Origin of the sequence: Pseudobutyrivibrio ruminis CF1b (genome assembly GCF_000424005.1) — a bacterium.
Classification (GTDB): Bacteria; Bacillota; Clostridia; order Lachnospirales; family Lachnospiraceae; genus Pseudobutyrivibrio; species Pseudobutyrivibrio ruminis_C.
The window spans coordinates 57,672-173,014 of sequence record NZ_AUJB01000008.1; the positions used below are offsets into that span (position 1 = coordinate 57,672).

Annotated in this window: 108 protein-coding genes and 1 tRNA gene (2 of these 109 cut by a window edge); 99 read left to right on the forward strand and 10 right to left on the reverse strand. The window is 39.3% G+C overall.

The features are described from left to right. A protein-coding gene (locus G592_RS0102555; protein ID WP_028246427.1) for a 5-methyltetrahydropteroyltriglutamate--homocysteine S-methyltransferase crosses the window boundary here: on the reverse strand, positions 1-74 show its start. It extends 1,042 nt beyond the left edge of the window; the window shows 74 of its 1,116 coding nt (coding positions 1-74); the start codon lies at positions 72-74; the stop codon falls past the left edge of the window. 160 nt (positions 75-234) lie between these two features. Here G592_RS0102555 and G592_RS0102560 point away from each other — a divergent pair, with 160 nt between their 5' ends. The 3 genes from G592_RS0102560 (at position 235) to G592_RS15430 (ending at position 6,413) form a co-directional block, all read left to right on the forward strand. Then, positions 235-1,134, forward strand: a complete 900-nt coding sequence (locus G592_RS0102560; RefSeq protein WP_028246428.1) for a LysR family transcriptional regulator — start codon at positions 235-237, stop codon at positions 1,132-1,134. A gap of 112 nt (positions 1,135-1,246) precedes the next feature. Beyond that, positions 1,247-2,413: an ATP-binding protein gene (locus G592_RS0102565; RefSeq protein ID WP_028246429.1), complete on the forward strand. Its 1,167-nt coding sequence runs from the start codon at positions 1,247-1,249 to the stop codon at positions 2,411-2,413. Between the two features lie 268 nt (positions 2,414-2,681). After that, positions 2,682-6,413, forward strand: a complete 3,732-nt coding sequence (locus tag G592_RS15430) for a lipocalin-like domain-containing protein (RefSeq protein ID WP_051194723.1) — start codon at positions 2,682-2,684, stop codon at positions 6,411-6,413. Positions 6,414-6,461: 48 nt separating this feature from the next. Here the strand turns inward: G592_RS15430 and G592_RS0102575 are convergent, their stop codons facing one another. Then, positions 6,462-7,058, reverse strand: a complete 597-nt coding sequence (locus tag G592_RS0102575; protein ID WP_028246430.1) for a 5' nucleotidase, NT5C type — start codon at positions 7,056-7,058, stop codon at positions 6,462-6,464. 421 nt (positions 7,059-7,479) lie between these two features. Between G592_RS0102575 and G592_RS0102580 the strand changes: the two genes are divergently transcribed. From G592_RS0102580 to G592_RS0102860, 57 genes are all read left to right on the forward strand, one after another. Next, a tRNA-OTHER gene (locus G592_RS0102580) sits at positions 7,480-7,550 on the forward strand. A gap of 21 nt (positions 7,551-7,571) precedes the next feature. Further along, on the forward strand, positions 7,572-7,715 hold the full coding sequence (locus tag G592_RS15435; RefSeq protein WP_036951617.1) for a YezD family protein: 144 nt from the start codon (positions 7,572-7,574) through the stop codon (positions 7,713-7,715). Positions 7,716-7,836: 121 nt separating this feature from the next. Next, positions 7,837-9,081: a methionine adenosyltransferase gene (gene metK, locus G592_RS15440; RefSeq protein WP_051194724.1), complete on the forward strand. Its 1,245-nt coding sequence runs from the start codon at positions 7,837-7,839 to the stop codon at positions 9,079-9,081. A gap of 17 nt (positions 9,082-9,098) precedes the next feature. Then, the gene (locus G592_RS0102595; protein ID WP_028246431.1) at positions 9,099-9,974 is read left to right on the forward strand and encodes an AAA family ATPase; all 876 of its coding nucleotides are present in this window, start codon (positions 9,099-9,101) and stop codon (positions 9,972-9,974) included. Positions 9,975-9,999: 25 nt separating this feature from the next. Further along, positions 10,000-11,394 (forward strand): nitrogenase component 1, encoded by a 1,395-nt coding sequence (locus tag G592_RS0102600; protein ID WP_028246432.1) that lies wholly within the window; start codon positions 10,000-10,002, stop codon positions 11,392-11,394. Beyond that, complete coding sequence (locus G592_RS15445) at positions 11,395-12,831, forward strand: nitrogenase component 1 (RefSeq protein ID WP_081660288.1); 1,437 nt, start codon at positions 11,395-11,397, stop codon at positions 12,829-12,831. It begins immediately after the preceding gene. Between the two features lie 28 nt (positions 12,832-12,859). After that, the gene (locus tag G592_RS0102610) at positions 12,860-14,128 is read left to right on the forward strand and encodes a radical SAM protein (protein ID WP_028246433.1); all 1,269 of its coding nucleotides are present in this window, start codon (positions 12,860-12,862) and stop codon (positions 14,126-14,128) included. 65 nt (positions 14,129-14,193) lie between these two features. Continuing rightward, the gene (locus tag G592_RS0102615) at positions 14,194-15,282 is read left to right on the forward strand and encodes an ABC transporter substrate-binding protein (RefSeq protein ID WP_028246434.1); all 1,089 of its coding nucleotides are present in this window, start codon (positions 14,194-14,196) and stop codon (positions 15,280-15,282) included. 9 nt (positions 15,283-15,291) lie between these two features. Beyond that, positions 15,292-16,053 (forward strand): ABC transporter permease, encoded by a 762-nt coding sequence (locus G592_RS0102620; RefSeq protein WP_028246435.1) that lies wholly within the window; start codon positions 15,292-15,294, stop codon positions 16,051-16,053. 9 nt (positions 16,054-16,062) lie between these two features. Then, a complete protein-coding gene (locus G592_RS15450; protein ID WP_081660289.1) occupies positions 16,063-16,980 on the forward strand; it encodes an ABC transporter ATP-binding protein in 918 nt (305 codons plus the stop codon). A 24-nt stretch (positions 16,981-17,004) separates the two neighbouring features. Beyond that, positions 17,005-17,436: a pyridoxamine 5'-phosphate oxidase family protein gene (locus G592_RS15455; protein WP_051194725.1), complete on the forward strand. Its 432-nt coding sequence runs from the start codon at positions 17,005-17,007 to the stop codon at positions 17,434-17,436. A 9-nt stretch (positions 17,437-17,445) separates the two neighbouring features. After that, entirely contained in the window at positions 17,446-18,159 is a 714-nt protein-coding gene (locus G592_RS0102635) for a 5'-methylthioadenosine/S-adenosylhomocysteine nucleosidase (RefSeq protein WP_028246436.1), read from the forward strand. After that, a complete protein-coding gene (locus G592_RS0102640; protein WP_028246437.1) occupies positions 18,156-19,508 on the forward strand; it encodes an MATE family efflux transporter in 1,353 nt (450 codons plus the stop codon). The genes G592_RS0102635 and G592_RS0102640 overlap by 4 nt, the downstream gene beginning before the upstream one ends. Before the next feature lie 152 nt (positions 19,509-19,660). Beyond that, positions 19,661-20,929 (forward strand): radical SAM protein, encoded by a 1,269-nt coding sequence (locus tag G592_RS15460; RefSeq protein WP_036951621.1) that lies wholly within the window; start codon positions 19,661-19,663, stop codon positions 20,927-20,929. 68 nt (positions 20,930-20,997) lie between these two features. Next, complete coding sequence (locus tag G592_RS0102650; protein WP_028246438.1) at positions 20,998-22,086, forward strand: ABC transporter substrate-binding protein; 1,089 nt, start codon at positions 20,998-21,000, stop codon at positions 22,084-22,086. 300 nt (positions 22,087-22,386) lie between these two features. Beyond that, positions 22,387-22,995, forward strand: a complete 609-nt coding sequence (locus G592_RS16880; protein WP_051194726.1) for a helix-turn-helix domain-containing protein — start codon at positions 22,387-22,389, stop codon at positions 22,993-22,995. Then, positions 22,985-23,386 carry a HEPN domain-containing protein gene (locus G592_RS0102660; RefSeq protein ID WP_028246440.1) on the forward strand — a complete coding sequence of 134 codons (402 nt, stop codon included), beginning with the start codon at positions 22,985-22,987 and terminating at the stop codon, positions 23,384-23,386. The genes G592_RS16880 and G592_RS0102660 overlap by 11 nt, the downstream gene beginning before the upstream one ends. A 146-nt stretch (positions 23,387-23,532) precedes the next feature. Then, positions 23,533-24,624 (forward strand): sulfate ABC transporter substrate-binding protein, encoded by a 1,092-nt coding sequence (locus tag G592_RS0102665; RefSeq protein WP_028246441.1) that lies wholly within the window; start codon positions 23,533-23,535, stop codon positions 24,622-24,624. A 57-nt stretch (positions 24,625-24,681) separates the two neighbouring features. After that, entirely contained in the window at positions 24,682-25,515 is an 834-nt protein-coding gene (gene cysT / locus G592_RS0102670; RefSeq protein ID WP_196801817.1) for a sulfate ABC transporter permease subunit CysT, read from the forward strand. An 11-nt stretch (positions 25,516-25,526) separates the two neighbouring features. After that, positions 25,527-26,357 (forward strand): sulfate ABC transporter permease subunit CysW, encoded by an 831-nt coding sequence (gene cysW, locus G592_RS0102675; RefSeq protein WP_028246443.1) that lies wholly within the window; start codon positions 25,527-25,529, stop codon positions 26,355-26,357. 14 nt (positions 26,358-26,371) lie between these two features. Continuing rightward, on the forward strand, positions 26,372-27,433 hold the full coding sequence (locus G592_RS0102680) for a sulfate/molybdate ABC transporter ATP-binding protein (RefSeq protein WP_028246444.1): 1,062 nt from the start codon (positions 26,372-26,374) through the stop codon (positions 27,431-27,433). Between the two features lie 10 nt (positions 27,434-27,443). Continuing rightward, entirely contained in the window at positions 27,444-29,168 is a 1,725-nt protein-coding gene (locus G592_RS0102685; RefSeq protein WP_028246445.1) for an adenylyl-sulfate reductase subunit alpha, read from the forward strand. Continuing rightward, positions 29,168-29,479, forward strand: a complete 312-nt coding sequence (locus G592_RS0102690; protein WP_028246446.1) for a 4Fe-4S dicluster domain-containing protein — start codon at positions 29,168-29,170, stop codon at positions 29,477-29,479. Before G592_RS0102685 ends, G592_RS0102690 begins: the two co-directional genes overlap by 1 nt. A gap of 11 nt (positions 29,480-29,490) precedes the next feature. Further along, a complete protein-coding gene (gene cysD / locus G592_RS0102695; protein ID WP_028246447.1) occupies positions 29,491-30,396 on the forward strand; it encodes a sulfate adenylyltransferase subunit CysD in 906 nt (301 codons plus the stop codon). Beyond that, positions 30,396-32,033 carry a sulfate adenylyltransferase subunit 1 gene (locus G592_RS15470; protein ID WP_081660292.1) on the forward strand — a complete coding sequence of 546 codons (1,638 nt, stop codon included), beginning with the start codon at positions 30,396-30,398 and terminating at the stop codon, positions 32,031-32,033. The genes cysD and G592_RS15470 overlap by 1 nt, the downstream gene beginning before the upstream one ends. A 174-nt stretch (positions 32,034-32,207) precedes the next feature. Next, entirely contained in the window at positions 32,208-32,624 is a 417-nt protein-coding gene (locus G592_RS15475; protein WP_051194727.1) for a Mov34/MPN/PAD-1 family protein, read from the forward strand. A gap of 18 nt (positions 32,625-32,642) precedes the next feature. After that, positions 32,643-34,100: a molybdopterin-synthase adenylyltransferase MoeB gene (moeB, locus tag G592_RS0102710; protein ID WP_028246448.1), complete on the forward strand. Its 1,458-nt coding sequence runs from the start codon at positions 32,643-32,645 to the stop codon at positions 34,098-34,100. A gap of 67 nt (positions 34,101-34,167) precedes the next feature. After that, on the forward strand, positions 34,168-35,127 hold the full coding sequence (locus tag G592_RS0102715; protein ID WP_028246449.1) for a family 2A encapsulin nanocompartment shell protein: 960 nt from the start codon (positions 34,168-34,170) through the stop codon (positions 35,125-35,127). Beyond that, on the forward strand, positions 35,114-36,712 hold the full coding sequence (locus G592_RS0102720; RefSeq protein WP_028246450.1) for a cysteine desulfurase: 1,599 nt from the start codon (positions 35,114-35,116) through the stop codon (positions 36,710-36,712). Before G592_RS0102715 ends, G592_RS0102720 begins: the two co-directional genes overlap by 14 nt. Positions 36,713-36,734: 22 nt before the next feature. Further along, a complete protein-coding gene (gene epsC / locus G592_RS0102725) occupies positions 36,735-37,697 on the forward strand; it encodes a serine O-acetyltransferase EpsC (protein ID WP_036951625.1) in 963 nt (320 codons plus the stop codon). Positions 37,698-37,783: 86 nt separating this feature from the next. Next, a complete protein-coding gene (gene hemA, locus G592_RS0102730) occupies positions 37,784-38,893 on the forward strand; it encodes a glutamyl-tRNA reductase (protein ID WP_028246452.1) in 1,110 nt (369 codons plus the stop codon). Positions 38,894-38,916: 23 nt separating this feature from the next. Further along, on the forward strand, positions 38,917-39,888 hold the full coding sequence (gene hemB, locus G592_RS0102735; protein WP_028246453.1) for a porphobilinogen synthase: 972 nt from the start codon (positions 38,917-38,919) through the stop codon (positions 39,886-39,888). 2 nt (positions 39,889-39,890) lie between these two features. Beyond that, positions 39,891-41,144, forward strand: a complete 1,254-nt coding sequence (gene hemL, locus G592_RS0102740; protein ID WP_028246454.1) for a glutamate-1-semialdehyde 2,1-aminomutase — start codon at positions 39,891-39,893, stop codon at positions 41,142-41,144. A gap of 87 nt (positions 41,145-41,231) precedes the next feature. Further along, positions 41,232-42,002: a tRNA threonylcarbamoyladenosine dehydratase gene (locus G592_RS0102745; protein ID WP_028246455.1), complete on the forward strand. Its 771-nt coding sequence runs from the start codon at positions 41,232-41,234 to the stop codon at positions 42,000-42,002. Between the two features lie 24 nt (positions 42,003-42,026). Continuing rightward, on the forward strand, positions 42,027-42,968 hold the full coding sequence (locus G592_RS0102750; protein ID WP_028246456.1) for a LysR family transcriptional regulator: 942 nt from the start codon (positions 42,027-42,029) through the stop codon (positions 42,966-42,968). 151 nt (positions 42,969-43,119) lie between these two features. Continuing rightward, entirely contained in the window at positions 43,120-44,346 is a 1,227-nt protein-coding gene (locus tag G592_RS0102755) for an O-acetylhomoserine aminocarboxypropyltransferase/cysteine synthase family protein (RefSeq protein ID WP_028246457.1), read from the forward strand. Between the two features lie 2 nt (positions 44,347-44,348). Further along, positions 44,349-45,221 carry a 4Fe-4S binding protein gene (locus tag G592_RS0102760; RefSeq protein ID WP_028246458.1) on the forward strand — a complete coding sequence of 291 codons (873 nt, stop codon included), beginning with the start codon at positions 44,349-44,351 and terminating at the stop codon, positions 45,219-45,221. 1 nt (position 45,222) lies between these two features. Beyond that, a complete protein-coding gene (locus G592_RS0102765) occupies positions 45,223-45,471 on the forward strand; it encodes a sulfurtransferase TusA family protein (RefSeq protein ID WP_028246459.1) in 249 nt (82 codons plus the stop codon). Then, positions 45,471-45,788, forward strand: coding sequence for a thioredoxin family protein (locus tag G592_RS0102770; protein ID WP_028246460.1), 318 nt, complete (start codon positions 45,471-45,473; stop codon positions 45,786-45,788). The genes G592_RS0102765 and G592_RS0102770 overlap by 1 nt, the downstream gene beginning before the upstream one ends. A gap of 20 nt (positions 45,789-45,808) precedes the next feature. Beyond that, the gene (thiS, locus tag G592_RS0102775; protein WP_028246461.1) at positions 45,809-46,015 is read left to right on the forward strand and encodes a sulfur carrier protein ThiS; all 207 of its coding nucleotides are present in this window, start codon (positions 45,809-45,811) and stop codon (positions 46,013-46,015) included. After that, on the forward strand, positions 46,015-46,845 hold the full coding sequence (gene thiF, locus G592_RS0102780; protein WP_028246462.1) for a thiazole biosynthesis adenylyltransferase ThiF: 831 nt from the start codon (positions 46,015-46,017) through the stop codon (positions 46,843-46,845). The genes thiS and thiF overlap by 1 nt, the downstream gene beginning before the upstream one ends. After that, positions 46,842-47,270, forward strand: a complete 429-nt coding sequence (locus tag G592_RS0102785; RefSeq protein WP_036951630.1) for a M67 family metallopeptidase — start codon at positions 46,842-46,844, stop codon at positions 47,268-47,270. Before thiF ends, G592_RS0102785 begins: the two co-directional genes overlap by 4 nt. Positions 47,271-47,287: 17 nt before the next feature. After that, positions 47,288-48,193, forward strand: coding sequence for a hydroxymethylbilane synthase (gene hemC, locus G592_RS0102790; RefSeq protein ID WP_028246464.1), 906 nt, complete (start codon positions 47,288-47,290; stop codon positions 48,191-48,193). A 4-nt stretch (positions 48,194-48,197) separates the two neighbouring features. Further along, positions 48,198-49,703, forward strand: coding sequence for a uroporphyrinogen-III C-methyltransferase (cobA, locus tag G592_RS0102795; protein WP_036951633.1), 1,506 nt, complete (start codon positions 48,198-48,200; stop codon positions 49,701-49,703). Position 49,704: 1 nt separating this feature from the next. Beyond that, complete coding sequence (locus G592_RS0102800) at positions 49,705-50,328, forward strand: precorrin-2 dehydrogenase/sirohydrochlorin ferrochelatase family protein (protein ID WP_028246466.1); 624 nt, start codon at positions 49,705-49,707, stop codon at positions 50,326-50,328. A gap of 99 nt (positions 50,329-50,427) precedes the next feature. After that, complete coding sequence (locus G592_RS0102805; protein ID WP_028246467.1) at positions 50,428-50,778, forward strand: type II toxin-antitoxin system Phd/YefM family antitoxin; 351 nt, start codon at positions 50,428-50,430, stop codon at positions 50,776-50,778. After that, positions 50,778-51,140 (forward strand): type II toxin-antitoxin system RelE family toxin, encoded by a 363-nt coding sequence (locus G592_RS0102810; protein ID WP_028246468.1) that lies wholly within the window; start codon positions 50,778-50,780, stop codon positions 51,138-51,140. Before G592_RS0102805 ends, G592_RS0102810 begins: the two co-directional genes overlap by 1 nt. 161 nt (positions 51,141-51,301) lie before the next feature. Then, the gene (locus tag G592_RS0102815) at positions 51,302-52,231 is read left to right on the forward strand and encodes an ABC transporter substrate-binding protein (protein ID WP_036951636.1); all 930 of its coding nucleotides are present in this window, start codon (positions 51,302-51,304) and stop codon (positions 52,229-52,231) included. A gap of 23 nt (positions 52,232-52,254) precedes the next feature. Then, a complete protein-coding gene (locus tag G592_RS0102820) occupies positions 52,255-53,016 on the forward strand; it encodes an ABC transporter permease (RefSeq protein WP_028246470.1) in 762 nt (253 codons plus the stop codon). Beyond that, entirely contained in the window at positions 53,016-53,789 is a 774-nt protein-coding gene (locus G592_RS0102825; RefSeq protein ID WP_028246471.1) for an ABC transporter ATP-binding protein, read from the forward strand. Before G592_RS0102820 ends, G592_RS0102825 begins: the two co-directional genes overlap by 1 nt. A 31-nt stretch (positions 53,790-53,820) precedes the next feature. Next, complete coding sequence (gene cooS / locus G592_RS15480) at positions 53,821-55,923, forward strand: anaerobic carbon-monoxide dehydrogenase catalytic subunit (protein WP_036951907.1); 2,103 nt, start codon at positions 53,821-53,823, stop codon at positions 55,921-55,923. A gap of 139 nt (positions 55,924-56,062) precedes the next feature. Next, on the forward strand, positions 56,063-56,446 hold the full coding sequence (locus G592_RS0102835) for a hypothetical protein (protein WP_028246472.1): 384 nt from the start codon (positions 56,063-56,065) through the stop codon (positions 56,444-56,446). A gap of 10 nt (positions 56,447-56,456) precedes the next feature. After that, positions 56,457-56,759, forward strand: coding sequence for a hypothetical protein (locus tag G592_RS0102840; RefSeq protein ID WP_028246473.1), 303 nt, complete (start codon positions 56,457-56,459; stop codon positions 56,757-56,759). 327 nt (positions 56,760-57,086) lie between these two features. After that, positions 57,087-57,920 (forward strand): BglG family transcription antiterminator LicT, encoded by an 834-nt coding sequence (licT, locus tag G592_RS0102845; RefSeq protein ID WP_028246474.1) that lies wholly within the window; start codon positions 57,087-57,089, stop codon positions 57,918-57,920. Between the two features lie 169 nt (positions 57,921-58,089). Further along, entirely contained in the window at positions 58,090-60,018 is a 1,929-nt protein-coding gene (locus tag G592_RS0102850) for a beta-glucoside-specific PTS transporter subunit IIABC (RefSeq protein WP_028246475.1), read from the forward strand. Positions 60,019-60,093: 75 nt separating this feature from the next. Continuing rightward, complete coding sequence (locus tag G592_RS0102855) at positions 60,094-61,530, forward strand: glycoside hydrolase family 1 protein (protein WP_028246476.1); 1,437 nt, start codon at positions 60,094-60,096, stop codon at positions 61,528-61,530. Positions 61,531-61,635: 105 nt separating this feature from the next. Further along, entirely contained in the window at positions 61,636-62,145 is a 510-nt protein-coding gene (locus G592_RS0102860) for a hypothetical protein (protein ID WP_028246477.1), read from the forward strand. Between the two features lie 38 nt (positions 62,146-62,183). Here the strand turns inward: G592_RS0102860 and G592_RS0102865 are convergent, their stop codons facing one another. Then, a complete protein-coding gene (locus G592_RS0102865; protein ID WP_028246478.1) occupies positions 62,184-62,582 on the reverse strand; it encodes an RrF2 family transcriptional regulator in 399 nt (132 codons plus the stop codon). 240 nt (positions 62,583-62,822) lie between these two features. On the opposite strand from G592_RS0102865, the gene G592_RS0102870 reads away from it, so the two are divergent. The 6 genes from G592_RS0102870 (at position 62,823) to G592_RS0102895 (ending at position 67,293) form a co-directional block, all read left to right on the forward strand. Then, positions 62,823-63,440: a GDSL-type esterase/lipase family protein gene (locus G592_RS0102870; protein WP_028246479.1), complete on the forward strand. Its 618-nt coding sequence runs from the start codon at positions 62,823-62,825 to the stop codon at positions 63,438-63,440. Positions 63,441-63,465: 25 nt separating this feature from the next. After that, positions 63,466-64,359, forward strand: coding sequence for a transporter substrate-binding domain-containing protein (locus G592_RS0102875; RefSeq protein WP_028246480.1), 894 nt, complete (start codon positions 63,466-63,468; stop codon positions 64,357-64,359). Between the two features lie 41 nt (positions 64,360-64,400). After that, positions 64,401-65,060 carry an amino acid ABC transporter permease gene (locus G592_RS0102880; RefSeq protein WP_028246481.1) on the forward strand — a complete coding sequence of 220 codons (660 nt, stop codon included), beginning with the start codon at positions 64,401-64,403 and terminating at the stop codon, positions 65,058-65,060. After that, complete coding sequence (locus G592_RS0102885) at positions 65,041-65,715, forward strand: amino acid ABC transporter permease (protein ID WP_028246482.1); 675 nt, start codon at positions 65,041-65,043, stop codon at positions 65,713-65,715. The genes G592_RS0102880 and G592_RS0102885 overlap by 20 nt, the downstream gene beginning before the upstream one ends. After that, complete coding sequence (locus tag G592_RS0102890; protein WP_028246483.1) at positions 65,715-66,455, forward strand: amino acid ABC transporter ATP-binding protein; 741 nt, start codon at positions 65,715-65,717, stop codon at positions 66,453-66,455. Before G592_RS0102885 ends, G592_RS0102890 begins: the two co-directional genes overlap by 1 nt. 64 nt (positions 66,456-66,519) lie before the next feature. Further along, on the forward strand, positions 66,520-67,293 hold the full coding sequence (locus tag G592_RS0102895) for a ZIP family metal transporter (protein WP_028246484.1): 774 nt from the start codon (positions 66,520-66,522) through the stop codon (positions 67,291-67,293). Positions 67,294-67,331: 38 nt separating this feature from the next. Here G592_RS0102895 and G592_RS0102900 read toward each other — a convergent pair whose 3' ends face one another. The 4 genes from G592_RS0102900 to G592_RS0102915 form a co-directional block, all read right to left on the reverse strand. Continuing rightward, positions 67,332-67,982, reverse strand: coding sequence for a potassium channel family protein (locus G592_RS0102900; RefSeq protein WP_242830138.1), 651 nt, complete (start codon positions 67,980-67,982; stop codon positions 67,332-67,334). A gap of 10 nt (positions 67,983-67,992) precedes the next feature. Next, entirely contained in the window at positions 67,993-69,276 is a 1,284-nt protein-coding gene (locus G592_RS0102905) for a TrkH family potassium uptake protein (RefSeq protein ID WP_242830139.1), read from the reverse strand. A gap of 190 nt (positions 69,277-69,466) precedes the next feature. After that, on the reverse strand, positions 69,467-70,831 hold the full coding sequence (locus G592_RS0102910; RefSeq protein ID WP_028246487.1) for a HAMP domain-containing sensor histidine kinase: 1,365 nt from the start codon (positions 70,829-70,831) through the stop codon (positions 69,467-69,469). Beyond that, positions 70,828-71,538 carry a response regulator transcription factor gene (locus G592_RS0102915; RefSeq protein WP_028246488.1) on the reverse strand — a complete coding sequence of 237 codons (711 nt, stop codon included), beginning with the start codon at positions 71,536-71,538 and terminating at the stop codon, positions 70,828-70,830. The genes G592_RS0102910 and G592_RS0102915 overlap by 4 nt, the downstream gene beginning before the upstream one ends. Before the next feature lie 180 nt (positions 71,539-71,718). Between G592_RS0102915 and G592_RS0102920 the strand changes: the two genes are divergently transcribed. From G592_RS0102920 to G592_RS0102930, 3 genes are read left to right on the forward strand one after another with little or no spacing between them, the layout of a single operon-like run. After that, positions 71,719-73,392: an efflux RND transporter periplasmic adaptor subunit gene (locus G592_RS0102920; RefSeq protein WP_028246489.1), complete on the forward strand. Its 1,674-nt coding sequence runs from the start codon at positions 71,719-71,721 to the stop codon at positions 73,390-73,392. Continuing rightward, positions 73,370-74,134, forward strand: a complete 765-nt coding sequence (locus G592_RS0102925; protein WP_155942143.1) for an ABC transporter ATP-binding protein — start codon at positions 73,370-73,372, stop codon at positions 74,132-74,134. The genes G592_RS0102920 and G592_RS0102925 overlap by 23 nt, the downstream gene beginning before the upstream one ends. Beyond that, the gene (locus tag G592_RS0102930; RefSeq protein WP_028246491.1) at positions 74,128-75,369 is read left to right on the forward strand and encodes an ABC transporter permease; all 1,242 of its coding nucleotides are present in this window, start codon (positions 74,128-74,130) and stop codon (positions 75,367-75,369) included. The genes G592_RS0102925 and G592_RS0102930 overlap by 7 nt, the downstream gene beginning before the upstream one ends. 37 nt (positions 75,370-75,406) lie before the next feature. On the opposite strand, the gene G592_RS17780 is transcribed toward G592_RS0102930, so the two are convergent. Then, a complete protein-coding gene (locus tag G592_RS17780; RefSeq protein ID WP_028246492.1) occupies positions 75,407-76,207 on the reverse strand; it encodes a LacI family DNA-binding transcriptional regulator in 801 nt (266 codons plus the stop codon). A 155-nt stretch (positions 76,208-76,362) separates the two neighbouring features. Here G592_RS17780 and G592_RS0102940 point away from each other — a divergent pair, with 155 nt between their 5' ends. Genes G592_RS0102940 through G592_RS0102965 form a run of 6 tightly spaced genes read left to right on the forward strand, consistent with a single transcriptional unit; the run spans position 76,363 to position 83,237 of the window. Beyond that, entirely contained in the window at positions 76,363-77,157 is a 795-nt protein-coding gene (locus G592_RS0102940; protein WP_028246493.1) for an InlB B-repeat-containing protein, read from the forward strand. Between the two features lie 11 nt (positions 77,158-77,168). After that, positions 77,169-78,800, forward strand: coding sequence for a glycoside hydrolase family 13 protein (locus tag G592_RS15485; RefSeq protein ID WP_155942144.1), 1,632 nt, complete (start codon positions 77,169-77,171; stop codon positions 78,798-78,800). An 11-nt stretch (positions 78,801-78,811) separates the two neighbouring features. Next, positions 78,812-80,269, forward strand: coding sequence for a sugar ABC transporter substrate-binding protein (locus G592_RS17475; RefSeq protein ID WP_155942145.1), 1,458 nt, complete (start codon positions 78,812-78,814; stop codon positions 80,267-80,269). 11 nt (positions 80,270-80,280) lie between these two features. Then, a complete protein-coding gene (locus G592_RS0102955; protein ID WP_028246495.1) occupies positions 80,281-81,600 on the forward strand; it encodes a carbohydrate ABC transporter permease in 1,320 nt (439 codons plus the stop codon). Further along, on the forward strand, positions 81,597-82,436 hold the full coding sequence (locus G592_RS0102960; RefSeq protein WP_028246496.1) for a sugar ABC transporter permease: 840 nt from the start codon (positions 81,597-81,599) through the stop codon (positions 82,434-82,436). The genes G592_RS0102955 and G592_RS0102960 overlap by 4 nt, the downstream gene beginning before the upstream one ends. A gap of 18 nt (positions 82,437-82,454) precedes the next feature. After that, on the forward strand, positions 82,455-83,237 hold the full coding sequence (locus G592_RS0102965; protein ID WP_028246497.1) for an aminoglycoside N(3)-acetyltransferase: 783 nt from the start codon (positions 82,455-82,457) through the stop codon (positions 83,235-83,237). 2 nt (positions 83,238-83,239) lie between these two features. On the opposite strand, the gene G592_RS16890 is transcribed toward G592_RS0102965, so the two are convergent. Further along, positions 83,240-84,400 (reverse strand): glycoside hydrolase family 25 protein, encoded by a 1,161-nt coding sequence (locus G592_RS16890; protein WP_051194728.1) that lies wholly within the window; start codon positions 84,398-84,400, stop codon positions 83,240-83,242. Positions 84,401-84,594: 194 nt separating this feature from the next. Here G592_RS16890 and G592_RS15495 point away from each other — a divergent pair, with 194 nt between their 5' ends. The 22 genes from G592_RS15495 (at position 84,595) to G592_RS0103090 (ending at position 112,081) form a co-directional block, all read left to right on the forward strand. Continuing rightward, the gene (locus G592_RS15495) at positions 84,595-85,668 is read left to right on the forward strand and encodes a LacI family DNA-binding transcriptional regulator (protein ID WP_051194729.1); all 1,074 of its coding nucleotides are present in this window, start codon (positions 84,595-84,597) and stop codon (positions 85,666-85,668) included. Positions 85,669-85,941: 273 nt separating this feature from the next. After that, positions 85,942-87,555 (forward strand): ABC transporter substrate-binding protein, encoded by a 1,614-nt coding sequence (locus G592_RS0102980; RefSeq protein ID WP_028246498.1) that lies wholly within the window; start codon positions 85,942-85,944, stop codon positions 87,553-87,555. A 61-nt stretch (positions 87,556-87,616) separates the two neighbouring features. Beyond that, complete coding sequence (locus G592_RS0102985) at positions 87,617-88,561, forward strand: ABC transporter permease (RefSeq protein ID WP_051194730.1); 945 nt, start codon at positions 87,617-87,619, stop codon at positions 88,559-88,561. 15 nt (positions 88,562-88,576) lie between these two features. Further along, a complete protein-coding gene (locus G592_RS0102990; RefSeq protein ID WP_028246500.1) occupies positions 88,577-89,467 on the forward strand; it encodes a carbohydrate ABC transporter permease in 891 nt (296 codons plus the stop codon). Positions 89,468-89,556: 89 nt separating this feature from the next. Beyond that, positions 89,557-90,759, forward strand: a complete 1,203-nt coding sequence (locus tag G592_RS0102995) for a GGDEF domain-containing protein (RefSeq protein ID WP_028246501.1) — start codon at positions 89,557-89,559, stop codon at positions 90,757-90,759. A gap of 107 nt (positions 90,760-90,866) precedes the next feature. Then, on the forward strand, positions 90,867-91,025 hold the full coding sequence (locus G592_RS0103000) for a hypothetical protein (RefSeq protein WP_155942146.1): 159 nt from the start codon (positions 90,867-90,869) through the stop codon (positions 91,023-91,025). Between the two features lie 129 nt (positions 91,026-91,154). Continuing rightward, positions 91,155-91,916 carry a DUF3990 domain-containing protein gene (locus G592_RS0103010; RefSeq protein WP_242830140.1) on the forward strand — a complete coding sequence of 254 codons (762 nt, stop codon included), beginning with the start codon at positions 91,155-91,157 and terminating at the stop codon, positions 91,914-91,916. Continuing rightward, positions 91,900-92,637 carry a helix-turn-helix domain-containing protein gene (locus G592_RS15500; RefSeq protein WP_051194731.1) on the forward strand — a complete coding sequence of 246 codons (738 nt, stop codon included), beginning with the start codon at positions 91,900-91,902 and terminating at the stop codon, positions 92,635-92,637. The genes G592_RS0103010 and G592_RS15500 overlap by 17 nt, the downstream gene beginning before the upstream one ends. Positions 92,638-92,729: 92 nt before the next feature. Beyond that, positions 92,730-93,626, forward strand: a complete 897-nt coding sequence (locus G592_RS0103020) for an alpha/beta hydrolase (RefSeq protein WP_028246504.1) — start codon at positions 92,730-92,732, stop codon at positions 93,624-93,626. A gap of 139 nt (positions 93,627-93,765) precedes the next feature. Then, the gene (locus tag G592_RS0103025) at positions 93,766-95,814 is read left to right on the forward strand and encodes a methyl-accepting chemotaxis protein (protein WP_028246505.1); all 2,049 of its coding nucleotides are present in this window, start codon (positions 93,766-93,768) and stop codon (positions 95,812-95,814) included. 71 nt (positions 95,815-95,885) lie between these two features. Beyond that, positions 95,886-97,946, forward strand: coding sequence for a methyl-accepting chemotaxis protein (locus G592_RS0103030; protein WP_028246506.1), 2,061 nt, complete (start codon positions 95,886-95,888; stop codon positions 97,944-97,946). 30 nt (positions 97,947-97,976) lie between these two features. Continuing rightward, positions 97,977-100,028 (forward strand): methyl-accepting chemotaxis protein, encoded by a 2,052-nt coding sequence (locus G592_RS0103035; RefSeq protein WP_028246507.1) that lies wholly within the window; start codon positions 97,977-97,979, stop codon positions 100,026-100,028. A gap of 160 nt (positions 100,029-100,188) precedes the next feature. Then, on the forward strand, positions 100,189-101,394 hold the full coding sequence (gene nifS / locus G592_RS0103040; protein WP_028246508.1) for a cysteine desulfurase NifS: 1,206 nt from the start codon (positions 100,189-100,191) through the stop codon (positions 101,392-101,394). A 35-nt stretch (positions 101,395-101,429) separates the two neighbouring features. After that, positions 101,430-101,864: a Fe-S cluster assembly scaffold protein NifU gene (gene nifU / locus G592_RS0103045; protein ID WP_028246509.1), complete on the forward strand. Its 435-nt coding sequence runs from the start codon at positions 101,430-101,432 to the stop codon at positions 101,862-101,864. A gap of 915 nt (positions 101,865-102,779) precedes the next feature. Next, a complete protein-coding gene (locus tag G592_RS15505; protein WP_036951647.1) occupies positions 102,780-104,111 on the forward strand; it encodes an O-acetylhomoserine aminocarboxypropyltransferase/cysteine synthase family protein in 1,332 nt (443 codons plus the stop codon). A gap of 41 nt (positions 104,112-104,152) precedes the next feature. Beyond that, the gene (gene cysK, locus G592_RS0103060) at positions 104,153-105,085 is read left to right on the forward strand and encodes a cysteine synthase A (RefSeq protein WP_028246510.1); all 933 of its coding nucleotides are present in this window, start codon (positions 104,153-104,155) and stop codon (positions 105,083-105,085) included. Between the two features lie 306 nt (positions 105,086-105,391). Beyond that, entirely contained in the window at positions 105,392-106,684 is a 1,293-nt protein-coding gene (locus G592_RS0103065; RefSeq protein ID WP_028246511.1) for an ABC transporter substrate-binding protein, read from the forward strand. 115 nt (positions 106,685-106,799) lie between these two features. Beyond that, positions 106,800-107,678 carry a carbohydrate ABC transporter permease gene (locus tag G592_RS0103070; protein ID WP_015549127.1) on the forward strand — a complete coding sequence of 293 codons (879 nt, stop codon included), beginning with the start codon at positions 106,800-106,802 and terminating at the stop codon, positions 107,676-107,678. After that, positions 107,678-108,532, forward strand: coding sequence for a carbohydrate ABC transporter permease (locus G592_RS0103075; RefSeq protein ID WP_028246512.1), 855 nt, complete (start codon positions 107,678-107,680; stop codon positions 108,530-108,532). Before G592_RS0103070 ends, G592_RS0103075 begins: the two co-directional genes overlap by 1 nt. 104 nt (positions 108,533-108,636) lie before the next feature. Then, positions 108,637-110,052 carry a sucrose phosphorylase gene (gene gtfA / locus G592_RS0103080; protein WP_028246513.1) on the forward strand — a complete coding sequence of 472 codons (1,416 nt, stop codon included), beginning with the start codon at positions 108,637-108,639 and terminating at the stop codon, positions 110,050-110,052. 119 nt (positions 110,053-110,171) lie between these two features. Next, positions 110,172-111,152 (forward strand): LacI family DNA-binding transcriptional regulator, encoded by a 981-nt coding sequence (locus G592_RS0103085; protein WP_028246514.1) that lies wholly within the window; start codon positions 110,172-110,174, stop codon positions 111,150-111,152. Beyond that, on the forward strand, positions 111,152-112,081 hold the full coding sequence (locus G592_RS0103090) for a carbohydrate kinase family protein (RefSeq protein WP_028246515.1): 930 nt from the start codon (positions 111,152-111,154) through the stop codon (positions 112,079-112,081). Before G592_RS0103085 ends, G592_RS0103090 begins: the two co-directional genes overlap by 1 nt. A 47-nt stretch (positions 112,082-112,128) precedes the next feature. On the opposite strand, the gene G592_RS15510 is transcribed toward G592_RS0103090, so the two are convergent. Further along, on the reverse strand, positions 112,129-113,490 hold the full coding sequence (locus G592_RS15510; protein WP_051194732.1) for an MATE family efflux transporter: 1,362 nt from the start codon (positions 113,488-113,490) through the stop codon (positions 112,129-112,131). A gap of 177 nt (positions 113,491-113,667) precedes the next feature. On the opposite strand from G592_RS15510, the gene G592_RS0103100 reads away from it, so the two are divergent. Together G592_RS0103100 and G592_RS0103105 are read left to right on the forward strand one after the other, a co-directional pair. Continuing rightward, positions 113,668-114,432: a zinc ribbon domain-containing protein gene (locus tag G592_RS0103100; RefSeq protein WP_028246516.1), complete on the forward strand. Its 765-nt coding sequence runs from the start codon at positions 113,668-113,670 to the stop codon at positions 114,430-114,432. Between the two features lie 563 nt (positions 114,433-114,995). Then, on the forward strand, positions 114,996-115,343 hold the 5' portion of the coding sequence (locus tag G592_RS0103105) for an alpha/beta hydrolase (RefSeq protein WP_028246517.1). 336 nt of this gene lie beyond the right edge of the window; only the first 348 of its 684 coding nucleotides appear in the window; the start codon lies at positions 114,996-114,998; its stop codon lies off the right edge, out of view.

Below are 115,343 nucleotides of genomic sequence, written 5' to 3' on the forward strand. Positions count from 1 at the left end.
GCCTCCTTTAATGCCTGTGGTCTTAAGAAGCTTCCTACGAAGTCATATCTGTAAGGTGTCTGTATTGTACTCATTATTATGTCTCCCTTCGCTGTAATTGTCGCGTGTTTGTTGAAATGGATTATATGCCTAGTGAGTAAATAGGTAAAATATGAAAAATTGGCATATAACCATAGATAAAATCTATGATAATGATTATAATTAGGAAAAATCTATGTTAACAGGAGAAGGATAATGACTCTAAAACAGCTTAGATATGCGGTTACTGTGGCAGATACAGGAAATATTACGGAGGCGGCAAGGAAGCTTTTTATAGCTCAGCCCAGTCTTACATCTGCCATAAGAGAACTGGAAAATGAATATAATATTACCATTTTCACCCGTTCTAATAAGGGGATAGAAGTGACTCCTGAGGGGGATGAGTTCTTAGGATATGCCCGCCAGGTATTGGAGCAGACTAATCTTATAGATGAAAGATACACTGGGAAAAGCACAGGTAAACAGCGTTTTTGTGTTTCAGCCCAGCATTATTCCTTTGCAGTGGAGGCTTTTGTTGAGCTTTTGAAAAGATATGGTGGGGATAAGTACGAATTTCACATGAGAGAGACACAGACATACGACATTATCGATGACGTGGCTCACCTCAGAAGTGAGATAGGAATCCTGTATCTTAATAAGTTTAACGAGACTGTAATCAGAAAGACACTTAGGGATAATGGACTGACTTTCCACAGCCTCTTTAAGGCAAAGCCACATGTGTTTATTGGAAAAGACAGCCCACTGGCTAAGAAGAAGTCACTTACGCTCGATGATTTGAAGGATTATCCACGCCTTTCCTATGAGCAGGGCAGCCACAATTCCTTTTATTTTTCTGAGGAGATTCTCAGCACTGTGGATTGCGACAAGGAGATTATTGTAAGGGACCGTGCTACACTTTTCAACATGCTAATTGGTCTCAATGGATATACAATCTGTAGCGGTGTTATCAGTGAGGAGCTAAACGGCCCAAGCATCATAGCCAAACCTTTGAAGGTGGATGACTATATGGAAATTGGATATATCCTGCCTTCTGGAATAACTCATTCAAAGCTGACAGGTAATTATATTGAGATGCTTAAGGCCAGCTGTAGGTGATGTTATTTGACAAAAGGAAGGAAAGCAAATATTATATAGCTACCTAGTTAGTCGATAGGAGAATAAAGCAGATGCTAGCCATCTGCTTTTGCTATGTATAAGAGGAACGTTAATGAAAGAAATAACATATAAAGAATTAACAGAGCTTCAGGAAGGTAGCTACATTCTAGTAGATATCCGCAATGAAGGTAGTCTAAAATATGGCATGATTCCTGGTGCTGTAAGCATTACACATGAGTTATTTGATACTGATTTGGATGGTGTTGTGTCTCGCCTAGATAAATCAAAGCAGATTGTTTTATATTGCACCAGAGGACAGGTTTCAATAGAGGATGCGGAGCTTCTTTGCGACAATGGTTTTGATGCAGTAAGTCTCAAGGGTGGCTATAACAGCTATCTTTCCGCACTTATGGAGCAGCAGGATGCAGAAGGCGAAGCTGAGCTTCACGCTCAGACTGCTGAAATAGAGAAGAGTATTAGAAAGAAATTTCATAAGACATTGTTTTCTCCTTTTGCCAGAGCTTGTAAGGAATATGAACTTATCAAAGAGGGAGATCACATCTGTGTTTGTATTTCAGGTGGTAAGGATTCCATGCTTATGGCAAAGCTCTTCCAGGAGATAAAACGTCATCAAAAGGTAAATTTTGAGCTTACCTTCCTTGTGATGGATCCAGGCTATAGCGCAGTCAATCGTCAGCTTATCGAAAGCAACGCGAAGCTTATGGGAATCCCTATTGTCATTTACGAGAGTGATATTTTTGATGCTGTAGACACAGTAGAAAAGAATCCTTGCTATCTCTGTGCAAGAATGAGACGTGGTCATTTGTATTCAAAGGCAAAGGAGCTTGGATGTAACAAGATTGCATTGGGACACCACTATGATGATGTTATAGAGACTATCCTCATGGGCATGCTTTATGGTGCACAGGTTCAGACTATGATGCCGAAACTTCATTCAACAAACTTCGAAGGTATGGAATTGATTCGTCCACTTTATCTTGTGCGCCAGGATGATATCATCGCTTGGCAGCGTTACAATGGACTTCACTTCTTACAGTGTGCATGTCACTTTACAGAGACCTGTGACAGCTGTTCGGTGGATGGCACCAGCGCTTCAAAGCGTCTTGAGACAAGAAATCTCATTGCTGAGCTTAAAAAGACTAATCCGTATGTGGAGTCAAATATCTTCCGCAGCGTGGAAAATGTAAATCTGGCTACAGTAATAGCATACAAGCAGGATGGCGTGAAGCATCATTTCCTTGATACCTATGATGAGTAAAAAAATAAATATCTAAGAAAAAGATTAATTAAGGTCTGGCTTTTTGGCTAGGCCTTTATTTTTTCATAACCTTTTGAAAAAAGAATAGAGCAAAATAGATAAAAATTAGCAATAAAAATTAAAATATTTTAACAAATATCGTATAACAAGGCATATTTTTAACAAGCAATGTTGAAAAATTGTATAAAATGGGTTATAAAATTGACTTAGGAAATATAATATTAAAATAGTTTAGTATATGCTAAACTAAAAGGAGAAGGGGGAACAAATGAAGAAAATGAAAAAAGCCGTGGCATTGGGATTATCCATTGTTATGGCTACTTCAGGCGCGCAGCTAACTGGCCTAGGGGCAATGAAGGCAGAGGCTGCTTCAAACATTTCAAGAGTGTCAGTACATGATCCATCTATTTTTGCAGAAGATGGCAAATACTATGTATTTGGCTCACATATTGCTACAGCGTCTTCGGATGATTTAGTCAACTGGACACAGGTTTCGAGAGATTATCAGGATGTTAGCGGCAATGTAATTTATGGAAATTTAAGAGAAAATCTTGCAGAGTCATTTAAGTGGGCAGGATATGACGACGGCGACTGTGCTGGTGGAAATTATGCAGTTTGGGCTCCAGATGTAATCTACAATCCAGATTATGTTTGGGAAGATGGAAGCAAGGGAGCGTACATGCTTTATTACAGTGCTTCATCTACATGGCGCCGTTCTTGCATTGGCTATATGGTATCGAAGAGCTATGATGGTGGATACCAGTATGGTGGAACAGTAGTATATTCAGGCTTCACAAACACAGGAAGCGTAAATTACGATGGCAATAGCAAGAGAGATACAACCTATACTAATGACTATTTACCTTTTAATGATTTAATTGCAGATGGTGTAATTGATGGGGATGTATCCACATGGAAATGCTTTAATAAGGACGGTAGCTGGAACAATAATTATGCTCCAAATGCTATTGACCCAACTCTTTTCTTCGATGCCACAGGTGAGCATTTATATATGGTATATGGCTCATGGTCAGGTGGATTATTTATTTTAGAGCTTGATAAGACAACAGGTGAAGCAATCTATCCTGGAACAGATGGAGTAGAGGAAACAAGTGGTAATTATGTGGATAGATATTTTGGTGTTCATATTGCAGGTGGAAATCACCAGTCTGGCGAGGGTCCATACATTGAATACGATAAGAATACCGGCTATTACTACATGTACGAAACATATGGTGGACTTACAACAACTGGCGGATATAACATGCGTCTCTTCCGCTCTAAAAATGTTTTTGGTCCATATGTTGATCCAGCTGGAAATGAGGCCGGTGGAAGTGGTGTAAATTGCTATAAATATGGCGTAAAGCTGATTGGTAATTATCAGTTCTATGGACAGCCTGGATATAGAGCAGCTGGTCATAACTCAGCAATGATTACCGACGATGGAAAGTATTATCTTTTCTATCATCAGAGATTTTTGGATTCTTCTCGTGGTGAAGGCCATGAGGTTAGAGTTAGACAGCAGTTTTTAAATGAAGATGACTGGCTTGTAACAGCAGTATACGAAAATCGTAATGAGCAGATTCAGAAGTATACAAAGGACGATGTAGTTGGAAGCTATGAGTTTGTAAATCATGGAAATGCTGAAAAGGATGGCAGCATGATTTCTACTGAATCAGTTACTTTGAATGAAGATGGTACTATTTCAGGTGACAAAACAGGCTCTTGGACAATGGCAGATGCTGCTGATTATACCTATGTAACATTAAATATAGGTGATGCTACTTATAAGGGTGTTTTCTTTGAACAGACAAACGATAATGATGAAAAGACAATGACCTTTACAGCTATTGGAAATAATAATCTGGCTGTGTGGGGAAGCAAATATGAAGAGTCAGAAGACCTGGTGGTTGGCAAGGTTATCGATCAGCTGGCAGGGGTGCTTCCAGATACAACAAGAGAGAACATTTCTCTTCCAAAGACTCTTTCAGGTGCAACTATCACCTGGAGCTCGGATACACCAGCTGTACTATCAAACGAGGGTGTAGTATCAGTTCCATCAGTAGATACAAAGGTAAAGCTTACAGCAACAATTACCTGCGGTGCCGAGTCTAGGACTGCAGAGTATGAGATAATGGTATACGATGGCCCACATATTATTGCAGGATATGATTTTGAAAATGTAGATGGGACAAGTGTTTCAGCTACTGGTGCCTCAGTAGTAGGTGGAAATGCAACATTAATGGGAACAGCTTCTGTAATCAATGATGAGACTAGAGGGGAGGTCCTGAAAGTTGAGAATAGTGAAGGGAATAAGCAGGTTAATTATTTATCTTTGCCAAACGACCTATTCAAGGACATTGATAAGTCTGGCTACACTGTAAGCATGTGGGTAAATATTGATGCTTCTACCTGGGAGCACAGTGCTCTTTTTGAAGCAGATATGGTTTCAGGTGGTGCAGTTACAGGCAATTATCCTATGACAAGAATCGGTGCTAATCTGATAGGAAGAATCAATGCAAATGATTATTCTGACGCGGTTCCAGGAATTGCCTATGGAGAATTAACAGGTAAATGGCAGCTGGTAACATATACAGTGGATACAAAGGGTATCAAGGTTTATTTAAATGGTAACCAGATTGTATACGACAAGAAGGATATCTCTAATTGCTTCAGTGGCAAAAATGCAGCAATTCAGAATGCTAATCATATAATGGTTGGTGCAGGTGATATTTGGTCAGATGAGGATTGTAGAAATGCTTTATTTGATGATGTTCGTATATACGATACTGCACTGACAGCATCTGAGATAAGTAGTCTTTATGATGCAACATATATGGATAATAAAGAAGATGAGCCAAAAGAGCCAGAGCATAAGGTTAAGCCTATAGCAGAGGAGGAGCCTGATGCAGAGGGAATGACAAAGGTTTACATTAGACTAGAGGACGATGAGTTCTATGAGGAAGCAAATGTATATGCTGTAGACGCTGATGGAAATCCAGTAGGTTTTGGTGAGGAACCAGGAAAAGCAATGGCTCACATAGGAAATGGCTGGTATTCAGTAAACGTTCCAAATGAACTTTTAGCTGCAGAGAATGAGGAAGATTTAAAGGAGGAAATCAAAGAAGAAATCAAAGTAGAAAGCAAGGAAGAAAATAAGGAAGATTCTGAAGATGCTGAGCAGGAAATATTAGATGCTGAGAGTGAGGAAACAAAGTCTGAGGAAATTCCAACAGAGGAAACAATTCTTGATAAAGTGGAAGAGGTTCTTGAGGAATTAGTAGATGAAATAAAATCAGCATTTTCTCCAATGGAGGTAAAAGCAGCTGAGTCTAATATTTTTGCAGATGGAGTGATATTAAGTGTCAATAATGGTAAGGGCTACAGTATAGTAGGTGCAAATTCATTATTTACTATGGTAAGACCAAGTGCTGAAGAGCTTATGCAGGAGGAGTCAGAGGAACCTGCACATTCTGAGCCAGCTCCAGTACCACAGCCTGCAGCCGGCAATCAGACTGCTCAGCCAGCGCCATCTAATCAGAACAGCTCATCTAATCAGAGCAGCTCATCAAGCTCAAATAGCGCATCTACCGCAGTGTCAGCTCAGCCTGCAGCTAATAATACAGTTACAACAGTTGCAGAAGCTCAGGTGCCATTAGCAGGTGACACTAAGATTGCTAGTAACAAGGCAAACAAGGTAACTAAGACTAAAGCAACAAAGTCAACAACAGATACAACCGAAGAAAAACTCTCAGAAGAAGCAAACACAGAAGAGACAGAAGAAAATGATACTGCTGAAAACACAGAGGAAGCTTCAGTGGCTTCCGGGGAGTCAGAAAAGTCAGTAACAGAGGAAGCTATTGAGGATGAGGAGGTAGCAAAAGCTGCCCTTGAAGAGGAGATAAACTCAAATGGTTTTGGAATTGTCCCTATAGTAATAATAATCTTAATAGCCTTCGGTGGTGCTACAACAGCTTACTTACTTAGAAAAAATAAATAATCCCTCATGGAAAAAGGCACAGGTCGTTTGACCTGTGCCATTCCTGCTTTATTTCACTAATTCTCTAATAGTTTTCCAGTCTATACATCTGTGATAGTTATCATTTGGAAGTTCTGTATTGCGATTCCATGGGCGGTCAAAGACCATTACCTTTAGATCTGGTAAATGATCAAAAAATTTGAACGCAAGAGGTGAATCCTCTATAGCATAATCAAAGTGCATCTTATAATACTCTTCCAGCTTTAAGCTAAATTCACTGTCCTTGATAAAGCTGTCACGTCCATATTTATCGAGACAGTAGAGCTTTACTCGTTGAAGGTTATGTTCGTCAAGCCACTGACGTGAAGCCTCATAGGCGCTGTATGGCCTGCCTGTGATTATAGATACATTATGGCCTTCATCCAGCCACCTATTAATTGTTTCAGAAGCACCAGGTGTCTCCTCATAAGTTAAAAGCACTTCAGGAGTATGGGCCTTTATCATCATTTCCTGATACTGCTCCTCAGTCAATGAAAAGGACTTCTGTAAGTTGAAAAACTGTATATTCTCGTAAGGTACATCCGTATCAAACATTTCCTTCACAAGCCCTGAAAAGTGAAGGGCAGTCTCACAAAGACAATCGTCAAAATCTACGTAAATATTCATGTGCGTTCTCCATTTGTCAGTTTAATAGCATCACAATGATACCATAACATTCCATAGCTATAAACTCATTTTATAGCCGGCTCTAATTTTCTTTAGTAACTAGGAGTATTGACTTATATAGGGGGCGTCGCATATAATCCTATCAACCTAGTAAGTGAGTAGGAAATAAAAATACTTACAAAAATTATTTGAAAGGAACAGACTAAATGAGAACAACAATTTCTACAGCTATGATGAATACTTGTATGTGTAAGGCCTGCTGTCAGACTTCTATTTGTTGTACTTGTAAAACAGTCTGTATGAATAAAACTAAAAAAGATATAGGCAAAAGCAATAGGTTTTAAAATATCGTATATACGAATTGATTCTTTTAAGAAGACTTAAGACCAAAGCTTTTAGCTAAGGACCTTAAGTCTTTTTTGGTGTCATAGCCGCTGGAAAGGCATAGGCGAGGCATCGCTGAAGTTGGTGGTTCGAATCCATCTGGCACCAGTGAGGGTGAAAGGAGAGAAAATGGCAGAAGTAAAAGAAGTAACTGAAAATCAACTGGCAAAAATCAAAGATTACATCGAGTCCATAAAATATGGCTCCGTAAACATCATCATTCAGGATGGCAAAATCATCCAGATAGACAAAAGTGAAAAAATAAGGCTATAAAGAAAAGATTTAGAACTGACTAGACAACTAGAGGTTCAGGAACACGGTTTCATTCGCTGTGCTCTTGAGCCTCTTTTTTTCTATAAAAAACAAAAAAGAAACAAAAGGAGAAAAAAAGAACATGGGAAAGTTATTCACATCAGAATCAGTAACAGAAGGACATCCAGACAAAATTGCAGACCAAATTTCTGATGCAATCCTTGATGAGCTACTTGCTCAGGATCCATATTCTAGAGTCGCTGCTGAGACAACAGTGGCAACAGGACTAGCTCTTGTTGTAGGAGAGATTACAACAAAGGCTTATGTGGACATTGCAAAGGTTGCTAAGGAAACAATCAGAGAGATTGGTTATGTAAATAACGTTGATGGATATAATGCAGATTCAATTGCAGTACTTACATCAATTGATGAGCAGTCAGCAGATATTGCACTTGGAGTTGATAAGGCATTTGAATCAAAACAGGAAGGAGTGACGGAAGATTTTGGAACAGGAGCAGGTGACCAGGGAATCATTTTTGGATACGCGACCGATGAGACACCAGAATATTTACCACCAGCTATTTCGTTTGCTCATCGTCTTACTAGACAACTTACAAAGGTTCGAAAGGATGGAACACTTCCATACCTTAGACCAGATGGAAAATCACAGGTAACTGTGGAATTTGCAGAGGATGGACAGACTGTAAAGAGAGTACATACCATCGTAATTTCAACACAGCATGCAGAGGATGTAACTCTTGAGCAGATTCGTAAAGACGTAATTGAATACGTCATAAAGCCGGTAATTCCAGAAGAACTCCTAGACGAAAACACCATATATTATGTAAATCCAACTGGAAGATTTGTTATCGGTGGTCCACAGGGAGATGCAGGACTGACAGGACGTAAGATCATCGTGGATACCTATGGTGGCACAGGTCGTCACGGCGGCGGTGCTTTCTCAGGAAAGGATCCAACAAAGGTTGACCGTTCTGCAGCCTACGCAGCTCGCTGGGTGGCAAAGAATCTTGTGGCTGCAGGATTAGCTAAGAGACTTGAAGTAGAGCTTGCATACGCAATCGGCGTAGCAAAGCCAGTATCAATTGCCGTAGACACATTTGGAACAGGAGTGATTGATGATGAAAAAATTGTTGAAATTATTGAAAGAGTATTTGATCTCAGACCAGCAGCAATCATCGATGCCCTTAATCTTCGTAGGCCAATCTACAAGCAGACTGCTGCTTATGGACATTTCGGCAGGACCGATGTGGACTTACCTTGGGAGCATTTAGATAAGGTGGAGGAGATAAAGAGCTACCTTAATGAGATAAAAGTTGATTTGGCTGTTCAGTATATTTCTGAGGCAAAGGAAGCAGTACAAGCATAAGGAAGGTATAAGGAAAAATGGCAGAGAAAATCGGAAAACATATCGCTATCTATGGCAAGGGTGGAATTGGAAAATCTACAACAACATCAAATATTAGTGCAGCACTTGCAGAGGCTGGATATAGAGTAATTCAGATTGGATGTGATCCAAAGAGTGATTCAACAAACACACTTCGTGGAAATAACTACCTTCCAACTGTTCTTGATAGCTTAAGAGAAGGTAATAAAATCCATCTTGATGATATTTCTGTAAAGGGATTTGGCGGAGTACTCTGTATTGAATCAGGCGGACCAGTTCCAGGTGTTGGCTGTGCAGGACGAGGAATCAATGCAGCTGTAAATCTTCTTCAGGAGCTCAATCTTTTTGAAGAGTTCAAGCCAGACTACGTTCTTTATGATGTACTTGGCGACGTTGTATGTGGTGGTTTTGCAGTTCCAATCAGAGATGGAATTACGGACAGAGCTTACGTTGTATCATCTTCAGATTTCATGGCTTTATATGCTGCTAACAATCTTTTCAAGGCCATTAATAAATATGCCCCTACAGGTGGTGCAAAGCTTGGTGGTGTTATTGCAAATAGTATGAAGCCTGGATACCATCGTGAAATCGTAGAGGATTTTGTAGCAAAGACTGGTACAAGCATTGCAGGATACGTAAATCGTTCTATCGATGTACAGCAGTCAGAGCTTTATGGTAAGACTGTTATTGAGGCTAAGCCTAATAGTGCGCAGGCTGATATTTATAGAAATCTTGCCAAGTACATTGCGGAAAATGAGAATCTTGTGGTTCCTAATCCGCTTGGTTCTGCAGAGCTTAGAGACTGGGCAAGAAACTGGGGAGATCGTATTTACGATATTGAAAGCGGAGTGGTAGGCGTCGCAGAAGCAATTTAGTACCCCAGAAAGGAGAACGAGAAGTATGAGTTCTATAGATGATAGAAAAGCATTAACAAGAGAAAAACGTCTTAGCTCTCTTAGTCATTTTCATGGAACACTGGAAGGACTGATTGATGAAACCTCTGGAGAAGAGATAAAGCAGAGAATCAGAACCTTCTCACAAATACATGATGATGAAACTATCTATGCATTTGATGTTCTTTCAAAGATTGAGGATGCTGCGATTATAGTAAATGGCTCAGTGGGATGTGGTGCTCTTGGAATATCTCAGTCTAATGTAAAGGACTTTAGCTGGTACTCTACAAATCTTGTTGAGAGGGACACAATACTTGGCGGTGATGATAAGCTTAGAGAAGCTATTTTAAGAGCCTACGAAGAGAAGCATCCAAAGGTGATATTAATTATTGGTACACCGGTTGTAGCCATAAATAATGATGATATTAATTCGGTTATTTTGGAGCTTGAGGATGAGATAGGTATTCCTATTATAAGCATTTATACAGATGGTTTTAAGACCAAGACTCCAGTCACAGGCTACGATATCGTGACACACAGCTTGTTAAAATATCTGATTTCTAAAAATGTTGAGCTTAAGGATAACTTCATTAATATAATTTCATTTTCGGAAGACATCGAAGACGTGGCAGCTATAGCCGAAATTTTCCATGAGCTTGATATTAAATTCCAGGTGATTCCTAGATTCTCAAGCGTAGAGGAAATCAGAAGAGCATCAAGAGCGAGAGCCTCAGTTGTTCTTAATCCAGAAGAGGGAGACTATCTGGCAAGAGAGCTTGAGGAGCTTTACGAGATACCTTATATAGAGACAGAAGCGCCAATAGGATTTAGAGGAACAAAGAATTTTCTACTCAAGATTGCAGCATTCTTAAATATAGAACAGGAAGTTGTTGATTATATCGAGAAGGTAGAGTCTGAGCTTGCTCAGGCAGTTGTAAAGGATGTGCTTGGAGATAGAAAAATCTTCATAGACGCATCACTTAGCAGGGTGCCGGCATATGCAAGATTATTCACTAATTTAGGTGGAGAAGTGGTAGGTTTTTCATCACCATTTGTGGATTTAGAGAATAGAAAGCAGCTTAAAAGACTGGATTTTCTACAGAAAAACACAGTTGCAATCATTGGAAATGGCCAGCAGTTTGAAAAGGCAAATGAATTATCAAAAAATCAGATAGATATTTTCTTCAGTGAAAATTCAGGAAGTTCATTTGCTACGGATGAGGGCGCTGTAGTTATTTCTACAAAGAATAAGGTAACTTACGGCTTTAAGGGAGTTGAAGTTATTGTTAATTCAATCAGGAAGGTAATTGGTTTCCAAAATAAATACAGACAGAATAGCAGTTATAAGGATAGCTGGAAGAAACGAAGTGGAAACTGGTATGTAAAGCAGGAGGTAAGTTAGATGGCAAATATTATTAAGAATCCCAGAAATGGATGTGCCCTTCATGGAGCTTTACAGACAGTTCAGGAAATTCAGGGAGTAGTTCCTGTGGTTCATGCCAATGCAAGCTGTGGAGTAATCAATTATTTGGCCAATTCCAAAACATCAGGTGGAAATCCAAGATTTTCCGGCTATTCAACACCAGGAACAGCAGCTCAGGAACGTCATGTTATTTTCGGTGGAGCGTCACGACTTAGAGAGCAGATTAAAAACACAGTAAAGGTTGTTGATGGTTCTCTTTATATAATCCTCAATAGCTGTGAGTCAGCTATGGTAGGTGATGACGTAGATGCCATGACAAGAGAGATCGTTGAACAAGGCGAGCCAGTTGTAGATACATTGATAGCTGGATTCAACGGTAGTGCTTATTACGGATATGAACATGTGTTAGCTGACATTTTCAAATCAGTTTATGAGCTTAAAAAGAATGAAGGTGAAAAGAATCCACGTCTTGTAAATATATTCGGAATTATTCCCCAGAAGGATCCCTATTGGCAGGGGAATCTTGAGGAGATAACAAGAATTCTAAATGGTGTTGGATTGGAAACAAATATCTTCTTTGGTGCTGATGGGGGCACTGAGGATATAGAAAATGCAAGGAACGCTGCTCTTTCAATTACATTTGGAAGATGGGGGGAACTACCTGCAAAGGTATTGAATGAAAAATTTGAGATTCCAGTAATTCAAAGAGCAGCATTACCTATAAATGCTGATGATGAGAGAGCACTTATTGAAGGAATTGAAGAATATATCACTATCGATCAGGAGACAAAAGAGCACTTTTTAGAGAAGGAACAGAAATACGAGCTAAATTACTGGTCGAGAGTCAGAGATGAAATTATTGAGAATGATCTTGGAAGAACTGTAGCTATTGTTGGCGAAGAGGAGCATGTAATCAGATTAGGGAAGCTGGTTCAGGAGGTTTTTGGCGCAGAGGTAGTTGCAGCGGTATTAACAGATGCATTGAAAAAGGATGAAGAACATACTTTGGATAATGAAGAAGTTCTTAATTCTATAGCAAAGAACATTTATAAGACATCTGACCAGAAGGACATCAACGATATTATCAGACAGTCAAAGGCAGAATTGGTTATTGGAAGTTCTTTAGAACAGCATGTTGCTGATAAACATGGTATTCCACTTGTGGAAGCATCATATCCTGTTTATCACAAAACAATTCTTAATCATTCATCCATAGGTGTGCGAGGTATAGTTGGGGTTATTGCTGAATATATAACAGCAGTTAAGCAGGCTGATAAAGAAAAAGAAGAAAAACTTCAGAACAAGCTGAAGGAGTTAAAGGGACAAAATGTCTGGCTGGAGCATTCTTATAAGAAGAGTCACAACGTGAAGCAGGTCGGTCTGGTTTCACAGGGTACAGTTAGAGAATCTATTTAAACACGGTTAATTTAAAAGGAGGATTATTATGTCTAGGGCTATTACTAGAGAGGAATTATTTAAAGAGATTGAGTTGAGCAACATTATTGCAAATGAAGGTATATATATTTCACCAGAAGTAATCAGCACACTTGATTTTGAAAATCATGTTCAGGAGCAGATGAGAACATGCTTTGATATGAATCATGAGACTTACACAAAAACAAAGCTTCCTACTTCTATTCGTCTATCAAGTAACTTTAGATTAGGACTTCCTTATAGACATAATTCAAGATTTTCTGTTCAGCATGAAAATGGAAAGTATTATCTTTTAGAGGGAAACAATCAGATTGATGAAGTTACTTTTGTGGAAAAGCCAAAATTCTACAATCATAAAACTTCTGATGGTGTAGATATGAAGACCATCGCTAACGAGGTTGGTAAGACAAAGGTAACAGTTGCCTACAGTAACGAATGTGCTCTCAAGGATAAGGGACTTGACTGCAAATTCTGTAACATCAACGCAACTAAGAGCAGATTTGCGGATTTACAGGGAATCTCTTGGAAGACACCTTACCAGATTGCTGAGACATATGCTAAGGCCAGAGAGGAAGGCTATGAATCTATCACTATCACAGGTGGATTTGTTCCAGAGCGTCGTGAAGTAGAATACTATATTGATGTGGCTGAGACAATTCAGGATTTAACAGGTCTTCAGGACTTTGGTGGAACAGCCTGCGTAGGTGCACCTAGTGATCTTTCAGTAATCGAAAAATATAAGGAAGCAGGCTATAGGGCTATTTCTACTAACCTTGAGGTATGGGACGAGAACTTCTTCAAGACAATCTGCCCTGGTAAGGAACAGATTTGTGGTGGAAGACAGAATTGGATTAACGCGCTTAAGCATGAGGTTGAAGTATTCGGTAAAGGAAATGTTCGCTCATTTTTTGTTGCAGGTATTGAACCAAAATCTACACTTCTTGAAGGTATTGAATATCTTACAGAGCTTGGTGTAGTGGCAATTCCTCTTCATTGGATTCCAAATCCAGGTTCAGCACTTGAAGGACACAGAGCTCCAACTCCAGAGTGGTATTTGGATTTATATCAGAAGACATATACATTGCTCAAGAAGAATGGTCTTACTCATAGAGATTTGTATCATTCAGCAAACGTTGAGAATTCAATCTTTGATTACTTCTATGATTTAGATGGTGATCATCTTGATATTCCAAAGCACGAGGCTGACAGAGTTCACTTTGTTGGAGAAGATAGCACAGTAGATAATAGAGAAGAAGAATTAATAGAGAAAACAGCATAAGGCTGACCAGAAAACTGGAGGCTTCCTCAAAAAGAGGGAGCCTCTTTGCTTTACAGGAGGAAAATATGAAAAAGAATTACTTAAAGAAATTTTTGGCTATAACAGCAGCATTATCTATGACCGTAGGATTTGTAGGTTGTGGAAATGAAGGGGCTGATACTATAGAGGCTGGTTCAAAATTAAAGTCGGATGAGGAAACGAAAGTAGAAATCGATCCTGAAAATTTCAATATTGATGATGTAGGAGAATTTACTATCAGAGTAGGTGTGAATTCTGGTGACGGAAATCAATATCTAAAGATTTTAGATAATCACACAGGCTATCTGAAGGATAGAGGTATTAATCTTGAAACTACAGAGTTTGCAGCTGGTATTAATACAATTGATGCCATTACTACAGATCAATTAGATGTAGGTCTTTTTGCAGATTATGCAGGTGTAAATAGAATTGGAAATACTTTAGCAGATACACAGCTTAGAGCTTTTGCCACTATCAGAAAATCTAATGCATATAATCTTTATGTAAATCCAGATACTATTAAGGAGCCAAAGGATTTGGAAGGGCATACAGCAATCTCAATGGCAGGTGTTGTATTTGAATATGATTATGGAAAATTATTCGAAACCTATGATATTGATAAGTCAAAGGTAGAATTAGTAAACGTATCAAGTACACAGGAGGCAATTGCATTAGCTGCTACAAACGGAGCAGACAGTTTTTGGGTAAATGATCAGATTGCTCCTAAGTTTGAAGAGGTTGGTTGGAAGCCTCTTGTAAATATTTCTGATGTTGACGCAACTATGTATACATTCTTAGTAGCAAACAATTCATATTTGGAGGAGCACAAGGCAGAGGTTGCAAAGTTTTTAAAGGTTAGTGATGAAGCCTTTGATTATATTGATGAGAACCTTGATGAGTTTGCAGGCTGGGTTCAGGCTGATATAGGTCTTGATAAAGATTTGGTTATAAGAGGCTGGAAGGAAGCTACACATAATTACACATTCCCACAGGATGCTTATGAAGATCTGCTCAAGGTTGAAGACTGGTGTTATAAGAATGGTAATTTCCCAACAGAATACGATTTTACTGATTACATTAACACAGATGCCTTGGCTTTGGTTTCACCAGACGAGGTAACCTGGCAGGCAAAATAGGAGGTCCCTATGAAGAATATTACGAGAAAAATTATTAAAAGCGGAATCATTTCCTGGGCTGTACTATTTGTGATTTGGGGAATAGTGTCACTGTTTTACGCAGAATCATTTTTTCCAAGTCCAGTAGAGACTTTTGTAGGTTTTAAAGAAATCGTGCTAAATGGAAAGCTTTGGGAGGATATAAGTATTAGTGTTCAGCGTGTGCTTTTAGGCTGGAGTAGAGCACTACTAATTGGAATTCCTGTGGGACTGCTGATTGGTAGATTCAGAATTGTGAACTGGTTTATAGAGCCATTTATAAATTTCTTCAGATTTGTACCAGCTATTGGTTTTTTGACTCTCTTTCTGATGTGGTTTGGTGTAGGTGAAGAATCAAAACTGATTTTGATTACTTATGCATCTATTTTTCCAATCATTATAAACACAATAGCTGGTGTAAATACTATCAATCCAGTGAAGTATCAGGCAGCAGAGTCTCTCGGAGCAAATAGATTTCAGTCCTTTATCACTGTAACTGTTCCAGGAGCAGTACCTAGTATTTTGACAGGCGCAAGACTTGGTCTTAGTACAGCCATTATTTCCATTGTAGGAGCTGAAATGCTGGCAGCTAATAGTGGACTTGGTTACCTGGTTTATACATCACGACTTTATTACAGAACTGATTGGATTTTTGTAGGAATCGTAACTCTTGGTGTTTTAGGATTTTTTGCTGATAAATTTCTTAGATTTGTAGCAAAAAAATCACTTAAGCATTATGGCGTTACAGGATAGGAGGAGCTTATGTCTAATAATACTAAAATTAAAATTGAACATATCAGCAAAAAATATGATGTAGAGAACAAAGCTCTTTTATTCACAAAGGGTAACAGTGCGCATGATAATTTCGTGGGACATGAAACTGACTATGTGTTGAAGGATGTAAATCTGGAAATCCAGGAGGGAGAATTTCATATTTTCCTTGGAGCAAGTGGATGCGGTAAAACTACACTCTTAAATATTGTAGCAGGCTTTTTAAATAAGACAGAGGGTTCTGTAAAGCTTGATGGCAAAGAGATTTCTGGACCTGGCTCTGAGAGAGGTGTTGTTTTCCAAAATGCAGACTCAGCTATTTTCCCATGGCTTACAGTCCAGAAAAATGTAGAGTATGGACTGAGAATGCGTGGTGTGAAAAAGGACGAGAGAAAAAAGATTGCTTCAGATGCTATTGAGCTGGTAGGTCTTAAGGGACATGAGCACAAGTATCCGGATGAACTTTCAGGTGGTATGAAGCAAAGAGTCCAGATCGCCAGAAGTATTGCTGCAAACCCAGAGGTTCTTATTATGGATGAGCCATTTGGAGCTCTTGATGCACAGACAAGACGAACACTTCAGGACGAGCTTATTAACATTTGGAAAAAGACTGGAAAGACAATTCTTTTTGTTACTCACGATATAGCAGAAGCAGTTTATTTAGGTGAGAATATCAGTATTTTCTCGGTGGCTCCAGATGCAAGTATCGTTGATAAAATTACCGTTCCTTATAAGTATCCAAGAGATGTTAATGATCAAAGAGTAGGGGAGTTTATAAAATACACTACTGAGCAGCTTGAGAATGCTATAAGAGCATCAAAGGCAAAGCACGAAGGCTTACAGAAGGCAGAAAATGAGGAAGAAGCTGTTGAAAATGAAGTAGCAGAGGCTAATTCTGTAGCCGTATAAGGGAAGAGACAGGAGGATAATATTATGGCAAATTTTAAAGATATAAAGGATTATATTTATGAGAATAAGAGCTTGGTTCTTTCTACTGTAGATGAGGCAGGAAACCCGCAGCTTAGACATATTGGTGGATACAATATCGACGGCAAGGACATAGTTTTTCAAACAACAAAAAATACTGATAAGACAAAGGATATTGCTCACAACAATAATGTGGCTCTTTTATTTCAGCATGAGGGACAGCAGGCTCCAAAGAATGTAACCATTTATGGACGTGCGTTAGAGCTTGATGAGCTTGATGCAAAGAAGGCAGCCAGCCTTATTAAAGAGAGACGTCCGCAGCTCAATTATGATCCTCAGGTAAATGTGATTTTTAAAGTAGAGACGGAATCAGTAAAGGTTCTTGATTTTCAGGCAGACCCAAAGCAGGTAGTAGTTCCAGCAAGCCAGCTGGTATAAGGTGGTGGCATGAAAAAAGTATTGATTGTGAGTGCATTGCCTCAGGAGACAGAATTCATAGACGAATATTTGAGAGACAATACTGACTGGATTAAACAGGATGAGGGAGAATACGTAAATACGATAAAAGATATTTATGTTTATGTGAAGGTCTTAGGCGTAGGAAAAGTCAATGCTGCATTTCAAACAGCAGATGCAATAAATGATGTTAATCCGGACTTAATTGTCAATGTTGGTGTGGCAGGAGGCTTAGCTGATGATTTGGACAGAGGGTCATTAGCAATTGGTACAGATTATGTGCAGGTAGATATGAGAACATTGATACCAGAAAACAGTCCAGTTATTGATCCTACTCCAAGGTATCTTCTCGAGGGAATAATTCAGGTGGCAAAGGCTAGCGAGATTAGTTTCAAAGCAGGAAGGATTGCAACAGGTGATTTTGTTCTCTATGAGAGAAAAAAGAGAAGAGCTATAAAAAAGGAATTCAAGCCGATTGCATTTGATATGGAAACAGCTGCTGTAGCTCAGGTGGCAACTGCCAAGAAAATTGATTTTATTGGCATTAGAAGTTTTTCTGATATGGCAAATAAAAAGACCATTGGTTTATTAAGTAAGAAAAAGCAGATAGACAGTGCTGAGCTTAAATTAAGACGGGAGATGTTTAAACTTCCAGCAAAACTAGTTATTGATTATCTGGAACAGGAGGATGGTAAGACAGCATGAAAAGAGATATGACATCTGGAAATGTTACAGTTTCACTGCTGTATTTTATCATTCCCTTGACTCTTGGTAATATTCTGCAACAGCTGTACAACGCGGTGGATACCTATATCGTAGGGAGGTATGTAGGGAGCATGGCGTTGTCAGCTGTTGGCTCTGTAAGTAATCTTATTTTCATTTTTAACGCCATAGTGCTTGGCTTAAAGGCTGGAATTTCAGTTATCTGTTCCGAGAGCTATGGGCGAAGAGACGAAAAGGATTTCAATATCAGCAGAGAAGTAGGTTTTTTACTTATAGTAGCAACAGGAGTCATATGTACTGTAATTGGTATAACAAAGGCTACAAATATCATGGAATTTATAAAGGTTCCGGATGTGATTTTTCAGGATGCATATGGTTATTTAAGAATTATATTGATAGGTTATCCTTTTGTATTTCTCTTTAATTATGGCATTGCAATCACGCAGGCAATGGGAAATTCTAATATTACTTTTATCGCATTACTTTCAAGCACTATATGTAACATTTTACTTGATTTGGTATTGATTTGTATTTTTGGCTTAGGTGTAAACGGCGCTGCAATTGCTACTATAATTTCGCAGGCTCTTTCAATGATAATCGTATTTACGAATTTGATAGCTACCGTGCCGCGTTCAAAATTTTCTTTTGAAGCTGGTGTGGTATCAGAAAAGCTAAAGGACATTCTTAGAGTTTCATTTCCATCCATTTTGCAGCAGGGAATACTTTCCCTGGGAATCATTTTAGTATCAGCTCTAATAAATCAATGTGGTACAGCGATGATTGCAGGGGTATCCATTGGTGGAAAAATCGATGGAATAATATCGCTCCCGATTATTACCATTGCAGAGGCGTTGGCTGTATTTACAGCTCAAAATATTGGTGCAGGTAAACCAGAGAGAATAGAAGAAGGCGTAAAGGCAGCAATTAAGCTTTGTGTGATTATGGTAAGTTTCTATTCTGTACTGATTTATTATCAGGGTCGTGAAATAATAAAGCTTTTCTTAGATGAATATGATGAAGCCATCGTTTCCGAGGGAATGAATTATATGGTTTCCATTTTGATAATGATGGTATTTATGATTTTCTTTAGATGTTTTATAGGAGTATATACAGGTAAGAAGGAAATGAAATTTGTCCTTTTAGCCTTTACTTTAAATATTATCAGCAGAGTATCATTTGCCTATGCTACATTTCCAGAATTAGGAAAATGGTCAGTGTACATTGCTAATCCATTAAGTGTATTGGTGGGAGCTATAGTGATTATGAGCGTTTATGGAATACAAAAATATGGAGAGCATTTTCAGGTGAATGCAAAACTGGAAATTAATTAAGTGACAGGAGGATGTAGAAAAGATATCCTAGTTTCTTGATTTACAGATGAAAATAAAAAATACTGACTAGAAAACTAGAGGTTTAAAACAGGTTATAAAACCATGTTTTAAACCTCTTTTTTATATAAACAAACAGTAAAAGGAGGAGAACCATGTCAAGAGCAATAACAAGAGAAGAATTGTACAGGGAAATTGAGCTTGGTAACCAGATTTCAAGTGAGGGCATCTATATTAGTCCGGAAGTAATTGCAACACTTGATTTTGAAAATGAAATTCAGGAACAGGTGCGAACATGTTTTGATATGAATCATGAAACCTATACCAAGACAAAGCTGCCAACATCTGTAAGATTATCTAGCAATTTCAGAGTAGGGCTACCTTACAAACACAATTCGAGATTTTCTATTCAGCATGAGAATGGGAAATATTATCTTTTGGAAAAGGGCAATCAGCTTGATGAAATTACATTTGTTGAGAAGCCTAAATTTCACAATTTTAAAACATCAGATGGCATTCCAATGAAGACCATTGCTGCTGATGTTGGAAAATCCAAAATTTCTGTTGCCTACAGTAACGAGTGTGCATTAAAGGATAAGGGATTGGATTGTAAATTCTGCAACATTAACGCTACTAAGAGCCGTTTTGCAGATTTGCAGGGAATATCATGGAAAACACCTGTACAGATTGCGGAAACATATGCAAAGGCAAGAGAAGAAGGATATCAGGCTATTACCATTACAGGTGGATTTATTCCAGAGCGACGTGAGGTAGAGTATTACATCGATGTTGCTGAGGCTATTCAGGATTATACAGGTCTAAAGGAATTTGGAGGTGCAGCTTGTGTTGGTGCTCCAGCAGATTTATCTGTAATAGAGAAATATAAGGAAGCTGGTTACAGTGCAATTTCATCCAACATGGAGGTGTGGGATGAGAATATCTTCAAGACAATTTGCCCTGGCAAGGAACAAATCTGTGGCGGTAGACAAAATTGGATAAATGCCCTAAAGCATGAGGTTGAAGTATTTGGAAGAGGAAATGTTCGCTCATTCTTTGTGGCTGGAATTGAACCTAAATCAACACTACTTGAAGGTATTGAATATTTGACAGAACTTGGTGTTGTAGCAATTCCACTTCATTGGCTGCCTAATCCTGGCTCAGAGCTTGAGGGACATAGAGCTCCAGATCCAGACTGGTATTTAGATTTATATCAAAAGACATACACGCTTCTCAGAAAAAATGGAATCACTCATAGAGATTTATATAGCTCAGTTAATGGAGAAAACAGTATCTTTGATAACTTCTATGATTTGGATGGAGATCATCTTGATATTCCAAGGCATGAGGAGGACAGAGTTCACTTTGTGAATGAAGGCAATACGGTAGAGAATATAGACACCATTAAGGAAATAAAAACAGCATAGGCTGACCAAAAAGACTGGAGGCTTTCTTTTTTGAAAAGAAGGTCTCCTTTTATATTAGGAGGTATGGTATGAAAAAGAATTACTTGAAGAAAATACTTGCAGTGACAATGACTATTGCAATTAGTGCAGGATTTGCAGGTTGTGGCAACGAAGGTGTGGATACTATTGAGGCAGGTTCTGCTTTGAAAAATGAAGTGAATGAAGAAGCAAGCATTGATGCAGACTCATTTAATATAGATGATGTGGGCGAAATTACACTTAGGGTTGGAGTATGCTCAGGAGATCCTAATCAATATCTAAAAGTTTTAGATAATCATACTAATTTCTTAAAAGACAGGGGGATTAATTTAGAGACTACTGAATTTGCAGCAGGAATAAATACTATTGATGCTATTACAATCGACCAGCTGGATATAGGTAATTTTGCAGATTATGCGGGTATTAATAGAATTGGTAATACATTGGCTGATACAGATTTAAGAGCTTTTACTATGACAGGTATCAATAAAAATTTCGTTTTGTATGTCAATCCCGAGCACATAAAAACAGCCAAAGATTTAGAGGGGGCAGTTCTTATTTCACATGCAGGTGTTGTCGTTGAATACGATTATGGTAAATTGGCTGAGACATATGATTTGGATCCAGACAAACTGGAATATACAAATGTATCGAGTCCTCAGGAGGCACTTGCTCTTGCAATATCAAATTCAGGTGATGCTTATTGGGCTGGGAAACAGGTTCAACCAAAATTTGAAGAGGCTGGTTGGGTACCATTCACAAGTATAGTGGATGTAGGGGCTCCAATGTATGGCTTCCTTGTAGCAAATAATAAGTTCCTTGAGGAGCATAAGGCAGAGGTGGCAAAATATTTGGCAGTCAGTGAAGAAGGATTTGCATATATAACAGAACATTTAGATGAATTTGCAGGATGGGTAGAGGCAGACCTTGGTCTTAGAAAGGACTTAGTAATCTCGGGATGGCAGGAAAGCACCCATGATTATGGATTTCCGCAGGAGGCATATGAGGATTTGTACAGTGTTGAAGAATGGTGCTACAAAAATGGAAATTTCCCAACACAGTACGACCCAGCAGATTTCATCAACACCGATGCGCTAGCTTTATATAAGCCAGATGCTGTTACCTGGGAGAGAAAATAATATTAAAGTAGAATAATCGTTGAAACTATCAGCGAATTATCGCAAGAAGCCCTTGGAGGCCGCATACATTCGTTGGTCTGCGATAAATAGAAAGAAGCCCCAATTGCTTACAAAGCAAAGCGGGCTTCTTTATTATTTAAATTCTTTAAAGTGTTTTTTAACATCAGATGCACTAATCCATCCTCCCTGGACCAGCTATAGATTCAGTTTATAGCTGGCTATTATTTTGCAAATATAGTAGAAAACTTTTTTGATATGATATATAATATCGATAGGTTATATCATATCAAGGAGGGTATTATGAGTGTAGAGTCTGAATTTGAATATGAAAAACAACAGATAGCTAATATGGTCAAAAGATTGAGGGCATATGCAAATCTATCTCAGCGTGATTTATCTAAAATTACTGGTATTAGTCAGGCTGATATAAGCAAGTTGGAGCGTGGGCTTGGAAATCCTTCTCTCAATACAATATCTCGAATTATGTCTGCTACAGGTACCAGCCTAAATATGAACTATACCGTGCTTAATATTGATGGTCAGGATACGAAGGCAGAGATATGGCCAGATTTAAGTAAGCATGTGATAGATGTAGCTAAAGAATCATCCGAACTGATTGTAGATCAAATTGGAGATGAAGTTGCACAGGTTGTACTTTTTGGTTCTTGCGCAAGGGGTGAGAATAGTGAGGATTCCGATATGGATATTGCAGCTTTAGTTAACTGCGAAAGAGAAGATATAAGTCGTTTTACTGATATATTTGCACAGATTGGTGCTGATATGATGGATAAGTATCAGGAGCTGGTTAATATTGTTGCAATCCCTTTTAATGAGTATATCAGTAAGAAATCCTGGTATCCTTTTTATAAAAATATAGAAGATGAGGGAATTGTGTTATATGCAAAATAGTGAGTTTCAGGCATTGGCTATGGTTAGATTGGAAAGAGCAAAAGAACTCATGTTAGAAGCTGAGACTTTGTTGAATGATGAGCATTATAAATCTGCAAATAACAGAGCTTATTATTCTGTAGAAAAATCTATAACAGCCTTATTAGCAATGGATGAAGTTATGACGAAAACACATAAAGGTTGTTTACTTTTATTTAATAAACTTTATATAAGGGAAGGTAAGGGAGAATTTTCGCAGGAGGATTATAAACAAGCGGCTAAGGCAGAAGAAATTAGGAGTGCGTCAGATTATGATGATTTCTATATCGCAAACAAAATTGAAACAAAAGAGCTTGTGGATTTTTCAAAGAGCTTTTATGAAAAAGTAGAAAAGTATATACAGAGCAAATAGAGAGAGTCAGCTATAAAACTATTTTATAGCTGGCTCTCATTTTCTTTAGGAGCTAGAAGTATTGATTTTACAAGGGTTTATAGCATATAATCCTACCAACCTAGTAGTTAAGTAGTTAATAAAAATTTGAAGGAGGAAAATGTTTTATGAAAAAGAAACTTTTATCGTTGATTTTAATCGCAGCACTTGGAGCTTCGGTTGTAGGTTGTGGAAGCACAAGTAGTGCTTCAGGCATAGATAGTGAAGAAGTTCCAAAGAGTGCTGGGGAGACAATCGAGCTTACAAACGTTTCTTATGATCCAACAAGAGAGCTTTACGCAGCTTACAACGAGCTTTTTGCAAAGCACTATGAAGAAGAGTTTGGTCAGAAGGTTGAAATCACACAGTCACACGGTGGTTCTGGTAAGCAGGCACTTGAGGTTGCCAACGGACTTGAGGCAGATGTAGTTACGCTTGCACTTGAAGGTGATGTTCAGGTAGTTGCAGATGCAGGACTTATTGATGATGGATTTACATCAGAGTTTGAGCTTGATAGCTCACCTTACACATCGACAATCGTATTTCTTGTTCGCTCAGGAAACCCAAAGAAGATTTATGACTGGAACGATTTGATCAGAGAGGACGTGGGAGTAATCACACCAAATCCTAAGACATCTGGCGGTGCAATGTGGAATTACCTTTCAGCCTGGTACTATTTCGAGCAGCAGGGTCAGAGTGAGGATGAAATCCTTGATTCAATCAAGAAGCTTTATGCCAATGTAGTTGTTCTCGATTCTGGTGCAAGAGGTGCAACAACATCCTTTGTTGAAAATAAGCAGGGCGATGTTCTTATTGCCTGGGAGAATGAAGCATTCCTTTCACTTCAGGAGTATCCAGGAGAGTACGAGATTGTAGTTCCTTCAGTATCAATCCTTTGCCAGCCAACAGTAGCTGTAGTAGATGAAGTTGCAAAAAAGCACGGCACAGCAGATGTAGCTAAGGAATACTTAGGATATTTGTATTCAGATGAAGCACAGGAAATTGAGGCACAGAACTTCTACAGACCTAGCACAAAGTCAATCTATGACAAGTATGTATTTACAGCTGATTCAAACACTATCACAGAGATTCCAGCTGATGGAAAGTGGATTAATGACAACGTAAATCTTACAGATATCAATCACTTCGGTGGCTGGGCACAGGCACGTGCTACACACTTTGCAGATGGTGCAAATTTCGACAGCATTTACGAGCAGTAAAAATAAATTGGAATGGGGGCAACTCCATTCCAATATTTTGCAGAGAGGATTATGACTATGAATAAAAGAAGAAGTATAATACCAGGCTTTGGAATTTCAATGGGAATAACAATTACGATACTAAGCATCATTGTGTTGATTCCACTTTGTTCTCTTGTAGTCTTTTCTGCAAAATTAAGTTTTTCAGAATTCGTATATACGGTAACAAGACCAAGAGTTTTATCTGGATATTTCGTATCTATCTCCACAGCCTTTGTTGCTTCGCTAATCAATGTGGTAATGGGGCTTATCCTGGCTTGGATATTAGTAAGATATGACTTCAAAGGAAAAAGATTTATAGATGGAATCATAGAGCTTCCATTTGCTCTGCCAACAGCAGTTGCAGGTATTTCACTTACACATCTGACCACTACAAACGGATGGGTGGGACAGATTTTCTACAATCTTTTTGGAATCAGAATAGCTTACACAAGAATTGGTATTACAGTAGCCCTTGTCTTTATTGGCATCCCATTCGTAGTACGAAGCGTGCAGCCAGTTTTGGAAAAAATAGATATTCAGTACGAGGAGGCTGCTTTTATTTTAGGCGCTGATGCCAAGACTACCTTTAGAAAAGTAATCTTTCCGGAAATATTACCGGCGATTATTTCAGGATTCACTTTAGCATTTGCTAGATCAATCGGTGAGTATGGAAGCGTAGTTTTCATCGCCGGAAATACTCCATATGAAACAGAGATTGCACCACTACTTATCATGTCAGAGCTTCAGGAATACGATTACTCAGCGGCAACCTCCATCGCTCTTGTAATGCTTGGTATAGCCATTGTGATTTTGTCAGTAAATGCACTGGCACAAAGCATTGTTTCAAAGAGAGTTAATGGAAAGGCATAGGAGAAGAGATTATGAATCTAAGAAGAGAGAATAAGGTTTTAAAATATGTTCTAATCACAATCAGTTTTATTTTCCTGGGAGTGTTTCTTTTACTTCCTCTTATATATATCGTAATTACGGCGCTAAAGGACGGAATCTCAGGATATATAAATGCAGTTACAGATGAATATGCCATCAAGGCAGCCCTTTTGACAATCGAGGCAACCGTATTTGCGGTTATTGTAAATACGATATTTGGAATTGCTGCAGCATGGCTAATTACAAAGTATGCATTTAAGGGCAAGAAGCTATTATCTACTTTTATAGATTTGCCAGTTACAGTTTCACCAATTATAGCAGGTCTTATATATGTACTTACCTTTGGACGACAGAGCAGTCTATATCCAATTTTAGATTCCTATGGAATTCAAATTATATTTGCTGTTCCGGGAATCGTTTTAGCTACAATCTTTGTCACATTTCCATTTATTTCAAGAGAGCTTATACCAGTGCTTACAGCTCAGGGAACGGATGAAGAAGAGGCAGCAGCCATCATGGGAGCAGGTACAGCCACTATTTTTAGAAAGGTAACCTTTCCACATATCAAATGGGCTTTGCTTTATGGAATAGTGCTTTGTACAGCAAGAGCCATGGGAGAATTTGGCGCAGTATCAGTTTTATCAGGACATCTTAGAGGCAAGACAAACACATTGCCACTTTATATAGAGCTTTTGTATCAGGGCTATGATTTCACTGGGGCATTTGCAGCATCTTCTATTTTGGTAGTGCTGGCAATTGTTGTTTTGATACTGAGACTGGTAATTGAAAAACGCGGACAAAAGGAACTTGATTTAAATAAGTAAAAGGGGTGAATAATATGGCTTACGTTGAGCTTCATGATATTAATAAGCATTTCAAAAAATTCCACGCATCAAAGGACATCAATATTTCTATTGAGAAGGGCAAACTGGTGGCTCTTCTTGGACCATCGGGAAGTGGAAAGACCACTATTCTTCGAATGATTGCAGGCTTAGAGCAGCCTGATTCCGGAGAGATTATTATCGATGGAAAGGTGGTTAACAATATCCCAGGAAGTGAGCGAGGAATAGGATTCGTATTTCAGAATTATGCATTATTTAGATACATGACTGTGTACGACAATATTGCATTTGGTCTTCGTGTGAAGAATGTGCCAGAGGACAAGATTAAGGCACGTGTTACAGAGCTGCTTTCACTTATCAACTGCGAGGGACTAGAGAAGAGATATCCGAGCCAGTTGTCAGGAGGACAAAGGCAAAGAGTAGCCTTTGCAAGAGCTCTTGCTCCAAATCCACAGATTCTTCTTTTGGATGAGCCTTTTGCGGCTATCGATGCAAAGGTACGCTTAGAGCTCAGAACCTGGCTTAGACAGATGATTACAAAGCTAAATATCACAAGTATCTTTGTAACTCACGATCAGGATGAGGCCATCGAGGTGGCAGACGAAATCATTGTTACTAATCAGGGAAAGGTGGAGCAGTCCGGAACTCCTCAGGAGCTTTATAAGAACCCGGCCACACCATTTGTGGCACAGTTTATTGGAAATTCTGTAGCGGTAGAAAACTATCAGGAGTTTAGATATTTCAACAGAAAGGGAGAGGGTACAAAGGCATATATTCGTCCTGAGTTTGTAAGCGTATTTAAGAAGGGCGAAAGCGTTCAGTTTGCAAATTCTGCTGAGGAAGCTGTTGTTGAAGACATTATCTTTAGAGGCAGCAGTCTTGAAATAAAGGCGAGACTTCACGGAAATCTTATCTCTGCAAGCAGAAGTATAAACGAGCCTGAAATCAAGGTTGGAGAGACTGTTGATTTGTTTATTTACCGACTTTATATCGTGTCAGAGGATGAGGTATTCCTGGCAACTAACAGCTCACTTGCAGAAGAAGACGTTGTAATTTAAGGATGTTTGAATGAAAAAAATGATACAGGTAGAAAAATTAAATACAGATATTTTGATAATTGGCGGCGGTACAGCAGGCTGCTACGCTGCATATACATTTGGTCAAAGCGGAAAGCACAAGGTCCTTGTGGCTGAAAAGGCAAACATTAAAAGAAGCGGATGCCTTGCTGCCGGTGTAAACGCCATAAATGCATATATTACAGAGGGAAGAGTTCCTCAGGATTATGTGGATTATTGCAAGAAGGATGCAAAGGGAATCGTAAGAGAGGATTTGCTTTTATCCATATCTGAAAATCTAAATGAGGTAACACATAAGCTTGAAGAAAACGGGCTGGTTATCTTAAAGGATGAAAATGGTAAATATGTTACCAGAGGAAATCGAAACATAAAAATAAACGGAGAAAACATTAAGCCTATCTTAGCTCATATGGCTCAGACCAAGGACAATGTGACTGTCATAAATCACGTTAATATTACAGATCTTATGGTGAAGGAAAACAAAGTTTTCGGAGCTGTAGGATTTGATGTAAATAGTCAAAAGGCCTACGTGATAATAGCAAAGGCGGTGCTTATTGCAACAGGCGGAGCAGCAGGTCTTTATCGACCAAATAACCCGGGTTTTTCCAGACATAAAATGTGGTATCCACCTTTTAATACCGGAGCAGGCTATGCTATGGGAATCAACGCAGGAGCAGAGATGACCACTTTTGAAATGCGATTTATCGCCCTTAGATGTAAGGATACAATTGCTCCTACAGGAACCATAGCTCAGGGTGTGAGAGCAAAGCAGATGAATGGCAAAGGGGAAATTTATGAGACAAAGTACGGCGTTGCCACCTGCAAAAGAGTTTATGGCACTACTGAGGAAAACAGACTAGGAAATGGGCCCTGTTATCTAAAGACAGATGAGATTTCAAAGGAGCAGGAGGACGAGCTTTACAAAGCCTATCTGAACATGGCACCATCCCAGACACTAAAGTGGCTAGAGGGCGGTCAGGGACCAGCTAAACAGAATGTGGAGATAGAAGGCACAGAGCCATATATAGTAGGCGGTCACACAGCTAGTGGATTCTGGGTGGACAACAACAGAGCCACTACCGTAAAAGGCTTGTATGCTGCCGGAGATGTGGCAGGAGGTGCCCCACAGAAATACGTAACGGGAGCTCTAGTAGAGGGAAAGCTTGCCGCACTTGGAATTGAAGAATTTTTGGCAGAAGGTCAGGAGGCATATTCTGATGATAGTTGGGAGACCATAGTTTCTCAGTATGAAAAATTCTTAAATAATGAGGAAGGAAATATCACCATAGAGCAGCTGGAAGAGAGCATGCAAAAAATCATGGATGAGTATGCCGGTGGAATCAGCAAGGCTTATCAGTTTAATGAGACAGGACTAAAGCTTGCAAAAGAAAAGATCTCTGGCTTGTTTGATGTTCTTGAGACTTTGAAGGCTTACGACACAGATGAGCTATTACAAATCTACGAAATCAAAGAAAGATTAACTGTATGCCTTTCCCTTATAGAGCATTTAAAGGCCAGAAAAGAAACACGTTGGCACAGCTTTGCAGAAAACAAAAATTATCCGGACGAGGATAAGGATTTTGAGGTCTATATTAATTCAATCAAAGAAGACAACCAGATAAAAATAATAAAAAGACCACTTGTTGTAGATGATTACAAACCAGTGATTTTTGCCTTTGATGGCAACAAACTGGTAGATGCAGGAGGTGAGGTTTAATGAGTATTAAAATTAACGCCTTGTCCTGCGTAGGTTGTAAAAGATGCGCAGAGGTATGTCCAGGAAATCTTATAAAGATAGTAAATAACAGAGCTGTAATCAAAAGAGAAAAGGACTGCTGGGGATGTACTTCCTGTCTAAAGGAATGCAAGACTGGTGCTATCGAGTTTTTCCTAGGAGCTGATATAGGAGGAAAGGGTTCCATTCTTTCTGTTGAAGAAAAAGGAGATTTGAGAACCTGGACTGTTAAACGATTAGATGGCAGCAGTGAAACAATTACCGTAAATACGAAGGAATCTAACAAATACTAGAGAGGAATGCTATGAGTAAATTGACACATCTTGATGAGCTGGAAGCTGAGGCAATATACATTATCCGCGAGGTTGCTGCAGAATGCGAAAAGCCAGTTATGCTTTATTCTATTGGAAAGGATAGCTCGGTAATGCTTCACCTTGCATTAAAGGCATTTTACCCGGAAAAGCCACCATTTCCATTTTTACATGTAAATACCACATGGAAGTTTAGAGAAATGATTGAGTTTCGTGACGCAGTTGCGGAAAAGTATGGTCTTACAATGCTTGAATACATTAATGAAGAAGGTGTTGCTCAGGGAATCAATCCATTTGATCACGGCAGTGCCTATACAGATATTATGAAGACTCAGGCACTAAAGCAGGCACTTGATAAGTACGGTTTTACAGCTGCCTTTGGTGGAGGCCGACGAGATGAGGAAAAATCCAGAGCAAAAGAGAGAATCTTTTCATTTAGAAATTCTGCCCATGCCTGGGATCCAAAGAATCAGCGCCCAGAGATGTGGAAGCTCTTTAACACAAAGCTATTTAAGGGTGAGGAGGTACGAGTATTTCCTCTTTCAAACTGGACTGAAAAGGATATCTGGCAGTACATCAAAAGAGAAAATATTGAAATTCCATCTCTTTATTTTGCAAAGGAAAGACCTGTTGTTTACAGGGATGGAAATATCATCATGGTGGATGATGAAAGAATGGAAAAGAGACTTCTTCCGGGAGAAGAGGTTGTAAATAAAAAGGTGCGTTTTAGAACTCTGGGCTGCTATCCACTTACAGGTGGCGTTGAGTCGGATGCTGACACTTTGGATGAAATCATAGAGGAGACACTAAGTGCCGTTTCCAGCGAGCGAACAACACGAGTTATCGATAATGAGGCAGCAGGCTCGATGGAACGTAGAAAAAGGGAGGGATATTTCTAATGCAGTTACTTAAATTTATTACATGCGGAAGTGTGGACGACGGAAAATCTACTCTCATTGGACACATCCTTTATGATTCAAAGCTTCTTTATGCAGATCAGGAAAAGGCACTGGAGCTTGATTCAAAGGTAGGTAGTAGAGGCGGTGCTATTGATTATTCCTTACTTTTAGATGGACTTATGGCAGAACGAGAGCAGGGAATCACCATCGACGTGGCTTACAGATATTTTACTACTGACAATCGTAGTTTTATCGTTGCAGATACACCAGGCCACGAAGAATACACTAGAAACATGGCTGTAGGAGCATCCTTTGCAGATCTTGCAGTTATTCTTATAGATGCAAAGCAGGGTGTACTGGTGCAGACAAGAAGACACGCAAGAATCTGCTCTCTTATGGGAATTAAGTATTTCGTATTTGCGATAAATAAAATGGATCTTGTGCGTTATAGCAGGGAACGTTTTGATGAAATTACTGAACAGATTGAAGAGCTGGTAAATGAATTAAAGCTTGAAAACCATGTAGTTATTCCTGTATCAGCCACAGAAGGCGATAATGTTACAAAGCGTTCAGAAAACATCGATTGGTATGAGGGTCCAGTTTTGCTTGAATACCTTGAGCAGGTGGACGTGGCATCTGAAAAGGAAGAGAAGGGATTTTACATGCCAGTACAGCGTGTTTGCCGTCCAAATCATACCTTCAGAGGATTTCAGGGGCAGATTGAAGCCGGTAGTGTTCATGTGGGAGATGAGCTTACCATTCTTCCAAGTGGAGAAAAGGCAAATGTAAAGAGTATCCATGTGCTTGATAAAGAAGTGGAAGAGGCAAGCATTGGCCGACCTGTTACGATTCAGCTCAATCGAGAGGTGGATGTATCAAGAGGCTGTGTCCTTTCTTCCAATGTGGAAATCGGAGTCACTTCATCTATTGAGGCTACACTTCTTTGGATGGATGATGAGAAGCTTGAGACAGGAAAGAATTTCTTTGTAAAGCTTGGCACAAAGCTTATCCCAGGTGTTGTTACAAATATCAGAAATACAATTGATGTAAATACCGGTGAGAAGAAGGAAGCTACCTCATTAGATAAAAATGAGATTGCCGTATGTGAGTTGCAGCTTGCAGACAGCATCGTGGTAGACACCTTTGCAAAGCACAAAACACTTGGTGAGCTTATTCTTATTGATAGAATTACAAATATGACTTCTGCCTGTGGTGTAGTAAATCAGGTATATAAGGAAGAGGCGGGAATATCTGCCACAGTTATAGATAGAGAAGTGAGAAGCAACTGGAAGGGACAAAGAGCCATTACAGTAGAGCTTAGCGAAAGCAGACTAGTTAATCTTGAGTTTGTACAGAAGCTGGAAAAAGAGCTTAGCAACAGAGGACGACATACATATCTTTACGCACCGGAAAGCAACCATGGAATAAAGGGTGTTGTAAAGCATCTTAATGATGCAGGTATTGTGGTATTGCTTTTTGCAAAGAAAGAACTGGATACATCGGTATTTAAATCCACAAGAGGATATATCAGTGATTGGATTACTGATGATATTACATCTGTAGTAGATGCAGCAGATTACATCTACAAAGCTTCAGCAATTAGTGGAGAAACAGCTACTGTTGGAGATTATATTTAAAATTAACATAATTTAGAATGCCTAATTTTTTAACAATTAGAGCCAGCTATCAATTGAGTTGATAGCTGGCTCTAATTATCTTTAGGAACTAGAAGTATTGATTTTACGGGCTCTAGAGCCTATAATCCTATCAACCTAGTGGATAGATAGGAAATAAAAGAAAGGGGATTGCCTATGAGTGGAACATTTGTAATTGAAGATGATGCGTATAACAAATTAGCAGAACATATCGAAAATACGTATCCAAATGAAGCCTGTGGGATTCTTATTGGAAACCTCCATGATAATCGTATATACGATATCAAAGAAGCAACCAACAGAGAAAATGACAAAAGGGAGTCCTTTTTCTCTATGAATCCGTTGGAAATTTACAGGGTTGAGAAGGAGCAAAAAGAGATTATTGGATTTTATCACTCACATCCTAACAAGACAGCAACTCTTTCAACTTCAGACAAAGAGTATATGGTGCCAGGAGTTTTAAATCTTATATTTGCTGTTACTAAAAACGGAGTTGTAGATATGAGAGCTTATAGAAGAGAAAAGCCAGAGACTACAGACGTAAAGGAAGAGAGAGTATTGGTTCATATATAAAGACTTGGAGGGAAGATAATGCTAGTTTACATTTCAGCTACACTTAGAAATTTTTTCGACAAAAACGTACAGCTTAATGTGGAAGCTGACAACATAAAAGAAGCTTTAGGTTTTCTTACTGATGAGTACCCAGATTCAAAGAAAGTATTGTTTGACGAGGCGGGAAAACTTAGAAGCTTCGTACAGATATATGTGGGAGACGAAAACTACAGCCACAGCGAAAACTGGAACAAGAAAATTAAAGCATCACAGGAAGTTCTTCTTCTTCCAGCTATAGCAGGTGGTGCTCCAGAGGACAGCATCATTTCAGACGACAGAAGAAAGGCAGTGGCCTTTGATGATTCAGAGGTAGAGCGATTTAGTAAGCATTTAATGCTTCGTGAAATCGGAGTTAAGGGGCAAAAGAGAATTAAGGCTGCCCGTGTTGTTGTGGCAGGAGCAGGAGCCCTTGGCTCACCTGTGATTCAGTATCTTGCAGCAGCAGGAGTTGGAACTATAAAGGTGGTGGATTTCGACGAGGTATCGTTGGAGAACCTTCAAAATCAGGTGCTTCATACAAGCCGTGATTTAAAGAGACCAAAGGTGGCATCAGCAAGAGATAAGGTCAGGAATATTAATAGAAGTATTGTATTCGAGGACGAGAATGTTCAGCTTGATGCAGATAATATCGTCTCTGTAATCGATGGATATGATCTTGTCATCGACTGTACAGATAACTATAAAGCCAGATATTTAATAAATGACGCCTGCGTCTTGGCAGGAATTCCATTTGTATTTGGTGCGATTTTCCAATATGAAGGCCAGGTAGGAGTCTTCAATTATAAGGGAGGCCCATGTCTTAGATGTCTTTATCCTGCACCACCTGAACCAGGACTGGTTCCTACCTGTTCAGAGGGAGGCTCAATTAGTCCCTTAGGTGGAATTATTGGAAGTATTCAGGCCAATGAGGCCTTGAAACTAATTATAGGAATTGGTGAGCATTTGGATGGAAAGCTTTTGGTGGTAGATAGCCTCTATCTTCATTCAAGAATTCTACATGTAGATAAGAATCACGACTGTCCACTCTGTGGTTATTCACCAACTATCACTGATGTGGAAGATTTCGACTATGAAGACTTCTGCGGACTTAGGGTTGATGAGGATGAGGAGCCAATCGAAAGCATTGAACCAGAGGAGCTTGCTAGAAGAATTGAGGAAGAGGAACCAATTACATTTGTTGATGTAAGAGAGCCTCATGAAAGAGCAGTGCTTAGATTTCCTAATGCAGTAGTAATTCCAATTGGACAGCTTGCAAGAAGGAAGAATGAACTAAATCCTGATGTTGACACCATATTTATTTGTAAACAAGGCAAGCGAAGTGAGCTTGCAATCAGAACCCTTAGGGAAGCTGGCTATGAAGGACCTATGTACAATCTTAAGGGAGGATTAGATGCAATGAAAGATATTATATTCTCTCATGAAGGTGCGTGGTTATAAGGATAGAAACCGCCAAATGGCGTTTCTATATAAACCCCATATTATTTTTTTAAGGAGGATAAGAAAAATGGCAAAAGAAGCAGTAGAAAAGACTGAAGGCATCAATGCTCTTGGTGCCCAGGCTGCCTACAATCTTGCGAATGTCACAAAGACTAAGCCTCAGTTTGGTGCTATCACACCTAAGTGGCTTACAAAGTTTTTGGAATTCAAGGGATTGGAGACAGGTATCTACAGAGTTAACAAGGTAGTGGAAGGTGAGACACCACTTGATGTTCTCTGCAGTCAGACTAAGAAGTCAGACATCATTCCTGATGGATATGTTGAGTATGAGACTTCACCAAGAGAGTACAGATTAAACTCTATCTCAACAATCATCAATGTAAACACAGTAATCGAGGATGTTTACAGTGCACCTTACGATCAGGTACAGGAGCAGCTTTCACTTGCAATCGAGTCTTTAAGAGAGCGTCAGGAAAGCCAGTTAATCAACAATGATGATTACGGTCTTCTTAAGAACGTTCCAGATTCTCAGAGAATCCAGACAAGAAACGGTGCTCCAACACCAGATGACCTTGATGAGCTCATCACAAAGGTATGGAAGGAGCCTTCATTCTTCCTTGCACATCCACGTGCAATTGCAGCTTTCGAAAGAGAGTGTACAAAGAGAGGCGTTCCACCTGTAACAGTAAATCTTGCTGGAGGAACATTCTTAGCATGGAGAGGTATTCCAATTATCCCAACCGACAAGCTTTTGGTTGATGGTCTTAAGAATCCTAAGTCACAGAGCGGTAAGACTAACATCTTACTAATTCGTACAGGTGAGGCAAAGCGTGGTGTAGTTGGATTATTCCAGGCTGGTCTTAAGAATGAACACTCAAGAGGCTTATCTGTTCGTTTTAGAGGAATCGATGATAAGGGTGTAGCATCATATCTCTTGTCTTTATACTGCTCAGCAGCAATTCTTGCAGATGACGCTATTGCGGTATTGGAAGATGTAGAGGTAGGTGAGTATTATGACTACGATTGAGAATCTTGCAGGGGTTCCAAGTGCAGCGGAACTGACAGCACTTGCTAATCAATTGTTCCCTGATTTGACAGGCAGCATAGCAGAGCCTGAGGCACCAGAGGTTCCAGAACAGACAATCTATGGCGGAAGTCAGGATATCATTTTGCCTTATGCAAATGTCCCTGAGATTCCAGCTATCCCAGAAGTGTCTGCTATTCCAGAAGTGCCTACAGCAACTCTAGCAACTTCCGGATATGCTCCACAGGTACTGTCTCAGACTCAGGCTGACGAGCAAAGCAGGGCTATTGATGTGCCCACATCACTTGGTGGAGACCAGGTGAAAAAGGAAAGTGAGGAATATATTTCTTATACTTCAAGAGATGAGTCCATAAGAATTGGCTCTAAGACTCTTGCCCAGATAAGAAGTGATTTCCCAATTCTTTCAGAGCAGATTAATGGTCGTCAGTTGGTATGGCTTGATAATGGTGCAACTACACAGAGACCACAGCAGGTAATCGACAGAATCTCATATTACTATGAGCATGAGAACTCAAATGTTCACAGAGGAGCTCATACTTTGGCAGCCCGCTCTACAGATGCATATGAGAATGCAAGAGATATTGTAAGAGACTTTATCGGTGCAGGCTCATCTGATGAAATCGTATTTGTCAGAGGCACAACAGAGGCTATTAACCTTGTTGCAAACGCATATGTAAAGCCTACACTTGAGCCAGGAGATGAGATTATCGTTTCTATCTTAGAGCACCATGCAAATATTGTTCCATGGCAGCTCATTGCCCAGGAGACAGGTGCAGTTATCAAGGTCATTCCTGTTGATGAGTCAGGTCAGCTAAAGCTTGATGAGTACGAGAAGCTCTTTACTAAGAAGACTAAGTTTGTATCAGTTGCCCACGTTTCTAATGTGCTTGGCACAGTTACTCCAGTGGCAGAGCTTATTGCTATTGCCCACAGACACGGGGTGAGAATACTTATTGATGGAGCTCAGTCAATTGCTCACATTCCAGTGAGCGTCACAGCTCTTGATGCTGATTTCTTCGTGTTCTCTGGACACAAAGTATTTGCACCTACAGGAATCGGTGTTGTCTATGGAAAGAAGGAGCTGTTGGATGCTGCCAGACCATATCATGGCGGTGGCAACATGATTAAGGATGTTACTTTTGAGCGTACTATCTACAATCCAGCTCCAAACAAGTTTGAGGCAGGAACAGGAAGTATCGCAGATGCGGTAGGTCTTGGCGCAGCACTTTCATATCTTTCTGAGATTGGAATGCCATGTGTATACCGATGGGAGCACGAGCTTTTACAGTATGCCATGAAGGAAATGAAGACAGTAAAGGGGTTGCACCTTATTGGAACAGCCCTTAATAAAGCATCAGTTCTTTCATTCAAATTAGATGGCTACTCAGATGAAGAAGTTGGCAAGAGATTAGACAGCTATGGAATTGCAGTAAGAACAGGACATCACTGTGCACAGCCAGTGCTCAGACACTTTGGCTATGAGAGTTCAGTTCGTCCTACACTTGCGTTTTATAATTCACCAGACGATATTGATGCTCTTGTAAGAGTATTAAAAACATTCGCTTAAAAATTTGTAGAAAGGGGACATTGTGAGCACACTAGTTAAAGAACAACAGGAAATAGATCTGATTGTAAAAGATATCCTTGCGGATTTTGACGGTCAGAAAAATATTGATGCGGTTGATATCTTTAACAAGCCGGATAAAAGGGAAGTCCAGGAACTGGTTAAAAACCTTTTTAAGATTGTGTATCCAGGCTATTTTAGAGATAAGTCCTTCAAGATTTATAACCCTCATAACAGCTATGCTGTAATCATTGAAGATGCCTTTTACCACTTGAATAAACAGGTCTTTCTGGCACTGGATTTCTGTAAAAAACGAGGCACTATGACAGAAGATGACAGAAGAAAGGAAAGCTACAGAATCTGTAAAGCTTTTTTTGGTAGAATACCAAAGATTCGCGAATACATAGAAAGCGATTTGCTGGCTGCTTACGACGGCGACCCTGCTGCAGGTTGTTTTGAGGAAATTATTCTTGCTTATCCTGGTCTGATAGCTAGTACAGTTTATAGAATTGCCCACGAGCTTTATGTTGAGCAGGTGCCAGTATTGCCACGTATGATGACAGAGCTTGCTCACTCAAAAACTGGTATTGATATTCATCCTGGTGCCACTATTGATAAAAATTTCTTTATAGATCACGGAACAGGCATTGTTATTGGTGAGACGGCGATTATAGGAAAAAATGTAAAGATCTATCAGGGAGTTACCATAGGAGCTCTTTCTACCAGAGGTGGTCAAAAGCTTTCTGGAAAGAAGAGACATCCTACCATTTGTGACAATGTCACTATATATGCAGGAGCTTCCATATTAGGAGGTAATACTATAATAGGAGAGAATGCTGTAATAGGTGGTAACACATTTATTACCAGCTCAATCAATCCTAATACTATTGTGAGCATGAAAAATTTGGAGATGGAATATCGGACATCCGAAAATACGATAGCGACAGAAGAGTTGCATCAATCAGAGGAGTGGTATTACATCATATAATTAAGGAGCCAACTATAAGTCAATTTATAGTTGGCTCTGTTATAGAGATAATATATAATGATGGGCAATGAAAGGGCGATTATGTTATGTTCGTAGTTTCGGTAAATCATAAAATTTCATCTACTGATTTTAGACAAAGCTTTGCCTTCGATGAAGACAAAACAAAGGAGTTTTTTCGTAGACTTTCTGAGGTATGCATAAAAGAATGCGTTTATGTAAATACCTGCAACAGATGTGAGGTCTATGGAGTGGGAAAAGCCACAAAGTTGCTTCCTGTTTGGGCTGAGCTTGCAGGCGTTTCTGTGGAAGAATTAAAACAAAATGTTTTGTTCTTTGATGGAAATGGTGCGGTGAATCATCTGTTTCATGTCGCAGCAGGCTTCGAGTCTATGGTTTTAGGTGAAGATGAAATTCTTAGACAGATAAAGAATGCCTATTTCTATTCTATGGATGAGGGCTTCACTGGCTTTGAATTAAACACTGTTTTTCAGAGCGCTATCGCATGTGCAAAAAGAATTAAAACAGAGACAAAGCTATCAAAATCATCTGTTTCAGTTGCATCCCTTGCCGCTACAAAAATTCATAATTTTGCCCATGATAATAAAAAGGTCATGATTATCGGTGCCACAGGAGACACAGGTAACAAGGTCTTTAAAAATCTATTGTCCTACGGGGATTGTGAGATTTATGTAACTAAGCATATTCATCAGCTAAATGCTTTAAATGTAATTACCATCCCTTACGAGGAAAGATACAAATATATTAATGAAATGGATGTGGTAGTATCAGCTACAAAGAGTCCACATTATACCATTACATACGGGAAACTTGTGGATATTCACATGGAAGAAAGGGACAGACTGTTTATAGATTTGGCTGTTCCAAAGGATATTGACGAAGACATATTAAAGCTTGGCAAAAGCCAGCTTATTACAATAGACGATTTTGAAGCTATCGCAAAGGAAAATAATTCCATAAAGCTTCAGGAAAAAGAAAGCGGAGAGCTTATTATTGAGGAAGAGATTAATGATTTGCTTAAGGATTTGATCTTCCACGATAACAGGGAAAAGCTAAAAGCTATAAAGAACTCTCCAAGTGGAGATTTTCAGCATTTCCTTTTTAAATACAAGGAAATTGCCACGGCAGAAGAATTTTCAAGCTTCGTAAATGTGGTAACACAGATGACAGGAGCTTAATAAATAGATTAGAGAGAAGGATTATGAGAAGATTTAGAAGATTAAGACAGACACCCCAGATGAGAAGCTTTGTCAGGGAAAATGAAGTATCAGTAAAGGATTTGATTTATCCATTATTTGTAATTGAAGGAAGCAATATTAAAAATGAAGTTCCTTCAATGCCAAATATCTATCAGTATTCCCTTGATAGAATAGATGAAGAATTGGATAAAGTTGTGGCAGCAAAGATTCCTGCCATCCTTCTTTTTGGAATTCCAGAGCATAAGGATGAAAAGGGAAGCGGCGCTTATGACGACAATGGAATTACACAGCAGTGTGTGAGACACATTAAGGAAAACTATCCTGGTCTTATCGTAATTGCGGATGTTTGTCTTTGCGAATATACAAGCCACGGTCACTGTGGACTTGTCTGCGAAGGTCATATTTTAAATGATGAGACACTTCCACTTCTGGCAAAGATGGCAGTATCTATGGCAAAGGCCGGAGCAGATATCGTGGCACCATCGGATATGATGGATGGAAGAGTGGCAGCCCTGAGAGAGGCTTTGGATGAGGCTGGCTTTATCGACACTCCAATCCTTAGCTACAGTGCAAAATTTGCATCAGGCTACTATGGACCATTTAGAGATGCAGCAGGCTCTGCACCTCATTTTGGAGATAGAAAATCTTATCAGATGGACCCTGCAAATGGCAGAGAAGCCATGAGAGAAATAGAGGATGATTTAGAGGAAGGTGCAGATATGATTATCGTAAAGCCGGCTCTTGCTTATCTTGATATTATGAAGGAAGCAAGAGAGTGCTTTGATGTGCCTTTCATCACATATAATGTCAGCGGCGAATATTCTATGGTAAAGGCCGCAGCTGCCAATGGCTGGATAGATGAAAAGAGAATTGTTCTTGAAAATATGATTGCTATGAAGCGAGCTGGTGCAGACAGAATCATCACCTATCATGCACTTGATGTAGCCAGATTTTTAGAGGAAGAGGACGTTTAATAATGAGTGTGTCACATGATTTTTTTGAGGATGCAAAGCAACATATTCCTGGTGGAGTAAATTCTCCTGTAAGAGCTTTTAGAGCAGTGGGACAGGATCCACTTTTTATAGACCATGCAAAGGGTAGTCACATATTTGATGTGGATGGAAATGAATATGTAGATTATGTATGTTCATGGGGACCTATGATTTTAGGTCATGCCTATCAGCCTGTTATCGACGCTGTAAAAGCAGCCTGCGATAATGGACTTTCTTACGGAGCGCCTACTCAGAAGGAAACAGTACTTGCAAAGCTTATATTAGAGGCTGTTCCCTTTATGGATAAGGTTCGTCTTGTAAATTCTGGAACAGAGGCTGTCATGAGTGCCATCAGAGTTGCAAGAGGCTACACAGGCAAGGATAAGATTATAAAATTCAGAGGAAACTATCATGGTCACAGCGATGGACTTTTAGTTACAGCAGGCTCAGGTCTTCTCACAGAATCCACACCAGATTCTGCAGGAGTGCCAAAGGGATATACTCAGACTACACTTTTGGCTAATTACAATGATGAGGCTTCTGTGGAGGCTTTGTTTAAGGCCAATAAGGGCGAGATTGCAGCAGTTATTGTGGAGCCTGTCAGCGCAAATATGGGTGTTGTTCCACCAAAGGAAGGCTTTTTAGAGTTCCTTCGAAAGATTACAAAGGATAATGAAGCACTTCTTATTTTTGATGAGGTTATCACAGGCTTTAGATTAGCCTTTGGTGGTGCATCAGAGTACTTTGGAATCCAGCCGGATATGATTACCTTTGGAAAAATTGTAGGTGGAGGAATGCCACTTGCAGCCTATGTTGGTAAGAAGGATATCATGGATATGGTGGCACCTGTTGGAGCTGTATATCAGGCAGGTACTCTTTCAGGAAATCCTATTGCAGTTACAGCTGGAATCGAAAGTCTTAAGGTACTAAAAGCCGACAAGGATATTTATAGGAGAATAGATGCATTTGCTTCAAAGCTTGAAGAGGCTTATAAGAAAAAGGGCATTAGTGTCAATCGTGTAGGTTCACTGCTTTCTCCATTCTTTACAGATGGTTCAGTGGAAAGCTACGCTGATGTACTTAAATGTGACACAGAAAAATTCGCCCAGTATTTTAGAGGCATGGTGGCTGAGGGAATTTATGTGGCACCTAGTCAGTTTGAGGCAATGTTCATCTCTGATGCTCACACTGAAGAAGATTTGGAAAAAACATTGTCAGCGATTGACAAAGTCTTATAAACCAAATAAAATAAAACCTAGTAAGTTAGTAGGAGAATAAGCAGATGGTGAATATCATCTGCTTTATTCATATGTTTAGAGGTATTTATGTTAAATCAGTTTTCGAGAACAGAATTGCTTCTTGGTAAGGATGCCATGGAGCAGTTACAGAATAAGAGAGTTGCCATCTTTGGTATAGGTGGAGTTGGCGGATATGTGTGTGAGGCCTTGGTTCGTACAGGCGTTGGCCATTTTGATTTGATTGATGATGATAAGGTTTGTCTCACAAACCTCAATCGTCAGATTATAGCTACCCGTTCTACAGTAGGAAAGCATAAGGTTGATGTTATGAAGGAGCGTATGCTTGATATCAACCCAAAGGCTGATATCACTGTTCACAAGTGTTTCTTCCTTCCTGAGAATGCTGATGATTTTGATTTTAAATCATATGATTATGTTGTAGATGCTGTTGATACTGTCACAGCAAAGATTGAGATTATTATGAGATGTAAGCAGGATGATGTTCCTGTTATCAGTTGCATGGGCGCAGGTAATAAGCTTGATCCTAGCCGTTTCAGGGTGGCTGATATTTACAAGACTACCATGTGTCCTCTGGCAAAGGTTATGCGTCGTGAGATGAAAAAGCGCGGTGTTAAGAATCTCAAGGTTGTATTCTCAGACGAGAAGCCTACACGTCCAATAGAGGATATGGCTATCAGCTGTAGGACAAATTGTATCTGTCCACCAGGTGCAGAGCATAAATGTACAGAGCGCAGGGATATTCCAGGCTCTATCGCATTTACCCCAGCTGTAGCAGGGCTTGTGCTTGCCAGCGAGGTTATAAAAGATTTATCTGACGGTTTTGGTAGAGGTTTATAAATTTAGAAGTAAAGGGAGAAGAAAATGACACTTCAGCAGGTTTTATATGCACTAACAATACAGGAATGCGGTTCAATGAATAAGGCAGCTGAAAAGCTTTATATTGTTCAGCCTACACTTACAAGCGCCATTCAGGAGCTTGAAAATGAGGTCGGAATCACCATCTTTATGCGTACCAATAAGGGTGTCATTGTTACCCCAGAGGGAGCAGAGTTTCTTGAGGATATCAGGGGCTTTTATCGTCAATACGATATTGTTATGCAGAAGTACAGCGGAGAAGGAAATTACAAGAGAAAGTTCGGTGTTTCCACACAGCATTACACCTTTGCCGTACGTGCTTTTGTTGATATGGCAAAGCAATATGATATGAACGAGTTCGATTTCGCTCTTCGCGAGACTACCACCATGGACATCATTAAGGATGTCAGCACACTTAAGAGTGAGATAGGAGTCCTTTATATCAACGAGCTCAACCGCAAGGCTATGAATAGACTATTCACTGAGCATGCCCTGGAGTTCCATCCCCTTATAAAATGTAAGGCTTTTGTTTACCTGTGGAAGGATCATCCTCTTGCAAATCAAGAATATATTACCATGGAGGATTTGGAAGATTACCCATGTATGTTCTTCGAGCAGGGAGACAACAGTGAGTTCCTTGCAGAGGAAATCCTTAGCGAGAATTTCTATCCTAAGACACTTCGTGTTACAGACCGTTCTACCATGCTTAATCTTGTTAAGGCTCTTAACGGATATACTTTATGCTCTGGTATCATTTATGGTGATTACAATGGTGATGGCTATATTGTTGTTCCATTCCGTGGCGATGAAGAGAATCCAAACAGTGTTATGGAAATCGGATATATCACAAAGAAAAATGCTGTTATGAGTAAGATAGGGGAGCAGTATCTGGAGGAGATTGAGAAAGCTCTTGATCAGATAGATAAATCGGTAATTTATGAGGAATAATATCGTAAATACGTTGCTATAAATTTCATTAATAACCAGCTATAAGATTAATGTTGAACCAGGTTTATTGACCTGGTTCTTTTTATTTGATAATATCCTATCAACCTAGTAGGTAATTGGTTGTTAGAGTAATAAAAGGGAGAACGCTTGGATGAGATTTAATACTAGATTACTCCATGAAGGTGTAATAAGAGAGATAAATGGAGCAACACTTCCTCCTATATATCAAAGTAGTGCCTTTGATCAGGAAACTGCAGAGGATTTGGCAGGAATCTTCGGAAATAAGAAGATGGGCTATTGTTACACCAGAGTTTCAAATCCTACTATCACAGCTTTTGAAAACAGGATTACAAAGCTTGAGGGGGGAATAGGATCAGTTGCCTGTTCTTCAGGAATGGCAGCTTTATCAAATGCTTTGCTGAACATTTTACAGGCTGGAGATGAAATAATTTCAAGTGCCAGTCTTTATGGCGGAACAATTGATTTGTTCCGTGACATAGAAGCATTTGGAATAAAAACAAATTATGTGCGAAACAACGACCTAGAGCAAATAGAAGCTGCTTTCAATGAACGTACCAAGGTGGTATTTGCAGAGACCATCGGCAATCCCTGTTTGGACGTAACAGACATCAAAAAACTTGCAGAAATCGCTCACTCACACGGAGTTCCACTTATTGTTGATAATACAACAGCTACTCCTTATTTAATAAAAGCAATTGAGCTTGGTGCTGACATAGTAGTGAATTCTTCTTCAAAATATATAAATGGAAGCAGCAATTCAATCAGCGGTGTATTAACAGACAGCGGACATTTCAAATGGACAAGGGAAAAATATCCAGTACTTGGAGAATATGTAAAGTTTGGCCCTATGGCTTATATAGCAAAGATGCGTAGCGGTTTATTCAGAAATATGGGTACATGCCTGTCACCATTCAACGCATATCTGAATGTGATTGGACTGGAGACACTTGGTCTTAGAATGGATAGACAATGCAGCAATGCCTTAGCTCTTGCAACATGGCTTGAGGAAACATATTCAGACATCACAGTAAATTACCCGGGACTAAAGTCCAGCAAATGGCATGATATAGCAGAAGGACAATTGAATAATGGATATGGAGCGATTCTTACTATTAGAGTGGGTTCTAAAGAAAGAGCCTTCCAGATAATGAATAAGCTGACGATTCCATATATCCTTTCAAATATAGGAGATACAAAAACACTGGTAGTTCATCCAGCTTCAACGATTTCTCTTCACAGCACTCCACAGGAGCTGGAAGATGCAGGTGTATACGATGATTTAATTCGTATATCCGTAGGAATCGAAGACGTTGATGACTTGATAGAAGATTTTAGAAATGCATTAAAAGGAGAATAATGATGGCAGAAGCAATTGATTACAAGGCTCTGAAGGCTGGCGGCTTCATGAAGCAGGTACAAAAGGGATATGGTTCCCTCAGATTACAGGTTATCGGAGGCAACCTTGATGCAAAGGCAATCAAGACTGTTGCTGAGGTAGCAGAGAAATATGGTCATGGATATGTTCATATGACATCTCGTCAGGGAATTGAGATTCCATTTATCCATGTAAATGATCTTCAGAAGGTAAAGGATGAACTTAAGGAAGGCGGAGTTGGTACCGGTGTATGCGGACCTAGAGTACGTACTATCACAGCTTGTCAGGGTTCAGAGATTTGTCCTAGTGGATGTATTGATACATACACTCTTGCAAAGGAACTTGACGCAAGATATTTCGGTAGAGAGCTTCCACACAAGTTTAAGTTTGGTGTAACTGGATGTCAGAACAACTGCCTTAAGGCGGAGGAAAACGATGTCGGAATTAAGGGCGGTATGACAGTTGAGTATAAAGAGGATGCATGTATTTCATGCGGTGTCTGCGTAAAGGCTTGTAGAGAAAAAGCTCTTACAATGACAGATGGCAAGGTAGAAATCGACAGAACAAAGTGTAACAACTGTGCACGATGTGTAAAGAGCTGTCCTACTGATGCATGGGAAGGCACCCCAGGATATATCGTATCCTTCGGTGGAACCTTTGGAAATAAGATTTACAAAGCCGAGGAGCTTGTCCCAATCATCCGTGATAAGGAGACACTTTTTAGAGTAACAGATGCAGCTATCGAATACTTCGAGGCTAACGCAAATCCAAGTGAGCGCTTCCGCGCAACACTTCAGAGACTTGGAGATGAGGGATTAAGAGAAGTTGTAAATAAAGCATACGAAGGAGGTAACTAAAATGGCAGATGTAATTGAATTTGATGAGAAGATTGATATCACTGATAAGGTTTGCCCTTTGACTTTTGTAACTGCAAAAGTTGCAATCGAAGAGCTTGATGATGGTGAGGTTTTGGCAATTCGCCTTAATGATGGTGAGCCAGTACAGAACGTACCTCGTTCATTTAAAGAGGATGGCCATCAGGTACTTAAGCTTGATGACAATGGCGATGGCACATATACACTTTATGTGAGAAAGGTAGAGGAATAATGGCAGAGAGAATTTACGCTGATGATTTTCAGGCAAAGGTTTTAGATAGTCCTGTTCCAGTGCTAGTAGATTTTTACTCTGATTCATGCATTGCCTGCAAAAAGCTTGCTCCTACACTTTGCGATGTGGAGGAAGATTACGAGGGCAAGGTAAGTGTATTCAAGGTAAATACAGGCTATGACACAAAGCTTGTTCAGGAATATGAGATTTTAAGTAATCCTACATTGATTTTTTTTAAGAATGGCGAAGCTGTTGATCGACAGATTGGTGCTAAGGATTATGACGAGTTAACTGACTGGATTGATGGTCTAATTTAGTAGTAAAGGAGAATGGAAAAATGACAATTACAGTAGCAGGAGAGAAAAAGGAATACAAGGATGGACTTACACTTCCTGAGCTTATTGAAGCAGAGAATGTAGAGACACCAGAGTATGTAACAGTATCTATTAATGATGAGTTTATTCTTACAGAGAATAAAGCTACAACAGTTTTAAATGAAGGTGATTCAGTAGAGTTCCTTTACTTCATGGGAGGTGGACAGTAATGGCTATGACAGATCAGCAGATTGAGCGTTATAGTCGCCACATCATCCTCAAGGAGGTAGGAGCCAAGGGACAGAAGAAGCTTCTTAATGCAAAGGTCCTTATCATTGGTGCTGGCGGACTTGGAGCACCAGCTGCTATGTATTTGGCAGCAGCAGGTGTTGGTAAAATCGGTATCGTAGATGCGGATGAGGTAGATTTATCAAATCTTCAAAGACAGATTATTCACTCTACAGCTGACATTGGAAAGCCAAAGGTGAAGTCTGCAAAAGAGACTATGAATGCAATGAATCCAGATGTTGAGGTAGTTACATATCACAAGTTTGTGGATTCTACAAATATTAGAGAGTTAGTTCGTGAATACGATTTTATAATTGATGGAACAGATAATTTCCCAGCAAAATTCCTTATAAATGATGCATGTGTAATGGAGAAGAAGCCATTTTCTCACGCTGGTATCATTCGCTTCAAGGGACAGCTTATGACTTATGTTCCTGGGGAAGGACCATGCTACAGATGCGTATTCAAAAATCCACCACCAAAGGATGCAGTGCCTACATGTAAGCAGGCTGGTGTTATTGGTGCTATGGGTGGTGTTATTGGCTCACTTCAGGCTATGGAGGCTATTAAGTACATTGTAGGAGTTGGTGAGCTTCTCACAGGAAAGCTTCTTACATATGATGCAGTAAATCAGGATTTCAGAAAGATTAAGCTTCCAGGTGATACATGCAAGTGTCCAGTTTGTGGAGCAAATCCAACTATTACAGAGCTTATTGATTACGAGCAGGTTGTATGTGAGGAAACTGCAGGACGCTTTGAGGCAGCAAGATGATAATAAGAATTGACTACAAATTATACGATGAGCTGGCAGCCTATGCCAGAGAACATCTTCCAGAGGAGGCCTGCGGTCTTATCGCAGGCACCGAGGAGGATGGTGAAAGACTAATCAAAAAAGTATATTTTTTGGAAAATATTGATCATGCTAATGATCACTTTACTCTTGATCCAAGAGAGCAGATGGAGGCAATAAAGGACATGCGCTCATTAGGTTTAAAGCCTCTAGGAAACTGGCATTCTCATCCTGAGTCGCCATCAAGACCATCTGTTGAAGACATCAAATTAGCTTTTGATTCAAAGGCAAGTTATATGATATTATCATTGATGTCTAAAGAAGCTGTTTTTAACAGCTTTCACATTGAAAATGGCGAAGTGACAAAAGAGGATTTGAGAATCATTTCGGAAGAATATTATTATTAATTGCCATAGGAGATTTCATGAAAATTAGAGTAGGAACCCGAGGTTCAAAGCTGGCTTTAGCTCAGACAAATTATGTAGTGGACAGGCTTAAGGCGGCTTTCCCTGAAAATGAATATGAAATAGAGGTTATTACTACTAAAGGCGACATCGATTTATCAAAGCCCTTGGATGCCATTGGTTCCAAGGGACTTTTTGTAGATGAGATAGAAAATGCTTTATTAGCTGGTGATATACAGATGGCGGTTCATTCCATGAAGGATATGCCTGACACTCCAAAGGAGGGACTGGTATTTGCTGATTCCTGGACAAGAGAGGATGCCAGAGATGTATTGATTCTAAGAAAGGCAACATCTTTGGAAGAGCTTCCACAGGGAGCAAATATTGCCACAGGAAGTAAGAGACGTTCATATCAGCTGTTAAAGCTTAGACCAGATATTAATATTTGTCCTATCAGAGGAAATATAGATTCCAGAATTAGAAAGCTTTATGAGGAAAATCCATGCAAGGAAAGATTGGATGGCATTATCCTTGCAGCTGCTGGATTAAAAAGAATTGGATTGGAAGAACATATTTCCCAGTATTTTAATGTGGAGGAGATGATTCCAGCTCCTGCACAGGGTACACTTGTAATTGAAGTGGCAGAGGAGAATAAAGAGCTTTTAAATATCGTAAATACGTTAGCAGATGAAGAGACAAAAGAAATTACTTTTCTTGAAAGAGGTTTCTTAAAAGCCATTGGCGGAGATTGCCATCTCCCAGTTGGAGCTTATGCAGAAAAATCCGAGGATGGATATACTCTTAGAGCTTTATTTGGTGATGAGTCAGGAAGCAAGCTTGCTACTACAGTGGTAAGGGGCAAAGATGCCAACCAGGAATTGATAGATAAAGCTGTTGCTGAAATAAAGGCACAGCTAGGTGAATAATGTAATGAGTACAAACAGAAAAGTAGCTTTAATCGGAGCAGGTCCAGGTGATTTGGATCTGCTCACTTTAAAAGGAAAAGAATATTTAAGAAAAGCAGATTGCATCATATATGACAGACTTTGCAATAAAAAGATGCTAGAGCTTGCCAGCTCAAAGTGCGAAATGATTTTTGTGGGTAAAGCCAATCATCATCATACTTTGCCACAGGATAAAATCAACGAGCTGTTGTTTGAAAAGTCAAAGGAATATGATTTTGTAGTCCGACTCAAAGGTGGTGACCCATATGTTTTTGGCAGAGGTGGCGAGGAAGCTCTTTATCTAAAGGAGAGAGGCGTCTTGGTGGAGATTGTTCCTGGTGTCAGCTCATCCATAGCAGCACTTGCTGATGCTGGTATTCCTATTACACATAGAGGATTGGCTAAGGGATTTCAGGTTATCACAGCCCACAGTCGAAAGGATGAGCCTACTAACATCGATTTTACCCAGCTTATGGATGAAGATGTCACACTTGTTTTCCTTATGGGACTTGCTCATGTGGGAGAGATAGCAAGGGGCTTGATTAACGCTGGAAGAGCAGCTGATACAAAGGTTGCTGTTGTTTCAAATGGAACCACAAATCACCAGCGCAAGGTAGTTGGAACACTTTCAAATATAGATAGTCTTGTTAATGAAGCAGGTCTTGAATCACCATCTATTATTGTAGTTGGAAAAGTAGTAGGGCTTGCAGATGATTTAGACTTCTTTGAGAAACGTCCTTTCTTTGGTAAGAGATTTTTCCTTCCAAAGATTCAAAGCTTTAATTATAAACTTGAAACAGGGATTACAGAGATTTTATACAACGAGCTTGAAGAAAGACTTGAGAAAGATGGTGCTGAGGTTGTTACAGTTGTCACAGGTAAGATTAAGCCAGTTGAGTGTGATTTAGGATTTTTGGAATTAGCCACCACGGGAGACTATATCGTATTTACCAGTGGTAATGGAGTCCGCTCTTTCTTCTGGAATCTTTTTGAAAAGCAGGGAAGAGATATTAGGGCGGTATCAAACTTTAGATTTGCTGTTGTAGGAGAAAAGACAGCAGCTATATTACGAGAGTTTGGCATTGTAGCCGATTTAATTCCTGAAAAGCAGACAGGTGCAGAACTTGCAGAATTACTTAAGAAAAATGTTAGCGAAGGTGTTGCTATAAACTGGCTTTGTGGAAAAGTCCAGTCACCAGAATTTGAAAAGACTTTGGGTGATGATTATTTATTGAACAAGATAATCTGCTACGAGAATGTACAAAATGAGCTTACAATTTCTGATGAGCTTAAGGGAGACATTCGTAAATGCGATGGAGCAATCTTTACAAGCGGAAGCAATGCAAAGGCTGTAGAAGGTCTGAAATTACCAGACAGAGTATATTCTATCGGACCAAGCTGCACAGCTGTCTTAAAAGGTCAGGGCGTGAATGAGGTGACGGAGGCTGTGGATGCTTCTTATGATGGAATAATAAATATATTGAGGTACTAATATGGCATATTTCCCAATGTTCATAGATTTAACAGACAGTGACTGCCTAATCATCGGCGGTGGACAGGTGGCCTATAGAAAGGTTAAAGTCCTTTTGGATTTTGATGCCAGGGTCACAGTTATTGCTAGGGAAGTATCTCCAAAGATTAGAGAAATCGCTGGTAAGAATAATAATTTACAAATAGAAGAGCGTCAGTTTGAAGACTCTGATTTAAAGGGGAGAAAGCTTGTTGTAGTCGCTACAGATGACAATGATTTTAACAGTTTTGTATCTGAAAAATGCAATGAGGCCAACATCCCAGTAAACGTTGTTGACGATCAGGAAAAATGTTCCTTTATTTTTTCATCATATGTGAAAGAGGGGGACCTTGTAGGAGCATTTTCCAGTAGTGGAAAGAGTCCAGTGCTCACCCAGTATCTTCGAGATAAGGAGAAAGAAGTCCTTACGCCTAAGCTTGGAGAAATAAATGATCTTATGGGACAGTGGAGAGCACAGGTAATAGACGTACTTCCTAATGAAGCTGAAAGAAAAGAAGTTTTTCAAAGCATCCTTAAATATTCTTTGGATAATGATAATTTACCTACAGAAGAAGAGATAAAAGTAATTATAAAGGAAAGAGTTTGACTGAAAGGTCAAACTCTTTTTGTTTAAATAATATATAATATATTGATTAAAATTTAAACTGATATTATAATATAAATATAAATTAAAGGAGGTATTCCTATGAGTGTAGCTTTTGCAGAGTTTACTGAACAGTTAGTTCCTATATCAGATTTTAGCCAGGGGAAGGCAGGGAAAATTTTTGCTGATGTTGCTAATAACAATAAAGAATACATAGTATTAAAAAATAATCAGCCTACTGCTGTAGTTATTTCTGTTGAAGAGTACAGGAGAACCCAGAAGAGGATAAAGGTCCTTGAAACATATTTAGAAAAGCTTGAAGATATGTTTTTGTTAGCCAAGGCTGAGGAAAGAAAAGATAGTCCTACTATTCCATTTGAAGATGTTGTAAAAGAAAGCGGTTTCACCATGGATGAATTAGAAGCAATAATGGACGAGGTGGAAATTGAGTAGTGAGTTGGAAGATTAAATTTTCCCTTGAGGCTAATGAGGAATTACAGAAAATAGATAATAGTATTAAGAAACAGGTTTTATCCGGAATTGCTAAAGTATCCAAATCACCACTACCTCATCCTAATGGTTATGGAAAGCCATTAGGGAACAAAAATGGAAATAATCTAACAGGATTCTTTAAAATAAAGTATAGAGGAATAGGAATAAGAGTTGTTTATACATTGGTTATAGAACATCAGATAATGAATATAATAGTCATATCCGCTAGAGATGATAACTATTGCTATGAAATGGCTGCTCAGATATACAAAAAATATGGTGATAATATCTTTAAAGATATATTTGATGATTTTAATTCTTGAAGTGATATAAATTTATAAAATGGCCGGCTATTAATAAAGTTGATAGCTGGCTATTATTTTTATCTATTTTAAAACCCATTGACATAGTAGGTAATGGTATATATAGTAATTACAACATATGTTAAACGAAACAGTAAACGGCACAACTTAGGAGAATAACTATGAAAAAAATACTATTACCAGCACTATTGTTAGTTTCAGCATTGGCACTTACAGGCTGTGGAAATAAAGCCAAAGCCAACGAATCGGTAGAGACAGTTAAAATTGCTTATCTGCCAATCACACACTCTTTAGCAGTTCTTGAGGAAGCAAATCAGCTTCAGGCAGCAAATGAAAATATTAATGTGGAATTAGTTAAATATGGCTCGTGGCCAGAGCTTTTGGATGCGTTGAATTCAGGTCAGGTAGATGGCGCATCAGTGCTTATTGAGCTTGCAATGAAGTCAAAGGAAGAGGGAGTTGGTATCAAGGCTGTGGCTCTTGGACACAAGGATGGAAATGTAATTGTAGTTTCAAATGATGTGAAGGATGGGGCAGATTTAAAAGGAAAAACTATAGCCATTCCACATAGACAGTCCTCACATAATATTCTTGTAAATCTGGCATTAGAGGAAAATGGACTTTCAATTGACGACATCAACGTGGTAGAGCTTGCTCCAACTGAGATGCCATCTGCACTTGCAGCTGGAACTATTGATGGCTACTGTGTGGCTGAGCCATTTGGAGCTATGGGAGTTTCCATTGGGGCAGGCAAGGTTCTTTATGAGTCAAAAGAACTTTGGGAGGACAGCGCATGCTGCGCACTTGTTTTAACTGATAAGTTCATTGATGAGAGAGCAGATGTTGCAAAGGAATATGTAGCAGCATACAAGGATGCAGGCAACAGCTTAGACGAGACAGAAGCTAAGAATATAGCAAAGGAATATTTGAACCAGAAGAATGATGTTTTAGATATATCTCTTCAGTGGATTTCTTACGATGACCTTGAGCTGACAGAGGATGTTTACGAATCCCTTGTAGAAAAGGTAAAGGCATATGGCTTAAGTGATAATCCGCCAGCTTATGAAGATTTTGTACTTAGCGATTTTTAGACAAAAATAAAGGGCGAATAACAATGAAAAAAATATTATCAGCAAGATATGTTGTCGTATCGATTTTAATTCTTATAGCCATCTGGCAAGTATTATTTCTTGTAAGTGATTACAGTGAGGCTTTATTTCCATCTCCATTTATGGCTTTCACAGCCTTACTGGAGATGATAGCCTCAGGGCAGCTGCTCACATCTATTATTACCAGCATGAGCAGATTCATAATAGGCTATGGCCTGTCAGTGATTGCAGCGGTTTTACTTGGACTACTTCTGGGAAGCCTTCCAGAGGTTTTCAAATATATTAATCCAACTCTACAGCTGCTGAGACCAATTTCACCTACAGCATGGATGCCATTTGTGGTACTGCTTTTTGGAATAGGTGATGTACCTGCTGTTGTAATCATTTTTATAGCAGCGTTTTTCCCAGTATTACTTTCCACAGTATCATCCGTTGGAAACATCGCACCTATTTACTATAAGGTGGCAGATAACTTCGGAGTGAAGCAGCCACTTCTTACCTGGAAAATTGTTTTTCCTGCAGCATTCCCTGGTATCGCAAATGCGATACACCTTGCATTGGGAAGTGCATGGATTTTCCTTGTAGCAGGTGAGATGGTAGGTGCCCAGTCAGGACTTGGCTATCAGATTATCGATGCAAGAAATAACGTAAGAGCTGATATTTTGCTGGCGACAATTTTTGTCATTGGAATTATTGGTCTGGCTTTGGATTTCATCTTAGGTCAGGTGGAAAAGCTTATTCTTAAATCATGGGGAGGTGGAAAATAGTGGCATATATTCATATTGAAAATGCAGGAAAAACCTTCCTACAGAATGGGCAGGAGTTTACGGCTCTTTCAGATGTAAATCTTGATATCGAAAGAGGTGAATTTATTTGTCTTCTTGGACCATCGGGATGTGGAAAGAGCACATTGTTAAACGCCATAGCAGGATTTGATCCTGTAAATAAGGGGAGTGTTTCTATAGATGGAAATGAGGTGAAAAATCCTTCCATAAACAATGTCACCATCTTTCAGAATTATGGACTTCTTCCATGGCGAACAGTTCTAAAAAATGTAGAGCTGGGACTGGAATCAAAGAAAGTGCCAAAGTCTGAGCGTGCCGAAGTAGCTAAGAAATATCTTGAAATGGTAAAGCTTAGTGAGTTTGAAAACAGCTTTCCACATCAGCTTTCAGGTGGTATGCAGCAGCGTGTAGCTATAGCAAGGGCATTGGCGGTGGAGCCTGAAATAATATTTATGGATGAGCCTTTTGGCGCACTTGATGCTATCACAAGAATGAAGCTTCAGGATGACATTCTTGATATATGTAAGGAAGAAAAGAAGACAATTATTTTTGTAACTCATGACATTGAAGAGGCCGTTTATCTGGCTGACCGAATCGTGGTTATGACACCAAATCCTGGCAAAGTAAAGGGTGTTATTACAGTACCTCTTCATCATTTCAGAGACAGAACCAGCGGAGATTTCCTGTTGGTGAGAGATAAGATTTTTGATTTGCTTAACATGAAGACAGAAGAATATATCGAATATACGATTTAAAATGCACTAAGTAAAAGGAGAGAATAATACAATGAGTCACACACATGAGCATTCACATGAACACTGTCACAGCCATTCAAGAAGCAGTAAAGGTTTGGAGCATATTCACTCACACAGAAACCTTATTGGTTTTGATGAGCATGGAATTCCAACAGTCACTTTAAAGGCCAGCGACCATGGCGGAGAGAGCAGTCCAGAGGATTTCACAAGAGATTATATGAACGCTGTCCAGGAATACAGAAAGACATTCCCATCAAAGCAGGATGTAATAGATCAGACTCCAGACCCAGCAGTAAGAGAGATGCTTCTTAGAATGGAGCAGCTTGGAATTGACACAACCTTTGACAGATTTGATGCTCAGAAGCCACAGTGTAACTTTGGCTTGTGTGGCACCTGTTGTAAGGTCTGTAATATGGGACCTTGTCGTATCACTCCAAAATCGCCTAAGGGAGTCTGCGGGGCAGATGCAGATTTGATTGTGGCAAGAAATCTACTTCGCTCTGCGGCAGCAGGAGCAGCTCAGCATGGAATGCATGCTCGTGAGGTTATGCTTGCTCTTAAGAAGGCCGCTGAGGGAGAGCTTGATATTCCTATTTTAGGAGAGCAGAAAATCAGAGCAACAGCCGAAGCCTTTGGAATCAGACAGAAGAACAGACAGCTTAAGAATGTTGCAAAGGATTTAGCAGATGCTTTGCTTGAAGATTTATCAAGAACAGTTCCAGCTGAGTACAAAACAATTTCAGCATGTGCATTGCCTGAGAGACAAAAGACTTGGGAGGAGCTTGATATTCTTCCTATCAGCGCATATCACGAGGTGTTTGAGGCTTATCACAAGTCGGGTTGTGCCACCGATGGAGACTGGAAGAGCATCATGCAGCAGTTCTTACGCTGTGGACTTGCCTTTACATTCTCTGGCGTAGTTGGTGCATCCATCGCCACTGATTCACTTTTTGGTGTAGGTGACAGAGTTACTTCAAAGGTAAATATTGGTGCCCTCGAAAAGGGATATGTAAATATTGCTGTTCATGGACATTTGCCTCTTCTTGTAAGCCAGATTGTGGCCGCAGGCAAGAGAGAAGATTTGATCGAGCTTGCAAAATCTAAGGGAGCAAAGGGAATTCGTTTTTACGGTATTTGCTGCTCTGGACTTTCAGCTATGTACAGAGACAGTGGTGTTATTCCTCTTTCAAATGCCGTATCAGCTGAGCTTGTTCTAGGCACAGGAGCCCTTGATTTATGGGTAGCTGATGTGCAGGATGTATTCCCATCTATTATGGATGTGGCAAAGTGCTTTAAAACCACTGTTATCACCACAAGTGATTCAGCAAGACTTCCAGGAGCTGAAAGATATGAGTATGATCATCACCACAGTAACATTGGTCAGACAAAGGAGCTTGCAGAAAAGATTGTAAGACGAGCTATAGAAAGCTTTGAAGATAGAAAAGGAATTCCTGTGTATATTCCACCATATGAGGTAGAGGCTGAGGTAGGTTTCTCTGTAGAATACGTTCACAAGAGATTCGGAAGTATGAAGCCTATTGCTGAGGCAATCAGGGATGGAAGAATCCTTGGCGTTGTAAACATGGTAGGCTGCAACAATCCAAAGGTGCTTTATGAGAAGTGTATTGTTGATGTGGCTGACGAGCTTTTAAAGAATAATGTCCTTATCATCACAAATGGATGTGCATCCTTCCCACTTATGAAGCTTGGATATTGCGCTATTTCAGGTAAGGAAAAGGCAGGAGAGTCCTTAAGAGAATTCCTTGAGCCTGATTTACCACCAGTATGGCACGTAGGAGAGTGCATCGATAACACCCGCTCAAGTGGTATTTTTGCAGGCATAGCAGGAGAGCTTGGCGAAGATATGTACAAGCTTCCATATGCATTCTGCTCACCAGAGTGGGGTAACGAGAAGGGCATCGATGCAGCACTTGGCTTCAGACTTAATGGAATCAGCTCATACCACTGTGTAGAGGCACCTATCTACGGTTCCCAGAATGTAATAGAGTTCCTTAAGCATGGCACACAGGAGCTCCTGGGTTCCACAATGAATGTAAATACAGACCCAACTGAGTTGGCTAAGAAGATTGTGGCTGACATGAAAGAGAAGAGAAAGCAGCTTGGATGGGACTAATAGAACTGAGATGTGCTATTCCAGAACGGAATGGCAAAACTCTTTTTATGAATGTCCAAAGGTCATATTTTACTTCCAAATACACTGGCCTTATTGGTATACTTCACATTGGAGTTTTAAATAATAAGGAGGTACAGACATGGCTTGTTTTACAGTGCCAGCAGGCGAGGCAGTAGTTACTACTATAGTTAAGAAGGTAATCGATAAAAAGGAGATTAAGGAAGGAACATCTACACCTAAGAATGGTATTCCATTTTCGCGTAAGCTTAAGTGGCTTTCAAACCTTCTCTGGGGTGGTTCTGTTCTTTTGGCATATGAGCATGTATGGCATGGAGAGGTAAAGCCTTTCTTCCCATTTCTTACAGCTATGGAAAATCCAGCAGACAAGGCAGAGATGCTTCATGAGATGGGTACAGTAGGTGTTGGAATGGCAGTATTGGTTACTGCAGTTTGGATTGGAATTTGCGTAGCTGCTGACGTTATTGTTAAGCGTCCAGTTTCAAGCGCAAAGGCTTCAAACTAGGAGGTGCGTCATGACATTATTGCTTACAGTATTTGCTGCAATCGTAACAACAATTCTCTGGTACAACAGAAAGAATAATGATATGCAGCTTCATGTATTAATGTTTATGTTCTGGGGAGCATCACTTATGTGGTTTGTAGATGCTATTGCAGAGTACACAGAGCTTGGTGCAGATTATTTTGCACCTGCAGTAGAGGATATGATTAATGATAGCTTCCTCGGATTTTCTGTTATTGCATTTGCACTTATCATCTGGGTGGTGTATTTGCTTATCAAGGATCCTAAGGGCGTAGTTAGAAAGTCTATTTCATAGTATAAATTGGCTCAGGGTATTTAGCTCTGAGCTTTTAATTTGTGTTTAAAATGTGAAGTTTTTGTGAAACATATACAAAATAGCCAAACTTAAATTAACGAAAACGTCGAAATTGTATATGAGGTATTTACAAAAACAGGAATTAACTGTAAAGTATCTCTTGTAAACAAAACAAGTTCGGATTGTTACTGTAAGGCAGGCAAGACTGAATCGCCCAATTTATTTATAATCACTAGTGATTATGTTATTATCTTTCTTAGGTAATGTGTCGTGGGGCTGATTCGGTCATTTTTTTTATTTTAAATTTTTTAGAAAGAACTACTAAGAATGAAGATTAAAAAGATTTTAAATAATAATGCAGCCTTGGCGGTGGATGACAAGGGAAACGAGGTAGTTTATACAGGCTGTGGCCTCTGCTTTCAAAAGAAAAGCGGAGACAAGCTGGACGAAAGCAAAATTGAAAAGACTTTCGTCATGGAAAAGCCTAGTGAGCAGTTCATGAAGCTGGTAGCTGAAATGCCTTATGAGCAGATTCAGGTAGCTGATGAAATTATCACATATGCATCTACTAATCTTGGTAAGAGACTTTGCAATAATATTTACATCACTCTTACAGATCACCTTGGCTTTGCCATTGAGCGAAGCAAGACAGGGACAGTTCTTAAAAATAAACTCCTTTGGGAGACTAAGAACTACTACAAGATAGAGTATAGCATGGGCTTGCATGCCCTTGATATTATCAAGGACAAATTGGGAGTTGAACTTCCAGAGGATGAAGCAGGGTTCTTTGCACTGCACATCGTAAATGCGGAGTTAGATGGTAATATGCATCACACCATGGAAGCTCCAGAAATTATTGATGATATAGTTAGCATCGTTAAATTCACATATAACTCAGAGTTAGATGAAGGAACATTTTCATATGAAAGATTCATCACTCATCTGAAATACTTTTTACAAAGAGCGGAGCGTAGTGCTTACTACGAGCCACAGGATGAAGAGTTATATGAAAGTATAAAAAAGAGATTTCCAGACGCATACAAATGTGCACAGCGCATTCAAAGCTATATGGAATCCAGATTTCCGCAGGAGATCACGGACGAAGAGATGTTATATCTCACAGTTCACATCTCACGAATAACAGAAAGAGCAAAAGCTTAGGATAGTTACGGCGATAGAGTCGGCTAAACCTGTACTTTAGTTAAGAAGTGTCTACATGTAGATACTTAAACTAGGTGCAGGTTTTTTTATTGGTACTTTTCAGGTCAGTGCGCAGGACCTGTAGAGATATATTTAATTAAATTTAGGGATTTATGAAGGAGAAAAGAAAATGGCAAGCAAGTATGATGGCTTGGCTCGCATCATTATCCAGAATGTGGGCGGAAAAGGAAACATTAAAAGTATTACACACTGTATCACACGTCTTCGCTTTAAGTTAAAGGACGAGAGCAAGGCAAACACAGACATTCTTAAGAACACAGACGGTATCGTAACAGTTATCCAGTCTGGTGGACAGTATCAGGTAGTAATTGGAAATCACGTACCAGACGTTTACGACGTTGTATGTGAGCACGCAGGAATCTCAGGAGCAGCTCCTGTTGCAGATGACGGCCCAGCTGAGAAGATGAGCCCTGGTGCAGCTCTTATCGATATTATTTCTGGTGTATTCCAGCCACTTCTTTCAGTATTATGTGCAGCTGGTATCATCAAAGGTTTACTTGCAGTTTGGTCATTCGTGGCTAGCAGCTCATTCGGCATTGATGTAACAACATCAGGTGCTTATGAAATTTGGAACGCAGTAGGTGATGGTTTCTTCTATTTCTTACCAATCATCTTAGGTTATACAGCAGCTAAGAAGTTTAAGTGCAGCGAGTTCATCGGTATGGCACTTGGTGTTGGTCTTACATATCCAAACATGGTAGCTCTTAAGAGCGCTGAGGTTCTTGGAACAGTATTCGCTGGCACATCATTCAGCATGGATTACATGACAGACTTCTTCGGAATTCCAGTAATCATGCCAGCTTCTGGTTACACACAGTCAGTAGTACCAGTTGTTTTAGCAGTTTACATCGCAGCTAAGCTTGAGAAGTTCTTCAAGAAGAGAATTCCAGATGTAATCAAGACATTCATCGTTCCTCTTTGTGTACTTGGTATCATGATGCCACTTACATACTTAGTAATTGGACCTATCGCAACAGTAATTTGTAACTGCCTTACACTTGTATTCGGTGGATTATATAACATCCCAGTTGTTGGTGGAATTATCGCTGGTGCACTTATCGGTGCTTTATGGCAGGTACTTGTTATCTTCGGTTTACACTGGGGTCTTGTACCACTTGCAATGATCAACTATGGAACACTTGGATATGACTTTATCCTTTCTCCATACTTCTGTGTATCTTTCGCACAGTCAGCAGTAGTACTTGGTATGATTCTTAAGACAAAGGATCAGAAGCTTAAGGATATTGCTATCCCAGCATTTATCTCAGGTTTATTTGGTGTAACTGAGCCATGTATCTATGGTATTACACTTCCAAAGAAGACACCATTCGTTATCTCTTGTATCGGTGGTGCAGCAGGTGGTATCATTACAGCAGTTGCAGGCGTTAAGTCTTACACAATGGGTGGTCTTGGATTATTCGGACTTCCATGCTATATTGATCCTAACACAAACAGCCTTTACAGCATGATTTGGGTTATCATTTCAATCCTTGTAGCTGCAGCAGTAGCATTTATCCTTACAATGGTTACATATAAGGATGAGGCTCCAGCAGCAAAGAAAGAGGTTAGCTCTTCAGCATCAGTTAACGGTGAAGTTCTTGTAGCTCCAGTAAAGGGCGAGGTTAAGCCATTAACAGAAGTTTCTGACGCAGCTTTCTCTTCAGAGGCAATGGGCAAGGGTATTGCAATCGTTCCTGTAGAAGGAAAGGTTTACGCTCCAGCAGATGGAACAATCACAGCATTTTTCGCAACAGGTCACGCTATCGGTATCACAACTGATAAGGGTGCAGAAGTAATTATCCACGTAGGTATGGACACAGTTCAGCTTGAAGGCAAGGGATTCAATCCTGTAGCTAAGCAGGGCGACAAGGTTAAGAGAGGCGATCTTCTTCTTGAGTTCGATATCGATCTTATCAAGGAAGCAGGTTACTCTACAGAGACACCTATCGTAATCACAAACTCTGGTAAGTATTCAGATATCATTCCTACAGATGCTGCATCAGTAGAGAACGGTAACGAGTTAATCACATTACTTTAATCACATGTTCCTGCTGGTAATTTTCATAAATTACTGGCAGGGTATTGCAAAAATAAATCAAGAAAGGCACTTATGATGAGAACATTTAGAAAAGATTTTTTATGGGGTGGTGCAGTAGCTGCAAATCAGTTAGAGGGAGCATGGAATGTAGATGGTAAGGGTCCATCAGTTTCAGATATGTGTACAAATGGTAGTCACACAACTCCTAAGAGACTGACAACAACTATCGAGGAGGGTACACTTTATCCATCTCACGAGGCAATTGATTTCTATCATCACTATGAAGAGGATATCGCTCTCTTTGCAGAGATGGGCTTCAAGGTGTTCAGAACATCTATTAACTGGACAAGAATCTTCCCTACAGGAATGGAATCTGAGCCAAATGAAGCAGGTCTTGCTTTCTATGACAAGGTATTCGATTGCTGCAAGAAGCACGGTATTGAGCCTCTCGTTACAATTTCTCATTATGAGCTTCCTTACGCACTTGTTGAGAAGTATAACGGATGGGAGGGCAGAGAGCTTATCGAGTACTTCATGAACTATTGCAAGGCAATCTTTGCCAGATATGAAGGAAAGGTAAAGTATTGGCTAACTTTCAACGAAATCAACGCCGGCACAATGCCATTTGGCGCTGTACTTTCAACAGGTACTGTAAAGGGTTATTCTGGTCCTGTTACTGAGGTTCCTGATAAGCCACAGGAGAGATATCAGGCTCTTCATCATCAGTTCGTAGCATCAGCTCTTGCTGTTAAGTATGCTCATGATAATTATCCAGAGTACAAGATGGGAAATATGATTTGCTTCGTAACATCATACCCAGCTACATGTAATCCAATTGATATTGTTGAAAACCAGGCTCATATGAGAGAGGTTAACTGGTACTGCTCAGATGTTATGGTTCGCGGTGAGTATCCAGCTTACGCTCAGAGTATTTGGGATAAGCATGGTGTAACAATTAAGATGGAAGATGGAGACGCTGAAATTTTAAAGAATGGTACAGTTGATTTCTATACATTCAGCTATTACATGTCAAATGTAATCAGTGCTAATCCAGATGCAAATAATGGAGCTGGAAACCTTATCGCTGGTGGAAGAAATCCATACCTTGAGGCATCAGACTGGGGATGGCAGATTGATCCAATGGGTCTTAGATATTCTCTCAATGAAATCTATGACAGATATCAGATTCCACTTATGGTTGTTGAGAATGGACTTGGCGCTAGAGACGAAATTGAAGCTGATGGTTCAATCAATGACGATTACAGAATCGATTATCTTAGAAAGCACATTTCAGAGATGAAGATGGCTGTAAATGACGGTGTAGACCTTATGGGTTACACACCATGGGGATGCATTGATCTTGTAAGTGCGTCAACAGGTGAGATGGCAAAGCGTTATGGATTCATCTATGTTGAGAAGTACGATGATGGAACAGGTACACTTGCTAGAAGAAAGAAGAAGTCTTTCGATTGGTATAAGCAGGTTATCGCTACAAACGGAGAAGATTTATAATATAGATCTATGGGCTGGCACTTTTGTGTCAGTCCTTTTTTATGGCATTTTATAATGGAAAAGAGTAGAATAAATTTCATTATAAGATTAAAGGTGGATTTTGAAATGAAATTTAAAAAGCTTTTGGTAGTGATGATGTCATTTGGATTAATGGTTTCTATGGCTGCATGTGGTTCTTCTAAAGATGAGGATATTATTGGTGGTGCTGATGAACCTACTTCTATTAAGTTGGAATCAACTGTTTTTGATAAGGAAGATAAAGAAGAGGAGACAGAGACTTCTGAAGTTGAAACTGAGGAAGCTGAGACTGAATCAGAGGTTATTTCAGAAGATCAGGCGCTCGAGGCTGTAAGAGCATACTGTATAGAAGCAATTCCTGATTTAAAGGATATGGAAGGAAGTGAAGATTTCACTACTTACTGGCAGGTAGAATCAAGCTCTGAAGAGCAGATTGTAGTTTTATTCAGATCTTATACTGGTGCCCAGGTGAGATATTATATTAATCCAGCTTCAGGAGAGACTTATGTTACTGAGTTTGTTCAGGGAATCACTGAAGAGGAAGAAGAAACTGGAGAGACATTCAACATTAAAGATTACATTTCTGATGCAGAATAAAAGAAAGGTCTAGTCGTGATGACTAGACCTTTTATTAATTAACCTACCAAATCACTGAGCTTTTTTCCATAGAAGAAGTCTCTTTCAAGCATATAGAACTCTGTCCACATAGGAAGTGTTTTGCAAATGCCTTCCCTTGGACATTTGTAATTTTCATCTGAGAGACAAGCTACAGGAGAGAGGCTTCCTTCCATAAGCTCTATAATCTCACCTACAGAGTATTCATCTGCCTGACGGGTGAGCTGGTAGCCGCCACCTTTTCCACTGACGCCTTTTACAAAGCCTCCGTGTACAAGTTCCTTTACTATAATCTCTAAATATTTCTTTGAAATATCCTGGCGCTCTGCAATATCCTTCAAAGGAATGTATTCCTCCTGGTCTTGCTGAGCCAAATCTATCATAACACGAAGTGCATATCTTCCTTTAGTGCTAAACATTCTAACCTCCAAGTCCGCTTGTTTGCCGAGATTAATGAAACAAGCTCATCTATTATTTATACTATAATAACCTAGGTAAGTAGGTGTAAGCAAGATGTAAATAAGTACGTAGCTATAAATCTATCTGATAGCCACCTATCAATTTATACAATTATTAAACCTATTGACGCAGTAGGTAAATAGGTTTAAGATACCAACATGTAAAGCAAACGCGACATAAAACCGAGAAAGGAGACAGACATGAAAAGTGTACTTTGTTTTGGTGATTCAAATACATATGGTTTGAAGCCAGATGGCAGCGGTAGATATGAGAAGACAGAAAGATGGACTGGTATACTTTCAGAACTTCTTGGTCATCAGGATTATGAAGTGATAGAGGAAGGACTTGTTGGAAGAACAACAGTATTCGAAGACAGCACAAGACTTGGCAGAAATGGTTCGAAGCTACTTCCTATATTACTTGAAAGCCATGGTCCCGTGGATACAGTAGTGTTGATGCTAGGCACAAATGATTGCAAAACTGTTTATAATGCATCAGCTACACTCATCGGCAGGGGCACTGAAATTCTCCTTAAACAAATCAGAGCAAACAATCCTGAGGCCGAAATATTACTCCTTTCTCCAATTTATTTGGGAGAGCAGGTTTGGAAAGACCAGTACGATCCTGAGTTTAATGAGAGGTCAGTGGTTACCTCCAAGGAGCTCAAGGCAGTCTTTAGAAAGCTTGCAGAGGAATTTGACTGTAAGTTTTTGGCAGCATCTGATGTGGCGGAGCCTTCAGAAACGGATCAGGAGCATATGGATTTGAGGGGACATGAGCTTTTGGCGGGAGCGATTTATGAGAAATTGATAGCGTAAATAAATAGAAAAGAGGAAATATATTATGAAGAACAATTTAGTAAGAAAAATCACAGCAGCAACTTTAGCAACAGGACTTTTAGCAGCTTCACTTACAGGATGCGGTTCAAGTGCATCTACAAGTGAGGTGGCAGGAACAGAGGAAGAGACAGTAGAGGCTTCTTCAAATGCAGGCTATAGAACACTTGATGAAATCAAGGAAAGCGGAACAATCAACATTGGTGTATTCTCAGATAAGTCACCATTTGGTTATGTTGATGAGAATGGTGAGTATGCAGGATATGATGTTTATTTTGCAGAGAGAATTGGAAAGGATCTTGGTGTAGAAATCAATTACGTTTCTACAGAGGCAGCAAACAGAATCGAGTATCTTCAAACTGGAAAGGTGGATATTATCTTAGCTAACTTCACAGTTACTGAGGAGCGTGCACAGGAGGTTGATTTCGCTCTTCCATATATGAACGTGGCACTTGGTGTAGTTTCACCTGATTCAGCAGTAGTAGAGAGCCTCGATGACCTTGGAGCGGATGACCAGATTATCGTAATTTCTGGAACAACAGCAGAGACATACCTTACAAAAAATTATCCAGACATCAAGCTCCAGAAATACGATGCATATGCAGAAGCCAAGACAGCATTCGAAAACGGCAACGGTGTGGCATGGGCAAATGATAACACAGAGGTTATCGCATTTTCACTTGAGAACGAAGGCTACACAGTAGGTATCCCATCACTTGGTGATCAGGACACAATCGCTCCAGCTGTAACAAAAGGCAATGAGACACTTCTCAGCTGGCTTAATGAGGAGATTGAAGCTCTTGGCACAGAGAACTTCTTCCATGCAGATTATGAGGCTACACTTCTTGATACATACGGTGCAGACTATGAGGATACATTAGTTCTCGAGGGTGGCAAGTAAAAATCGTATATACGATATGAAAGGAACATTAACCTAAAGTAATGGATAAGGATATTCTTATTGAATACCTTCCACTATATAAGGATGCACTAGTTTTAACACTTAAAATTGGTTGGCAGGGCATTTTCCTGGCCTTTGTAATAGGTCTGATTGGCTCTGCCATTTCCCATTTTAAAGTGCCAGTGCTGAAATCCATAGTGGGAGTATATATTGAACTATTTAGAAACACACCTCTTTTGGTACAGTTATTTTTTATTTATTTTGCATTGCCAAAGGTGGGAATACAAATTACAGCTGAGACCTGCGGTGTCCTTGGCTTGGGATTTCTTGGTGGAGCATATATGATTGAAACTTTTAGAAGTGGTGTGGAGGCGATTCCTGTAATACAGACTGAAAGTGCTCTTAGCCTTGGAATGAATGATTTCCAGACATTGTGGCATGTAATTTTACCTCAGGCTATTTCCATAAGCGTGCCAGGTCTTTTGGCAAACGTGATTTTCCTATTAAAGGAAACCTCCGTATTTTCTACTATCAGTCTTATGGATTTAATGTTTACAGCCAAGGATTTGATTGGAATGTATGCCAAGACAATAGAATGCCTATTCCTTTTGGTTGTGTTCTATCTGATAATGCTTCTTCCTATTTCTATCATAGGAGCAGTCGTGGAAAGGAGGATGCGTTATGGCCAGTTTGGGGATTGATGTTTTATTTAAAGGAACCAATTTTATTAGATTGCTTCAAGGACTATGGGTTTCAGTAGAAATCAGCTTGATTTCAGTTGCACTAAGTATAGTTCTGGGATTGCTGATTGGTGTTTTAATGACAGTAGACAACAAGCCATTAAAAGCAATCCTAAAAATATATCTGGAGACAGTTAGAATCATGCCACAGATGGTTTTATTGTTCATAGTATATTTTGGAACTACAAGAGTATTTGGCTGGGATATGTCAGCAGAGTCCTCAGCAATCTTCGTATTTACGTTTTGGGGAACAGCGGAGATGGGAGACCTGGTGAGAGGTTCAATAAAGAGTATCCCAAAAATCCAGTTTGAATCTGCTTTTGCACTTGGAATGGATAAGATACAAACATACTTCTATATTATTCTTCCACAGACAATACGCAGACTGATACCACTTTCTATCAATCTTATTACCAGAATGATTAAGACTACATCACTGGTTATGATGATTGGAATAGTGGAGGTATTGAAGGTAGGGCAACAGATTATTGAGGCAAACAGAAAGACTTCACCAAATGCAGCATTTGGAGTCTTTGCGGTGGTGTTTTTACTATATTTCGTTGTGTGCTGGCCTATTAGCAGGCTTGCCACATACTTAGAGAAAAGGTGGGCGTAATGAGCGAATTATTAAAGGTTACACATCTACATAAAGAATTTGGAACAAACGTAGTTTTAAAGGATATAAACTTATCAGTTAAAAAGGGCGAAGTTGTTGTAATCATTGGCCCATCAGGATGCGGCAAGAGTACATTTCTTCGTTGTTTAAATGGACTGGAGGATATTCAAGGAGGTGTCATTACAGTAGATGGCCTTCCGGTGGAGGCAGGAAAGCGTGACATTACAAAGCTTCGACAGAAGATAGGAATGGTGTTCCAATCCTACGAGCTATTTCCACACATGACAGTTTTGGAAAATATTATTTTGGCACCCACAAAGGTACAGAGGCGCCAGAAGGATGATGCAGTGAGGGAAGCACTGGAGCTTTTGGATAAGGTAGGGCTTGTAGATAAGAAGGACTACTATCCACGCCAGCTTTCAGGAGGACAGAAGCAGAGAGTGGCAATTGTTAGGGCGCTTCTTATGCATCCAGAGGTGATTCTTTTTGACGAGGTCACAGCAGCACTTGATCCGGAGATGGTTCATGAGGTATTGGAGACAATGATTGCACTTGCAAAAAGTGGTTCTACAATGTTGATAGTTACCCATGAAATGGCATTTGCAAAGGCTGTTGCTGACAGAATAATTTTTATCGATAAGGGAGACATTGTAGAAGAGACAGAGGACGTAAAAGGCTTTTTTGCAGAGCCTGAGACAGATAGAGCTAAGAAATTTTTAAAGACTTTTGCCTATGAATAATTTTTTAAAAAACTCGCCTTTTGGCGAGTTTTTGTGTATAAGTATTTGTAGGAGGGATAGGATTATGAATGTTTTATTACTTGTTATGATTCCTTTTCTAGGTACTTCACTTGGTGCAGCCTGTGTATTTCTCTTTAAGAATTCCATTAATGATTCCTTACAGAGAATGTTTACAGGATTTGCTGCGGGGGTGATGGTTTCAGCTTCCTTTTTCAGTTTGCTATTACCTGCATTAGAGCAGTCAGCTAACATGGGAAGATTGGCATTCTTGCCAGCAGCAATAGGCTTTGGTATAGGTATGGTATTCTTACTTGCTCTTGATATGTTGGTTCCACATACTCATATGGATAGCAGTGAAGAGGGTTTAAAGAGTGGATTGAAGCGTACCACAAAGCTGGTGCTTGCTGTGACACTTCACAATATTCCAGAAGGTATGGCAGTTGGTGTTGTAGCAGCTGGATGGCTATATGGAAATGAAGCTATTTCATACATGGGAGCCCTTGCATTGGCGGTAGGTATTGCCATTCAGAATTTCCCAGAGGGTGCTATAGTTTCCATGCCTCTTATGGCAGAAGGAGAGAAGAAGGGAAAGACATTTTTCTACGGAGTTCTCTCAGGTGCAGTTGAGCCACTAGGTGCTTTGATGGTTATATTTGCTTCAAGCATTTTTGTACCTGCTATGCCATATTTGCTTAGCTTTGCAGCAGGAGCCATGATTTATGTTGTAGTGGAGGAATTGATTCCTGAGATGTCTGAAGGAAAGCATTCCAATATTGGAACAATAAGCTTTTTCCTTGGATTTATAATAATGATGATACTTGATGTGTCGTTAGGATAAAGCAAAAGCCTTCCTTAGCAAAAAGGAAGGCTTTTATACTATTTATTGATGCGATGAAGCTCATCACGCTCAAGAACAATAAGAAGCTCATTTTCGGCATCAAGTGGCTCTACTGGATCAAGAATCTTCCAGTGGCCGTTGTCATGATTCTTATATGCGATAACATTAATTTTGTAGTTTTTACGCAGATTAAGTTCAACCATGTTTTTTCCAACCCATTTTGGCATTGGGAACATTTCTACCATACAAAGATTTTCATCTACTTTGAAGTAATCAAGGAAAGTATCGGAAGCAAGGATTCTTGCAGACTGTTCTCCGCCATACTCCTCAGGAACGATAACTTTATCAGCGCCAATTTTTTTAAGAATAGAAGTCATTCTGTCTGATGAGCTTTTGGCAACAATAAGTGGAACTTTTAATTCCTTTGCAACTGCAACAGACATGATGCTTGCCGAAAGATTGCCAGCCATGGCAACAGCTACGATATCCATATTTTTAAGACCAAGCATTTCTACTTCGTCCTCATTTGTGAGGTCAGCACATACAGAAGCTGTGCAATAACCATCCATATCCTTAAGTTTATCAGGGTCATTGTCTACTACCAAAACATCTGCGCCCATATCGTACATGCTCTTTGCAAGACTGATTCCATATTTACCTAATCCTAATACTGCTATTGTTTTTTTCATTTTTATCTCCTTATCCTACGAAGAAATCTCCTTCTGTGTATCTGCATTTACTCTTATGTTGACCTCTGCCGGCGAAAAATATGGCCAAAGAAATAGGTCCGATTCGTCCCAAATACATGGCGATTATAATAATAATTTTTCCTACATTGTTGAGGCTTGAAGTAAGTCCTCTTGATAATCCTACAGTGGCAGAGGCACTGATAACCTCATAAAGACCATCCTGCATATTAATAGGATTTGTAACGATTAAAGCAAGAGTTAAAACAATGATTGTAAATGCAGCAACTGAAACAATAACTGTAGCTTTTCTCATGTTTTCCTCTGTTACGCGTTTGTTGAAGATGATGCTCTGGTCATCTCCACGAATATATGAATATACATTTAAAACTGCAAGAAAGATGGTAACTGTCTTAACACCACCGGCAGTTCCTATTGGAGAGCCACCGATAAACATCAATATGTATGACATAACACAGGAGAAATCAGTCATGTTTTCCTGTGGGAAAGAGCAGAAGCCTGCAGTTCTTAAGGTGACAGATTCAAAGAAGCTGTTTATCACCTTATCCACTAAAGTCATGTCTCCGATAGTTCCGTAGTTTTTGTATTCTGAGATAAAGAAGAACAATGCTCCTGAAACTATGAGAATAGCTGTAACAGTAACTACAAGTTTGGTGTGTTCTTCAAATCTCTTGAAAATCTGAACTGGGGTGAAGCCCTTTCGGATGCCGGCTTTGATTTTCTCAGACATATCAAACCATACTACATAACCTAAACCACCCATGATTATTAAAATCATTGTGGTACACATTACCAAAGGATTAGATTTGTAATCCATAAGGCTGTTGTTTCCAATGATATCGATTCCTGCATTACAGAAGGCTGATACGGAATGGAAGATTGAAAACCAAATGCCCTTTGCAACGCCAAATTCAGGAATAAAAGCAATGGAGTACAGAATGGCTCCAACGGCCTCGACTTTTAATACATCCTTTGAAATGCGGATTAATATTTTGAGTATTCCTACGTCAGTATTAAGATTAAGGGAATCCTGAAGCATTTTTCTATCACCCAGTGAAAATTTCTTTTGGGTGATAAGCATTATCATGGAGATAAAGGTAATGATTCCTAGACCACCAATTTGAATCAAAAGCAGGATTATTATCTGCCCGAATAGACTGAAGTAGCTGAAGGTATCCACTACTACAAGACCTGTAACACAGGTGGAGGTGGTGGAGGTGAATAATGCTACAAGTGGATTAGTCCAATGACCTGATGCGGATGATAATGGAAGCATTAAAATAAGCCCTCCCATTACGATGGCAATGAGAAAGCTTAAGGGTATCAATTGGACTGATGAAATTTGTTTCTTTTTCATAAATTCTCCAAGTGGTATCTTACCAAGTAAATATTGTGCTTTCGTTAGCACCACTAAGAAGAAATATTATTACAAGACGATTGTAAAGTAAATGTATATTTACACTAAGTTAATATATTGGAAACTTCAATTCAATGGTGAAATTGTCTTTTGAGGTGCGAGTCTTGCTGGCGCCCCCCTGTCTTTTCATAAGACTAGAGATACTTATGAGCCCGATTTTAGCACTTTCGTTTTTGCGAGGCTCCTTTCTAATCTTATTTGAAATAGAAAGAACTGCATTTTCAGTGTCATGAAAAATGCGAATTCTGACTGGCTCAGCCTCGTCTGCGTATTTATCAATATTCGTAAATACGTTATTGAAGACTCTTAGCATATCGTTCATGTTTACATGAATCAAAAAGGTGTCCATAGGATCTTCGATTTCAAATTGTAGCCCCTGTGCCTCTAAAGGAAGTGATAGCTCTGAAATAAGTTGCATAAAAAGCTCTACTCCGTCAAATTCTTCTAGGGCTTCCGCAGGGCGCTCAGGATGAGGGTCGAATGCCAGAAAATATTCAAAAAGTCTATCGGACATTTCTTTTATTTGATGACAGGTATCTAAGGCTGTGTTTATATATTTATCCATTTCCTCAGGAGAGTTGTAGTGATGCTCCTTTAGGATTTCAAGATAGCCCATCTGGGTGGTAAGAGGAGTGCGCAAATCATGGGACAAAGCAGTGACAAGGCTATTGTTGGCCTGAATAGCTTTTGTTTCATTTTTCATCTGCTGGTCCAAAGCTACTCTCATGGAATTAAGACTTGTGGCTACCTGTGTCAGTTCATCATTACCTTTTACAGGAATCTGATAATTAAGATTACCGCCTTCTAGAATGTTAATTCCAAAGGTAACATCCTTTATGTAGTGAATTTTGCGGCGCACGAAGGCTATAAGTATAAGGATGATAACTAAAGCTGAAATGGCGATGCTTATATCGTGGAGAGTGTTGTATATACTGTACTGGAAATCTGCCAGAATATAGATTTTGGCCTTTGTGTCTATCAGTCTTATATCGTGGGCCCGCCTTTTAGGAAAGAATGCCTGATAGTCGTTTAGTGTATCTGTAAATTCAGTGTCATCTGCATCGAATTTAGGAACATTTCCATTTTTATCTGAATTCATAAAGGAATTGTAAAGGATGGTATTTCCTTTTCTTACATAAAAAAATACGTTTTTTTCCTTTTCCCACCAGTCTGTAAGTGGAGCAGTATTGGTGGTGCTAATTTGTTCCTTATATATGTAGGTTTGAAGAGAATCTAAATATACGGATATTTTATAATCAGTGTAAGAAGTTTCTGCCCATTTTGAATAAGCGATGGCCTCTGCACCCATACCTAGAAGAAGGTAACAAGCAAAGCCTATCAAAAAAGAAAAAATGACTGAGACAGTAAGCTCTATGTAAAGGGATTTAAAAATAGCGTTAATTATTTTTTTCATTGAAGCTTGTACCCCTTTCCCCATACAGTAAGAAGGTGTCTTGGATTTGATGGATCTTCCTCGATTTTGGTACGAAGATTACGAATGTGAACCATGATTGTAGCGTTTGAACTGTAAAAATATGGCTCGTTCCAAATGCTTTCATATATAAGCTGGGCCGGGAAAATTCTACCTGGTGAGCCGATGAGAAGCTTGAAAATCTGATATTCTAGCTCTGATAAATCCAGTTGTATTTCCTCGCCTGTTGAATTGGTAGCATATACTTCATTTCTATCCTTTGCCACCTTGAATACGTCATAGGTAAGGAAGTTGTCATCTACGGGAGCTTCCTTTCCTTTATATACATAGTAGCGTCTTAGAAGGGATTTTACCCTTGCTGTAAGCTCTGCATGTGAAAAAGGCTTTGAAAGATAATCATCTCCACCAATTAAAAGTCCTAAAGATTTGTCGGAATCGGTACCCTTTGCAGTGAGGAACAGGATTGGCATCTGATATTTTTCTCTTATTATTTTACAAACATCAAGTCCAGATTTGCCTGGCATCATAATGTCCAAAATAATAAGGTCTATAGAGTCGTCGACCATTGCAAGGGCAGCTTCCCCGTTCATTGCCTCAAGCACCTCATAGCCTTCGCTTTCTAATAATATCTTTATTATGTTGCGGATTTCCTCGTTATCATCAACTGTTAAAATCTTTTGTTTATTCATAATTCATTCCTATTTTTCCTAATTTAAAAATCTGAATCTAACTGTATAGTAGCATAAAAAAAGTGTTTAATCTTTGAAATAGTCACATTTTAGATTTCTTAAGATTTACTTTAGGTTTTTCTTAAGAATCTAAATGTATCATCCTATAGTAAGTTAAAAATTGCTTCGGAGGAAAAATAAATGAAGTTAAAAGAAGTGTTAAACAAGATTAAGTTTTGGGAAGGTAAGGATTTAGATCTTGATGATGAAATAGACGAGAAGCTTGATGAAGTAGAAGGAGAGCTTTCAAAGAAGGATAAGAAATTTTTTAAAAAGCTAAATAAAAAAGTTGTAGCGGCAATGGTTATTGCAGCGATTTTAATTTCTAGTATTGCAGGAGTGGCTAGCTTTAAAAAGGCAAGTGCAAAAACAAATGAAGAGGATATGACAATTACTATTCCAGTGGCAAAGCAGGATATTCAAAAGACATTAGCAGCTACAGGAACAATTATTTCTGCAGAGGAAAGCACAGAATTTGCTACAACAGGTGGTTCATATCCAGTTGAGGAAGTGTATGTAAAGGTTGGAGATGTGGTAAAGAAGGGCGATCCTCTTTACAAGCTTGATATGACATCTATGGAGCAGCAGTTAAGCTATCAGCAGCAGGCACTTAATATTCAAAATCAGCAGAATGAGCTCGCTGCCCAGACCGCAGAGGCAGCTTTAAAAAATGCTCAGGATACAGGCGCTGTAAGTATAAACGATGCAAACAGAAGTCTTGCTGAGGCTCAGCAGAATCAGTCAATTGCAAATAGAAATAGAAAGAGTGCTGATGATGCACTTGGTGATGCAAGACGAGCAGAAGATAACGCATATAGAGCATTCAACTCAGCTAAGGAAGCTTTATCAAGAGTTGAGAGTAATCCTGATAGCACACAGGAAGAAAAAGATACTGCACAGGCAAAAGTAAATAATGCAAAGAGTGATTATGAAAATGCCGTTTCAAACAGAAAAACAGCAGAAACTAACCTTGCCTCTGCAAAGGATGCTGTAGATACAGCTAACCGTTCTTTAGATGGAGCATCACAGGCAGCCGGTAAGGCTCAGACAGATGCCAATGCATCAGTTATAACTCAGGCACAGTCAGTAAAGTCTGGAGAGCTTACAGCAAAGGCAAGCACTATTTCAAATCAGCAGGAGATTGCAAAATCAAAGGAGGAGCTTGGCAAGGCTACAGTATTTGCATCTCAGGATGGAACAGTCACAAATGTAAATATCAAGGTTGGCCAGACCTACAGCGGAACAGATGCTATCGTTATTGATAACGTAACAAGCCTTAAGGCTACAGCAGATATTGATGAGGCTCAGATTCCAAACATCGAGCTGGGACAGAAGGTGCAGATAAAGACAGATGCTACTGGAGATGATGTACTAGAAGGTACAGTTACTTTCGTATCACCTACAGCGACAAAAAACAGTACAAAATCAACAGACAGTGATTCTACTACAGCCTCTGTTTCTAAGAGCCGTGCCACATATCGTGTAGACGTAACTCTTAATGGAACAAATGAGCGTCTTAGACTTGGCATGACAGCAAAGATGACATTCATTATCGCAAATGCGAAGAATGCCTTGGCTGTTCCTTCAGCTGATATACAGACAGATTTTGATGGAAGCAAATATGTAGTGGTACAGAAGAAGGATGGTACTACAGAAAATGTTACTGTAACAACTGGTATTTCTGATGATTTCTACACAGAGATTAAGGATGGAAAACTTAAAGAAGGCGCAGAAATCGTTGAGAATTCATCTGAAGGCGGAATAGATGCAACTTTAGATGATATGGGAGCTGATGGAGGTATTTATTTTGAGTAACAATGAAGAAATCCTATTAAAGGCTCGCAACATTAGAAAAAGCTACTACATAGGTACACCAAACGAGCTGGAAATTTTACACGGAATAGATTTGGATATTCGTAAAGGCGAATTTGTTTCAATAGTAGGTCAGTCGGGCTCTGGAAAAAGTACTTTAATGAATATTCTTGGCATCTTGGATAGACAAACAGTGGGAGAATATTCACTTAATGGAATCGATATTTCAAATGCTCCAGCTAAGGAGCTGGCAAAGCTTAGAAACAGACATATCGGATTTGTATTTCAGACCTACAATCTTATTGCAAGAACTGATGCTTTATCAAATGTAGAAATGCCTATGCTTTATGCTGGTCTTTCACCAAAGGAGCGAAGAGCCAGAGCGGAGGAGCTTCTTGAAATGGTAGGTATGACTGAGCGTATGCACCACACACCTGATGAACTTTCAGGTGGACAAAAGCAAAGAGTGGCCATCGCAAGAGCTATGGCAAATAATCCTGATATTATACTTGCTGATGAGCCTACAGGAGCCCTTGATTCTGGTACAGGAAGAATGGTTATGGACATTTTCCACGACCTTCATGAAAAGCAGGGCAAGACAATAGTGCTCATCACTCATTCAAATGAGCTTGCAGCAGAGACTCCTAGAATCATCACAATAAGTGATGGAAACATAATCTCAGAAAAGACTCAGGAGATAAAAATAATCAGACCAGCAACAGAGGAGAGGAAGGAAATATGTTAGTAGAAAATTGTAAGCTTGCCATAATAAGCATAAAGGCTAACAAAATGCGCGCCTTTCTTACCATGCTTGGTATCATCATAGGTGTTGCAGCGGTTATCGCCATTATGACTGTGGGTAACTCTATGACAAAGGGGATACAAAAGCAGTTAGAAAGTTATGGTGTGCAAAACATCGATGTATACATTACACCGTTTGATTATAACGCAGAGCTTTCTGATGCTGATATTGAAAATTCGAAGTTTAAGCCAGAGGTGCTTCATAAATTTAGTGATAATTTTAAGGACAAGGTTAGTGCAATTTCTGTGGAATCCAGTGTTGGAAATGGCGTCGTTCTAAAGAATGACAAGAAGGCTACGGTAGATGTGACTGGCGTTAGCGCAGGATATTTCAAGGCTAACAATCTTAAGCTTAAGGATGGAATCTACTTTGATTCTTCTGCATACGAGTTGGGCACAAATGTAGCTATAGTTTCAGATTTATTTGCAAAGCAGTTATTTGGAGAAAACTACAGTGCTGAGACAATCCTTGGAAATGATTTCGAGGTGAATATCAATGATGAGTATATAAATATTACTCCAGTTGGTATATACGAATTTAAGGCTCAGGGTGGAGGCAAACAAAAAACATCACCAATGTATATGCCACTCAAATCGGCTTGGAATTTAAATCACGATCAGTCTATTTATTATATGACAGTGGTTGCAGCAGAAGGCCAGGATGCTGTTAAGGTTTCAGAGGATATAAAAAAATATTTCATAGATTCTCTTGCTAACCAGCTTGGGGATAAGTTTACCGTAGAGGTATACAGCAACCAGTCTATGATTAAAGAAAATACAGATATGATGAGCAAAATCACCATGGCTATTTCACTTATTGCTGCAATAGCCCTGATTGTAGGTGGAATAGGTGTTATGAATATTATGACTGTATCAATTACTGAGCGTACTCGTGAGATAGGAACCAGAAAGGCTCTTGGAGCAGAAGATTCAATGATTATGCTCCAGTTTATAAGCGAGGCTATTATACTTTGCCTCATTGGCGGACTCATAGGAATGATAATAGGTGTGACTATCGGAGATGTTGCATCAAAGCTTATGGGCTACGCCCCTACAATTTCATTTGCTAGTATCTATATTTCCGTAGGATTCTCAATGGCTATAGGCGTGTTTTTCGGCTACTCCCCTGCAAAACACGCAGCCAGGATGAATCCAATAGATGCCTTGAGATATGAATAATATAGAAAGACTCGCCTCATGATTGGAGGCGAGTTTTTTATATGCATAAATTGTGATTTTCAATATGGATGCGCTCAGCAGCTTGTTCGTATGCCTTATATAATAATTCAAGCTTGTCAGCGGTTATGTCTGGTTCGTAGCATACATTGTATTTATCAGGGATGAAATCCAGTAAAATTTTGTTGGAAATAAGAATGTTTTCACTGGATATCTTTTCCAAATCAGATGGTTGATTCACATAAAGTACGCTGTGGAATGTGTTATTGGTAAATTCCTTTTTTTCAGTGTTAGCTGAGTCCAGCATCACATATTGATACGACTTCCCATTAAATTTCTTTTCTGCCGCAGCCTTAAGGCGTTCCAAGTTTGTATTAATCTGGAAAAACAGAGAGTCATTAATATAACAATCCAAAGCTAAAAGTGGTGCAAAGTTGCAGTCACCTAAAGAGGCAAAGGTCTTTTTATCCAAATCGTAACAGATGAGTGCATCTGCCTGACCATAGTTTTCGAAACGTGATGGAGGAATTAAGAATACATCATAGTTTTTATCTCCCATAAACTGGGCTACAGTTTTCATAACATGCATCTGGTCTGCTGTTTTTAAAACAGATTTGGTTTCAGATATGGCAAAGCCTACCTGATTTTTTCTTTTTGACGCAAGAGCCTTTGCTGCCTGGTTAGGAGAGTAGTTTAGAAGGTTAATTACCTGCAAAACCCTTTTCCTGGTCTCATCAGATATCTTTAAATCTGTCCTTCCGTTGACCACATATGAAACTGTTGCTACTGATACACCAGCCTCTCTTGCAACGTCTTTTATGGTGACTTTTTTGCCTGCCATTTTTCTCCTCCGAAATATTTTTTATTCTCTATTGACATCGAAAAATAAAAATTATACTATGAAGATAGTTTAAACGATTAAACAAGCGATATCAAGGGCTTGTTTATATTTTTAAAATTTAATTTAAACGGTTAAATAGGATGGAGGATTTTGCTATGAAGAAAAGAATTGTTATGAGCTTATTACTTGGTTGCTTAGTGGTTAATTCTGTTTGTCTGACAGGCTGTGGAAGCAGTAAGGAAATGTCTACAACAGAAATTACTGCATCTACTCAGGTAGATAATAATGAGCACACTGTGACATTTTATGATTCGGATGGTTCTACAGTGCTTAAGACTGAGACAGTAGGTCATAAGGAAAATGTGGAAAGCTACGTTCCAGAAAAAGATGGATATACATTTGTTGGTTGGTTTGCCACACCAAAGCTTACAAGAGAGTTTGATTTTGACAGGGCTATTACTGAGGATACTCCTTTGTATGCAGGTTTTGTCAGCTATACTGAGGACACCAGAGAGTTTTATATTGTAGGTTCTGGTACTTCGGATGTCTTAAGTGAATCAGACTGGGGAAAGGTTATTGGAGAATCCCAGAAGTTCACAAAAGAAGATGTGGAAAATGAAAACGTATATACGATAACCCTTGAGCTTAACGAGGGAGATCAGTTCCAGTTTGCAACTGATTCTAATTGGTCAGATCAGAGAGGCTATGGTTATCTTGAGTCAGGAATGTTTGATGGCACTACATATTTCAAGAATGCGGGAGGCTTGGGAGATACACCTGCTGAGAAGTCGAATATCGAGGTTGCTGTTGCAGGTACATATACCTTTGTACTTACAACTTATCCTGGTGAAGATGTGTACGACGAGGAAGATCCATACTATACAGAGGAAACAAGAGAGAATTTTAACTCAAACCCATATGACAAGATTACCTGGAATTTCGTAGAATAAGGAGTTTTTAGATGAATAAGCACGCACTGTTACATATACCAGAATCGAGATTTTGCTTTCCATTATCAAAGGAGGAGGTAGTCATCAGACTCAGAACTGCGCGAGAAGATGCAGAGGCTGGTCTGAAGGTAAAAATTATTTACGGCGTTAAATATGACTATCAACAGGAGCGATTTACAGCAGAGGTTCCTCTTAAATATGAAGATGAGCTTTATGCATTTTATGAAGTGAAGCTACATATTAGTGATGTTCGACTGGTATATATCTTTGAGCTTGAGGAAAAAGGAAAGAAGTATTACTTCAGTGAGGATGGTCTTACAAATGACTACAACTACGATGAATGCTTTTATAATTTCTTCCAGCTTCCATATATTAATGAAAATGATGTTATGCCTATGGTGGATTGGATGCCAGGCACAGTTTTCTATCAGATATTTGTGGATAGATTCTGCATTGGAGATGAGAACAAGGACATGTCCTACATTGATATGAAATGGGGAGATAAACCTACCCCTAAGAACCATGCCGGTGGAGACTTAAAGGGCATTATAAAGCGACTGGATTATCTTAAGGACTTAGGTATTTCAGGTATTTATCTTACTCCTATATTTGAGTCAGAATCCAACCATAAATATAACATTGTCGACTATAAGAAAATTGACCCACAGTTTGGTACTACAGAAGATTTGGTAAAGCTTGTAGATGAGGCTCACAAGCGTGGAATTAGGATTGTTCTAGATGCTGTATTCAACCATTGCAGTGACAAGATGGCAGAGTTTTTGGATGTTGTAAAAAATGGCAGGGATTCTAAATTCTATGACTGGTTCATTATCGATGGTGACAAGCTGGATTTAAAGAAAAGAAATTATGAGTGTTTTGCTCACTGTGAATATATGCCAAAGCTTAACACAGCAGTACCGGCAGTTCAGGAATTCCTTCTTGATATTGCTACTTACTGGATTGATGTGGCAGATATTGATGGCTGGAGACTTGATGTGGCAGATGAGGTTTCACATGATTTCTGGCGTCAGTTTAGAAAGGCTGTAAAGGCTAAGAAGAGTGATGCGGTTATCATCGGAGAAAACTGGCATGATGCATATCCAGCTCTTATGGGAGAGCAGCAGGACAGCATTATGAACTACGCATATACGAAGGTATGCCTGGATTATTTCGCAAAAGAGAGATGTGATGAGAAGAAGACAGTTTTCCATTTGAATTCCATCTTAATGCGTAATATGGAGCAGGTAAATTATATGATGCTTAATTTGCTGGATAGCCATGATACACTTCGCTTTTTCACTGAGATAGGTAAGGATAAGAAAAAGCTTGAGACAGCTCTAGCTCTTACCATGTTTTTCCCAGGTACACCTTGTATGTACTATGGTACTGAAATCGCCATGGAGGGAGCATATGATCCTGATTGCAGACGTTGCTTTGATTGGGATAAAAAACACTGGGATATGGAATTGATGGATGCCATTAAAGGTTTGTTGGCACTAAAGAAAAATCCTGTTTTACAGTGGGGTGATGTTTCTATAAAAGAAGAAAATGGGGCAATTAAAGTTGTAAGAAGCTACGAAGGAAAGAGCGCAGTTCTTACAATAAACAGTCCTACCGCATATACGATACAGATGAATGCATAGGGGGAATTAGAATGAAACGAAAGATAGCAATGGTGCTTGTGGCAGCAATGTCTCTTGGTCTACTAAATGGTTGCGGCAGTAATGGGAATAATGGAGACAAAACAAGTGAAGGTACCACAACAAATGGAATCTTCTCTGGAGAGCTTGAAGAAAATGTCACTATACAGGTTTTGGAAAATGACACTGCCATTTCAAAGGGATACTTTAGTCAGCTTATTGAAGCCTTTAATAAGGAATATGAACAGTATGGTATAACAGCTGTTGATGCAAATATGGATCAATACCTGGATTTAGCAAACGATGGCCCTTACGGTTATGGCCCGGATGTGCTTTATCAGGCAAATGATGTGATTATGCAGTATGCTCAGGGAAAACATATTTTGCCACTTCCAGTGGAGAAATTAGATTGTTATTCCCAAATCCCAAAGGCTGCATGGCAGGCATATGAGGTTTCTGTAGAAGGAAATACATATACATGCGGAGTTCCTGTGAATGTTCAGGCACCAATGCTTTATTACCGAAAGGATTTACTTCCTGATAATTGGAAAGACAACTGGGATTCTAATTCCAATGATGTTCCGGATATGATTGAGGACTGGAATGATATGTATAATTTTTCAGTTCAGCGTCATCAGGAAAATCCAAATCAGTATGGATACATGAAATCCTTATATGACGTGTATTTCTCCAGCGGATTTCTTTTTTCATATGGCGGATATATCTTTGGAGAGAACAATACAAATCCAGAGGACATCGGATTTGCTGCATGCGATTCCGCAAAAGGAGCCATGGTGCTCAGTCAGCTTGCAGGTGTTATGAATGAGGATTGTATCGATGATACAATCACTACAAATGCTTATAGTAAGCTTGCGGATGGTACTTATTTTGCTACACTTTCCACACCGGATACATACTCAACATTTTATGATGAATTAGTTAATGAGTATGTGGGACAGGGTAAGGCTCAGGAAGAAGCAGAGGAGATGGCTAAGGAAAATCTTGTTATGACAGGACTTCCAAAGCTTCCTGAAAGTGGAAATCTTACTGAAGATGACCCTAAGCTTGTGGATAGCAAATCAATGGGTGGCGTAAATGGATATGCTATCAGTTCTTACACTAAATATCCTAATGCTTGCCTTGCCTTCGTAGATTTTGCTACCAGCTATGAGATGATTATGCTCAGAAACGAAACACTTGGAATAGCACCAGCTAGAGAGGATGCTGCATCAGATTTAGGTGGTCTTTCGAAGAATATGTTTGACGAGCTTGATAAAGGAAATATTGTGCTCATGCCATCCATTAAAGAGGTCAGCCAGATTTGGACTCCTGGCCAAACATTCTTTACTGATTTGGCAAAGGATGCATTTAGAAGTGAATCTGAGAAGAAATACAAAGACTTGGATTCCATGAAGACTGGACTGGAGGATATGTGCAGCCAGATTCATGATGCGATTTACACCTTGGAATAGAGGGAAGGATAATGTTAGAAGGACTTAAAAATCACATAGGAGTTTTAAAAAACAGCTCATGGCGGGTGAAGCTATCGGCGCTGATAATGGGTAGCGGTCAGATTTTTTATGGGTGCATTGCCAAAGGTATTATTTTCCTGCTTTTGGAAATTGGATTTATATCATATATGGTTTCAAGAGGCTGTGATGATATAGAGGGATTTTTTACTTTGGGAACTCAAAAGGCTGACGCCTGGCTTGGTATAGCAGGAGATAATTCTGTTGTTATGCTTCTGATGGGAATCTTTGCCTGGATAATAGTGGCTCTTTTTATTGGAATATATTTCACAAATATAAAGGATGTCATTAATATCGAAAATACGATAATTTCAGGAAAGCAGCCAAAGGGATTTATTGATGAGCTAAAGGGATTAGTAGATAGAAAATTCTATGTGACTGTATTGGTTTTACCTGTGATTGGAGTATGCATTTTTAATATTCTTCCAATTATATTTATGATACTTATATCATTTACTAATTATGGTGGAAGCGTAGTTCCGCCCGAGCTTGTAGACTGGGTTGGGGTGGATAATTTTAAAAAGATACTTACACTCTCAAAGTTTGCGCCCACCTTTATTAGAATATTGGGCTGGAATATTTTATGGGCAGTGGTTTCTACAACACTTAATTATTTTGCCGGAATAGGTCTGGCCCTGTTATTAAATAAAGATTGTGTAAAGGGAAAAGCATTTTTCAGAGCATTTCCAGTTTTAGCTTATGCTATCCCTGGATTTATTACACTGTTGGCCTTTAAGTTTATGTTTTCATATGGTGGCCCTATAAATCATATGATTAAAAGTGCAGGCGGTGTGCCAATTGGATTTTTAGATTTGGATGCCAAGTGGATAGCAAGACTGATAGGTCTTTTGGTTAATTGTTGGATAAGTGTTCCATCCATTATGCTGTTGGCCACAGGCCATTTGTCAAACAGAGATATGTCTTTATATGAGGCAGCAAAAATAGATGGTGCCACTCCTTTTCAGCAGTTTAAAAAGCTGACTTTACCATTTATGCTTTTTGCCACCATGCCAGTATTGCTGGGACAGTTCATTGGAAATTTCAATAATTTTGGAATCTTCTATTTCCTTAGAGGCGGATTATATCTGGATGGATATTTCCTGGCAAGTGATACAGATTTGTTAATAAACTGGCTTTATAATCTTTCAATTGATAACAACTATTACTGCATAGGTGCAGCTATCAGTTTGATAATCTTTATTATCACTTCTGTGATTTCACTTTTGGTTTATGTGAATTCACCATCATTTAAAGAGGAGGATACGTTCCAATGATAAAAAAGCATAGCGTTGTCAAAGTCGTAGATGCATTGTGGACATATGCCCTTCTTATAGCTGTGGGATTTGTATTTTTCTTCCCATGCCTTTGGATAGTGTTGGCCTCATTTTCAAAATCAGGAAGTATCTATTCCTTTGAAGGGTTCTTTCCAAGCACCTACAGCATAGATACTTTTAAGAAATTATTTACCGACACTACAATGTACAATTACCCAAGATGGTTTTTCAATACTTTCTTTGTGGCAGTAGGAAGTTGTATTTTAGGAACATTTCTCACAATTCTTACAGCATATACCATGTCGAGATTTGAGTTTAAAGCAAGAAAACCAATGATGAAAACGACAATGGTTCTTGGCATGTTTCCATCCTTTATGGGAATGACAGCAGTGTATATTTTGATGACACAGTTTGGTTTGATTAATCAGATTTGGGGGCTTATCTTAATCTATGCAGCTGGCGCACCAATGGGATATCTGACACAAAAGGGATTTTTTGACACCATCCCAAAGGCCATAGATGAGGCGGCAAAAATAGATGGAGCAAATTCTGCTCAGATATTTTGGAAAATCAATTTACCATTGGCAAAGCCTATTATCGTATATACGGCACTGACTTCTTTCACATGGCCATGGTCGGATTTCATTTTGCCAAAGCTTTTACTGAAGGAAAAGGACTTATACACAGTGGCAGTAGGGCTTATGAGTCTTGATGAAACTGAATTTGCCAGGTTTGCAGCAGGCAGTGTGTTTATTGCAGTTCCTATTGTTATTTTGTATTTTGCCCTTGTGAAAAACATGGTTAATGGCATAGCAGAGGGAGCAGTAAAGGGCTAAGACATTAGGGGGATAATTATGAAACCGGTTATGAAAAATGAAATCATAGATGCTTTAAGAAACGTGGGTCTGACTGCAGGTGATGCTGTTATGGTCCACACATCTTTAAGTCATATAGGATATGTTTGTGGAGGTGCCCAGACTATTATTGAAGCACTGATAGACGTAGTTGGCCAAGAGGGTACCATTATAATGCCAACTCAGTCATGGAAGAATCTTGATCCTGCGACAGGAGTACACTGGGATGTAGATGAGCAGTACTGGGATTTGATACGCCAGCACTGGCCAGCCTATGACAAAAATATTACCCCTACAAATACCATGGGCGCAGTTGCTGAGATGTTTAGAAAATGGCCAGGAGCTGTTCGAAGTGATCATCCTGCCAGGTCCGTTGCAGCGTGGGGAAAGCATGCCAGATATATCACAGAGAATCATGACTTATGTGATATTTTTGGGGATGATTCGCCAGTAGGAAAGCTTTATAAATTGGGTGGAAAGGTGCTGCTTATAGGTGTGGATTATGACAAGAACACATCTATTCATTTGGCAGATGTGAGAGCTGAATACGATAGCAAGCACAACACCATTGAGCACAGCGCTGTGATGGAAGATGGAAAACGTGTCTGGAAATCATACGAGACGTTGTTTGTAGATGGCGAGGATTTTATTGAGATTGGACATGCCTTTGAAGAAGAGCATGTTGTTAACAAAATAAAATTAGGTCACGGTGAGCTAAGATGTATGGCTCAACGTGACCTGGTAGATTTCGCTGTTAAGTGGATTGAAAATAATAGAAAATAGTTTTAGTAGTAAGCTACAGACATATCAACTGGCTTTGGTGCACCTGGAACAACTGCTTTATCTGTGTATTGCCACATAGAGCATTTTCCGCTATAGCTTGGACCTGATTCCAATGTGGAGAGGTCCTTGCTATACCATGCCAGCCATACCATATAATTCTGCTCAATCTGAGAAATATTCCATTTTGCATTATTTAAAAGTTCATATCGATTAGCATAAAACATTGGTGTATATCCACGGCTTTGTACCTGAGCAAGAAATGCCATCGCAATGTTGCTTCGTTCATCCTTTGAAAGGTTGTACTGTCTGCTGGTAGGTTTTTCGTAGTTCTCACAGTTATATACAACTGGAAGTGAAATAGAATAGCCAGAAATATAATCTGCAACCCAATTTGCCTCTGTCACAGCCTCCTCCTGAGTGGTGGCAGTGGAGAAGAAGTAAACACCTACTTTGATACCGTTATTGATGGCGCCCTGTAAGTTGGCTTTAGCATTTCCGTCTTCTAAAATCTCTCCAGTAGTAGATTTTCTAAGTCCCACACGGATAATGGCACTATCGATACCAGATGCAGCTACCTGAGCCCAATCAATAGAACCCTGATATACAGAAACATCTATTACCTTTCTTGCATTTGAACCCTGATTTGCCTTTGCAGCTTCGGCCTGTGCGGCTTTTTCCTTCTCGGCTTTTTCAAGTGCTTCCTGTTCAGCTTTCTTTTGTTCCTCTAAAAGCTTGGCTTCTTCGGCTTTTTTAGCTTCTTCAGCCTTTTTTGCTTCTTCAGCTTTCTTAGCCTCCTCAGCCTTTTTAGCTTCCTCGGCTTTCTTTGCTTCTTCAGCTTTCTTTTTTTCTAATTCTGCAGCTTTTTCTTCTTCGGTAGGTTCGTTAACAACAACTTCGATTTTTACATCGCCATAATCTATAGGCTCTGGTGTTGGCTCAGCTTCCACAACGGGTGTTGGCTCTGGCTGCTCGTAAGCAACAATTTCTTCTTCCTCCATATCAGTGGAAAGCTTTTGGGCAAAAACAAAACCGCCCACACCAAGTGAAATAACAGCAACAGTAACACCACCGATAAGAAGTCTGCGCTTTAAAACTCTCATTTTGCGACGCTTCTCGCCCAGTGCTACCTTCTGTTTATAATCAAGATCTTTATAATTCTTCACAATATCCTCCAATAACAATAGATAAATCACAACTTAACTATACCGTGATTATCCAACATGTGTACCATAATAACACATTTTGAGGTATAACGCACATAAGTAAAACGTTTTAGCGGCCGAAATGTTTACATTTTTTAACTTTATGTTAGAATTATGAATAAAAATGGTAAAGTTTTACTTGGGGGAAGTATAATATGCCTAGAAAAGCAATGGAGAATTCTATTACTATCAAGGATATTGCTGCGCTTTGCAACGTATCCATTTCTACCGTATCTAATGTATTGAATGGCAGGACTAATAAGGTCAGTGCAGAAGTATACCAAAGGATTATGAAGGTGGTGAAGGAGACAGGTTACAAGCCTAATTATCTGGCTAAGAACCTGAGAGCCACTTCCACTAAGACAATTGGTGTTATCGTGGAAGATCTGATTATCTTTTCTACTGCACCTATTGTAGAAGGCCTTATGAAGAAGGCCGAAGAACTTGGGTATAGTGTAGTTATCGAAAACATGAGGCTCTTTGGCAGATGGAGCGATGGCTGGATGAACGATAAGGCTATGCTTCAGGCATCACTGGAGCCAGCTATTAACAAAATGGAAGCCATCAATGTAGATGGAATTGTCTATATTGCCGGCTATGAACATGTTGTAGATATAGACAGAAGACCGGAGAATATTCCATTTGTTATCGTCTATGCCAATTCTTCTGACGAAACCATTCCAAGCTTTAAGCTTGATGATGAAAAAGGTGGATATATCTCCTATAAGTATCTTTATTCAATGGGGCACAGAAATATAGGAATAATAGCAGGAGAGCCATCCAGTCCTCATACCGTCAACAGATTGCGAGGCATTCAGCGTGCAATGTTTGAGGTGGGAGAGCTGTTTAATCCATCTATGGTTATGTACCAGACCTGGAATAAAGAGGGTGGCTACAATGGCATGAAGCAGCTGGATGGAATGGATATTACAGCTGTGCTTTGTCTGTCGGATTTGATTGCATCTGGAGTTTACCAATATCTACAGGAAAGAAATTTGAAGCCTGGACGGGATATATCAGTTATTGGTTATGACAACCACGAGGTTTCATGGCTTTTATATCCTACACTTACTACAGTGCCTCTAGCATTGGTGGAGCTGGGAGATGCAGCTACTACATGGCTTATCAATAAGTGTGAAAGCAAAGATAATAATGAAGAGAATAAGCCTGTTCATTTCAGTATCGCAGGAGAATTGATTGAACGAGAATCAGTTCTAAAAATAGAATAACAAAGTAAAAACTATTGGGTTTACCTGAGAAATAAGGGTAAGCCCTTTATTTTTTTTGCCCGATATTAGTGAAACGATTTTGTTAATTTACGAACAATTTGTGAAAACATAACAAATTATTATGCATTTTAACGGGAAAATACACAATTGACTATATTGATTTCGAAAAATATAATAATTTACATAAGGTAAAACGATACACCAATTAGGCGTTGGAGTATCGAGGGGAATAATAAAAATATATATTAGAGAACACGAATGGAGGAGAAAGGAATGGGTTTAAGAAAACGCTTTATGTCTACGATGCTCATTGCATCTATGGCAGCAACACTTTTTGGCTGTGGAAGTGCCAGCAGCGATTCTGCAACAGAGAGTGCACAGGTAGCTGAAGAGGCTAAGGCTAATGGTGCAGATGTTGCACAGGCAGTTATCGATGCCAGAAAAGCAAAGGCTGAAGAAACAGGTGAATATCAGAAGGTTATTGTTTCCTTCTTTGATTGGACAGGAGCACCTGCAGGAATCGACAGAATTAACGAGGCAATCAGTGAGCACACACGTGAGACACTTGGACTTGATGTTGAATTGATGATTATTGATTCAGCTGCTTACAGTGATGATATTAAGCTTATGCTTTCATCAGGTGAGCAGGTTGATCTGTTCTCAACTTGCGGACCAGGATACATGACATGTGTTAACAATGGTTACACATTAGACCTGGAGGAAGACGATTTACTTGCTACTTACGGTGCAGAGCTTAAAAATTTAATTAGAGCAGATTATCTGGATGCATGCCGAGTAGGCGGCGTTTTATACGGTGTTCCACCTATTAAGGATTACGCTATTCAGACAGCTACAATTCTCGTAGGTACAGAATATCTCGAGGGTGCTGGATATGATGTTTCTAAATTTGAAAAGGATGAGCTGGGATATTACAAAGCAACATGGGATGATGTGGATGAAATCTTCGCAGCAATCCACAAGGCATTCCCAGATAAGACAGTTTTCTCTACACAGGACAACCTTTTAACTCAGGGAAGCTGTGTTGATAACGTAGCTGGTGATTATTACGGAACACTCCTTGATCCAGCTAACAGCCTTAAGATTGAAAATGTATATGAGTCAGATTTATTTAAAGAGTGGGCTGAAAGAGCTTACGCATGGAATCAGGCTGGATATATTTCAGGCGATGCTATGAGTGATAAGACAGGTGCTTCTGCAAGAATCAAGTCAGGTTCTTTCATGGCTATGATGTCACAGAGCAAGCCAGCTTATCAGAATCAGATTAACGGAGAGTGTGGTCGAGACATGACAATTTTTGATGTTGGCGAAGCATTTATGTCATCATCAGCAGTATCATCATTCCCTTGGTGTATCAATCAGTCAACAGAGGATCCAATTGCAGCTATGCAGGTGTTAACAGCTCTTTACACAGATCCAGAAGTTGCAAATCTTGTTTGCTGGGGCCAGGAAGGTGTTGAGTATAAGGTAAATTCTGACACATCTATCAACTGGGCAGACGGTGTAAACGCAGACAATTCTGAGTACTATCCAAACGTACTTTGGATGATGCCTAACCAGTATGCAGCTCACGTTTGGGAAGGTGACCCAATCGATGTTGGTCAGCAGACAGCTGATTTCAATGATAACTGTGCAGTTAAGTCAAAGGCTCTTGGATTTACATGGGACAATACAGATTACTCAGCTGAGTTTACAGCTCTTAAGAATGCATACGAAGAGTTCAGTGGACAGGTTGTATACGGCTTCGTTGATCCTAAGACTGGCTTGAAGGAACTTAATGATGCTTTATATGCTGCAGGACTTCAGGATTATATGGATGCTAAGCAGGCAGCACTTGATGAATGGGCAGCAGAGAACGGTATTAAATAGTAGTAATTATGAGCCGGCTGAAATATAGCCGGCTCTATTATTAGAAGAAGATGGTGAAGACATGAGTGGGAAGACTAAAAGTGAAAATGAAAAGAAAAATCTGAAGAGGCGTCTGAAGAAGTATTTTCCGATCTATATCATGGCGCTTCCAGGATTAATTTATCTGTTTATAAATAACTATATGCCCCTTCCAGGATTGATTTTGGCATTTAAAAAATATAATGCCAGAAAGGGTATATTTGGTTCGGATTTTGTAGGTTTTAAAAACTTTAAATATCTCTTTGCAACGAGAGATGCCTTTGTAATTACCAGAAATACCATATGTTATAATCTTGCATTTATTATCGTAAATACGATACTGGCAGTGTTTGTGGCCATATTGATCGCAGAGATGACATCAAAATGGAAGAAGGTTTATCAGTGTCTTATTCTTTTGCCATATATGGTTTCAATGGTTATCGTAAGTTACCTGGTATATGGATTTTTGTCTAACGACAATGGTTTCATTAATAATACAATACTTCCATTGTTTGGGGCAGATCCAGTACAGTGGTATATGGAAAAGAAATACTGGCCGTTTTTCCTGACATTCGTAAATGCGTGGAAGGTAATCGGATACAATTCCATCATTTACATATCAACTATTTTGGGAATAGACAGAGGCATTTATGAATCTGCAGCTATTGATGGCGCAAGCAAATGGATGCAGATAAAGAAAATTACAATACCTTTGCTAAAGCCAACAGTAATTATGATGACACTGCTTGCAGTAGGAAGAATTTTCTATTCAGATTTTGGACTGTTCTACCAGGTTCCACAGAATCAGGGCTCCCTATTTGCTGTAACAAATACAATCGATACTTACGTCTACCGAGGATTGTTGGAGCTTGGTGATATGTCCATGTCTGCTGCGGCTGGTTTGTATCAGTCTATCGTTGGATTTATTTTGATTTTGGCTGCTAATTATTCTGTCAGAAGAATTAATCCTGACAGCGCATTATTTTAAGGGAGGAGAAGATAAATGAAAGACGAAAAGAAATTTCAGATTTTTGCTCACGTAGTACTTATCATCTTATCGTTACTTGCAATACTCCCTATGATTTTAATGTTGATGAGTTCTTTTACAGATAACGATGTTTTGATAGCTGAGGGATACAAATTTATCCCAAGCAAATTATCTACATATGCATACGAATACATTTTCAACACAGGCAATTCTGTTATAAGAGCATACGGTGTTTCTGTTGTCCTTACCACAGTAGGAACCTGCCTATCACTGGCTATTACAACTATGCTTGCCTACGCGATTTCCATAAAAGATTTGCCAGGAAAGAAGTGGATTACATTTGCAATCGTATTTTCCATGTTGTTTAATGGAGGACTTGTTCCTACATATATGGTATATACGAATATTTTTAATTTGAAAAATACCTTCTTTGCATTGTTGTTCCCAGGTTTGATGATGAATGCATTTAATATTATGCTGATGAAATCATATTTTGTATCAAGTATTCCGTCAGAAATTTTAGATGCAGCATACATTGATGGGGCATCACAGACTATGACATTTTTCAAGATAGTGGTTCCATTGTCAAAACCTATTATGGCAACGGTAGCGCTTTTTGCAGGTATTGGTTACTGGAATGACTGGATGAATGGTTACATTTACATAACCAAGAGAACGGAGCTTTATTCTGTTCAGAACCTTCTTAACAGGATGATGCAGAATATCCAGTTCCTGTCACAGTCCAGCTCAAATGTACAGAATGCCAATGCTGGATTATCGGCTATTCCTCTTGCATCAGTCAGAATGGCAATGGCTACTGTAGGTATTTTGCCGATTATCATTATGTATCCATTTGTACAGAAGTACTTTGTAAAAGGCATTACACTTGGCGGCGTAAAGGGATAAAAGAGTTTTATTCTTACGTCACATTTCTTAAATATATTCTTGGTAAAATGCTACCATGAGCATTGTGTATTTCTCATGGAGGCATGATTATGATAGTACAGTTGGAGTCACAGATTAAACCGTTCATACTTTTGATTCTTGCGGTATGTCTGGTATCCTTGAATATTATTTTCGCAAAAACCAATGAAAGCATAGGTAGCAAACGAGAAGTTATGTCATTCAGGGGTATGCTTGTATCATTCATGATATATGCCCTTGTGGATATACGACTTCTTATTGGAGATGGATTTTACACAATGTTCCCAAGACCAATTGTACATTTTATTGTGGCAGTTGGTTTTGGGGTAATGTCTCTTGCCTGCTATTTTTGGTTTCTTCATGTATCTTCGAATATTCATCCAAAGTTAAAAAATAAGAAGGTAAAAACACTGAGATTGTGGGATATTCTTGCATTAATTCCTTTGGCAATTGTTGTCATTTTGCTATTTACACCACTTCATGTTTTTGTGTATGAAATAGTGGATGGAATGGTAGTGTTTTATCCTATGCTTTCATTCATCTTGTTTTTGGATTACGTATATCTGATAACGGCCACTGTAATCTCAATACAAAACAGAAGAAGAGCTAAGAACAGACTGGAAAAGAAAAAATATGGCAGCCAGATTTTGTTTATTGTTTTCTTTACCATAAGTGGAATGCTTATTGGATTTTTAATAAATCTTCCTGCAATAGAGCTGTGTGTTATTCCTGTTGTTATCAAGCTGTTTGTGGAGCTTCAGGATTCACAGATTTACACGGATGCCTTAACCAAGCTGAATAATCGTAGAAGATTAAAAGAATATATTCACAATGAATTGCAATCATGTAGTGAAGATAATCCTTTGACAGTTATTATGGTGGATTTGGATTATTTTAAAAGCATCAACGACATTTTAGGTCATGACGAGGGAGACAGAGCCTTGATAGCATTTTCCCATGCATTAAAAGATACCTTTAAAGGTAACGATGCAGTGATTGCCAGATGGGGTGGAGATGAATTTATTGTGGCAGGTAAAGATAAAAATCTGGCCACAGACTTGCGAGAAAGACTAGAAGATGTTTTGAAGCGAAAGAGCGGATTGGATTATCCTGTATCATTTAGTTTAGGTATTTTTAATTGCGTTTCACCTGATATGACCGGTGAGCAGATTTTAGTAGAAGCAGACGCATTGCTGTATAAAGATAAAGAAGTTCAGCATAAAAAAGGCATAGATTTTAACGAGCAGCTTAAAGCAGTTAAAAACAAAAAGTAATAGATTTTCACCTGGTCTTCAGAAAAAGTTAAGAAATATTTAAGAGTTATTTAATGGTATTCGTCACATTAAACCTTTACCATATAAGTATGGAAAAGGAAATGATAATGGACGAAACGATTTCCGTTACGGAGATTGTTTCCATAGGGAATTCATACGAAAATAATATGGCTCGAATAGCTGCTATGGAAGATGAGTTTTCTCACACCATTGATCCTATACTTAGGATGTACAATGCAGCTATGAATCTTTATCTGGCAATTTAGATTCGCTGGATGCTATGGAAATCGATTTTGAGGATGAGCTCCTTCAGGCAGCGGAGCTTATATATTCAGCACAGCAGAAGCTGGAGATGATGAATTCTATAATGGAGAAATAAAAAGGAGATAGCCGCCGTGCAGGCGGTTATTTTTATTGTTAAATTGATTTTATACTTCTGTGGAGTTATAATATATATACTTCCACAGAAGTATAGGAGGATAACAATGTCAAAAATACGTCTTTATCATGGCTCACAAATGATAATAGAAAAGCCTGAGTATAAGGGAGGAAAAATTCATAATGATTATGGTCAGGGCTTTTACTGCACTAAACATATAGAGCTGGCTAAAGAGTGGGCTGTAGATGAAGACTTTGATGGATATGTAAATACATATGAAATAGATTTGTCAGGTCTAAAGATTTTAAATCTGAACGATGACAAATATTCTATTTTGCATTGGCTAACAATTTTACTTGAACATAGGACTATGCGAATGAACGGTCCAGTAGCAGAGGATGGTTTGGATTTTTTGAAGAAACATTATCACATAGATATATCTGGTTATGACGCGATAATTGGTTATAGAGCAGATGATTCATATTTTTCTTTTGCAAGGGCATTTATAGCTAACTCAATTAGTATTGCCCAGTTGGAAAGGGCGATGTATCTAGGTGAGCTTGGTGAACAGTATTTTATTCAGAGTGAAAAAGCCTTTTCAAAGCTTATTTTTAAAGAATATATTGAGGTGGCTAGTTCTGATTATTATCCTCTAAAAAAATCCAGGGATAATAAGGCAAGGAGTGATTTCAACTATATTACCAGATCATTAGATAAAGAGGGCACTTTTATTTTGGATTTAATGAGAGAGGAGAGAGAAAATGGCACATCCTTATAATCAAATGTATTTGAATGATGCAATGAGTAATTTGGCTGAGGCTGTGGAGGTTGCCCGTTTTATCTATAGATTTGAGTTAAATTCATTCATGAACTTATTCATTACATCAGGCGTATCGCATCAGTTTGAAATAGGAAATCCTAAATATATTGTTGGAAAATCAGGAACTGAGTTAGTGGATGAAATTGTATATAGAATATTTGGTCCATCAAAAGTTCTTGCATCCGATTCATACTATTCAGCTCCCGGTTCAGAATATTGGGCAGGATGGGTGCTTGCATATTATCAGTGGGTTACAGGAAAGACATTTAAAGAAATACAAAATATAATGACTCTACAGGAAATATATAATCATTACAATCCATATCATGAAATGGATGAGGAACAAATGGTGGAATTAATTAATAAAAAAGCAAACGAACCTACTGTTAACATATCTGGTGTAAGACGTTTACAAGCTTATAGAAAATTCTGGGGGTTATCGCAGAGCCAGTTGGCTAGAGAGGCAAATGTAAATCTTAGAACATTGCAACAGTATGAGATAGGTGCAAAAGATTTGGGGAAGGCATCAGCAAATACAGTTCTTGCATTATGCGAGGTTCTAAATTGTGAACCCAAGGATTTGATTACAACACCAGCACATAAAAGTTATGAGGAGCGTTTAGCTGAGTGTGGTGGTGTTGCTCAGCCATACAAATTTGATTGGCGTGATTCATTATGATTTAACTTCATATAAACAGAATATTAATATGCATATAGTTATTGAGTATTATTTGATATAATATATTCAATGTATTTGGGAGGAAGAAAGCTATGTCATTTCAGACTTTTATGTTTAAGCATATGGCTAAGAAATCAGACGCAAAGAGAGATGCTAATCTTGTTGTGCCTGATAATATCCACATGGACAGAGATATTAATTACCTTAATAATGGGGATGAATGGAATCTTTTGGATGTTTATTATGAGAAGCATACAGAAGGGGTTCAGCCTACAATCATAAGTATTCATGGCGGTGGATACATATATGGTACAAAGGAGATTTATAAACACTATGGTGTATATCTGGCTGGCCTGGGATATACTTTTGTGAATTTCAATTATCACCTGGCTCCAAAGGCCAAGTTCCCATCTCAGCTTACAGAGATTAATCAGGTGATGGAGTGGGTAGTAAAGAATGGTGAGGAATATCACATAGATATTAATAATGTATTTCTGGTAGGTGATTCTGCTGGGGCACAGATGTGCAGTCACTATGCGGCAATAGCTACCAATCCAGACTTCGAAAAGGAATTCGCATTTACGGTACCAAAGGAACTTAAGATTAGAGCTATCGGCTTGAATTGTGGAATGTATAAATTTGATCCTAATTCAGCAGAAGGCCCAATGGCTAAGATGAATAAGGATATATATAAAATGTATCTTGGTAAAGATACATCAGGACTTACAAAACAGATTGACGTACTAGGTCACATCACAAAGGATTATCCACCTTCATACATTATGACTTCATACTATGATTTCTTAAGGGGAAATGCAGAGCCTATGCATCAGTTCCTTCAGAAAAAAGGCGTGGATTCTGTCTGCAAATGCTATGGCAAGGAAGGACAAGAGTACATGGGACATGTTTGCCATGTAAATATGAACCTTGCTGAGGCCAAGCAGATTAATCAGGATGAGGTGGCCTTTTTTGAAAAATACATAGTTTAGTGGACAAGAAACGGGATTCCAGAAATGGAATCCCTTATTTTTATAGAGTTTTCAGAAATTTAACCATTTAAACATATATTTGTCGTATAATTCCTTTGTGGTGTGCGATGGGGCTGCTTTTCAGTAAAGGAGAGGGAACATGGCAAAGAAACCAAAAACAATGAATCCGAAGAATCAGTCTGGGATTAAGGCGAAAGACAGTGTAAAGACCAAACTAATTTGCATTATGGCAATGCTTGTGGCAGTACCACTGATTGTTGCTATTGTTATTAGTTATGTATCATCAACTAACAAGGCAAAGAACGATGCTTTGGAATTGCTTGATACTACAGCTAAGTTTGTAGAAACTGAATATGAAGAGATTATAAAAGAGAATGTTGATTCACTCCAGATGTTTGCCACAGCACCAAGTACCCAGAATTTTATGGAGTATTACGGAAGAGAAGGAAGTAATATTCCACCTGCTGCTATTCAGGCACATATGGCTCAGATTAATACCATAATTAATGATGGAAATGATAGTGTTGTTCTGACATTACTTTCAGGTGACCAAATTCTTAGAACTGACGGTGGTGATTGTGTTAATATAGCCGACCGTGAATTCTTCCAGAGAGCAACCACTACAGGAAAGCCTGCTGTCTCAGGTGTTATCGTAAGTAAATCTTCAGGTGCCAGAGTAGCTATTATTGCTGTTCCTATTTTCAGTGAGGCAGGACAGGTTATCGGTGAGTGTCAGAGAAGTATTGACCTGACTGTACTCCATGAATTTTTAGCAAATAATATTAGTGATGGTTACATCGTTGATCAGAATGGTATTATGGCTGCTCATGCCCAGTTTGATATCGCTGCAGAAGAGGAATACGACATGAGTTCAGGAGAGTTCTGTACTTCTTCTGAGTCTAGTGGTTTATTTGAGCAGGCATTTAGTGGAGTTAACACTTATAATTCATGGGTAAAAGAGCCTATAACTGGATATTCTGTTATTGTTGCAAAGCAGGAACAGGAAATTATGGGCGAGGCTAACAAGGCTGCTTTTTTAGTAGTTATTATTGGAATTATCCTTTTACTTGTAGCTATAGTTATTTCCCTTGTTATGGCAACAAGTTTTACAAACCCAATCCTTGCTGTTACAAATACAATTACAGAACTTGCAGATGGTCGTTTTAAGAAAATTGATGGATATGTTGGTCGTAAGGATGAATTTGGAGAGATTGTTCGAAGTACCAATTCCGTTATTGATAAATTAGGTGATATTGTTTCTGCTATTAAGCATTCAGCTGCCACAGTTACAACATCTTCTGAGGATTTGGCTGATATGGCAAATCAGATTGCTTCTACAACAGATACTGTTGCAACAGCCGTTCAGGAAATCGCAACAGGAGCTGTTCAGCAGGCTGAGGAGATTCAGGAAGCAGCGGAAAATGTTGGTAAGATTACAGATGCTGTAACAGGAGTACAGAACTCTACAGATAACATGGAAAGTCTTGCAGGTAAGATGAAGGAAGCTTCACAGACCTCAAGTAAATCACTTCTTAATCTTCAGGATTCAAGTAGTGATATGACAGAGAAGATTGAAGAAATCGCCAGAACAATTTCAGCTACAAAGGATGCGGTTACAAGTATCAATGAGAGCGTAGAAGGAATTTCAGGCATTGCTTCACAGACAAACCTTCTTTCACTTAATGCTTCAATCGAGGCAGCTCGTGCTGGTGAAGCTGGTAAGGGCTTCGCAGTTGTAGCCGAGGAAATCAGAAAGCTTGCTGATGATTCAGATAGTATGGCTCAGGATATCAGAACTCAGATGGATATTCTGCTTAAGCAGTCTGAGGCAGCCGTTGCAGCAGCTAACCTTGTTAAGCAGGGCAACTTAGAGCAGCAGGAAGCTATCGGTGGAACACTTGAATCAGTTAATGGCATGATTGAGGATATCAACGGAACTGTTGATGGTGTTAAGGAGATTGCAGGAGGGGCTGAGACCTGTGTATCTTCTAATGATATTGTTTCTGATGCAATGTCATCTCTTTCAGCAATTTCAGAAGAGAATGCTGCATCATCAGAGACAACAGGTGCTTCTGTTCAGGAGCTTTCAGCTACAGTTTCAAGCCTTGCAAATTCGGCTGATGATTTGAAGGATATTGCTGTTAAGCTTAATGAAGAGATTTCATTCTTCAAAGATGATACAGAATAAGAGAAATTTCTGTCATATAATTCACTATGTTATCAATAGTAACCTGCTGATTTTGTATGAGGAGTTGAACTATGGAAAATAAAAAGGATAAGAGCCAGAAGGTCGCTAAAACTGGCAAGTCAGGTATTGCTTTTAAGGATAGTATCAAGACAAAGCTTATTATAATCATGGCTTTGCTTGTGGCTGTTCCTTTGCTTATAGCTATTCTTATTAGCTATCGAAATTCTACAACTAAGTCCAAGGATGATGCTTTGGAATTACTTGCTATGACTGGCGAGATGGTAGAAACAGAATTTTCTGAGATTATCTCCCTAAATACTAGTGCCTTGGAAACCTTTGCAACAGCGCCAAGTACTGTAAATTATATCGAGTATTATCATACTGAGACACAGCCTGTTCCAGATGAAGTTATGTTGGCTCATATGGATGCCATCAACGATTACATTAATGATGGTAATAAGAGTATTATTTTGACATTGGCCAGCGGAGACCAGATTCTTAGAACAGATAGAAAAGAAAATGCAAACACCTCGGATCGAGATTATTTCCAGCAGGCTGTTACTACTGGACAGATAGCAATATCAAATGTTCAGGTTAGTAAAAAAGCTGGTAATCGTATCATGATTATGTGTGTTCCAATTTATGATGAGGCACATTCTAAGGTTATTGCTACAATTCAGCGAAGCTATGATTTGAATAACCTTCATGAGTTCTTGGCAGCTAATATCGAAGATGGATATATCGTAGATAGAGCTGGTATTATGGTATCTCATGCTAAGATGGAAATTGGTCCTGAAGATGAATATGATCTTAGTTCATATGAATTTATGTCTTCATCTGATGAATCAGGTGTAATGACATCTACATTTGATGGTGATCTTACCTACATGTCATGGACCAGAGAGCCTAAGAGTGGCTATGTTGTTGCTGTTTCAAAGGGAAATAGCGCAATAATGGCATCTGCAAACAAAGCGGCAATGGCTACTGTATTGGTAGGTGTTGTTCTATTAGTTATTTCTGTAATTATTTCGCTTATGATTGCAACAAGCTTCACAAAACCTATACTTGCTGTTACTGCAACTATTTCCCAGTTGGCAGATGGTCGTTTTAAGAAGATTGATGTTCATGAAAAACGTAAAGATGAATTTGGCGAAATTGTTCGTAGTACAAACTCCGTTATTGATAGATTAGGAGGCATTGTTTTATCAATTAAGCATTCTGCCGCCAATGTAACAACCTCTTCAGAGGATTTGGCAGAGATGGCAAATCAGATTGCAGCCACAACGGATACTGTAGCAAATGCAGTTCAGGAAATTGCCACAGGTGCTGTACAGCAGGCTGAGGAAATCCAGTCAGCAGCAGAGAATGTTGGTAAGATTACTGATGCCGTTTCGGGTGTTCAGACATCTACAGAAAATATGGAAAATCTTGCTGGCAAGATGAAAGAGGCCTCACAGACCTCCAGCAAATCACTTCTTAATCTTCAGGATTCAAGTAGTGATATGACAGCAAAGATTGAAGAGATTGCAAAAACAATTTCTGCTACAAAGGACGCTGTTACAAGTATCAATGATAGTGTAGAAGGTATTTCTGGAATCGCTTCACAGACAAATCTTCTTTCACTTAATGCTTCTATTGAGGCAGCACGTGCTGGTGAAGCTGGTAAGGGCTTCGCGGTTGTTGCTGAGGAAATCAGAAAGCTTGCCGATGATTCTGATAGCATGGCTCAGGATATCAGAACTCAGATGGATATTTTGCTTAAGCAGTCTGAGGCAGCGGTTGCAGCAGCTAACCTCGTGAAGCAGGGCAACTTAGAGCAGCAGGAAGCTATCGGTGGAACCCTTGAATCAGTTAATGGCATGATTGAGGATATCAACGGAACTGTTGATGGTGTTAAGGAAATCGCCGGCGGTGCTGAGACCTGCGTATCTTCAAATGATATAGTTTCTGATGCAATGTCATCTCTTTCAGCAATTTCAGAAGAGAATGCAGCATCTTCAGAAACAACGGGTGCTTCTGTTCAGGAGCTTTCAGCTACAGTTTCTACACTTGCTGCTTCTGCAGATGACTTGAAGGAAATTGCCGTTAAGCTTAATGAAGAGATTTCATTCTTCAAGGATGATACTGAATAGTAGTGCTTTATTAGTAATTTAGGAGCGGAAATGAAAATCAAGAAAATTTCGGTTCGCATTACCATACACATCATTATATGTACCACTATTGCCATGGTAGTCATGAGCTTTTTGGCTTCATACAGTTTGGTAAACATAATGAAAAACGAAGCAGCTGTTGAGCTTTCAGGGGTAAGCGAATCATCTTCATCTCGCTTGAGTGCCCTTATTCAAAAGGAATATGCTTATCTGGATGGATTTATGGCATCTCAGGATATGAAAGCACTTATAGATAATCCTGATGATCCAGATATTCAGGCAGCCGCTCAGGCATATACTCAGTACTATGGAAGTATCATACCTGATATGAAAAGTATGTTTTATGTTGAGTATCAGGGGAAAGTTTTGACCCATACTCTTCCTGAAATGATAGGATATATGAATAATCCTGACCTTGTGAAAATGATTCAGGGTCTTTACTATAATGACCAAGGCAACACTGTATACAATAGTGTTACAGCTGTATCTCCTGCAACTAGTGAGATAAGTATGATTTTTGCAAGATCATCATACAACTCAAATGGTAAGCCTGCAGGTTATGTTTCGGTGGAAGTGGATAAGACAGAGTTTTACAATCTTTTGGAATCTGCAATTCATATTTGCGAGAATCAGGAGGTTGTTCTTACTGGCGTCAATAATCCAGTGGTTTATTATTCGACAAATCCAGATGAAATAACCCTTTCCAGTGAGAAGCCAATAATAAATTCTCTTATTGCTGATATTTCAAATGGTGCTGTTGAGAATGAAGGATTTATTGATTATATAGATGACGCAACCGGCGAAAAAATGCTGGGATACTATACTTATTTGAGTGACAATGATTGGCTGTTGCTGGTTGGTGCTCAGGAAAAAGAGCTTTACGGAAATGCATATCATTATTCAAACTTGATAATTATCTATGGCGCAGTTATTACCATACTTATAGCCTTGATTCTGGTATTTATCATTAGCAAGTTAGTAAAGCCTATTACAAATATTCAAACTGCCCTTACACGAGTAGCAGCCTTTGATATAACAGATAATAAAGATATTGTTAAATATGAAAAGCGAGCTGATGAGATAGGAAAACTGGCTGTTGCTACCCGTACTGTAATAATAAGCTTAAAGGGTGCGGTTAGCGTATTTAGAGAATACAATGATATGCTTGAGAAGGATTCAAAGAATCTTGAAAATGCATCTACAATGCTAAGTGAGGTTACAAATGATAACCAGGGTATTGCAGATTCTTTGGCATATAAAATCAATGAGACGAACTCAGCTATTGAGTCCATTCGAAACGAAATTGATAACATATTGGAATTAGTTTCTACTGTAAACGAAAAGGTTGAAACAGGCCAGAATGACTCCACTGAGCTTATAGCTTCAGCCACTAAGATGAATGACCAGATTAACACAGAAATCAATAAAAATATGTCAATGCTACAGGAAACTATGGCTAGTATGGAGACTGCCTTAGATAGTTTAAATGCTGTTGAGCAGATTAATACTTTGGCAGAGGATATTATGTCCATTACTTCTCAGACAAATCTTTTATCTTTGAATGCCTCTATTGAAGCTGCCAGAGCTGGTGAAGCAGGCAAGGGCTTTGCTGTAGTAGCAGGAGAAATTGGACAATTGGCTGAACAGTCAAAAGAAACAGCCATGAATATTACAGAGATAGTAGCAGCCAGCAATGAATCTGTTGCCAATGTAAGAAGTCAGGTGTCTTCACTTATAGATTTCATTAAGAATGATGTTATCTCAAGCTTTGAGATTTTCTCTTCTCAAAGTAAACATTATGATGAGGGTATTTCCACCATTGAACAGTCTGTTTCAGATATAGGAAATGCCATGGAATCTCTTAATGAATCAATAAATGAAATAGCAAAACAGATTAAGGCAGTTAATGATGCTTCTGTGGAAAATACTGACGGTGTTTCTAATATTCTGGGCAAAAATGTTCAGGCTATAGATGTTTCCAAGAACATAGAAGAGATAGCTGAGAATAGTAAGAACAACGCTAACGATTTGAAGTTTGCTATTAATCAGTTCAAGACAGAATAGTAAGTTCGCTATCTGGTAATTGATAAAATGTCGCAATAAAGGATTTTTTGAGAATCACCCATTGACTAAGTGGGTGATTCTTTTTATATTATATAAGCATACTAAACTAGTAGGTAAATATGCAATGATTACAGGTTATAGAAAAGGAGAGTAAAAGGAGATGTTTGTATACGCAGATAATGCAGCTACTACAGCTGTTTCACCTAAGGTAGTGGAAGCAATGCTACCATATTTTACAGAAGTTTATGGAAACCCATCCAGTTTATATTCAGTAGGACAGAAGGCAAAGGAGGAGCTTGAGGAAGCAAGAGAAAGAATCGCAAAGGTTCTTGGTGCATCACCACGTGAAATCTATTTCACATCAGGTGGCAGCGAGGCAGACAATCAGGCTATCATCTCAGCTGCACGAATTGGAGAGAAGAAGGGCAAGAAGCACATTATTTCTACTAAGTTTGAGCATCATGCAGTGCTTCATACACTTCAGGCACTTGAGAAGGAAGGCTTCGAGATAGAGCTTCTTGACGTACATTCAAACGGCGTTGTTACAGCAGAGCAGGTTAAGGATGCAATTCGTGAGGATACAGCACTTGTAACTATCATGTATGCTAACAACGAGATTGGAACAGTTCAGCCAATTCCAGAAATCGGAGCAGTATGTAAAGAAAAGGGAGTTATCTTTCATACAGATGCAGTTCAGGCTGTAAGCCATCTTCATATTGATGTGAAGGAGCAGAACATTGATATGCTTTCAATTTCAGCTCACAAGTTCCACGGCCCTAAGGGTGTAGGCGTGCTTTACGCAAGAGGGGGAATCATCCTTACAAACGTAATCAATGGTGGAGCACAGGAAAGAGGCAAGAGAGCAGGTACAGAGAATCTTGCTGGTATTGTTGGAATGGCGGTAGCACTTGAGGACGCGGTAGCTCACATTGATGAGAACAATGAGAAGTTTGCAAAGCTTCAGGACAGACTTATCGAAGGTCTTTCAAAGATTCCATACTCTGAGCTTAACGGTGATAGAAATCAGAGAGTAAAGTCAAATGTAAACTTCTGCTTTGAAGGTATCGAGGGAGAGTCATTACTTCTTCTTTTAGATGATAAGGGAGTGGCCGTTTCATCTGGTTCTGCCTGCACATCAGGTTCACTTGATCCTAGCCATGTGCTTCTTGCAATTGGTCGTCCACATGAGGTAGCTCACGGTTCACTTCGTATCTCTCTTGGAGAGGATGCAACAGAGGAGCAGGTAGACTACATCATTAAGTCTGTGACAGAAGTAGTTGAGTATCTCAGAGGTTTTTCACCTTTCTGGGGTGACTTGGTAAGTGGCAAGAGAGAACATATTTTTGCAGAGCACACAGTAGCTTAATTCATATAGAGAGATTAATTTGGAGGAATTGAAAAATGGCATTATATAGCGAAAAGGTAATGGATCACTTTAGAAACCCAAGAAACGTAGGGGTTATCGAGAACGCAGATGGTGTTGGTGAGGTAGGTAACCCAGTCTGTGGTGACATCATGAAAATTTATCTTAAGATTAATGATGAACAGGTAATCGAGGATGTTAAGTTTGAGACATTTGGATGCGGATCAGCCATCGCATCATCTTCAATGGCAACAGAGCTCATTATGGGTAAGCCACTATCAGAAGCTCTTCAGCTTACAAACAAGGCAGTAACAGAAGCCCTTGACGGACTTCCAGCCCACAAGCTCCATTGCTCAGTACTTGCTGAGGAGGCTATCAAGTCTGCAGTAAGAGACTACTACGACAAGAACGGAATCGAATACGACCCTAAGGATTTCCCAGACCCTGAGGTTGAGGCGTGTCATATGCACTAAGGAGGCTTCCCCTTGAGGGTTGCTAGGCTCCAGTGGAGCCTGTTTAGCAACGACCGAGCCGGAAGGCGAGACAAGGTGGCCGAAGGCCGGATGAGGTGTCTCATCTGGTCTTTTTTCTTTTTCCCTCCTGCTTGACACATCATATCAGCCCAGTCTCGGTGTCAATGATTCCCTTTGGCGCTTCGCGTCATTGACACCTCGCCTTTAGGCTGATATTTGGTAATCAAGCAGGGGTGAAAATGGGGCTGTGGCGGAGCCGCAAAGCCACTTATGCATCCCGATGGTATAAAAGTGGCATTTGGGATGCATTTATACGGGTGTGATATTGGAGAGTATCTGTATGACCCGTAAATTAAAAGTATGGTTCAAACCCTTTACGGGTAAAATGGGAAGATTCTTTGGATTTACCCGTAAAAAATTGTCACTTTTAAAGATATTTACGGGCGAGATTAGGAAGCACACTAATCTACCCGTAATCAATATTCACAATTGTTAAAATATGGGGAAATACTTTCAGATTTTACGGGTGTATGGAAGGAAGCTACAGGGTTACCCGTAAGTTTCAAAAACCAATTTTTTTTCTTACGGGTACAATTGCATTTCTTATACCTAGTACCCGTAAATAGAACCTGTGGCTTGCCACAATCACAGTGAAACTAAGGATAGCCTTAGCTATCAATTCCCTTGATAGCCAGCTATAATTTTTACCCATATTAAAACCTATTGACCTAGTAGGTAATATAATTTATTATAATCCCAACAAGAAAAACATAGCGAAAGGGTAGGTAATTCAAAATGAAAAATCTTTTAATTTCTTTTGTAAGACACAACTGTAAAAACGGCCGAATGCAGGGCTCAAGAGATTATTGTTACTGTTGTTAAAAATATTATTGATAAGCAAAGGAGATTAAAATTATGAGTAATTATAGATTCGAGACATTAGCACTTCACGTAGGACAGGAAAACCCAGATCCAGCATCTGATGCAAGAGCAGTACCTATTTATCAGACAACATCTTATGTGTTCAGAGATTCACAGCATGCAGCAGACAGATTTGGTCTTGCAGATGCAGGTAACATTTACGGAAGACTTACAAACTCAACACAGGGAGTTTTAGAGCAGAGAGTAGCAGCTATTGAAGGCGGAGCAGCAGCCCTTGCAGTTGCATCAGGAGCAGCAGCAATCACATACACAATTGAGGCTCTTGCAGCAGGCGGCGGACACATAGTAGCACAGAAGACAATCTACGGCGGAAGCTACAACTTACTTGCTCACACACTTCCACAGTACGGCGTAACAGCTACATTCGTAGATGCTCACAACCTTAAAGAGGTTGAGGATGCAATTAAGGACGATACAAAGGCAATCTACATTGAGACACTTGGAAATCCAAATTCAGATATTCCAGATATTGATGCACTTGCAGAGATTGCTCACAGACACGATCTTCCACTTGTAGTTGATAACACATTTGGTGCAGCTTACTGGGTACGTCCAATCGAGCATGGCGCAGACATAGTAGTTCATTCAGCAACAAAGTTCTTCGGTGGACACGGAACAACACTTGGTGGTGTTATCGTAGAGGCAGGCACATATGACTGGAAGAAGAGTGGCAAGTTCCCTGCAATTGCAGAGCCAAATCCAAGCTACCACGGAATCTCATTTGCAGATGCTACTGCACCTGCTGCATTCGTTACATACATTAGAGCAATCCTTCTTCGCGACACAGGAGCTACAATCTCACCATTCAATGCATTCCTTCTTTTGCAGGGAATTGAGACATTACCACTTCGCTTAGATAGACATGCAGAGAATACAACAAAGGTTGTAGAGTTCCTTAAGAATCATCCAAAGGTTGCAAAGGTAAATCATCCTTCACTTGAGGATCATCCAGATCACGAGTTATATAAGAAGTATTTCCCTAAGAATGGCGGAAGCATCTTCACATTTGAAATCAAGGGCGGCAAGGAAGCAGCTTACAAGTTCATCGACAATCTTCAGATTTTCTCAATCCTTGCAAATGTAGCTGATGTTAAGAGCTTAGTAATTCACCCAGCGACAACAACACATTCCCAGCTTACAGAAGAGGAGCTTCTTGACCAGGGAATCACACAGTCTACAATCAGACTTTCAATTGGTACAGAGCACATTGATGACATCATTGAAGATCTTGAAAAGGGCTTTGCAGCAATTGACGGAATTCAGGGTTCAGTTAATGAATCAAACGTTGATATAAAGGCAGTTTAAGCTATAATATTTATTAGTAATTATGTACGGAGGATAATGAAATGGCAAACATTTACAAGAGCGCATCAGAGCTCATTGGAAACACACCACTTGTAGAAGTTACAAATATTGAGAAGGAGCTTGGTCTTGAGGCTACAGTTTTAGTTAAGCTTGAGTACTTTAATCCAGCAGGATCTGTTAAGGATAGAGTAGCGCTTGCTATGATCGAGGATGCAGAGCAGAAGGGACTTCTTAAAGCAGGTTCAGTAATCATAGAGCCAACATCAGGAAACACAGGTATCGGTCTTGCAGCTATCGCAGCAGCAAAGGGATACAGAGCAATCCTTACAATGCCTGAGACAATGTCTGTAGAGCGTAGAAACATTCTTAAGGCATACGGCGCAGAAATCGTTCTTACAGAAGGCGCAAAGGGAATGAAGGGAGCTATCGCAAAGGCTGAGGAGCTTGCTGCAGAAATCGAAGGCAGCTGGATTCCAGGTCAGTTCGTTAACCCTGCAAACTCAGCAGCACACCGTGCAACAACTGGTCCAGAAATCTGGAAGGATACAGATGGAAAGGTTGATATCTTTATTGCAGGTGTTGGTACAGGCGGAACTGTTACAGGTGTTGGTGAGTACTTAAAGTCTCAGAACTCTAATGTTAAGGTTGTTGCTCTTGAACCAAAGGATTCTCCAGTGCTTTCAGAGGGCAGAGCAGGTGCTCATAAGATTCAGGGTATCGGCGCTGGATTCGTTCCAGATGTTCTTAATACAGAAGTTTATGATGAGATTTTCGTAGCAGACAGTGATGATGCATTCGCAGCAGCAAAGCTTCTTGCAAAGAAGGAAGGTATCTCAGTAGGTATCTCTTCAGGTGCAGCACTTCACGGAGCTATCGAGCTCGCAAAGAAGCCAGAGAACAAGGGCAAGACTATCGTAGCTCTTCTTCCAGACTCAGGTGACAGATACTACTCTACACCACTTTTCACAGAATAACTTGGATTTCTAATTAAAATACTCCTTTTACTACACCCTCAGGTATGCCAGTGCCTGGGGGTATTTTTTTGCAATCTATGTGTAACCGATTTCATATGTCATGCGGATAATACAAACGAGTTAACCTAATTTGCCCTTATTTTATTGTAATTATGCACAAAAATAACGCTACGAATTAAGCCGAAATTTACAAAATCGATATTTTTAGCTGCAAAATATATGTCAACCGGTTGACATATATTAACAGGCAATGGTATCATCCTAACATCAAAAACAAACAGACCTTTTGAAGGAGGGGTAATTGAAATGAAGAAAAAGTTAGTTTCATTAGTTATGGTTGCAGCTATGGGCTTGTCTATGGTTGCATGTGGTTCAGCTTCAGGCTCAGGCGATGGGGCAGCAAAGGGTGATGGTGTTTCTATCACAATCTTAAACTCTAAGACAGAGATTCAGACTCAGTTTGAAGAGATGGCAGAAGAGTATGAGGCAAACACAGGTGTACACGTTGAGGTTTACAATGCTGATACAGATACAACAGTTGCTTCACAGGTAGCAACAAGATATGCATCAAACGATCCATACACACTTACAATGGTTGATGCAAAGGATATCTACTCACTTGCAGATGATTATGCTTATGATCTTTCAAATGAAGATTGGGCTAGCCACACAACACTCGGTATCACAGTAAACAATAAGCTTGCTGGTTTCCCAGTTTGTGTAGAGGCAAGAGGTATTCTTTACAACGCAGATGCAATTAAGAAGGTAACAGGTAAGGATTTTGATCCTTCATCAGTAGCAACACTTGATGACTTCCAGAAGCTTCTTGATGAGCTTGTAGCTGGTGGAATGGAAGCTCCAGTTGGTATTCTTTCAGAGTACTGGTCACTTGGTGCTCACTGGTTCCCAATGATTTACGAAGAGCAGGCTGATCCAGATGCATTCGTAAACGGACTTCTTGCTGGTTCTGAAGACCTTGCTGGAAATGAGAAGTTCAACTCAATCATGGATACATTCGAGACACTTGTTAAGTACAACTACGCTAAGGGTTCTGCTTCAAACGCTGACCGTGAAGAAACATCAATGAAGTTTGCTCAGGGAGACATCGCATTTATGTTTGGTGGTAACTGGGATTGGTCAGTAATCAACCAGTATGACTACACAGAGAACCTTGGTATGATGCCAGTTCCACAGAACACAACAGACGGCACAAACGCAAAGCTTGTTGGTGGTGGTTCTAAGTACATCTTCGTAGATAGCTCAGATGCTACAAGCGAGGAGCAGAGACAGGCAGCTCTTGATTTCCTTAACTGGTTAGTAAGCGATGCAGAAGGTAATGCTTTCCTTACAGAGAAGTGTGCTTTAGTTCCTGCATTCGATAACATTGATGCTTCAGCACTTGATCCACTTTCACTTTCAGTTAAGTCATACGCTGATGCTGGAAACCTTGTACCAAACTACAACTACCTTCCAGATGATCACATGACAGTAGTAGGTCAGGAGATTATGCAGAAATACCTTGATGAGGCTATTGATAGAGCAGAAGTTGCTAAGGAAGTTACAGAATACTTCAAGACAGCTACTCCAATTGCCCACTAATTATGCTGTGAGCGCCAGGCCATAGGCAATAAAAAATGGCGCGAACTACCTTGTTCACAACGGGGCCTCAGAAAAATAAGTAACTGAGGCCCTATTATTTTGAAAGGTGATGTTTATGAAAACGAATACACTGGGGTATAAATTTAGACAGTACTTACTTTTTGCAGGAGTATCTACAGTTATTTTTGCAAGCGTGGTAATCATTCCTTTTATTTATGGTCTTTATCTTACATTTACAAGTTGGGATGGAGTTTCACGCAATAAGCCATTCGTTGGCGTTGAAAATTATGTTAATGCGTTTGGAGATTCAGGATATTGGGTATCTCTTGGACGTACATTTATCTACTCAGCAATCGCTGTTATTTTGGTAAATGCAGTGGCCTTCATTATCGCTTATATGGTAACAAGCGGAATCAAGGGCCAGAATTTCTTTAGAGCAGGTTTCTTTGTTCCAAACCTTATCGGTGGTATCGTACTTGGTTATGTTTGGAAATTTGTATTTAATAAGGCATTAGTTTCACTGTCAGCTTCTATAGCAAGTGGAGATGCCAAATCACTCCTTGCTACAGAAACAGGTGCAATTGCAGCACTTATTATTGTTTCAGTTTGGCAGTATGCAGGCTATATGATGCTTATTTATGTGGCAGGCTTTATGAGTGTTTCAGAAGATGTTATTGAGGCGGCTAAAATTGATGGCTGTACGGGGACACAGTCAATCATTCATATATCAATTCCACTTATGACAGCATCATTTGTACAGTGTTTATTCCTTACAATCACAAGATGCTTCATGGTATACGATGTAAACCTTTCACTGACAAACGGTGATCCATACGGAAGCTCAGCACTTGCTGCTATGCACGTATACAACCAGGCTTTCATCAACAAGAACTATGGTACAGGTCAGGCAGAGGCACTTATCCTCTTTGTAATCTGCGCTATTATCGGTGGAATTCAAGTATACGTTGGTAAGAAAGGGGAGGTGCAGGCATAATGGAAAACGAAAAAGCAGCTCGCAATAAAAAAATAAGACACGCCATTATGATTATCGTACTTGCGATATTATTTGTAGCATTTATTTTCCCTTTCATAATGGTAATCATAAATGTATTTAAGGTTAAGGCAGATATCACTGCAAATCCACTTGCTCTTATAGGTAAGCACGGATTCACATTAGAGAATTTCCCTAATGCTATTAAGAAAATGAATTTCTGGAATTCATTTGGAAATTCACTCTTTATTACAATTTTCTCAACAATCGGTACAATCATTCTTTCATCAATGACTGCATACCTGATTGTTAGAAATAACTGGAAAGCAAATAAGATTTTATTTGTAACTATGATTGCATCAATGGTAATTCCATTCCAGGTACTTATGGTTCCTCTTGTTTCTTTATACGGTGGAATATTTGGAATATTAAATCACAGAATTACACTTATTTTTATGCACATCGGTTTCTCACTTTCAATGGCAACATTTATGTTCCACGGAAGTATTCACACAAACGTACCTATCTCACTTGAGGAGGCAGCAACAATTGATGGCTGTAACAAATGGCAGATTTTCTCACAAATCGTATTTCCGATATTAAAGCCAACAATTGCAACAGTAGCAATCATTGATGCAATGGCATTCTGGAATGACTACTTACTTCCATCTCTTGTACTTGGACGTAAAGAGCTTTACACAATTCCTATCGCAACAAAGGTATTCTACGGTACTTATTCAACAGATACAGGATTAATTATGGCTGCACTGTTACTTGCAATGCTTCCAATCCTTCTTCTGTACTTATTCCTTCAGAGATACATCGTGGAAGGTATTACAGCAGGTGCCGTTAAATAGGCAATACTTTATCGAAGATAAGGTATTGCAGGATGTGCCATTTGCCGCAGGCAAATCTTTAAATGGCACACCTTCCTATAAAATAATAAAAAGGATTGAATAAAATGAAAAAGTTAGAAAACAAATGTATGCTCATCACTTATGCTGACAGCATGGGTAACAACCTGACAGACTTAACAACAGTAATGAATAAGCATTTCAAAGATGCAGTTGGTGGAATTCACATCCTTCCATTCTTCCCATCATCAGGAGACAGAGGCTTTGCTCCAATGGATTACCACGTAGTTGATCCAGCATTTGGTGATTGGAATGATATCGAAAAGTTAGCAGAAGATTATTATCTCATGGCTGATTACATGATTAATCATATTTCAGCCCAGAGTGAATACTATAAGGATTTCCTTGCAAAGAAGGACGATTCTAAGTACAAAGACCTTTTTATTCGTTACAAGGATTTCTGGGAGAATGGCGAGCCTACACAGGCAGAGGTAGATGCAATCTACAAGAGAAAGCCAAGAGCTCCATACGTAGATGCGAATTTTGCAGATGGCACTACTGAGAAGGTATGGTGTACATTTGATGAGCAGCAGATTGACATAAACTGTAAATCTGCTACAGCAAAGGAATTTATCAGGGATAATCTTGAGACACTTTGTAAGCATGGTCTTGCAATGATCAGATTAGATGCCTTTGCTTATGCTACTAAAAAGGCAGGCTCTTCATGCTTTTTCATTGAGCCAGAGGTTTGGGAGCTTATGGATGAATCAGCTAAGATTGTTGAGCCATATGGTGTAACACTTCTTCCAGAGATTCATGAGCACTATACAATGCAGCAGAAGATTGAAAGTCATGATTATTATGTATATGATTTTGCGCTTCCTATGCTTCTTATTAACGGCCTTTACTATGGACAGTCACAGTACTTAAAGCACTGGCTTGAGATTTGCCCAAGAAAGCAGTTTACAACACTTGATACACACGATGGAATCGGAGTTGTAGACGTTAAGGATCTTCTTCCTGATGAGGAAATCGAACGTACAAAGGAAGACATCTTTAAATTCGGCGCTAATGTTAAAAAGATTTACAACACAGCAGCATACAATAACCTTGATATTTATCAGGTTAACTGCAGCTACTATTCAGCACTTGGTGATGATGACGATGCTTATCTTCTCGCAAGAGCAGTTCAGTTCTTTGCACCAGGTATTCCACAGGTTTATTATGTTGGACTTCTTGCAGGAAAGAACGATCTTCAGCTTTTAGAGGAGACAAAGGTTGGTAGAAATATTAATCGTCACTACTACAAGCTTGATGAAATCGACCGCGAGGTTGAAAGACCAGTGGTTAAGAAATTACTTGAGCTTATGAAGTTTAGAAATGAGCATCCAGCTTTTGATGGAGAGTTCATATTAGAGGATTGCAGCGATGAAGAGCTTGTTATTCTCAGACAAAAGGGAGATGCTTTTGCAAGACTTAAAGCTAACTTAAAAACTAAGAAGTTTACTATTGAACATTCATAAATAAAAACGGCAATGCACAGTAGGGTATTGCCGATTTTTATGATAAAATGTGGGCATGGAGTTAAGCATAGATTTTTGTTTTTCCTCAGAAAAACAAGAAGCTATAATTTGGAGGGAAAATGGCAACATTAAAGGATGTGGCAGCAAAGTGCGGATTGACTGTCACCACAGTATCGAGAGTACTAAATAACAGAGGATACATTTCCGAAGAGACTAGAGCAAAGGTTTATGCGGCCATGGAAGAGCTTAACTATCAACCAAATGAGGTGGCAAGATCTTTATCCAAGAAGTCTACAAAAACCATAGGGGTTATAGTCCCACATATCAGACATCCTTACTTTTCGGAAATGATTAGTAATATTGAAAACGCAGCAAATAAACAAGGATATAAAATAATCCTTGCCAACTCAAAAGGGGCAAAACACAAGGAGAAGGAATATCTAGACATGTGTACAAGTAATCGAGTGGCAGGTGTTATTTTGTTTTCTCCCAGTGTACAGGTATCGGAATTTGCAGATAGCAAAATTCCGCTTGTCACTGTAGAGCGTTTTATAGAAAATGGAACTGCAGCCGTAGAGTGTGACAATGAACAGGGGGGAATGCTGGCAGCCCAGGCTCTTATTGATTCAGGATGTAAGAATGTTCTTATGATTTCAGGTGTTGTTAATAATTCAATGCCTGCGGACGATCGTGTAAAAGGTTTTGCAAAAGTTTGTGAAAAAAATGGTATTTCATATAAGGAAATAGTCACCAGTCAGGATCAGTACGAAAGCCTGGATTATCATTCACTTTTAGATAGTGCTTTAAAGCTTGATTCTGATATTGATGGTGTATTTGCCAGTTCTGATTTAATTGCAGCACAAGTGCTTCAGGTTTGTGGTAAAATAGGAAAAAAGGTACCAGAAGATATAAAGCTGGTGGGATTTGATGATGTTATGATTTCACGAATTACCACACCACCTATTTCTACTATTCACCAGCCAATTAAAGAGATGGCAGAGTCGGCAGTAGAACTTGTTATAGCAGCTTCAGAGGGAAAGGTTGTGCCTAAGCGCACTCTTTTACCGGTATCGTATATAGAAAGGGAAAGCACAATATAATGAAAAGATTTGACGTAATAGCATTAGGAGAGATTTTAATTGACATGGCTCCAGGTGAGCAATCATCACAGGGCAATGATACCTTTGAGGCATGTCCAGGTGGAGCACCTTGTAATGTATTATCACTTCTTACAAAGGCTGGTCACAAGACAGCTTTCATCGGTAAAGTTGGCGAGGATATGTTTGGACATATGCTTACAGACACAATCAAGGAGCTTGGGATCGAGACTTCAGGTGTAGTATTTGATAAAGAGGTACGTACAACACTTGCCTTTGTTAAGAAGCTTCCTAACGGAGATAGAGACTTTAGCTTCTACAGAAATCCAGGAGCAGATATGATGCTTAATGCATCAGAGGTTAAATTTGATTTAATCGAGGATTCAAAGATTTTCCATTTTGGAACACTTTCAATGACATCTGAGTGTGCTAAGGAAGCTACAAAAAAAGCTGTAGCATTTGCAAAGGAAAAGGGACTTCTTGTTTCCTTTGATCCAAACTTAAGAGAGCCACTTTGGGCTAATCTTGGGGATGCAAAGGCTGCAATCAAGTGGGGAATGGAAAACTGCGATATTCTTAAAATCTCAGATAACGAAGTAGAATTTATGACAGGTCTTTCAGATATGGAAGCTGGATATATGGCTATAAAAGAAATGTCATCAGCTAAGCAGGTGTTCGTTACACTTGGCCCAGATGGAAGTATCGGAATGGCTGATGGTCAGTTGGTTAAGGTGAGTGGTGTTAAGATGGAATCAGTAGTAGACACTACAGGAGCTGGAGATACATTTATGGGTTGTGCTCTTCATTACATCTTAGGTCATGGAATAGAGCTTTCAGCAGACCAGATTAAAGAGTTGCTTACAATTGCAAATGCAACAGCTGCAAAGGTAACTCAGGTTAAGGGTGCATTAAAGGTAATGCCTGAAATTTAAAACACATAGTTATGGACTGGTGATGACACCAGTCCTTTTTTAATCCTTTAATACAAATCCTCTTGTGCAACTTCCTGTAAAACCAGGGATTCACTTTCGCCTCTGATTTTTCTTAACTTCCAGCTGTTTAGAACGAAACGTAAGATTTCATCTACAACAACAAGTCCGAAGATTTCAAGTATTCCCCTATGAAATACCATTACTATAACTGAGCTCATAGCCACTACGAAGAAGGTTCCAAAAAGCTGAGTCTTTAACATCCAGGAAGGCTCACCATAGCCTTTGATTCCAGAACCGAAAATAATATTTCCACTTTTAGGGAATAAATCCAAACCAACAATTAAAAGATATAATGGCGCTGCAGCAAGTACTGCTTTGTCTTTAGTAAATATTCCTAATATCTGATTTGGGAACAGCAGGAAAAATACAAGATTAATCACTGAAAATCCCCAGGCAAGATAAGAGGAACACATTACCACATCCCACACACCTTTTACATTTTTTCTGCCTGTCTCGTAGCCTGAAAGTGTAAGAGCGGCAGTACCAAATGAACCAGATACAACAACTGCGATTAGCTCTACACTAAATACAATAGAATGTATTCCTGCAGCTTCTACGGAAATCTTGTTGAGCATTGCTATAAGATATAAATGTCCAAGATTCCAAGCGAATTCTTCGCAGGCTGCTGGTGCGCCGAACTTAATTGTATCAGTGTATAGCGAAAGCTTTGCTTCTAAGATCTGAATGAACTTTGGCCTGATTACAATATCCTTTGCAGTTAATACATAAACAAGAACGATTGCATCACCAAGTAATTCAGCTAATGTTGTGGCAATAGCTGCACCCTTTACTCCCATGGCAGGAAGACCAAAGTGGCCAAAAATCAATATATAATCTAGCACTACATTTGCCAGTGATCTGGATACTCCGTACCATACCATAATCTGAGTCTTCTGGCTTACCTGCAGCATACAGCTGATAGATGCACCGATACCGGTAAGAATAAATATTGGAGCAAAGTAGTGAGCATAATCAATACTCATACCGATGATGCTCTCATCAACGCCAATAAGGTTGAAAGCCACCTGTGGTGTGAAAAACCAGAACAGGAAAAGAATAATTCCTATACCATTATTAAATTTAAATACTGAAGCCAGTGTTGCTGTTGCTTTATCAAGCTCATTTGCACCATATAGCTGACTTACTAGGATTGTGGCACCTGTAGTTAGTGCAAAAATGATGCTCATTGTGGTCCACATTGGCGTAGAAGCATTTCCTACTGCACTCATACTTTCGAGTGACAGTCTGCCGATGAAAACCTTATCAATTAACATCTGTAGCTGCGATATCAGATTTGAAAGCATTATGGGAACAGCAATAGCAAGTATTTTCTTAATATAGTCTTTCATAAATTTTCATATCTTTCTGTATCCAATCATCTACACTGTTTTCGGTTACTTAGGTCCAATTATATCATTTTAATAAAGAAGGATAGTGAAAATTCCTTGTCTTCAAATGGCAACTGTCAGTTGCGTGCATTAAATATATCTTCATAATATAATCTATTTGTGAGGAGGTGTTAATCTATGAGTACACAGGAAGTTTTATTAGAGCTTAGAACAAAAAATGGTTTTTCTCAGGATGAATTAGCCGAAAAGGTTTTTGTCACAAGACAGGCTGTATCTCGCTGGGAAAATGGAGATACTGTTCCCAATACAGAGACACTGAAGCTTTTATCAAATCTTTATAATGTATCAATCAATACATTGCTTGGTTCGCCAAACAAGCTAATCTGCCAGTGCTGCGGCATGCCACTTGAGGATGAGATTATTGGTCGCAATAAAGATGGAAGCCTGAATGAGGAATATTGCAAGTGGTGCTACGCCGATGGTACATACACATACAGCGATATGGATGATTTGATTGAGATTTGTGTGCCGCACATGGTTGGTGAAAATTTCACTGAGGAGCAGGCTCGCTCTTATCTTAAGATTGAGCTGCCTAAGCTAAATTACTGGAAGAAATACGATGAGCTCAGTGATGGGGGACAGTTCGAGGAGTTTAAAAAGCAGCTGATTGATGAGATAAATGCCCTTGGCATAGAGGGCATGCCAAAGCTGGAAAAGCTGAACGCTTTGGTTGGTAGTTATGTGAATTTAGAGTATAAGCTGCCTAGCGGAATGAAAGTGAAGTATCTTGATGATGCAACCACATACCTTGGAAATCAGCTGGAGTCAGAAATTGTTCCGGGGCTCTGCTTTGGAATAGTTGCAAATATGGATTTCATCCTTGTTTGCACCTACGAGGCAGAGGGAGCAAACCCGGAAGTGCTGGTGTATAAGAAGAGATAAATTGGGAAAATCCCAAAATGGTGTTGTGGAAATTGGAGTTGTAGGGCATTTATCAAAAACAAATGTGATAGCCCGCATATTTATGTTATTGATTGATAAAAAAACTTGCTAAATCTAGGCACAACCCAATTATTATCAAAATATATCTTGAAAGCCTTGAGTTTAGGTTGGGCTTTGATAAAAATGAAGCTTTGATTTTCATTTAGCCTGAAAATTTATCAGTAGTCAACATAGTTATGCGGTTTTGAAGAGTTCATTTTGATAACAGTATTTTAGAAAACTTTTAAATGTGAAATCAGTGATAAACAGACCTAATGTAGTGTAAGCATAGGTCTGTTTTTTCTATGTGATATATGATGGAGACCAATCTAGTGGTACAATTTTGTTGATTTTGGGTATAATCAATATTATCCTTAAGTATGCGATGCCGAATTTCATCAGAAATTCAGCATCCGTAACAGGCATGATTTTTGGATAACAAAAATCATGTCTCAATTTATAGAAATTTCCGAATGCATTTTCCTATTTTGCATTCGGAAACCTATGCGAATAAGGAGAAAGTGATGTTTGATTGGATTTGTTTAATAATATTGGCTGTAGCTCACTATGGTCAGTCTGCTTCCTTTGTATTTGAGGATGGCAAAAGCACAGGTCCTAGCATAATATTTATAAAGCAAATGACATCATTGGATCCTGAAAATAATCCAGAGGAAGCATTTGAGGTTTACAAGGAATGGATGGATATTCGTACCACTGACCTGAATACTGTCATGGATGATTACATCACAAAAAATGGCAAAACTGAATTTGTTGCTATGGGGCATTCCCTTGGCGGAAGTGCAGCCTATGCTATGGCAAGAATCAGAAGTGATGTGATAGGTGTTGTAGCTCTTGAGTCACCATTCATGTAT

What these genes read in the sequence shown, in the direction of transcription:
- hemB (WP_028246453.1), top strand. Translation starts at nt 38,917, where the DNA reads ATGAGAAGATTTAGAAGATTAAGACAGACACCCCAGATGAGAAGCTTT.
- G592_RS15475 (WP_051194727.1), top strand. Translation starts at nt 32,208, where the DNA reads ATGAGTGGAACATTTGTAATTGAAGATGATGCGTATAACAAATTAGCA.
- G592_RS0102785 (WP_036951630.1), top strand. Translation starts at nt 46,842, where the DNA reads ATGATAATAAGAATTGACTACAAATTATACGATGAGCTGGCAGCCTAT.
- G592_RS0102640 (WP_028246437.1), top strand. Translation starts at nt 18,156, where the DNA reads ATGAAAAGAGATATGACATCTGGAAATGTTACAGTTTCACTGCTGTAT.
- G592_RS17780 (WP_028246492.1), bottom strand. Translation starts at nt 76,207, where the DNA reads ATGGCAGGCAAAAAAGTCACCATAAAAGACGTTGCAAGAGAGGCTGGT.
- G592_RS0102750 (WP_028246456.1), top strand. Translation starts at nt 42,027, where the DNA reads ATGACACTTCAGCAGGTTTTATATGCACTAACAATACAGGAATGCGGT.
- G592_RS0103035 (WP_028246507.1), top strand. Translation starts at nt 97,977, where the DNA reads ATGAAAATCAAGAAAATTTCGGTTCGCATTACCATACACATCATTATA.
- G592_RS0102855 (WP_028246476.1), top strand. Translation starts at nt 60,094, where the DNA reads ATGAGAACATTTAGAAAAGATTTTTTATGGGGTGGTGCAGTAGCTGCA.
- G592_RS0102560 (WP_028246428.1), top strand. Translation starts at nt 235, where the DNA reads ATGACTCTAAAACAGCTTAGATATGCGGTTACTGTGGCAGATACAGGA.
- G592_RS0102745 (WP_028246455.1), top strand. Translation starts at nt 41,232, where the DNA reads ATGTTAAATCAGTTTTCGAGAACAGAATTGCTTCTTGGTAAGGATGCC.
- G592_RS0102895 (WP_028246484.1), top strand. Translation starts at nt 66,520, where the DNA reads ATGAATGTTTTATTACTTGTTATGATTCCTTTTCTAGGTACTTCACTT.
- G592_RS0102990 (WP_028246500.1), top strand. Translation starts at nt 88,577, where the DNA reads ATGAAAGACGAAAAGAAATTTCAGATTTTTGCTCACGTAGTACTTATC.
- G592_RS15460 (WP_036951621.1), top strand. Translation starts at nt 19,661, where the DNA reads ATGTCAAGAGCAATAACAAGAGAAGAATTGTACAGGGAAATTGAGCTT.
- G592_RS0102600 (WP_028246432.1), top strand. Translation starts at nt 10,000, where the DNA reads ATGAGTTCTATAGATGATAGAAAAGCATTAACAAGAGAAAAACGTCTT.
- G592_RS0102575 (WP_028246430.1), bottom strand. Translation starts at nt 7,058, where the DNA reads ATGAATATTTACGTAGATTTTGACGATTGTCTTTGTGAGACTGCCCTT.
- nifU (WP_028246509.1), top strand. Translation starts at nt 101,430, where the DNA reads ATGGCATTATATAGCGAAAAGGTAATGGATCACTTTAGAAACCCAAGA.
- G592_RS16880 (WP_051194726.1), top strand. Translation starts at nt 22,387, where the DNA reads ATGAGTGTAGAGTCTGAATTTGAATATGAAAAACAACAGATAGCTAAT.
- G592_RS0102815 (WP_036951636.1), top strand. Translation starts at nt 51,302, where the DNA reads ATGAAAAAAATACTATTACCAGCACTATTGTTAGTTTCAGCATTGGCA.
- G592_RS0102835 (WP_028246472.1), top strand. Translation starts at nt 56,063, where the DNA reads ATGGCTTGTTTTACAGTGCCAGCAGGCGAGGCAGTAGTTACTACTATA.
- metK (WP_051194724.1), top strand. Translation starts at nt 7,837, where the DNA reads ATGGGAAAGTTATTCACATCAGAATCAGTAACAGAAGGACATCCAGAC.
- G592_RS0103065 (WP_028246511.1), top strand. Translation starts at nt 105,392, where the DNA reads ATGAAGAAAAAGTTAGTTTCATTAGTTATGGTTGCAGCTATGGGCTTG.
- G592_RS15500 (WP_051194731.1), top strand. Translation starts at nt 91,900, where the DNA reads ATGGCACATCCTTATAATCAAATGTATTTGAATGATGCAATGAGTAAT.
- cooS (WP_036951907.1), top strand. Translation starts at nt 53,821, where the DNA reads ATGAGTCACACACATGAGCATTCACATGAACACTGTCACAGCCATTCA.
- nifS (WP_028246508.1), top strand. Translation starts at nt 100,189, where the DNA reads ATGTTTGTATACGCAGATAATGCAGCTACTACAGCTGTTTCACCTAAG.
- G592_RS15485 (WP_155942144.1), top strand. Translation starts at nt 77,169, where the DNA reads ATGAATAAGCACGCACTGTTACATATACCAGAATCGAGATTTTGCTTT.
- licT (WP_028246474.1), top strand. Translation starts at nt 57,087, where the DNA reads ATGAAGATTAAAAAGATTTTAAATAATAATGCAGCCTTGGCGGTGGAT.
- cysW (WP_028246443.1), top strand. Translation starts at nt 25,527, where the DNA reads ATGAATCTAAGAAGAGAGAATAAGGTTTTAAAATATGTTCTAATCACA.
- G592_RS0102650 (WP_028246438.1), top strand. Translation starts at nt 20,998, where the DNA reads ATGAAAAAGAATTACTTGAAGAAAATACTTGCAGTGACAATGACTATT.
- G592_RS0102980 (WP_028246498.1), top strand. Translation starts at nt 85,942, where the DNA reads ATGGGTTTAAGAAAACGCTTTATGTCTACGATGCTCATTGCATCTATG.
- G592_RS0102885 (WP_028246482.1), top strand. Translation starts at nt 65,041, where the DNA reads ATGGCCAGTTTGGGGATTGATGTTTTATTTAAAGGAACCAATTTTATT.
- G592_RS0103075 (WP_028246512.1), top strand. Translation starts at nt 107,678, where the DNA reads ATGGAAAACGAAAAAGCAGCTCGCAATAAAAAAATAAGACACGCCATT.
- G592_RS0103030 (WP_028246506.1), top strand. Translation starts at nt 95,886, where the DNA reads ATGGAAAATAAAAAGGATAAGAGCCAGAAGGTCGCTAAAACTGGCAAG.
- gtfA (WP_028246513.1), top strand. Translation starts at nt 108,637, where the DNA reads ATGAAAAAGTTAGAAAACAAATGTATGCTCATCACTTATGCTGACAGC.
- G592_RS0102870 (WP_028246479.1), top strand. Translation starts at nt 62,823, where the DNA reads ATGAAAAGTGTACTTTGTTTTGGTGATTCAAATACATATGGTTTGAAG.
- G592_RS0102715 (WP_028246449.1), top strand. Translation starts at nt 34,168, where the DNA reads ATGGCAAAAGAAGCAGTAGAAAAGACTGAAGGCATCAATGCTCTTGGT.
- G592_RS15495 (WP_051194729.1), top strand. Translation starts at nt 84,595, where the DNA reads ATGCCTAGAAAAGCAATGGAGAATTCTATTACTATCAAGGATATTGCT.
- G592_RS0103100 (WP_028246516.1), top strand. Translation starts at nt 113,668, where the DNA reads ATGAGTACACAGGAAGTTTTATTAGAGCTTAGAACAAAAAATGGTTTT.
- cysD (WP_028246447.1), top strand. Translation starts at nt 29,491, where the DNA reads ATGAGTAAATTGACACATCTTGATGAGCTGGAAGCTGAGGCAATATAC.
- G592_RS0102925 (WP_155942143.1), top strand. Translation starts at nt 73,370, where the DNA reads ATGGAGGTATTTATTTTGAGTAACAATGAAGAAATCCTATTAAAGGCT.
- G592_RS0102865 (WP_028246478.1), bottom strand. Translation starts at nt 62,582, where the DNA reads ATGTTTAGCACTAAAGGAAGATATGCACTTCGTGTTATGATAGATTTG.
- G592_RS0102620 (WP_028246435.1), top strand. Translation starts at nt 15,292, where the DNA reads ATGAAGAATATTACGAGAAAAATTATTAAAAGCGGAATCATTTCCTGG.
- G592_RS0102920 (WP_028246489.1), top strand. Translation starts at nt 71,719, where the DNA reads ATGAAGTTAAAAGAAGTGTTAAACAAGATTAAGTTTTGGGAAGGTAAG.
- G592_RS0102755 (WP_028246457.1), top strand. Translation starts at nt 43,120, where the DNA reads ATGAGATTTAATACTAGATTACTCCATGAAGGTGTAATAAGAGAGATA.
- G592_RS0102955 (WP_028246495.1), top strand. Translation starts at nt 80,281, where the DNA reads ATGTTAGAAGGACTTAAAAATCACATAGGAGTTTTAAAAAACAGCTCA.
- hemC (WP_028246464.1), top strand. Translation starts at nt 47,288, where the DNA reads ATGAAAATTAGAGTAGGAACCCGAGGTTCAAAGCTGGCTTTAGCTCAG.
- G592_RS0102850 (WP_028246475.1), top strand. Translation starts at nt 58,090, where the DNA reads ATGGCAAGCAAGTATGATGGCTTGGCTCGCATCATTATCCAGAATGTG.
- G592_RS0102760 (WP_028246458.1), top strand. Translation starts at nt 44,349, where the DNA reads ATGGCAGAAGCAATTGATTACAAGGCTCTGAAGGCTGGCGGCTTCATG.
- G592_RS0102685 (WP_028246445.1), top strand. Translation starts at nt 27,444, where the DNA reads ATGAAAAAAATGATACAGGTAGAAAAATTAAATACAGATATTTTGATA.
- G592_RS15450 (WP_081660289.1), top strand. Translation starts at nt 16,063, where the DNA reads ATGTCTAATAATACTAAAATTAAAATTGAACATATCAGCAAAAAATAT.
- G592_RS0102565 (WP_028246429.1), top strand. Translation starts at nt 1,247, where the DNA reads ATGAAAGAAATAACATATAAAGAATTAACAGAGCTTCAGGAAGGTAGC.
- cysT (WP_196801817.1), top strand. Translation starts at nt 24,682, where the DNA reads ATGAATAAAAGAAGAAGTATAATACCAGGCTTTGGAATTTCAATGGGA.
- G592_RS0103020 (WP_028246504.1), top strand. Translation starts at nt 92,730, where the DNA reads ATGTCATTTCAGACTTTTATGTTTAAGCATATGGCTAAGAAATCAGAC.
- hemL (WP_028246454.1), top strand. Translation starts at nt 39,891, where the DNA reads ATGAGTGTGTCACATGATTTTTTTGAGGATGCAAAGCAACATATTCCT.
- moeB (WP_028246448.1), top strand. Translation starts at nt 32,643, where the DNA reads ATGCTAGTTTACATTTCAGCTACACTTAGAAATTTTTTCGACAAAAAC.
- G592_RS0102690 (WP_028246446.1), top strand. Translation starts at nt 29,168, where the DNA reads ATGAGTATTAAAATTAACGCCTTGTCCTGCGTAGGTTGTAAAAGATGC.
- G592_RS0102805 (WP_028246467.1), top strand. Translation starts at nt 50,428, where the DNA reads ATGAGTGTAGCTTTTGCAGAGTTTACTGAACAGTTAGTTCCTATATCA.
- G592_RS15430 (WP_051194723.1), top strand. Translation starts at nt 2,682, where the DNA reads ATGAAGAAAATGAAAAAAGCCGTGGCATTGGGATTATCCATTGTTATG.
- G592_RS0102840 (WP_028246473.1), top strand. Translation starts at nt 56,457, where the DNA reads ATGACATTATTGCTTACAGTATTTGCTGCAATCGTAACAACAATTCTC.
- G592_RS0103025 (WP_028246505.1), top strand. Translation starts at nt 93,766, where the DNA reads ATGGCAAAGAAACCAAAAACAATGAATCCGAAGAATCAGTCTGGGATT.
- G592_RS0102860 (WP_028246477.1), top strand. Translation starts at nt 61,636, where the DNA reads ATGAAATTTAAAAAGCTTTTGGTAGTGATGATGTCATTTGGATTAATG.
- G592_RS0103090 (WP_028246515.1), top strand. Translation starts at nt 111,152, where the DNA reads ATGAAAAGATTTGACGTAATAGCATTAGGAGAGATTTTAATTGACATG.
- hemA (WP_028246452.1), top strand. Translation starts at nt 37,784, where the DNA reads ATGTTCGTAGTTTCGGTAAATCATAAAATTTCATCTACTGATTTTAGA.
- G592_RS0102820 (WP_028246470.1), top strand. Translation starts at nt 52,255, where the DNA reads ATGAAAAAAATATTATCAGCAAGATATGTTGTCGTATCGATTTTAATT.
- cobA (WP_036951633.1), top strand. Translation starts at nt 48,198, where the DNA reads ATGAGTACAAACAGAAAAGTAGCTTTAATCGGAGCAGGTCCAGGTGAT.
- G592_RS0102770 (WP_028246460.1), top strand. Translation starts at nt 45,471, where the DNA reads ATGGCAGAGAGAATTTACGCTGATGATTTTCAGGCAAAGGTTTTAGAT.
- G592_RS0103000 (WP_155942146.1), top strand. Translation starts at nt 90,867, where the DNA reads ATGGACGAAACGATTTCCGTTACGGAGATTGTTTCCATAGGGAATTCA.
- G592_RS15505 (WP_036951647.1), top strand. Translation starts at nt 102,780, where the DNA reads ATGAGTAATTATAGATTCGAGACATTAGCACTTCACGTAGGACAGGAA.
- G592_RS0102635 (WP_028246436.1), top strand. Translation starts at nt 17,446, where the DNA reads ATGAAAAAAGTATTGATTGTGAGTGCATTGCCTCAGGAGACAGAATTC.
- G592_RS15455 (WP_051194725.1), top strand. Translation starts at nt 17,005, where the DNA reads ATGGCAAATTTTAAAGATATAAAGGATTATATTTATGAGAATAAGAGC.
- G592_RS0102880 (WP_028246481.1), top strand. Translation starts at nt 64,401, where the DNA reads ATGGATAAGGATATTCTTATTGAATACCTTCCACTATATAAGGATGCA.
- G592_RS0102720 (WP_028246450.1), top strand. Translation starts at nt 35,114, where the DNA reads ATGACTACGATTGAGAATCTTGCAGGGGTTCCAAGTGCAGCGGAACTG.
- thiS (WP_028246461.1), top strand. Translation starts at nt 45,809, where the DNA reads ATGACAATTACAGTAGCAGGAGAGAAAAAGGAATACAAGGATGGACTT.
- G592_RS0103070 (WP_015549127.1), top strand. Translation starts at nt 106,800, where the DNA reads ATGAAAACGAATACACTGGGGTATAAATTTAGACAGTACTTACTTTTT.
- G592_RS0102610 (WP_028246433.1), top strand. Translation starts at nt 12,860, where the DNA reads ATGTCTAGGGCTATTACTAGAGAGGAATTATTTAAAGAGATTGAGTTG.
- thiF (WP_028246462.1), top strand. Translation starts at nt 46,015, where the DNA reads ATGGCTATGACAGATCAGCAGATTGAGCGTTATAGTCGCCACATCATC.
- G592_RS0102960 (WP_028246496.1), top strand. Translation starts at nt 81,597, where the DNA reads ATGATAAAAAAGCATAGCGTTGTCAAAGTCGTAGATGCATTGTGGACA.
- G592_RS0103085 (WP_028246514.1), top strand. Translation starts at nt 110,172, where the DNA reads ATGGCAACATTAAAGGATGTGGCAGCAAAGTGCGGATTGACTGTCACC.
- G592_RS15510 (WP_051194732.1), bottom strand. Translation starts at nt 113,490, where the DNA reads ATGAAAGACTATATTAAGAAAATACTTGCTATTGCTGTTCCCATAATG.
- G592_RS0102595 (WP_028246431.1), top strand. Translation starts at nt 9,099, where the DNA reads ATGGCAGAGAAAATCGGAAAACATATCGCTATCTATGGCAAGGGTGGA.
- G592_RS0102910 (WP_028246487.1), bottom strand. Translation starts at nt 70,831, where the DNA reads ATGAAAAAAATAATTAACGCTATTTTTAAATCCCTTTACATAGAGCTT.
- G592_RS0102930 (WP_028246491.1), top strand. Translation starts at nt 74,128, where the DNA reads ATGTTAGTAGAAAATTGTAAGCTTGCCATAATAAGCATAAAGGCTAAC.
- cysK (WP_028246510.1), top strand. Translation starts at nt 104,153, where the DNA reads ATGGCAAACATTTACAAGAGCGCATCAGAGCTCATTGGAAACACACCA.
- G592_RS0102890 (WP_028246483.1), top strand. Translation starts at nt 65,715, where the DNA reads ATGAGCGAATTATTAAAGGTTACACATCTACATAAAGAATTTGGAACA.
- G592_RS0102680 (WP_028246444.1), top strand. Translation starts at nt 26,372, where the DNA reads ATGGCTTACGTTGAGCTTCATGATATTAATAAGCATTTCAAAAAATTC.
- G592_RS0102905 (WP_242830139.1), bottom strand. Translation starts at nt 69,276, where the DNA reads ATGCTTCCATTATCATCCGCATCAGGTCATTGGACTAATCCACTTGTA.
- G592_RS0102660 (WP_028246440.1), top strand. Translation starts at nt 22,985, where the DNA reads ATGCAAAATAGTGAGTTTCAGGCATTGGCTATGGTTAGATTGGAAAGA.
- G592_RS0102985 (WP_051194730.1), top strand. Translation starts at nt 87,617, where the DNA reads ATGAGTGGGAAGACTAAAAGTGAAAATGAAAAGAAAAATCTGAAGAGG.
- G592_RS0102900 (WP_242830138.1), bottom strand. Translation starts at nt 67,982, where the DNA reads ATGAAAAAAACAATAGCAGTATTAGGATTAGGTAAATATGGAATCAGT.
- G592_RS0102915 (WP_028246488.1), bottom strand. Translation starts at nt 71,538, where the DNA reads ATGAATAAACAAAAGATTTTAACAGTTGATGATAACGAGGAAATCCGC.
- G592_RS0102965 (WP_028246497.1), top strand. Translation starts at nt 82,455, where the DNA reads ATGAAACCGGTTATGAAAAATGAAATCATAGATGCTTTAAGAAACGTG.
- G592_RS15445 (WP_081660288.1), top strand. Translation starts at nt 11,395, where the DNA reads ATGGCAAATATTATTAAGAATCCCAGAAATGGATGTGCCCTTCATGGA.
- G592_RS0102765 (WP_028246459.1), top strand. Translation starts at nt 45,223, where the DNA reads ATGGCAGATGTAATTGAATTTGATGAGAAGATTGATATCACTGATAAG.
- G592_RS0102665 (WP_028246441.1), top strand. Translation starts at nt 23,533, where the DNA reads ATGAAAAAGAAACTTTTATCGTTGATTTTAATCGCAGCACTTGGAGCT.
- G592_RS17475 (WP_155942145.1), top strand. Translation starts at nt 78,812, where the DNA reads ATGAAACGAAAGATAGCAATGGTGCTTGTGGCAGCAATGTCTCTTGGT.
- G592_RS0102875 (WP_028246480.1), top strand. Translation starts at nt 63,466, where the DNA reads ATGAAGAACAATTTAGTAAGAAAAATCACAGCAGCAACTTTAGCAACA.
- G592_RS0102940 (WP_028246493.1), top strand. Translation starts at nt 76,363, where the DNA reads ATGAAGAAAAGAATTGTTATGAGCTTATTACTTGGTTGCTTAGTGGTT.
- G592_RS15470 (WP_081660292.1), top strand. Translation starts at nt 30,396, where the DNA reads ATGCAGTTACTTAAATTTATTACATGCGGAAGTGTGGACGACGGAAAA.
- G592_RS0102615 (WP_028246434.1), top strand. Translation starts at nt 14,194, where the DNA reads ATGAAAAAGAATTACTTAAAGAAATTTTTGGCTATAACAGCAGCATTA.
- G592_RS0102800 (WP_028246466.1), top strand. Translation starts at nt 49,705, where the DNA reads ATGGCATATTTCCCAATGTTCATAGATTTAACAGACAGTGACTGCCTA.
- G592_RS0102995 (WP_028246501.1), top strand. Translation starts at nt 89,557, where the DNA reads ATGATAGTACAGTTGGAGTCACAGATTAAACCGTTCATACTTTTGATT.
- G592_RS15435 (WP_036951617.1), top strand. Translation starts at nt 7,572, where the DNA reads ATGGCAGAAGTAAAAGAAGTAACTGAAAATCAACTGGCAAAAATCAAA.